We start from the raw sequence: 94,151 nt of genomic DNA, 5'->3' as shown, positions 1-94,151 counted from the left end.
CGCGCAGCCTCCGTCAGGATCAGCTTGTCCAGCGTCAGATCCGCCACCGCCTTGCGAAGCCGTTCGTTCTCCTTCTGGAGATCCTTCAACTGCCGAAGCTGGTCACGGCTCATGCCGCCATATTGCTTACGCCACCGGTAGAACGTCAGCTCGGAAACGCCGATCTGGCGAACGGCATCCGCCATCGCCATGCCTTGGCCGCGCAAAACCTCAACCTGCCGAAGCTTCGTGACGATCTCGTCGGGCTTGTGTCGCTTGTTTGCCATTGTGGTCCTCCTTCAGGGTCAAAACCATACTTCAAGGTGGACCCGTTCAATGGGGGTGGATCACTCCGGCGCTGATCGGCAGGCGCAGCGCTGGATACCAGAGCGGAAACTTGCCCTCCCTCGATGCGGTCAGATCAAGGGCGAACATGGCGGCAAAGCACGCGGCCAGCAGCAGAAGCCCCGAAGTCTGGGGCAACAGCAAGCCTGCCCAGCCTGCAAGAGAAGGGGCGACGGCGATGGCGAGCCGGGTGAGAAGCTCCCTGTCTTCGAAAGGCCCGTCCTGTCCGGCGGATGCGGCCATGGCCACGCCCCAGTGAATGCCCCCCAGAAAGGACAGGATGACCGCGCCATAAGCTGCAAGTGCGAAGGCTGCTTGCGGGCGCAGCTCGGGCGGTCCTGCAAAGGTCATCAGGCTGGCGGCCGCAAAGGGGATCAGCCCGGCAACTCCGAGGGCAAGCGCCGGGCGCGGCACAGTCAGGGGATTGAAGGTGAGGTGCCGTGTCATCTGTCTTGCTCCTGCGGATGAGGGCGGAACACGTGTCTTGCCAGGGATTGCAGGGCAGGGCGGATGATGAGTGTCAGACGGTAGCCGGACTCCAGGATGGCGCGCGGAACCGGCCGGTCGAGCAGGCGGGCAGCACGCGCGAAGCGTGGCAGGCTGTGCCACAGGCTGAGAAATGCTGCCGCGCCCGAGCGCAGCTTTCCATCGGCGCCGCGCACATGAAACCGGGCAAGCGCGGCGCTGCGCGTGAGCCCGTCCGGCAGGGTTTCCGAGGCCTCTGAGGAGACATCCACCCAGCAGACACCCGCCGCGCCGGCCTGCCGTCTGTAGACGGCGATCTCGCGCGCGCAGAGCGGGCAGGCGCCGTCATAATAGACTGTGACGGGCGGCATTTCCGGCTGTGGTGCTGCCGGGGGCGTGACAGCGGTGCTCACCATACGATCTCCTTGCCTTCCGCATCATGGAAACTGCCGGTCTGCGCAGCGCTGAGATTATCGATGGTCTGCAGCAGCAGGCGGGCCGCCTCGTGTGGCGGACGCACCGTGAGGCCGGATCTGGCGAAGGGCTCTGACAAACGGCTCTCCACCGTGCCGGGATGCAGGGCGATACAAAGGCTTTCAGGGCGTTTGCGGGCCAGTTCGATACTGGCGGAGCGGACAAGCTGGTTGAGTGCGGCCTTTGCAGCACGGTAGCTGTACCAGCCGCCCAGATTGTTGTCGCCGATGCTGCCCACACGGGCAGAGAGTGTGGCAAACACTGCCTTTCCCTCGCCAGCCAGCAGCGGCAGGAAATGCTTCATGAGCAGGGCCGGGCCGATGGTGTTGATGGCAAACACCCGTGCCATGGCGGCCGGATCCATCTGCCGCCAGCTCTTTTCGGGCTGGATATTCCCCTCATGGAGCATGCCGGTGGCATCGAAGACAAGCCGCAGGGGCGTGGTTTTTGACGCGTCGCCAATGGCGAGCGCAGCGGCGGCAATGCTTGCCTCATCCGTAAGGTCAAAGGAGAGGCCACCGGTGCCGGACCGGGAGAGCCCGATCACCCTGGCGAAGCGGCCGCTTGCCTCGATCTGGCGCGCGATCCCGGCACCTATCGCTCCCGTGCTGCCTGCAACAACGGCGAGGCCGCCGGGCGGGAACGAGTTCAGGTCTTGCGCAGCAGGTCCGGTCAACTCGGGTGCTCCAGTCAATTCAACCGCTATTAATACGCCGCAGATGCGCTGCCGGTTCAGATGCCCCCGATGATGCCAGTGCCTTGTTCCTTCACGGGGATAATCCGCATTTTTACCAAGCCGGATAAAGTGTGCTTCTGGGCACCTGCTACCTTGTCATCTGCCTGTGACACTGAGCCATTAACCGGTCGGGCGAGGCGATAGACCTCGTAAACAGTTTCGAGAGAGCTAGCCATGTCCGGCATCAAGAAGAGCGATCTGTCCTGGGACGAATGGGATGAACTGCAGAACCCGCCCCCGGCCGTGACGGATTTCGACTGCGTGGTCGAAAGCGCCCTGTCCCGCCGCGGCTTCCTTGGCGGTGTCCTGGCTTTCGGCTCTGCCGCTGCTGCCATGGGCACCGTGGGCAACCTGATGTCCTCCACCGCTGCACTGGCGCAGGACACGTCCTCGCGCTTCCAGTTCAAGCCGGTGCCGATTGCGACCGGCCACACCGTTCATGTTCCGGAAGGCTACACCTGGAAGCCGCTGGCCAAGTGGGGCGAGCCGCTGTTCTCGGGCGTGCCGGATCTGGACCCGGAAAAGGCTGTCAGCGTCGAGCATTCGGACAAGGTGTTCGGTGAAAACACCGACGGCATGGAACTCTTCGTCATCGGCGGCCATCAGGTCATCGCCGTGAACCACGAATATGTGAACCCGGAAATCAACCTGCCGCATGCTCCGGAAGGTGTGCCGCAGAGCGCCGACGACGTGAAGATCCTGCAGCACATGCAGGGCGTCACCGTCATGGAAGTGGCGGAAGGCGAAAACGGCTGGCACATCGTGGTGGACAGCCCGTTCAACCGCCGCATTCATCACAACACCCCGATGAAGCTCTCTGGCCCGGCTGCCGGTTCAGATCTCGTCAAGACCGATGCCGATCCGTCGGGCACGGAAAGCTTCGGCACCTTCAACAACTGCGGTGCAGGCAAGACCCCCTGGGGCACCTATCTGACCTGCGAAGAAAACTTCAACGGCTACTTCGGCTCCACCAACGCCGAATTCAAGCTGCCGGACGACTACAAGCGTTATGGCATCTCGGCTGAAACCCGCTACGCCTACGAGAAGTTCGACGAGCGTTTCGACGTTTCCAAGCACCCGAACGAGCCGCGCCGCGCTGGTTATGTGGTCGAGATCGATCCGTCGGACGCCTCCTCCACCCCGGTCAAGCGCACCGCTCTCGGCCGCATCAAGCACGAGAACGCTGCCTGCGTGATCGCGCGTGATGGCCGCGTGGTCGTCTACATGGGGGACGATGAGCGTGGCGAGTTCCTCTACAAGTATGTCTCCAACGGCATCTACGTTCCGGGCGGCGACACCTCTAAGCTGCTGGACGAAGGCACGCTCTTTGTGGCCAAGTTCGCGGAAGACGGAACCGGCGAGTGGCTGGCTCTGACGCCGGAAACCACCGGCATGAAGATGGACGAGATTTGCGTCTTCACCCGCATGGCCGCTTCCAAGGTTGGTGCCACCACCATGGACCGCCCGGAGTGGGTTGCCACCAACCCGGTCGCCATCGAAGCCTACTGCGCGCTGACCAACAACAGCCGCCGTGGTGAAGTGAAGGACGGCAAGCTGCGCACCAACGCTGGCGGAGACCCGCTGGAAGTGAACGCTGTCAACCCGCGCGAGAAGAACAACTACGGCCAGATCGTCCGCTGGTTCCCGGCGAATGAAGACCATGCAGATGCTGCCTTCAGGTGGGACCTGTTCTGCATGGCCGGCAACCCGGCTGTCCACAAGGACGCCTATGCCGGCTCTTCGAACATCAACGAAGGCAACATGTTCAACTCGCCGGACGGCATGATGTTCGACACCACGGGCCTGCTCTGGATCCAGACCGATGGTGAAGACTGCAACGAAGGCGACTATGCCGGTCAGGGCAACAACCAGATGCTGGCAGGCGACCCGGTGACGGGCCGCATCGAGCGCTTCCTCACCGCCCCGAAGGGCGCAGAAGTGACCGGCATGACCTGGTCTTCCGACAAGCGCACCCACTTCGTCGGCATCCAGCACCCGGATGCTTCGTTCCCGGACGGCGAAGGCAAGCTGCCGCGCTCGGCCATCGTGGCGGTCAAGCACGAAGACAACCGCATCATCGGCTGATCTGCCGTGATCCTCTGAAACACGAAGGGCGTGCCCACCAGGCGCGCTCTTTGGTTTTCTTGAGGCTTTCGGCCTCTCTTCCCGCGCCAAGCCTCCCCGTCTCCGTCTTGCCATGGCTCGGCCATGGCATCCATTCCGTGGCCGTACCGCACGGTCAGCCTGTCTGAAGGCTTGTGCTCCGTTACCGCCTGGCGCGGGGAGAGGCAGGGGCGTGGATGCCATGATCAAGTCATGGCAGGACGGAATTGGGGTTAAGTACTTTCAAAATATGACTGTCTCTCAATCCCGGAACACGGTCAGCGCCAGGTGGTCGAGCAGCAGGATGGTCTTGCCGTCGCAGATGCGGCCGTCGCGGACCATGGCAAACGCCTCGTCAAAGGCAAGGTCCAGAACTTCGATGTCCTCGCCTTCCTCTTCAAGGCCGCCGCCGTCACTCACCCGGTCATCGGGGGAATAGGGGGCGATGAAGAAGGTGACCTGTTCGGTGACCGAGCCGGGGCTCATGAAGGGCGCAAACAGGCGCTCCACCTTGCCCAGCCGGTAGCCGGTTTCCTCTTCCACCTCGGCACGGATGCGGGTTTCGGGATCGAGCTTGTCGAGCAGCCCGGCGGGCGCCTCGATCATCTCCTCCCGATATCCGGCAACAAAAGCCGGCAGGCGGAACTGGCGGGTGAGCAGCACGTGGCGGCGCTCCAGGTCATAGGCCAGCAGCACGGCGCCGTGCCCCCGGTCATAGACTTCCCGTGTCTGCTCCTGCCATTGACCATCCGACCGGCGCAGATCAAAGCGGTAGCGGGTCAGCTTGCCCCAGTAATCGGAAAGCAGCGCAGCTTCGCGGATGCGGACCCGGTCTTGCAGGGTGCGGGCGGGCGTACCGGTCTCTGACATGGGAAAGGCCTTCTTGTTGCAATGCAGCAGAAAGGCCCTTCCCAAGTCTGTCTGTCAAGGCCAACCCGTGGCCAATCAGCGCGCGATGGCTTTTGCAAGGGCCTTGAAGGAGGCCTTGGGGGTGCGTTTCAGTGTTTCGAAGTCGGTGTGCACGATGCCGAAGCGTTTCTCGTAGCCCACGGCCCACTCGTAATTGTCCATCAGCGACCAGAGGAAATAGCCTTTCACCGGCACGCCGGCCTTTGCTGCCCGGAGGATGGCGGCAAGGTGCTGGTCAAGGAAATCGATACGACCATCATCCTGCACCTCGCCGTTGATCAGATGATCATCATTGGCAAGGCCATTTTCCGTGACGTAGAGCGGCAGGCCTTTCGTGTATTCCGCGTGGGTGCGCTTGAGGAAGAATTCGAGGCCTTCGGGATAGATTTCCCAGCCCATCTGCGTCTTTGGCAGGGGACCTTCCACCTCCTTGTGGGAGGGCCAGGCGCTGTCCGGATCCGGCGCGATGAGCTTGCGAGTGTAGTAATTGAGCCCGCACCAGTCCACGGGCGTCCCGATCACGTCAAAGTCGTTCTCCCAGCCCTTCGGCATGTGGGGGCCAAGACCTTCCAGCACATTGGCCGGATATTCCTTCTTGAAGATGCCGCCGAGGAACCAGCGATTGTAATAGCCGTCGTAGAGCTCTGCGGCCTTGCGGGCTTCCTCGCTGTCATCGGCAGGCGCGGCATATTCGAAATTGCAGACGGCGCCGAGGTTCTTCACGCCCAGTGCGCGCATGGCCTGAATGGAGCGGCCATGGGCGAGCAGCACATGATGCATGGCGCGGGCGGTGGCGCGGATGTCGCGCACACCCGGCGCATGGATGCCGAGGAAATGGGACAGCCAGGTGACGCACCAGGGCTCGTTGATGGGGGCGACGGACCACACACGGTCGCCCAGCCGTTCCATCATGAGAGTGGTGTAGTCGGCGAACCAGTCCGCGATGTCCCGGTTGCGCCAGCCGCCCTGATCCAGAAGCGCCGAGGGCAGTTCCCAGTGATAGAGGGTGAGGGCAGGCTTGATGCCGCGTTCCAGCAGGCCGTCCACCAGCCGGTCGTAGAAATCGAGCCCTTCCGCATTCACCGCGCCGCGCCCTTCCGGCATGACGCGGGCCCAGGAGGTGGAGAAGCGGTAGACGTCGAAATTGCCCTGTTTGAGCAGGTCCAGGTCCTCGTCCATGCGCAGGATATGCTCGCAGGCGCGCGCACCGTTTTCGGCGCGGATGACATTGCCCGGCGTTGCGGCAAAGTCATCCCACTGGCTGCGCCCCGCTCCGCCGAGGGCGCTGCCCTCGATCTGGTAGCTCGAGGTGGAGGCGCCGAAGAGGAAGTCTCCGGGGAAATCGGCACGGGTGAAGTTCATGGAAATCAGGTCCTGGCTGGCGCCGGTCCGGTGGACTGGCCAATGATGAGATCGCATTCAAGAAGGCGGGTCTGCGGCTCGCTGGCAGGCTCGGCAATCTGCGCCAGCAGCATGTCCGCCGCCAGACGTCCGGCCTCACGCACGGAGGAGCGGGTGGCGGTGAAGAGGGGCACTTCCGCGCCGTTCTTCAGATATCCAAGCTCGTCATCATGGATGATGACGGACACGTCCTTACCCAGCTTCAGGCCGCGTTCCTCGACAGCGCGGCGCACGCCGATGCCGGAGATCATGGAAGACGCAAGGAAGGCGGTCGGCGGTTCGGGCAGGGTGAGCATCGCGGAAGCAGCGGCATAGCCCTGACCTTCGGTCATCTCGGCGCTGAACATCAGTTCCGGCGCAGGCTTAAACCCGCGCGCTTCCAATGCTTCGATATAGCCGGAGCGGCGGCGGGCGGCGAAGTCCATGAACTCCAGGCCGTTGACCAGCCCGATGCGGCGGTGGCCGAGATCCAGCAGGAAGTCCGTGGCGCGGCGGAAGGCGCGGCGGTTGTTGATGTCGAGCCAGGCATAGGGAACCGCCGTGCCGCTGGAGCGGCCATGCACCACGAAGGGCAGGCCGATGTCTTGCAGCCGCGGAATGCGCGGATCGGCCATCTTGGGGCCATGGACGATGATGCCATCCACCGTGCCGCGGGATTTCAGCTCCCGGTAGACGCTGGCTTCCTGGTCATCCGGCACGATGGACAGAACCATCTCGTAGCCGGCGCGCGAGTAGCTCTCGCCTGCACCTGCGATGAAATCGGCGAAGACGGGATTTACCATCTCGTGCCGGGTGGCGATGGGGATGACGTGGCCGATGGCCATGGCGCGGCCCGTGGCAAGGCGCTGGGCGCGGGCATTGGGCTGATAGTTATGCAGCTTTGCGGCCGCCAGCACCCGTTCACGCGTGGCCTCATTGACCTCCGGATACCCGTTGAGGGCGCGGCTGACCGTGGTGGGCGAAAGCCCCAGCTTCTGGGAAAACTGCTTCAGATTCATCGGGGCACAACGCGGAAAGTCTCGGTCTGATCACCCAAACCGCTTTGAGTTTTGCGTGACTTTAGCTGCCTGCGGTGCTTGCGTCAAAGACCTTTGACCGGGTGTTTTGCTGCAGTGCGGCGCGAAAACACTGGGTGGATGTGATGTTGTAGCATGTCTGAAAAAACATCCCCGTTGACTCGCATGCGCCGATCAGCGAGTGTGAGGCATTCAAAGCGGTTTGAATGACGCTTGGTCCGGCGTGTGAAGCGCAGGAACCTGGCGCGGTACTGGGAGGTAGCGATGAAGACAGTTTTGCTCGCCGGCGCGGCCGGGCTTGCGCTGATGTGCGGCGCAGCCAATGCGCAGAGCCTGAAGTTCGAGCCGGGCGCCGACAGCCGTTTCAACTGGGAAAGTTATGAGGGCGTTAAGTCCGATGCCCTGAAGGGGCAGTCGATCACGGTGCTTGGCCCCTGGCTTGGGCCGGACAAGGCGCTGGTGGAAAGCGTCTTTGCCTATTTCGAGGCGGCGACGGGGGTGAAGGTCAACTATTCCGGCTCCGACAGCTTCGAGCAGCAGATCGTTATCGATACGGAAGCCGGTTCCCCGCCTGATGTCGCCATCTTCCCGCAGCCGGGCCTTGCGCGCGATCTGGCAGCCAAGGGCTTCCTGACGCCGCTGGGTGATGAGGTCTCCAACTGGCTGCGCGACAACTATGCCGCAGGTCAGTCCTGGGTGGATCTGGCCACTTTCAAGGGCAAGGACGGTCAGGATGCGCTCTACGGCCTGTTCTACAAGGTCGATGTGAAGTCGCTCGTCTGGTACGTGCCGGAGAACTTCGAGGATGCGGGCTATGAAGTGCCCACGACCATGGAAGAGCTGAAGGCGCTGACGGATCAGATCGTCGCCGATGGCGGCACACCGTGGTGCATCGGTCTTGGCTCGGGCGCTGCGACCGGCTGGCCGGCCACAGACTGGGTGGAAGACCTGATGCTGCGCACCCAGACGCCGGAGGATTACGACGCCTGGACGCGCAATGACCTGAAGTTCGATGATCCGAAGGTGGTGGGTGCCATCGAGGAATTCGGCTATTTTGCCCGCAACGAAAAATACGTGGCTGGCGGTGCGGCCGGTGTCGCAACCATCGATTTCCGCGACAGCCCGAAGGGCCTCTTCGCCTCGCCGCCGCAGTGCTACATGCACCGCCAGGCATCCTTCATCCCGTCCTTCTTCCCCGAAGGCACGGTGATCGGTGAGGACGTGGATTTCTTCTATTTCCCGGCCTATGCGGAAAAGGACCTTGGTCAGCCGGTGCTGGGTGCGGGCACCATGTTCTCCATCACCAGGGACAGCCCGGCCGCCCGGGCGCTGATCGATTTCCTGCAGACGCCGATCGCCCATGAAGTGTGGATGGCACAGACCGGCTTCCTGACCCCGCACAAGGGCGTCAACACGGAAGTCTATGGCGATCCGACCCTGAAGAAGATGGGTGATATCCTTCTGAACGCCACCACCTTCCGCTTTGACGGGTCCGACCTGATGCCGGGCGCCATTGGTGCCGGTGCTTTCTGGACCGGCATGGTGGACTATGTGGCCGGTGGAAAGGACGCGGCCGTGGTCGGCGCGGATATCCAGAAGGCCTGGGACGCGATCAAGAAGTAATGGCCTGTGCTGCCAGCCGCGATACGGCTGGCGGCTCTTCACAACGACAAAAAGCCGGTTGAACCGGATGCCGGGACCCTGCAGGCCGCATGTGCTGCCGGCGGGCCGAGGCGGGCGGGAGGGACAATGCTCCAGCAGATCATGATGGCGGGTGCGACGATTGTTGCCGGCGTGTTCGGCTGCGTCGCCTATTTCTACGGCTCCAACCTCATCCTTGATGCGGTGTTTCCGCCGCGCGGGGCCAATGCGGGGCGCAACATCAACCGGGCGGCCCTGATCCGGCCCTGGCTGTTCCTGGCGCCCGCCCTGCTGCTGCTGGGCGTCTATCTGCTTTACCCGGTGTTCGTGTCGGTCTGGCTGTCGCTGCACGACAGTTCGGGCACGCGCTTTGTCGGCCTTGGCAACTACATCTGGCTGGTAGAGGACGCTAAATTCCGCGAATCCATCCGCAACAACATGCTGTGGCTGCTGTTCGTGCCTGCCGCCTCCACCGCATTCGGTCTGCTGGCGGCAGCGCTGACGGACCGTATCCGCTGGGGCAATCTCGCCAAGTCGCTGATCTTCATGCCGATGGCGATCTCTTTCATCGGCGCCTCGGTGATCTGGAAATTCATCTATGACTACCGGCCCGCCGGGCAGGAGCAGATCGGCCTTCTCAATGCAGTGGTGGTGTTCTTCGGCGGCGAGCCGCAGACCTGGCTGACCATTGACCTGTGGAACAACCTGTTCCTGATGATCGTGCTGGTCTGGATCCAGACCGGCTTTGCCATGGTCATTCTCTCGGCTGCCCTGCGCGGCATTCCGGAGGAGACCATCGAGGCGGCGATTCTTGATGGCGCCTCGCCGTTGCAGGTTTTCTTCCGCATCAAGGTGCCGCAGATCTGGGGCACCATTGCTGTGGTCTGGACGACGATCACCATCGTGGTGCTGAAGGTCTTCGATATCGTGCTGGCCATGACCAACGGCCAGTCGGGCACGCAGGTGCTTGCCAATCTCATGTTCGACTGGATGTTCCGTGGCAATGACACCGGCCGTGCCTCCACGGTGGCGCTGGTAATCATGCTGCTGGTGACGCCGATCATGATCTGGAATATCCGCAACGCCCGCAAGGAGATGCAGTGATGGATCATATTGCGGGCAAGCGCTCGGGGCTCACCTGGGCCGTCAACCTTTCCGTCATCGCGCTGGTGCTGCTGTGGACGGTTCCGACCATCGGGCTTCTGGTCTCTTCCTTCCGGCAGGCGGACCAGATTGCCGCCACCGGCTGGTGGAAGGCGCTGTTTCCATCGGTTCAGAATTCCATCGTCCGGGCTGGCGATGCCGCTTCCCAGCGCGAGGAGGCGGGGCGTTTCGTCATTGATGGAAATGTCTTTGACACAGGCAGCGGCATTGTGACTGCCTTCGGCACCTCCTCGCGGGATCCTGCGGCCCATGAGGCGGGCACCACGGCCAGCCTTGCCGATGGGCAGACGCTGACGGTGGAAGCCGATGGCACCTACCGGCTGGAGAGCCCGTCGCGGTTCGAGGGCCGCAGCCCGCGCATTTTCGTGACGGCGGAAACACCGCCGAGCTTCACCATGGCCAATTACGAGACGGTGCTGTTTGCCGAGGGGCTGGGCCGGGCGTTTCTCAACACGCTGACGGTGACCATACCGGCGACCATCATCCCGATCCTGATTGCCGCCTTCGCCGCCTATGCGCTGGCCTGGATGGAGTTTCCGGGCCGGGCGCTGCTGATTGCCGCCATCGTCGGCCTTCTGGTCGTGCCGCTGCAGCTGGCGCTGATCCCCTTGCTGCGGCTGCATAATTCGCTGGGTATCGGCAAGGAGTATCTTGGGATCTGGCTGGCGCACACGGGCTTCGGCCTGCCCATGGCGATCTATCTCTTGCGCAACTACATGGTGGGCCTGCCGCGCGAGATCATCGAGAGCGCGCGGGTGGACGGGGCGAGCGACTTCCAGATCTTCCTCAAGCTGATCCTGCCGCTCAGTTTCCCGGCGCTGGCGTCCTTCGCCATCTTTCAGTTCCTGTGGACCTGGAACGACCTGCTGGTGGCCACCGTCTTCCTTGGTAACAACCAGCAGCAGCTCGTCATGACCGGCGTGTTGCGCGAGCTTCTGGGCTCCAAGGGCGGGGAGTGGGAAATTCTCGCGGCTTCCGCCTTCGTGTCCATCTTTGTGCCACTGCTGGTGTTCTTCGCGCTGCAGAGGTTCCTCGTGCGCGGGCTGCTGGCCGGTTCCGTCAAATAACCTTCCTCCTTCAAGTATCAGACGTATCAACGACAGGATTTCGTGAATGACCACCCTCATCAAGGACAAGGACTGGTGGCGCGGTGCGGTGATCTATCAGATCTACCCGCGCAGCTATCAGGACTCCAATGGCGACGGCATCGGTGATCTGGCGGGTATCGTCAGCCGCATTCCGCATATCGCCAGCCTTGGGGCGGATGCCATCTGGGTCAGCCCGTTCTTCACCTCGCCGATGAAGGACTTTGGCTATGACGTGTCCGACTACTGCGATGTGGACCCGATGTTCGGATCGCTGGCCGATTTCGACCGGGTGATTGAAACCGCCCATGCCCATGGCATCAAGGTGCTGATCGACCTTGTGCTGTCCCACACCTCGGACAAGCACCCCTGGTTCGAGGAAAGCCGCCAGAGCCGCAATAACCCGCGCTCGGACTGGTATGTCTGGGCGGATCCCAAACCGGACGGCACGCCGCCGAACAACTGGCTGTCCATCTTCGGCGGCCCGGCCTGGCACTGGGATGCAAGGCGCGAGCAGTATTACCTGCACAACTTCCTGATCTCGCAGCCGGATCTGAACTTCCACAATCCCGATGTGCAGGACGCGCTGCTGGATGTCGCCCGCTTCTGGCTGAAGCGCGGAGTGGATGGCTTCCGTCTCGACACCATCAACTTCTATTTCTGCGACAAGGAACTGCGTGACAACCCGGCCCTTCCGGTGGAGGAGCGCAACGATCTGACGGCGCCCAAGGTGAACCCCTACAATCATCAGCGTCACGTCTACGACAAGAACCAGCCGGAGAACCTGGAATTCCTGCGCCGCTTCCGCGTGGTTCTGGACGAGTATAACGCGGCCACTGTTGGGGAGATTGGCGACAGCCAGCGCGGGCTGGAGCTTCTGGGGGAATATACCCGGGGCGATGACCTGATGCAGATGTCCTATGCCTTCGAGTTTCTGGCAAACCGCCCAATGACTGCGTCCTATGTGGCGAGCGTCTTCGAGGAATTTGACCGTGTAGCTTCGGACGGCTGGGCCTGCTGGGCCTTCTCCAACCACGATGTGGTGCGCCACATCACCCGCTGGCATCTGACGCCCGCTGCCGCGCGCACCTATGCGACGCTGCTCATGTGCTTGCGTGGATCGGTCTGCATCTATCAGGGCGAGGAGCTGGGCCTGCCGGAAGCGGACCTTGCCTTCGAGGATCTGCAGGACCCCTATGGCATCGAGTTCTGGCCGAAGTTCAAGGGCCGCGACGGCTGCCGCACGCCGATGGTCTGGAATATCCAGCAGCAGAGCGGCGGCTTCTCCGAGGCACGCCCCTGGCTGCCGGTGCCCAGCGAGCATTATGGGCTCGCCGTGGATGCGCAGGAAAATGATCCGGCGGCGTTGCTCCACCATTACCGCCGTGCCATTGCCTTCCGTCATGCCCATCCGGCGGTGATGAAGGGAAGCCAGTCGCCGATGACGGTGACGGGAGATGTGCTGAGTTTTTCCCGGAAGCTGAATGGCGAAACCATATTCTGTGCCTTCAACCTCTCGGACACGCCGGCCGATATCCGTATTCCCGCACAGGACTGGGAAACGATCGGGCATGAGATCGGCAGTGTTTCGGAGCATGACGGCATCATCGCGCTCGGGCCCTGGGGCGTCAGCCTCATGCGCAGGCGCTGAAGGCAAGGGGAGGGCCGGCAGATGGCAGATCTGAAGCTTACGGACGTGGCCAAGGCCTATGGCGGCGTCAAGGTTCTCAGCAATATCAACCTGGACATCAGGAAGGGTGAGCTGATCGTCTTCGTCGGCCCCTCCGGCTGCGGCAAGTCAACCCTGCTGCGCATGATTGCCGGGCTTGAAAAGATCTCCGGCGGCACGCTGGAGATCGGTGGCGTGGTGATGAATGACGTCCCTCCCGCCCAACGCGGCATTGCCATGGTGTTCCAGAGCTATGCGCTCTACCCGCATATGACCGTGCGCGACAACATGGCCTTTGCCCTGAAGATTGCCGGCAAGAGCAAGGCGGAGATTGACGCAGCTATCGCCCGCGCAGCGGATATCCTGCAGCTGACGCCCTATCTTGAACGCCTGCCCAAGGCGCTGTCCGGCGGCCAGCGCCAGCGCGTTGCCATTGGCCGGGCAATTGTGCGTGATCCCAAGGTCTATCTGTTCGACGAGCCGCTTTCCAACCTCGATGCGGCGCTGCGGGTGGCCACCCGCATCGAGATTGCCCAGCTCAAGGAGCAGATGCCTGACAGCACCATGATCTATGTGACCCATGATCAGGTGGAAGCCATGACGCTGGCCAGCCGCATCGTCGTGCTGGCGGGCGGCGGCATCAGCCAGGTCGGCACGCCGATGGAGCTGTATCAGAAGCCGCAGAACGAGTTCGTCGCCCAGTTCATCGGCAGTCCGGCTATGAACCTCCTGCCGGGCGAGATCATCGCCACCGGCGGGATGACCCGGGTGCGGCTGGACAGCGGTCTGGAAGCTGTGGCCGCCATCCCGACCGGTGACGGCGACATGGGCCTCAAGGTCAATCTCGGTGTCCGGCCCGAAGACCTGCGCGAGACGGAGGGTGATCCGCTGTTCACCGGCACGGTGGACATCACCGAGGCACTGGGCGAGGTGACACTGCTTTATTTTGAGAAGGATGCGGCGGGGCGGCAGATGGTGGCCAAGCTGCCGGGCATCCGTTCTGGCCTCAGGCATTCCGCCGTGCGGCTGACGGCCGCGCCAGAGGCGCTGCATCTGTTCCACGACGGCGTGTCGCTGCTCTACCGCTGAGGCTGCTTGGTTCAAGCAGCTTTGGTTATGGCCTCGATCAGGGCCTCGACTTGCGCTCCGAACAGGGCCTGGGTGTCGATGGTATAGCGTCCGCCCGAAGGGGGGCGCAGCTGCAGGGCAGGCACGCCCTGTGCCCGCATGGCCTGCATCAGGCCCCTGCCTTCGCTGATCCACTCCTGCATGGCCGTTTCCAGCGCCCCGTCTGCGGCTGCGAGCCGGTCAGACGCGGCCTGCAATCCCGCGTCACTCAGGATCTCTGCGAGGACGGCCGGACTGGTGATGTCCTTGCCATCGGCATATCGCGCTGCCTGCAGCGCCTTCAGGGCCTTGTGCAACTCGTCCGGTTCAGTCAGGCGCACGGCGGTGAGGGCGAGATTCGCAGGGCCGCTGTCGATCCTCTGCGTGCCGCCGAACAATACGTTCTGCCGGTAGCTATCGCTGAAGGGCTGGCCGGTCATCGCCGTGATCCGCTCGTCAGCCTTGACGATATAGGAGGCGAAACCCGGGTCCATGGGCCGCGCCCCCGCCCCGGTAAACAGGCCCACCGGCTGCAGGGTGACCGTGATGCCTGGCTCCGCCGCGAGCCGTGCAAGGCCCGGACCGGCGCCGTAGCACCAGCCGCAGAGCGGATCGAAAAGATAGATGATTTCAGGGTTCACGGCATGGCCTCTGCTGATGAGGCTTGTCTTATGGCATGTTCCCTGGCGAGGAAAAAGAACGCCTGCGTGGATGACGTGTCCACACAGGCGAGACAATCGGTGCTGGGAACGCCTCAGGCGCTGGCGAATGTCAGGCTGACCTTGATGGCCTGAGAGCGGTCACCGGCAATGCGGAAGGCTTCTTCCGCATCGTCCAGCGCAAAGCGGTGGCTGATGATGGGCTTCACGTCGATTTCGCCGCTGTCGATCAGGCGGGCGGCCAGCGCATATTCCTCATGGAAGCGGTGCGTGCCCACGAACTCGATCTCCTTGCCGACGATCAGGTTGACCGGAATGGGCAGATCGCCGGTTACGCCCACCTGCACGATACGGCCGCGCGGACGCACGCATTCGATGGCGGAGCGCAGGGCAGGGGACGCGGCGGAACATTCGAACACCACGTTGAAATGGCCCTTGTCCGCCTTGAAGGGCTCCAGCGCTTCGGGCTGGGTCATGACATTGATGGTCTGTGAGGCGCCCATTTGTGCTGCCACAGCCAGCGTTGCGTCCTGTAGATCGGTGACGGTGATGCTGGCAGCGCCCGCCCGTTTGGCTGCGGCCAGGCAGAGCAGGCCGATGGGGCCCGCGCCGGTGATGAGCACGTGGCGGCCTTCCAGGGGGCCGGCCTGATTGGCTGCATGCAGGCACACGGCCAGCGGCTCGGCGCAGGCCGCCTCCGCGTGGTCCACATGCGCGCCCACCGGCTCGCACTGGATGGCATCGGTGACCACAAGGTCGCGGAAGCCGCCCTGTTCATGGGGGAAGCGCAAGGCCGATCCCATGAAGCGCATGGCCAGGCAGTGGGCGAAAAGCCCTTCCGCGCAATATTTGCAGGTGCGGCACGGCCGGCTGGGATTGACGGCGACCTTCTGGCCAGCCTTGAGCGAGGTGACGCCCTCGCCAAGGGCTGCGATGGTTCCGGCAATCTCGTGGCCAAGGATGATCGGTTCCCGGACGCGGATGGGGCCGAAGCCGCCATCCTGAAAGTAGTGCAGATCCGAACCGCAGATCCCGCCCGCGCCGATGGCGACAAGCACCTCACCGGGGCCGGGCTGCGGCACGCCGGCCGTCTCAATGCGCAGGTCATGCTGGCCGTAAAGGCGGCACACGCGAGTTTCCATGACGGTTCAATCCAGAAGATAGGCGGGCAGCCAGGTCGACAGTCCGGGGATATAGGACACGAGCAGCAGCACGATGATGTTGGTGATGAGGAAGGGCGTGATGGCACGGATGACCGGCGACAGCGGCAGTTTGGCGATGTTGGCGCAGATGAACAGGCACACACCCACGGGAGGCGTGGTGAGGCCGATCATCAGGTTCAGCACCGCAAAGGTGGCGAAATGCAGCGGATCAATGCCGACACCCTGCGCAAGGGCGAGCAGCGGTACGAAGAGGATGATCAGCGCCGCGATCGTTTCCATGAACATGCCGACAATCAGCAGCACGATGTTGATCAGCAGGATCACGACGAACTTGTTGCCGGTGATGGACAGAACGCTCTCGGCAATCATCTGCGGGATGCGCTCGGAAACGAGGATCCAGCCGAAGACATTGGCAAAGCCGACGAGCGCGAGGATGGCCGCCGAGGAGACGGCGCTGTCGATGACGATCTTCGGCACTTCGCGGATGGGCAGTTCCCGGTAGAAGAACGCGCCGACAACGAAGGCATAGATGCTGGCGACAACGGCGGTTTCCGTAGGCGTGGCAAGGCCGGTCAGCAGGCCACCGACGATGAGGCCCGTCATGGCCAGAGCCCAGAAGGCGCCGAGGAAAGCGAGGCAAAGTTCGCGCACGCCCTGCCAGGGCTGGCGTGGAAAGTTCTTGCGCACGGCGATGATATAGGTCGTCACCATCATGGCGAGACCCATCATGATGCCGGGAATGGCGCCGGCCATGAACATCTTGCCAACGGAGATGCCAGAGAGGGCGCCGACGATGATCATCGGCACGCTGGGCGGAATGATCGGTCCGACGGTGGAAGAAGCTGCTGTAATTGCGGCGGAAAAGTCAGCCGGATAGCCGGCCTTTTTCATGCCGGGGATCATCATGCCGCCGATAGAGGCCGCATCGGCCACGGCGGTTCCGGAGATGCCGCCGAAGAGCATGGAGCCGGCGACATTGGCCTGTCCTAACCCGCCGCGCATCCAGCCCACCAGCGCATTGGCGAAGCGCACGATACGCCCGGTGATGCCGCCCCGGTTCATCAGGTTGCCGGCGAGGATGAAGCCGGGAATGCACAGGAGAACGAAGACGTCGATACCGGCAAACATCTTCTGCGGCATGACGACGAGAGGAATGCCCTTGAACCAGAGGTAGGTCATGGAGGCGAGGCCCAGCGTCACCGCGACAGGGGCGCCAATGATCAGGCCGAGGGTGAAGACGCCGAAGAGAATGGCAAGGCTCACGGGGTTTCTCCTCCGGCTGCCTGCGGCAGGCCGTCACTTTCGCCGGTGGCAATGGACAGGAAGCGCGCGAGGGAAAAAATGCAGAGCGAGACGAGGGCAACCAGCATGCTGGCGTGAATGAAGTCCATCCGCCAGGTCAGGGCAGGGGACGTCTGCATGGCGCCGATGGAAGTGAAGCGCCAGGCCGGGCCGATCAGGATCAGGCACAGCATCGCCGTAAGCAGGGCCGACAGCGCCCGCAGCAGTTTCGGCCAGGGGGCGGGCAGGCTCTCGCAGACCAGATCCACGTTGACCAGATCGCCGCTGCGATAGGCAAGCCCGATGCCGATGGCGGCAACATAGAGCAGGGCGAAGCGGGTGAGCTCTTCCGTCCAGACGGGTGACGAATGAAAGAGCGTGCGCCCGAGCACCTGAACGAGCACCGCGCCCATCAGGATGAAAAAGGCGGCTCCGGTGGCAAAGCGGCTGACCGCAGCCACAAGCGCGAGGGCCTGTCTGAAAATCATGATTGTCTCCCGAAGGAGGCATGCTGCGGCCCGGGCGAGGTGCCGGGGCCGCAGCTGCCTTTTCACTTCATGAGGTCTTCAACGATCGGGCGGATTTCCGGCTTTACATTGGCCAGAACAGCCGGACGTGCCTTTTCGGCAAAGGCGGCGGCATCCACCTCGACAAAGGTCATGCCTGCGGCCTGAAGCTCCTTCACGAGATTTTCCTCGTCGGCAAGGAACAGCTCGCGCTCATAGGCCTGTGCCCGCTTGGCCGCTTCCAGGACTGCGGCCTGATCTTCGGCGCTGAGTTGCGACCAGGTCATTTCGGAGATCGTGAGATAGATCCAGGAGCGCACATGCTCGGTCTTGTTCACGAACTTCTGCACTTCGGCAAAGTTGGCCGACTTGATCAGCGCCAGCGGGTTTTCCTGCGCATCGATCACGCCGGACTGCAGCGAGGTGAAGACCTCCGAAAAGGCCATCGGCGTGGGCTGTGCGTCCAGCGTCTTCCAGGTGTCGACGAACAGCGGCACGTTCGGCACGCGCAGGCGCAGGCCCTTTAGATCATCAGGGGTCTTGATCTCGCGGTTGGCGGTCAGGTTGCGCGGGCCGCGGGCGAAATAGGCGATGGGGCGGATCTGGGCCCTTGCCACGATCTCTGCCTTGATATCCTCGCCAATCTTGCCGGACGCCACTTCGTCCATGTGCTCCAGCGACTTGTAGGCATAAGGCACGGCCAGAAGAGCTGCCATGGGTGCCCAGTTCTGCAGGCTTTCGCCGGTGATCGTCATGTCGGCCGTGCCAAGCTGCATGCCGTTGATCAGGTCGACTTCCTTGCCGAGGGACTCGTTCGGATAGACCTCAACCTCGATACGGCCGTTGGTGAGCGCCTTCAGTTCCTCACCGAACTTCACGGAGGCCTTGTGCCAGGTGTTCTGCTCATTGGCGAGGTGGCCAAGCTTGAGCACGCGCTCTGCGGCAAGGGAAGGGGTGCCAAGGGCAGCCAGGCTGGCAAGCCCGATGGCAGCGGCAAGGGCCTGCCTTGTGAAACGACGCATGTTTTTCCTCCACTTCATGTGATTATGGGGTGACTTGCACCTCTTCCATGTCGAACAGTTCCGGCCGGGCGGCCGCGATGTTCGGCAGGTCTTTCAGGATCTCCCGCAGATGGATCCGCATGGCCTCCTCGGCGGCTTGCGGGTTGCGGGCTTCGATCGCATCGACGATGGCCTCATGCTGGGCGATGAGTCGCGGGACCGGAAAATCAGCGAAGCTGAGATAGCGCACCCGGTCCATCTGGGCCTTGACGCTTTCCACCACGTCCCAGGCATAAGTCTTGCCGATCACCCGGGCCATGGTGTGGTGAAAGGTTTCGTCCAGCGCCATGAACACATCCTGTGCATCGGCAGCGGCCTCGCGCTGGTGTGCGATCTGGGCACGCAGGTCCGCGATGATGGCCGGTTCGGGCTCGCTGGCCAGCAGGTGAACCACATTCGCCTCGATGGCCTCCCGCACGAAGCGGATGTCCATCACGCGCTTGATGGAGATCTTGCGCACCAGCGTGCCGCGCTGCGGGCGGACCTCGACAAGGCCTTCTTCGGCGAGCTTGATGAAGGCTTCCCGCACGGGCTGGCGGCTGGAGCCGAAGCTGCGGGCCATCTCCGCCTCGGACAGAAGAGTACCCGGCGCCAGCTCGCCGCGAATGATGCGCTGGCGCAGGTCGCGATGCACCAGCTGGCCGACGGGAACGCCCGGTTCGGATGCGGCAAGTGGTCTGAGCGGCAGAATCTGACCCGTCATGTTCCCGTCCATTTTCCACACTCTCCTCTTGTCAGCATCATTTTCCATACTACCATACAAGTCAATATCAAACTACCATACTAGTCGGCAGGGGCGAGGGCATGTTATGCCTTCCTCCTGAAAGAGGCGGCAAACCGGGGCAACCGGAAGGCCCGAAGGACCGGCCGGGCCAGAAGCGGCGGGCCGGAAACAGGAGTGGAACGCGTGCGGCAGACCTGGCGCTGGTTTGGTCCCAAGGACCTTGTGAGCATTGACGACATGTTGCAGGCAGGGGTGGAGGGCGTGGTCTCCGCGCTTCATCACGTGCCAAGCGGTGCGGTGTGGACGCCTGAGGAAATTGCCCAGCGTCAGCGGGAGATCGCCACGCGCAGTGATGGCAGCCCGTCGGGAATTGCCTGGGAGGTGGTGGAAAGCCTTCCGGTCTCCGAGGATATCAAGAAGCAGAAGGGTAACTGGCGCGAGCACATCGAGAATTACAAGGTCAGCCTGCGCAATCTGGGCGCGGCCGGCATCAAGGTGCTTTGCTACAATTTCATGCCTGTGCTGGACTGGACGCGCACGGATCTGGCCTGGCGGGTGGACCATGGCGGCACCTGCATGCGCTTTGACCATGCGGATTTTGCCGCCTTCGACATCCACATCCTGCAGCGCAAGGGGGCGGCAGAGGACTTCCCGGCTGGGATCGCCGAAGAGGCGGCCCGCCGCCATGCGGGCATGAGTGAGGAGCAGAAGCAGGCGCTGGCCATCAACGTGGCCTTTGGCCTGCCCGGGGCTGCCGAGCACATGACGCTGGACGATGTGCGGGCGCATCTGGCCGAATATGGCGCGATCGATGCCGATCAGCTGCGCCGCCATTTCATCACCTTCCTCGAGGAGGTGATCCCGGTAGCGGAGCAGGAAGGCATCCGCATGTGCTGCCATCCGGATGATCCGCCCTATCCGCTGCTCGGCCTGCCGCGCATCATGTCGACGGAAGCCGATTACGAGGCGATTCTCTCGGCGGTGGACAGTCCGTCGAACGGCATCACCCTGTGTTCCGGGTCGCTGGGCGCGCGCTCGGACAATGACCTGCCGGGCATGATGCGCCGCCATGGCGCCAAGGTGCATTTCCTGCATCTGCGCAACGTGAAGCGCGAGACGGACGCGATCTTCGGCTCCTTCCACGAGGCAGAGCACCTGAAGGGCAACACCGACATGGTGGCGCTGCTGGCCGAGGTTGTGAAGGAAGAAGCACGCCGCAAAGCCGAAGGCCGCAGCGACGTGTCGATCCCCTTCCGCCCGGATCACGGGCAGGACATTCTCGATGATCTCAAGCGCAAGGCACAACCCGGCTATCCGGCCATCGGCCGGCTGAAGGGGCTGGCGGAACTGCGCGGCATCGTCACCGCGCTGGAGCACGCCGAACACGGGCTTCTTGCCCGCGCCTGAGATTTGTCCTCAGGACTGGCACTTGATCATGCGCTGCCGCAAGGCTACCTGCGGCAGCGCATTTGTGTGGAGGAGGGGTGTCAGCGGATGAGTGGACTTGGCAGTCTGGCGGGGTTGTTTCTGGCTGCCTTTCTGGCGGCCACGCTGCTGCCTGCCCAGTCCGAAGGGGTGCTGGCGGCGCTGGTGATTGCCGGCGGCTGGCCCCCTTGGCTGCTGGTAGGCGTTGCCACGGCGGGCAATGTGCTGGGCTCGGTGGTCAACTGGCTGCTGGGGCGCGGGATTGCCAGTTTCCGGCACAAACGCTGGTTCCCGGTTTCGGACAAGGCGCTGGCGCGGGCTGAGGGCTGGTATCACCGCTATGGCCGCTGGAGCCTGCTGTTCGCCTGGCTGCCCGTCATCGGTGATCCGCTGACCGTGATTGCTGGCACATTGCGCGAGCCCCTAGGCATCTTCCTGCTGCTGGTCACCATCGGCAAGGCCGGGCGTTATGTCCTCGTGGCGCTGGCAGCGTCCGGGCTCGCCTGAGGGGCGGAGGGCAGGGGGGCTGCATCCGCATGACCTTCCGCCGGCCGGTAGCTGCCGACAAAATAAAGCGGGCGCTGTTTCGTTTCGTTGAAGATGCGGCCCACATATTCACCCAGAATGCCGAGCGAGATCAGCTGCACGCCGCTGAGGAACAAGAGGCCGACCATCAGCGAGGCATAGCCCGGTACGTCGATGCCATGAAGCAGCACATCGGTCACCAGGATGAGCGCATAAATGATGGCGATGAAGGAGACCAGAATTCCGGCGATGGAGGCGAGCCGCAGCGGGACGGTGCTGAAGGCTGTCAGCCCGTTCAGCGCAAGCCCAAACAGACGCCGCATGTTCCAGGCGCTTGCCCCGGCCGTGCGCTCGGCCGGCTCGTAGGGAATCTGCTTCTGCCGGAAACCGATCCAGAAATACAGGCCCTTCATGAAGCGCGCCCGCTCGGGCATGGATTTCAGCGCATCCAGCGCCGCCCGGTCCAGCAGGCAGAAATCGCCCGCGCCGCGCGGCAGCTTGATGTCGGAAAGCTGTGCCAGCAGCTTGTAGAAGGATTTCACGCAAAGGCGCTTGACCATGCCCTCGGACGGGCGGACGGCCTGGGTGGCGTGGATGATCTGAAAGCCCTCGTCCCAGGCCGCGGCAAGCTCGATGATCTTTTCGGGCGGATGCTGCAGATCGGCATCCATCAGGATCGCCGCATTTCCGCGCGCATGGTCGATGCCGGCGGTGATGGCGATTTCCTTGCCGAAATTGCGCGACAGGGCGAGGATGCCGATGCGCGGGTCGACGGCGGCAAGGCCTGCAGCCACCTCGAGCGTGCGATCGCGGCTGCCGTCATCCACCAGCAGGATCTCAAAGCTGCGGCCAAGCCCTTCCAGCACCGGAACAAGCCGGGCCATCAAGGGCGTCAGATTTGCAGCTTCATTGAAGCATGGTATCACGACCGAAAGTTCTGGAGCCTTGCCGTTCATCTCTCTCGCATCCCGGTCCAGGGACGGCAGCCCCCGCAGCAGCTGAATAGCGCCGTATTCTTTTCACAGTGTTTCTGTTGGCTGTTTACCTAAAGCAAGAGGAAAGGTTTTTCAAAGGGTGGCGTCTGATAAAAAACAGGTGATTCTGAGCGCAGATGACTATGGGCTGACGCCGGGCATCAGCGAGGGCATCCGCCAGCTGCTGCGCCAGCAGCGCCTGACGGCCACGGCAGCCATGACGGTGAGCCCTTTCTGGGCAGAAGAGGGACGTCACCTTCTGGCCGGGGCGGAGCAGATCGATGCGGATATCGGCCTGCATCTGACGCTCACCGATCACATTCCCCTGACCCAGATGCCGAGGCTGGCGGAAAGCGGGCATCTGCCGTCGAACGGGCGGCTGATCATCATGGCCCTGCGCGGTCAGCTTGAGGATGAGACCATCCGGCAGGAACTGGCCGGGGAGATCGCCGTCCAGATCGATGCCTTCGCGGCCGTCATGGGCCGGGTGCCGAATTTCATCGACGGGCACCACCACTGCCACCAGCTGCCGGTGATCCGCGATCTTGTGCTGGAGGCCTTCGCAGCCCGCATCGCCCCCCAGGGCGGCTATCTGCGCCTGTGCCAGGAGCCGCTGGCGGCCATCCTGAAACGCGGCAGAGCCGTTCCAAGAGCGGCTGTCATCAGCGCGCTGGGTCAGGGCTTTGCGCGCAAGGTGAAGGCGGCGGGGTTCAAGGCCAATGACAGTTTCCGCGGCGTGCGGGATTTCACTGCGCGGGAGAAGACGGGCGATCTATTTGGCCGGTTTCTGAGTGGCGAGGGGGAGCGGCCGCTGATCATGTGCCATCCCGGCCTCGTCGACGGGCATCTGATCGGGCTGGACCCGCTGACGGATCTGCGCGAGGCGGAACTGGCCTATCTCGCCAGCGATGCCTTCGCCGCGCTTCTGGAAGAAAAGAACGTCGAGCTCGTCCGGTTCAGCGGCTTTTCCGGCCGCTGAACCGGAGATCATCAGGGTCAGCCGGTGATGGTCAGGCTGATCTCCAGCCGGTCATCCCAGCGGGCTGTCCAAAGACCGGGAGCAGGGGCGTTCTGCACGCCGCTCATGGAACCGGTGATGATCCAGTCTCCGGCCTTGAAGCCGCCGAACCGGTCACCGCCTGCATTGACATAAGCCGCTAGCGAGCCTGCCGGATCGATGTCATTGGGCGTGAAGGGCTCCGGCGTGCCATCCCGCATCAGCACGAGGCGCTTTACCGGGGAGATGATTTCGCCGGTGAAGGGCACCGGAGTGCCGAGGACAAGGCCGTCATTGGACAGGCAGTCGGCGATCTTCTCTTCCACTTCCACATCCTTCGCCAGCCACCGCGAGGCGCAGAGCTCGAAGGCCAAAGCGTAATGAGAGACTGCCGCAAGGACGTCCTCACGGGTGTAAGGCGCGCCGTCGCGGAAGGGCAAATCCTGGCCAAGCTGCAGGGCGATCTCCGTTTCGAGGGCGTTGACGCGGCCAACGCTGGCGGGGCTCGTGAAGATGCGGCTGCCGTGGATCGGGGCGGTCATCGCGCCCTTCGGGCCGGTTTCGGAGGTTTTCCAGTGCCGGACCGGAGCATCGCCCAGCAGCGCATGGACGCGGCGCTGGATCTCGTAGCCCTCCAGCATGGATTGCGGGCGGGCTGCTTCCGGCAGGCGCTCCAGCGCGCCGCCCTGACGGCGGCATTCGGCGAGCATGGCACTGGCCTGCGTAAGGCGGGCTTCACGGGCGGCATCAAGCTTCATTGTTCTAGGTATCTCCGGTTCGGGGCCGTGAGGTTAATCAGGTTCATGCGGGCTTGAGAAGGTCAATTCTGCCAAGGGTCATCGTCCGATACACTGACCGCTGTTCCTGAAAGGAGACCTTTCGCGTCTTCCGAAGCTGTGACAGCATCGCGCCCGGGAGATTCTTCAAGATGAAAGAACTGACACTCCGGCAGGTCGAGGTCATCCGCGCCGTGATGATGGCCGGGACGATTGCGGGCGCCGCCAAGCTGCTGAACGTGTCGGCGCCCGGCGTCAGCCGCCTGATCAAATACACAGAGGATTCGCTCGGCGTGCGCCTGTTCGAGCGCAAGGCGGGGCTGTTCGTGCCGGTGCCCGAGGCGCAGAAGGTCTTCGACATGGTGCATCAGGTCTACCGGCAGATGGAGAACCTGAACCAGGCGGTGTCCTCCCTGCACAAGGGTGAGGAATTCACCCTGTCGATTGCCTGCGCCCCCTCGATTGCGCAGTTCATCGCGGCACGCGCCATCCGCAATGTGCGCCAGCGCTTTCCCGATCTCTTCATCGACCTCAACATCCTCAAGATCGAGGAGACCCTCGATTACCTGCTGCTGGAGCGCGGCGAGTTCGTGATCATGAGCTCGGCCATGGACAATCCGGCGGTGGATTGCCAGAAGCTGGTGGAGGGGCGGCTTGTCGCCGTGGTGCCGGAGGGGCACCGGCTGGCGGAAAAGCCTGTCATTTCCGTGCATGACCTCATGGAAGAGCCGATCATCGGCATCGATGAAAGTGATCCATATGGGCGCATCCTGTCCCACCCTTACCGGGACGCCGGACTGAAGCCGCGTTTTTCCATGCGCGGGCGCTTTGCCCAGACGATTGTCAGCCTCGTCCGGCATGGGTTGGGTGTTTCGGTGATCGACGAATTCTCGGTTGCTGAAGTCTACATGCCTGGCCTGGTGCGGCGCCCGCTGAAGGAGCCCGCGTCAATCAACGCCTGGGTGCTGACCAAACATGGACGGCAGCTCTCCAGCTTCGCCGAATTCACGGTCGAGCGTTTCCGCCACGAACTCCAGCGCGCCCGTGCCCGCGAGGCCTGGGACCCCGCACCTTCAGCATCGGGAACGGGCTGAGATGCTGGATTAACATCATGTTACTATGACGGCAAAATCGGTATTTGCTGTTATCTCTGACTTCTGGCAATCAAGGGTTCGGGCGGCTCAAAAGGAGAATGGGCCGGGACCGTTCAAATGGGAGGATCTTCATGAAGAAGACGCTTATTGGCGCAGCTCTTGCGCTCGGGCTTGCTGTTGTTCCGGCTCTTGCCGAATATCCGGACAAGGAAATTCAGGGCATCATTCAGTGGGGCGCAGGCGGCTCCACCGACACGGTGATGCGCGCCGTCACCCCGCATGCCGAAAAGGCGCTGGGCGGCAAGATCATCATGCAGAACGTCACTGGCGGCGTTGGCGCCCTGGCGCTCAACATGGTCGAGGCCGGTGATGCCGATGGCTACACCATCCTGTTCGGCGCGGAAAACCCGCTGCTTTACAAGGTGATGAAGCTGGGTGAGAAGGACTATTCCGACTTCACCCCGATCAACGTTCTGGCGCGCGGTATCCCGATCCTGGTGGCCCGTCCGGATGCTCCGTTCGACACCTATCCGGAGATGATTGCCTATATCAACGCCAATCCGAAGGCGGTGAAGTTTGGCTCCACCGGTCCGGGCGGTCTGCCGTCTGTCGTGACCGCGATGATCAACCAGAAGACGCCGATCGACGTGACCTTCGTTCCCTACGACGGTGATGGCCCGGCCCTGACCGCCCTGCAGGGCGGCGCCATCGACGTGATGCCGGCGGTGCTGGGCGCTGCGGTCGAGAATATCAAGGCCGGCACGATGAAGCCGATTGCCCTGTTCGACGTCGAGCCCACCCCGGCCCTGCCGGACGTGCCAACCATCGTGTCCACCAACCCGGAATTTGCTGAACTGCTGCCCTGGGGCCCATTCTTCGGCATTTTCGTGAAGAAGGGCACGCCGGATGACGTGGTTGCCAAGCTGGTGGCCGCTTATCAGGAAGGCGCCAAGAACGAGGACTTCCTCAAGCTGATGGACAGCCGCGGCTTCAAGATGATGTCCTATTCCGGCACCGAGGCGGAAGACTTCCTGTCGAAGTGGCAGTCCACCACCAGCTGGCTTGTCTGGGAAGCGGGCCTTGCCAAGGCCTCGCCTGAGGAATTCGGCATTCCCAAGCCCTGATCCTCGCCATAAACCAGAAAACGCCGCCTGATCTTCCGGGGCCTGGCCGCCGACGGCAAAGGGAAAGCACCCTGCCGGGCCTCGTGAAACGCTTCTGAAGCAGCCTGCATCATGCATTATTTCATGCGCGGCAGGCTGCCGAAGAGGGGCGGCGTTTTGCATGGGCAGGTGGTAAAACCCTGCCTGCCTGATCCGGCTGCTGGAGGTCACATGGAAAACCCGCAACCCCGCCGCTCCTTCGAACTGGTTTTCAGCTACTTCATGTTTGGCGCCAGTCTTTTTCTGTTTTACACCGCTTACGGGATTTCCGGCTTTGAGGCCCTGTCCGCACCGGGCGGCGTGCCGATGATGACGACCGGTCTGATGACCGTGACCTCCGGCATGGTGCTGATCCAGACCCTGCGCAAGCCCGCAGAAGGCAACCAGTGGGCCCTGCGGGAGATCCTGCCGCTGCCGGTGGTGCTGATGACCGTGCTGATCACGGCCTATGCCTTCCTGCTGAAGCCGCTTGGCTTCATCCCCACGTCCTTCCTGTTTCTGGTCATCGGCATCCGCATCCTGACCCGCCGCAACTGGGGCTGGACGGTGATGGTCTCGGCCTTCAGCATTCTTCTGATCTGGGTGATCTTCCGGCTGATCTTCTCGGTGCTGATGCCCGCCGGCATCGTGCCGGAGGCGGAAATCCTCGCCTTCTTCCGCAAGCTCATGGCGTAAGGCAGAGACCCTGATGGATATTCTCAACGCTCTTCTCGTGCCGCTGCTGGACATCAAGCTGCTCGCCCTCATCGCGGCAGGCACCATGGCCGGCATCTATATCGGCGCCATTCCCGGCCTGTCGGTAACGATGGCCGTCTCAATTCTCATCTCTTTCACCTTCTCCTGGGATGTGCTGCCCGCCCTGTCGCTGATGATCGGCATCTTCATGGGCGGGGTGTATGGCGGCTCGCGCACGGCGATCCTGCTCAACATCCCCGGCGCGCCTTCGGCCATCGCCACGGCGCTGGACGGCTATCCCATGGCCCAGCGGGGTGAAGCAGGTGAGGCCATTGGCGTCACCACCGTCATGTCCTTCTTCGGCGGCCTGATCGGCATTCTGGTGCTCGCCCTGGCTGCGCCTGCCGTATCCGATTTCGCCATCCGCTTTCAGCCGCGCGACTTCATGCTGCTGGCCATTCTCGGCTTGCTGCTGGTTGGCTCGCTGTCGGGGGAAAGCCTGGTGAAGGGCGTCTTCGCAGGCTCTCTGGGCCTGATGATCGGCTCTGTCGGCCTCGACCCGCTGACCATGGACCAGCGCTTCACGTTTGGCTCCCCGTCGCTGATGGGAGGCATCTCCTTCATTGCCGTGATGATCGGCATGTTCGGCGTGTCCGAAGCCCTGATGCAGCTGCACACGATCAAGTCCGAAGCGGTGAAGCAGAAGATCAGCCGCATCGTTCCGCGCTTCAGCACCATCCGCAGGCATCTGCCGCTGTCGCTGCAGACCTCGGCCATCGGTGTCGTTGTCGGTGCGCTGCCCGGCACGGGCGGGGATATTGCCGCGCTGATGGCCTATGACCATGCCAAGCGCGTGACGAAGGATCCGGAAGTACCCTTCGGCAAGGGCGCCATCGAGGGGCTTGTCGCCCCCGAGACGGCGAACAATGCCGCAGTCGGCGGGGCCTTCATCCCGATGATGACGCTCGGCATCCCCGGGGATGCGGTGACTGCCATCATGATCGGCGCGCTCTTCATCCACGGCCTCAACCCGGGGCCGCTGCTGATGGTGCAGCAGCCGCACATGTTCTGGTTCATCGTCAGCGCGCTGATGATCGCCAACTGCTTCATGCTGCTCTTCGGCCTCACCGGCATCCGCCTCTTCGTCAAGGTGGTGGAACTGCCGCGCGGGCTGCTGATCCCGCTGATCCTGCTCCTGTCCATCGTCGGCGCCTATGCGGTGAACAACCGGCTGGGAGATGTCTACTGGATGCTGGGCTTCGGCGTGCTGGGCTATTTCATGCGCCTTTATGGCTATTCCCTGGGCCCCGTCATTCTCGGCGTGATCCTGTCGCGCCTCCTGGATGACAACTGGCGCCGGGCCATCATCTCGGAGCAGGAAAGCCTGCCCATGCTGTTCAAGGGCATTCTCACCAGCCCGCTTTCGGCCACGCTGATGGCCGGTGTGGTGCTGATCCTTCTGTCCAAGACGCCGCTCTGGCGCCGCATTTTCCGCAAGCGAGCCTGATACGCCATGTCCGCATCCTCTCCCGCTGCCGTGCCGCAGACCGGCACCATCCGCCTCGGCCTCATCGGCGACAACATCGCCGCCTCATCCTCTCCCCGCCTGCACGTGCTGGCGGGGCTGCAGAACGGGCGCACGGTGACCTATGACCGGCTGGTGCCACGGGAGATGGGCATGGAGTTCGACCCTCTGTTTGCCCATGTGGCGGCAGATGGCTACCGGGGCGTCAACGTCACCTATCCCTACAAGGAGCGGGCGGCGGCCAAGGTTCAGGTCGATGATCCGCTGGTGCGGGCCATCGGCGCGGTCAATACGGTGATCTTCGAGGACGGCAGGGCACGCGGCTTCAACACCGACTATTCCGGCTTCATCGCCGCCTACCGCGCGGTGCGCGGCGATGCGGCGCCCGGTCCCGTTCTGATGATCGGGGCAGGGGGCGTCGGCAAGGCGGTGGCCTTCGGCCTCATCGCCCTGGGCATTGCCGAAATCCGCATTGCCGACCGGGATGTGGCCAAGGCCGATGCATTGGCCGAAGCGCTGAAGGCGGTGCGGCCGGAACTCGTCACCCGCACCGGACCGGAGGCCGCAGAACTTGCCGCTGGCGCCAGCGGCCTCATCAACTGCACGCCCGTCGGCATGGTCGGCTACGGCGGCACGCCGCTGGAGCGGGTGCACATGACAGGCGCTGCCTGGGTGTTCGATGCGGTCTACACGCCCGTCGACACGCCTTTCCTCAAGGATGCGGAAGCCGAAGGCCTGACCATCATCTCGGGCTATGAGTTATTCTTCGGGCAGGGCGTTGATGCCTGGGCCATCTTCACAGGACTGCCGCTCGATCATGGCCGCCTGCGCCAGGATCTCCTCAAGCCGGAATGAACCGATGCTGAATTCGATCGCCACCGTTTCCATCTCGGGCAATCTGCCGGTCAAGCTGGAGGCCATCGCCAAGGCGGGCTTTCAGGGGATCGAGATCTTCGAGCAGGATTTCATCGCCTCGGACCTGAGCCCCGCCGATGTGGGCCGCATGGTGCGTGATCACGGGCTGACCATCACCCTGTTCCAGCCCTTCCGGGATTTCGAGGGCCTGCCGGAGCCCTACCGCGCCCGCGCCTTCGCCCGTGCGGCGCGCAAGTTTGACCTGATGAACCAGCTGGGTACCGACCTGATGCTGGTCTGCTCTTCCGTGCATCCGGCGGCCATGGGCGGCATCGACCGGATGGCGCAGGATTTCCACGAACTGGGCGAGCTTGCCGCCCGCTTCGGCGTGCGTGCCGGGTTCGAGGCACTGGCCTGGGGGCGGCACATCAACGACCACCGCGATGCCTGGGAAGTGGTGCGCCGTGCGGATCATCCGCGCATCGGCCTGATCCTCGACAGTTTCCACACGCTCGGGCGCGGCATTCCGCCCGATTCCATCCGCGCCATTCCCGGTGACCGCATCTTCTTCGTGCAGCTGGCCGATGCCCCGGCCATTCCCATGGACCTGCTCTACTGGTCGCGCCACTTCCGCAACATGCCGGGCGAGGGCGATCTGGATGTGACCGGCTTCATGCGGGCGGTGCTCTCCACCGGCTATTCCGGGCCGCTGTCGCTTGAGATCTTCAACGACCAGTTCCGCGCCGGCCTGCCGCGCCTTGTGGCGCTGGATGGCCACCGCAGCCTCATCGATCTGCAGGACCGGGTGCGCCGGGCCGAACCCGCGCTGACCGTCGATCTGCCGCATTTCCCTGCGCCTGCCCCCGTGGAAGGGGTGGAGTTCCTCGAAATCGCAACGTCGGAAGCTGAAGAGCCGGCCATCGCCGCCTTCCTGACGGCGGCAGGCTTTGCGCCCGTGGCGCGGCACGTCTCCAAGCCGGTGACGCGCTGGAGCCAGGGTGCGGTGAACATTCTCGTCAACACGGCCGCCACCGGCTTTGCCCACACCGCCTATGTCACCCACGGCACCACCGTGTCCGAAATCGCGCTGAAGGTGCCCGATGCCGCCGCTGCCGCCGAGCGGGCGCAGGCGCTGCTGATCCCGGCCCATCAGAGCCATATTTCCGAAGGCGAACTGGCCATTCCCGCCGTGCGCGGCCATGGCGGCAGCCTGCTGCGCTTTGTCGATGGCGGGGAGATGCTGGGCCGCTTGTGGGATGTGGACTTCCGCCCGCTGCCCGATGCGCGTCAGGCTGGTACCGGCAAGGCAGATGCCGCCACAGGCGCGGGGCTGACGCGCATCGACCACATCGCCCAGACCATGGCGCATGACGAAATGCTCAGCTGGTCGCTGTTCTACCACGCCCTGTTCGACGCCCGCCGCGCGCCCATGGTGGATGTGGCCGATCCGGACGGGCTGGTGAAGTCGCAGGCTCTTGAAACCGGCGCGCTGCGCATCACGCTCAACGGTGCGGAAGCCCGCCACACTCTGGCCGGGCGCTTCGTCAAGGAAAGTTTCGGCTCCTCGGTCCAGCATATCGCCTTTGCCACGGATGACATCTTCGCCACCGCTGCATCGCTCAGCGCCCGCGGCTTCCCCATCCTGCAGATAGGTGCCAACTATTACGCCGACGTCGAAGCCCGCTTCGGCCTCGATCCGGCACTGGTGGCTCGCATGAAGGCGGCTAACGTGCTTTATGACGAGGATGCAGGCGGCAGCTTCTTCCAGCTTTATTCGCAGACCCGTCCGGAAGGGCTGTTCTTCGAATTCGTCCAGCGCGGCGGCAACTACGCCGGCTACGGAGCCCCCAACGCCCCCTTCCGCATTTCCGCCCAGAAACGGGCGTTGAGGCCAGCGGGTATGCCCCAGGCGGAATGAGGGTTATGGGTGCTGATCGTCGCGCAAGGACCTGATGATCTTGTGCCGTGGCTCCATGCTTTCATGCAGCACGCGCAGAATGATAACGCCGCTGCTTCCGTCCGGCAGGAGGCTCTTGATGTAATAAAGGCAGTGTGCGGCGGCCCCGCGCCTGCCTGCTGCAAGCTCCAGATGGAAAAGCCGGACACCCGCCGCGATCCGTGATCTGTCAAGAGATCTGCCGCGCTCCGGATCCTCTGTGACCAGTTCTATGCCACGATCGATAATCCCTGCGTAGACAGAGAGCTGCCTGACACCGGATGCTTTGATCGTTTCCCTCAGTATGTAGCGAATGTTGCGCTCGGCTGCCGCAGTGAGGGAATGCCTCCTTCGCCTGCGTGTTCCTGCCGAATCTCCTGCGCAATCTCCGCCGCTGTCTTCGACGTGGTGCGGCCTGCGCGCATGTCGTCGAGGCCAACGGAAATTTCCCGGCTGAGAAGAGCGAGGCGCTCCTGTTCGGCGGCCTTTTTATGCTGAAGCAAGCGCAGGGCATCGCGGATCACTTCGCTGGAGGTGGCATATCCACCTTGTGCGGCTTCATCTTCCACGAAATCCAGTACATCAGCTGGCAAGCTTACGTTCATCGTTGCCATACGGCTTTTCTCCGGTTTCGCGGTTACTATAGCGCGACCAGCAACTTTTGCCAAAGCTCTGCGATTTAACGGTGAAAAATGGTGCTGCCAGAGAGGATTGAACTCTCGACCTCTCCCTTACCAAGGGAGTGCTCTACCACTGAGCTACGGCAGCATCTCCGGGCGGACCCGATAGCCTTTTCCGGTGAGCCGGAAGGCCGTTCGTGACCGGCGCGCTGTGGCGCCGCGAACGGGTCGGCTTGTGCCACAGAAGGCAGAACATGGCAAGCGCTTATCGTGCTGATTTTTCTGCGTGCCTGTGGACAGTTTGCCGGGAAGGCAAGGGGGATGCCTTCCGGTGGCGGAAAGCATAAGCTATTTCTTGGAAAATTCGAAACAGCAGGGATGGCGATGACCAGGCAGAACAAGCCGGACGGGCCTAAGCCCGGGTCCCGCGAGGCGCGCCTTGCCGAGGCACTGCGGCAGAATCTGAAGCGGCGGAAGGCAGCAGACCGTCAGCGCCGTGAGGCTGCTGCGGGGCCGTTTGAGGCTGAGGATGGTGCTGCTGCGCCCGCCGGGCCGGGTGGGAACGCGGACGCGGTGCCGCAGGTGTGATGGCATGAGTTGAGTGCGTGCGGGAGCCGCAGGAAGCTGCGGGCCCCGCATGCTGCCGCAAGGCGGAAGCAATGCAGGCAGGGCGGTATGCCACGCTGCCTTGCCTCGGCCTTTATCCCGGTGTAGAGCCGGGCCAGTTTTTTATTTGCCGGCAGGCCTGAGACCTGCCCAATCAGGTGATTCCATGGACAGCATCAAGATCATCGGCGGCGCGCAGCTCAATGGCGTCATCCCGATTTCCGGCGCCAAGAATGCGGCCCTGCCGCTGATGATCGCCTCGCTCCTGACAGACGAGACGCTGACGCTGGAAAACGTGCCGCGCCTGCGGGATGTGGCGCAGCTGACGCATATCCTGTCGAACCATGGCGTCGACTATTCGGTCGATGGCAAGCGCACCGGCGTTGACGAGCTGCGCGGCCAGACGCTGCATCTGACGGCCCGCGCCATTGTAGACACGACCGCGCCTTACGAGCTGGTGTCGAAGATGCGCGCCAGCTTCTGGGTCATCGGCCCGCTGGTGGCGCGCATGGGCGTGGCCCGCGTGTCGCTGCCGGGCGGCTGCGCCATCGGCACGCGGCCGGTGGACTTCTTCATCGATGGCCTGAAGCAGCTGGGCGCGGAGATCGAGATTGAGGCGGGCTATGTGGTGGTCAATGCGCGCAAGGGGCTGACCGGCGCGCATATCACCTTCCCGCGCGTCTCTGTGGGCGCCACCCACACGCTGATGATGGCGGCGACTCTGGCCAAGGGCGAGACCATTCTGGAAAACGCCGCCCGCGAGCCGGAAGTGGAAGACCTTGCCAATTGCCTGAAGGGCATGGGCGCCAAGATCGAAGGCGCGGGCACCTCAACCATCCGCATCGAGGGCGTGCAGCGCCTCAAGGGCCACCGCCATGCGGTGATCGCCGACCGCATTGAAACCGGCACCTATGCCATGGCGGTTGCCATGACCGGGGGCGATGTTGTGCTGCAGGGCGCAAGGTCTGAACTTCTGGACGAGGCACTGAACGTGCTGCGCCAGACCGGGGCGGATATCACGCAGGTGGAAGACGGCCTGCGCGTCTACCGCAATGGCAATGGCATTGCGCCGGTTGATGTCACCACTGAGCCGTTCCCCGGCTTCCCGACGGACCTTCAGGCCCAGTTCATGGCGCTGATGACCCGGGCGGGCGGCCAGAGCCGCATTACTGAGACCATCTTCGAGAACCGCTTCATGCATGTGCAGGAGCTGGCCCGCCTGGGTGCCCGCATCCGCATCGACGGCAAGACGGCCATCGTGGACGGCGTGGACAGTCTGCGCGGCGCCCCGGTGATGGCGACGGACCTGCGCGCTTCCGTGTCGCTGGTGATTGCTGGTCTGGTGGCTGAAGGTGAGACGAACGTGAGCCGCGTCTATCACCTCGACCGTGGCTTCGAGCGGCTGGAAGAAAAGCTCGGCCGCTGCGGCGCCATGATCGAGCGCATTTCGGCCTGAATGCAGCATGCGGCAGGCGTGGTGCACGGCCTGCCGCATTGTCAAACGGACCGGGACGCGCTAGGCAACGGATTGGAATGGCGGGAGCTCTCCCGTCCCTTGCCAGAAGCCTTCCGGAGACAGAGCCGCCCATGGACCTGCTGAAACTTGCCGCCCTTGATGAAGAAGATCTGGCCGTGGTTTCCGCCCATGTGCAGGACGCGGTGCTGAGTGTTGGTGACATCCGTTACCTGCAGAAAGAGCGCAAGGTGGTGATCGCCATGAACCGCTTCGTCTGGGACAAGGCAGAAGACTGGCGCTCGCGCAGCCATGAAAGGCGCCGCTCGGCGCTGGCCTTCGCCCGCGTGACGGCGATGCGCGCGGCCCATATCCGGCAGGAGGCGAAGGGCGCCATCCTGTCGCTGCTGGCCATCCGCTTCGAACAGGGCGCGGAAGCCCCTTCCGGCACGGTGCGGCTGGAATTTGCCGGTGGCGGCACGCTGGCACTGGATGTGGAATGCATCGAGGCGCAGCTGACCGATCTTGGCGCCGCCTGGGCCACGCCCAATAAACCGCACCATCAACTCGATTGAGATTTTCCAGTTGGCAGGCGCCGCTTTGCCGGCGACAAGCGGCGCGGCCCCTTGCAGGGTGAGCCGGCGCCGCGAAAAGGCCTTGCAAGGAGACAGACGTGGCAATCCGGCTTTCTACCGCAGATGCAGATTTCGAAACCCGCTTCAAGGACCTGCTCGCAGGCAAGCGCGAGGTGTCCGAGGATGTGGATCAGGTCGTCCGCGCCATTCTGGACGATGTGCGCACACGCGGTGATGCGGCCGTGGTGGACTATACCAACCGCTTCGACCGGGTGAGCGTTGGTTCCATCACGGAGCTTCGGGTGACGGCTGAAGAGATCGAGGCTGCCACTGCGGCCGTCGAGCCGGCGACGCTTGATGCGCTGAAACTGGCGCGGGACCGCATCCACTCGCACCACGCCCGCCAGATGCCGAAGGATGACCGTTACACGGATGCTCTGGGCGTCGAGCTCGGCTCGCGCTGGACGGCGGTGGAGGCGGTCGGCCTTTATGTGCCCGGCGGTCTCGCCAGCTATCCCAGCTCCGTTCTGATGAATGCCGTGCCCGCGCTTGTTGCAGGGGTAGATCGCATCGCCATGGTGGTGCCCGCGCCGGACGGGGTGCTGAACCCGCTGGTGCTGGCGGCAGCCAAGGTGGCTGGGATCACGGAAATCTACCGCATTGGCGGCGCGCAGGCGATCGCGGCGCTTGCCTATGGCACGGAAAGCATCGCGCCGGTGAGCAAGATCGTCGGCCCCGGCAACGCCTTTGTGGCCGCCGCCAAGCGCCGGGTCTTCGGCACGGTGGGCATCGACATGATCGCCGGCCCTTCCGAAGTGCTTGTGGTGGCCGATGCGGACAACAATCCGGACTGGCTGGCGGTGGATCTTCTGGCGCAGGCCGAGCATGACCCGGTGGCCCAGTCGATCCTGATCACCGACGACGAAGGGCTGGCCGCTGCCGTGGAAGCGGCGGTGGAGCGCCAGCTGAAGACGCTGCCGCGTGCGGACGTGGCCTCGGCCAGCTGGCGCGATTTCGGCGCCGTCATCATGGTGAAGGATCTGGAGGAGGCGATTCCGCTGATCAACCAGCTGGCACCGGAGCACCTGGAGCTGGCGGTGGAAGATCCCGAAGCGCTGCTGGGCCGCGTGCGCAATGCTGGCGCCGTGTTCCTGGGCCGCCACACGCCGGAAGCCATCGGCGATTATGTCGGCGGTTCCAATCATGTTCTGCCGACCGCCCGTTCGGCGCGGTTCTCGTCGGGCCTGTCTGTGCTTGACTTTGTGAAGCGGACGTCGATCCTTAAGTGTGATGCGCAGAGCCTCAGGGCTCTCGGGCCTGCGGCAATTGCCCTGGGCGAGGCGGAAGGCCTCAGCGCACATGCAAGGTCCGTTTCCATCCGCCTCAATCTCGGAGCGGACTAAGGGAGTGGCCGGGGGAGGAACGCATATTGAGGGCTCTGACGGGGAAGGTGCGAGCCGTATGACCTTGGTGGAAAGCAGTGCGTCCTCCGGCGCCGGAGAGGGGTCCGGCCAAGATGCCTCAGGCCGTCTTATCGATGTCATTCTCGATGAGGCGTCAATTGCCCGTGCGGGCCCCGACATCGAGCATGACCGGGCCGTGGCCATCTATGACCTGATCGAGGAAAACAGCTTCTGCCCCTGCGGGCTGGGCGGGGGGCGCTTTGTGCTGCGCCTCTCCGTCGTGGAAAAGAAGCTGGTGTTCCAGATCACCAGCGAGGGTGGCGAGGATGTGGCCACGCACGTGCTGTCGCTGACACCGCTGCGCCGCGTGGTGAAGGATTACGACCTGATCTGCGAAAGCTACTATCAGGCGATCCGCCATGCGACGCCCAGCCAGATCGAGGCGATCGACATGGGCCGGCGCGGCGTGCACAACGAGGGGGCAATGGTCCTGAAGGAGCGGCTGAAGGGCAAGGTGGAGATTGACCAGCCCACGGCCCGCCGCCTCTTTACCCTTGTCTACGCCTTGCACTGGAAAGGCTGAGCACCATGACCGGGCCGGGCTCCCGTCCGACTGCGGTCCTGTTTGCCTGCAGCATGAACGCTGTGCGTTCTCCCATGGCTGCAACGATTGCCCGCAGCCTGTTTCCGGGGCAGGTCTATGTGCGCTCGGCCGGTGCGCGCAAGGGCGAGCGTGACCCGTTCGTGGATGCGGTGATGGCCGAAATCGGCATGGACGTCAGCAATCATCAGCCCAAAACGCTGGAGGATCTGGACGAGTCCGGCTTCGACCTTGTCATCACCCTTTCGCCGGAAGCCCATCACAAGGTCCTGGACCTGACCCGCGCCGATGCGGTGGACGTGGAATACTGGCCAACGATGGATCCGACCATCGTTTCCGGCAGCCGCGACCAGATTCTGGACGCCTACCGGGGGGTGCGTGATCAGCTGATGATGAAAATCAAGAAGCGTCTGGGCTGGACGCCGCCGCCCAGCGGGTGATAGAGAGAAGCGAAAGAGTTGGGAGACTGCTGCGAAGCGGCCCTTTTCCGCCCTCACGCCTGAACCGGCAAGTCCGCATGACGGCCCGCCCGATGGAAAATCACCGGCGCGGAGATTGCCCTGTTCACTTTTTTGCTTTGATCCTATAGGTTCCGCGCACCTCAGGATCGGTTTAACCGGGATACCATATGGCTAAGGAAGAAGTTCTGGAGTTTCCGGGCGTCGTCACGGAACTGCTGCCCAACGCGACGTTCCGCGTGCGTCTTGAAAATGACCATGAAATCATTGCTCACACTGCAGGGCGTATGCGCAAGAACCGCATCCGTGTTCTGGCAGGCGACCGGGTTCTCGTCGAGATGACCCCGTATGACCTGACCAAGGGCCGCATCACCTACCGCTTCAAGTAAGCCGCAGTCTGGCCGGGAGCGAGACATCCATGAGCGATACTGCTACCGTTCCCCTCGTTCTGGCTTCCGCTTCGCCGCGCCGTCTGGCTCTGCTGCAGCAGGCCGGTATCGAGCCGCAGCATCTCATTCCGGCTGATCTGGACGAGACACCCCTGCGCGGTGAGACACCGCGCGCTCTGGCGGTGCGTCTGGCGAAGTCCAAGGCCCGTCACGTGCGTGAGCAGCTGGCGGAAGATGCCGTGCTGTCGAAAGCCGTCATTCTGGCGGCGGACACGGTGGTCTGCGCCGGCCGCCGCATTCTGCCCAAGGCCGAGACGGTGGAGCAGGCAGAGGCCTGCCTTGGCCTTCTCTCCGGCCGTGGCCACCGCGTGCTGACCGGCCTTGCCGTGATTTCGCCGGCTGGCTCCGTGCGGACGAAGATTGTGGAGACCCGGGTGCGCTTCAAGAAGCTGTCGCGCCGGGAAGGTGACGACTACCTGGCTTCCGGCGAATGGCGCGGCAAGGCGGGCGGCTATGCCATCCAGGGTCTTGCGGGCACCTTTGTGGTCAAGCTGACCGGCTCCTATCCCAATGTGGTTGGCTTGCCGCTCTATGAGACAGTCAACATGCTGGCCTCCGCCGGTCTGGATGTCCGCGCCCTGTGGCGCGATCCGCTGAAGCTGCCCGCGTGAGGATGCCGCAATGACCGCAGCATCCGGCAATGCAGGGGATCAGGGCCGCCGCATGCGGCCGTGCCCCATCTGCTCCAAGCTTTCCACCCAGGCCGACTACCCCTTCTGCAGCGACCGCTGCGCCAAGATCGACCTGCACCGCTGGATGGCCGAGGGTTACAGCATTCCCGCTGTCGAGACGGATGATGTTGATGACGAGGCAGAGGGCGGCGAAGACCGCTGATTACTGCCGTGCCAGCCTGTGCCGTGAAATTCCGGGCAGGTATGCTGAAAAAATCATCTTGCCCTGAAAAATTTTCCGCCGCCATAATCAGGCCTGCCTGTCACAAACGCTGTCACAATTCAGCGGAAGGCGGGAGGCTGGCCTGCCCTCTTGCGCGCTGCTGCGAATAAAACTGTCGCAGACCTGTGCTAGGGCGGCTGTGTAGAAAAAGCGGAGGCCGGGGCTGGCTTCCAACAGGCGAGGCGAACATGAAAAAGATGCTTCTTGGCGCGACTGCCCTTTTTGCCGTGATGGCAACGGGCGGCGCAGCGCTGGCCGATTACTCGGTGACCATCCTTCACACCAACGACCTGCATAGCCGTATCGAGCATATCAACAAGTTCGATTCGACCTGCAGCGCCGACGAAGATGCCAAGGGTGAGTGCTTTGGCGGTGTTGCCCGTATCAAGACCAAGGTGGACGAGCGCCGCAAGGCGCTGACGGATGCCGGCAAGAACGTGATCCTGCTGGATGCCGGTGACCAGTTCCAGGGGTCGCTGTTCTACACGACCTATAAGGGCAAGGTGGCAGCCGAGTTCATGAACATGATCGGCTATGACGTGATGGCCGTGGGCAATCATGAGTTCGATGATGGCCCGCAGGGCCTTGCCGACTTTCTCGCGGATGTGACGTTCCCGGTCATCTCCGGCAACACTGATGTCTCCAATGAGCCGCTGCTCAAGGACAAGGTGCCCGGTTCGGTGATCCTGGAAGTTGGCGGACAGAAGATTGCCATCGTCTCGGTTCTGGCCGAAGACACCGCCGAGACCGCATCCCCCGGCCCCGGCGTCTCGTTTGTGAAGGCTGAGGATTACCTCAAGGGCGCCGTGGGCGAGCTGGAGGCACAGGGCGTCAACAAGATCATCGCTCTGACCCACATGGGCTACGAGCGTGACAAGGAAATCGCCAGCGCAGTTTCCGGTATTGACGCCATTGTCGGCGGCCATTCCCACACACTGCTGGCCAATGACAATGACAAGGCCGCCGGTCCTTACCCGACCATCGTTGCCAACCCGGACGGCAAGGACGTGCCGGTTGTCACGGCCTATGCCTACAGCAAGTATCTCGGAGAGATCGAGCTGACCTTCAACGACAATGGCGATCTGATCTCTGCCAAGGGCGACCCGATCCTGCTGGATGCGTCCGTCACTCCAGATGAGACCGTCGCCGCCCGCGTCGCTGAACTGGCCCAGCCGCTGGAAGAGCTGAAGGCCAAGGTGATCGGTTCCACCACCGCCGCCATCGATGGCTCGCGGGAGACCTGCCGTGTCTCCGAGTGCCAGATGGGCAATCTGGTGGCCGAGGCGATGCTGGACCGCGTGAAGGAGCAGGGCGTCGAGATCGTCATCCAGAACGGCGGCGGTCTGCGTGCCTCCATCGATGCGGGCGAGATCACCATGGGTGAGGTTTTGACGGTGCTGCCGTTCCAGAACACCCTGGCCACGTTCCAGCTGAAGGGCTCTGACGTTGTGGCCGCTCTGGAAAATGGCGTATCCAAGGTTGAGGAAGGCGCAGGCCGTTTTGCACAGGTCGCAGGTCTTCGCTACGAGTGGACCAAGGCCAAGCCGGCCGGTGAACGTATCCTCAAGGTCGAGGTGAAGGACGGCGACCGCTGGGTCCCGATCGACCCCGAGAAGGTCTACGGCCTTGCCACCAACAACTACATGCGTGGCGGCGGTGATGGTTATGCCGTCTTCGCCAAGGCAGGCATGAATGCCTATGACTTCGGCCCGGGCCTTGAAGAAGTGCTGGCGGAGTACATTGCCAAGAGCGGCGGCGACTACACCCCGTTCACGGACGGCCGCATCAAGGAAGTGCAGTAAAGGCCGGGCTTGCGGGCAGGACCGCTTGATCCTGTCCGCAGGGCACTGTTCCGTGCGGCGGCCGGGCTTGCGCCCGGCGATGCACCCCGAAAAAGCCACAGGCTCCGGAATGGCGCGGGATTTTGCTCCTCGCGCCATTTCTCTTTTCATGCCAGTGCCCTGGCTCAGGGAAGGGCAGATATAGCCTTTGATCAACGCACGGCGAGATAAGTGTCCCGCGCCGGATTGCAGGTTTGCTCCGGCGGGACACTCATGTATCTCTGCAAGCACGGGGCGATCTTAAAATCTGGTAAAGCGTGGGATGCTGGGGAACGTGACAAGTATCGGGTCAAATTCACCGCGGATATGGGCAGGCCGCACGGGCAACGGCCGCAGCAGGGCGCACCGGTTTGGCGGCCTTCTTGCGCTCGCCCTGGTGTTTGGCACGGCGGGTCTCGATGGGGCGGCTCAGGCGCAGCAGTTCCCGGCGGCAAATCTTGCTGCGCGCCAGCAGCAGCTTCTGCAGGCAACACTGGCAGAGCCGCAGAATCTGGACATCGCCTTTGAATATGCCATGGTCTCGGCTCAGATTGGCGACCATGAAGCGGCTATCGGCACGCTGGAGCGCATGCTCGTCTACGCGCCGGGCCTGCCGCGCGTGCAGCTGGAACTGGGCGTGCTCTACATGCGCCTCGGCGCTAAAGACATGGCGCGCAACTATTTCGAAAGCGCCATTTCCGGCCCCAATGTGCCGCCGGAAGTGACACAGCGGGTGAACTACTTCCTTGCCGCCATTGAGGAGCAGGAGGCGCCGGCCAAGGTCAGCGGTCTGCTTACGGCCGGAGTGCGCGCGCAGAGCAATGCCAATGCAGCTCCCGAGAACCGCACCATCAACCTGAACGGAACCGCCTTCACACTCGATGACGCAGGAACGGGCAAGGCGGACATCAATGCGTTCCTCTCTGCAAACGTGCGCTTTTCCTATGACCTTGCCAGTCAGGGGGACCGGCTTGAGGCAGACCTGATCTTCTATGGTGCGCGATATGGGGATATCAGCCGTCTCGATACGGAGATGGCAGAGATCACCTTTGGCCCGTCGTTCAACCTCGCCCGCTTCGGCATTGATGACGCAAGGCTCGGGATTTACGGCATCGCCACCGGCATCCGGCTGGATGGGGCCAACTACAGCGGCGGCTTTGGAGCCGGCGCGCGGGTTGCCATGAACCTGAGTGAGCGGGCAGGCCTTCTGGCACGGGTAGAGGTGCGCCACAGCTGGTTCAACGATACCGTGAAACAGCCCAATCTCTCCGACAGGGCCGGTTATGCGGTGCGGATTGTATCCGGGTATCAATATCGCCTGACCGAGACTTTTACCGCCCGGCTGACGCTGCTTGGCGACGTGGTGACGGCGAACAAGGCTTACAAATCCAATACAGCCAGCGGCTTTTCTGCCGGCGGAACTTACCGCTTCTCCTCGCCTTTCAGGCTGTCCGCTGCGCCCTGGTCCGTGGATGTTGAGGGCGGCTACCTGTACCGCGCCTATAACGAGCCGGACAGGCTGATCAACCGCAGCAGGGCCCAACGGGACAATGAGGGGTGGTTGCGCTCGTCGCTGACAATGCCTCTGGGTGAAGGCAAGACGGCCATAGGCCTGACGGGCGAACTGCGCCGCCAGCAGTCCAATTATGATCTGAATGATTACACCAATGCATCGGGCATGCTGTCTGTCATGCGCCGGTTTTAAGGTTTGACGCCATGATGAGCCGCTTCTGCACCGCCCGTTCTCTTGCTGCTGCCGTCAGCCTTCTGCCGGCGCTGCTGGCCTCCACTGCGATGGCAGCAACGGATGTGGGCGTTGCCACTGCGGTGAACCCGCAGGCGCAGGGCACGGCGCCGGGGGCAGGCGTACGCACCATCATGCTTGGCAACAACATCTATCACAACGAACGCATCCGGACCGGCGGCACGGGCCTCGTGCAGGTGCTGTTTGTCGATGGATCGACCTTTACCGTCGGTGCCAATTCGGATCTGGTGATCGACGAGTTCGTCTTTGATCCGGAAGCTGGCACGGGCAAGCTGGTGGCCAGCATGGGCAAGGGCGTGGCCAGATTTGTTGGCGGGAAACTTTCGAAAAACAAGGGCGGGGTGAATGTCCGCACGCCGGTCGGCACCATCGGCATCCGCGGTGGTATTGCCAATCTGGAAGTGCGTGAGGATGGCGGCACATTCTCGCTGATCTTTGGCAAGGAACTGACGTTCACCGGCCCGAACGGCACCGAACAGCGGATCTATGAACCCGGTTACACCATGGTCGTGGGGGGAGGCGGAAGCAGCCAGCCTGACATACGCCCGACCTCCCAGGCGGATCTCGGCTCCCTTCAGCAGTCCCTGACCAGCCGGCCCGGCCAGAACGGCGGCGCACCGCGCCCGCCCACCAATGAGATCGTGGCCCAAAGCGGTATTACTTCGGTCAACTCGAACCTCGCTGTCATCAACACCTTGCCGCCACCGAAGCCGGAGGTTGTCGTGGCGACGGCTCTGGCGGAGGTTGAAAAGACCATCGAGAAAACGCCTGATCCGCGTCCGGAGCAGACCGCTCAACCGCAGCCTCAGCCGCAACCCGAGCCACAGCCGCAGCCTCAACCAGAGCCCCAGCCTCAGCCGGAGCCTGAGCCCGAGCCCGAGCCAGAACCTGAGCCCCAGACGGTCACATTGCGTGCCCTGAGCGGGGGGAGTTATCTCGAGTTGCCGGGGCTTGCTGGCATACTTTCCAATCCTGGCCGTCAGGGCATTCTTGGCCGGACCATGGATTCCATCGACGAAGAGTTTGCGGTCACGCTGCCAGGCTCGGGGGGCGCTTCCGGAGCCTATTCCTCGGCTGATGGCGATGCTTTCCTGACCAGTGAAATCGATGGGCAAACGATTACCGTCGGCATCCCCTCGGCTTCGGGCCTGTCCTATTTCCAGTCCGTGCTGACGGACAAGGGCATCCATATGGGGCAGTTCAGCCAGTCCGGCGTTCCGTCCTGGCTGACGGTTGATGCTTCGGAAGATGGTGACATTGAAGCGAACGGGCGCGGTATCTTCTACCGGGGGAGCAATGGCTTCATCGCACTGCTCTACCAGAATGCTCTGCTTGAAGGGGACATGCCGGTCTTTGAGAGCGACTTCTCCGATGCAATCCTTGCATTTGGCGGAGAACCGGGTTCCTTCGAAGTGATGAACCAGTCCCGCCTGCGGACCTACACGCTGACGGCGGACCTGCAGCAACTCCTCTCGCTGGGCGCAGAGAACTCCGATGGCAGTCTCATTCCTGTCAATACGGGCGCTCTCTTCCTCAATCCGCTCGTGGCGGCGGATCTGGGCACTTCGTTCCTCGATGGCGTTGCCAACTCGGGCCTTCTGGTTCTGGAAGGTGGCGCAGATCTGGACGATGAGCCGCCGCTTGCGCTGGCTGCATCCTTCTCCATTCAGGGGCTGTCCTCGACGCAGCAGTCGGCCATTTCCCTGTTCCTTGGTGCCGTCAAGGATGATGGCTCGGGTGAGTTTGCCCTGTCGGGTGCGCGGCGTGGCGGATACAAGTCCGTTACTCATGATGCCACCGGCAGTTTCTCCGGCAAGATCGGGTCTCTGGAAGGGGCGGATGGCACCTATGCCTTCGGCAGCAATGCTGAGAACTTCGTCCTCAGCAGCAATGTCAGCCCGGCACAGAATGCTGACAGCTATGTGGTGCAGCCGCCGTCCAGCCAGCTGAGAGACCATTACAGCGCCACGACGCATATTGCGGAGCTTTCCTCCACAGTGCCGGGCTCCACCCTTTTGGGAAGCACCCGCAACATGTCCGGCTTTGCCGCAGGCATGGTGCAGACCAACAGCGCCGGCACCCTTGTGGTGACGCCTTATGTCTCGACCGGCAACTTCGGAAATTCGGTGAAGTTCGATGTGGACAGCCGGTCCGTATCGGCATCCTTCGAACTGGAGGATGCAAATTACACGGGGGGCGGTAGCGTGCCCCGCATGAATGTATCCTTCGGCAACAGTGCCTCCGCGCCCGAGAGCGAACGTGCCTCAGTCTTCATTGACAATGACCGCTATGCAGCGATCGAAACCCATGACAGCCTGGGCAACAGTCTGCGCGGTGACAGCGGCCCCAGCAAAGATGCCGACGCCAAGAGCTACTTCATTTCCAACACCCTGGTGGATGGGGCTGACAGTGCCATCTTTGCCGGTGTGACGGCCAAGTGCACCTGCGCCTTCCTGGAGTGGGGATACTGGGGCACGCATCTTTCAATTGACAATCCTTCCCCCACTCCGGACGAGCAGGTGCAGGTGCATCTTGGAACCTGGGCTGCGGGACGTATTCTCGGGCCGAATGACCTGCCCAGCAGCGGCAGTGCGAGCTATGTCGGCCATGCGGTGGGCAGTGTGGTGAACGGCGGCAGCCAGTATCTGGCAGCCGGTGATTTCAACATGAGCGTGGATTTCGCCAGCCGCCACGGCACCGCGACCATCAGCAACTTTGATGGCCGCACGTTCGGGGCCAATGTCTCGGAATCCAACCCTTTCGCCGATCAGAACCTCTTCAGCGGAGCGATCTTCGATAGCGGCACGATGGGCGGCACTTTCAATGCCTCTCTGGTGCAGGGGCCGAACAGCAATTTCGACGGCGTCATCGGCAACTTCTCTGCCATTGACGGCTCGTGGATGGCCACCGGTGTTGCGGTGGGTGAGCGGGTGCCCTGATGACCTCTGCAGGGCTGTTCCGGCGGCGGGGCCGGAGCAGCCGCAAGGGTCTGCAAGAGGCGCTTGTCCACAGGTGGAATGAGCTCCTGAAGTTGTTGAAACCATGGAGAAAAGCGGCGCTTTACGGTGGCTGCGAAAATAATGCTCCAAGCCTGCGAAAAGTTTTGCCGGGGCGCTGGACAAGGCCCGGGCGATCTCCTATAAGACCCCCACTTCCGGCGGTCACGCCACATGAAGTCAGGCCCAGATAGCTCAGTTGGTAGAGCAGCGGATTGAAAATCCGCGTGTCGCTGGTTCGATTCCGGCTCTGGGCACCACTTCTCTCTCCTGTACCAAAATCAGAAATAGCCGCTGCTGCATCGTGCTTTGTTTTGAGCTGCGAGCGCTAAACTATGCCGCGTTCCGGCAGGCTCCGGGTGCAGACATCTGTCTCGGACACCCCACACGCGCCGTCCCGGCCTTTGTGCCGGGACCCTTTATGGACGTGATGCGGGTGAGATGGGATGACCGCTGTAGAGCTGGGATTTGAGCCGGTGCTGTAGCTTTGTTTCAGCTGCCGTGCGTCAATAACAGGTCCCGGCACAAAGGCCGGGACGGCGCGGAGGGGATTGTGGCCTCTGCGTCCAGAGTGCGCCCAGGCCGCACTCTCGATTCCTTCAGCGGCTCAGCATTCCAAGGAGCTCTGCATCAGGGCCGCCCATGTGCGGACGAGCCCGCCTCTCTACCCCTTCTGTCCCGTCTCCTTCGCCAGAGCCAGCGCTTCAGCCAGTATTGCCGGGTCGCCGATGTGGTTCATCAGGATGAGGATCAGGCGGGCGTTGAAGGCGTGGCTTTCGTCTTCCGTCAGGCCTTCGTGGGCGGCGAGAAGGCTGGCGTAGGCATTGTCCGGGTTGGGCAGGTTCGGGGCGGTGATCAGCATGGTTCATCTATCCCGGCTGCCGCCAGGGGCGGGCAGCCTGTCAGGGGTGATCGTTCACGTCACGCAAGGCGTATTACGCAAGGCAAAGCGCGCGGGCGAGGGCGGTGGACACTTCGCTTGCATCAAAGCGCTCCCAGCGGGCGGCGGTGTGCTGGTCTGGGCGCACCAGATAGACGGCGGAGGCAGCCTGCCCGAGATAGCGCTCGCGCAGCGGCTCGTTGCCTTGCGGCGAAAGCTGCAGGCAGGGCAGGGTGAGGCCGTGGGCGGTGAAGCTTTCGGGCGCATCCGTGCCGATGGCCAGAAGATGGAAGCCGCCGCCAAGCCGCGCCAGCAGCCAGTCTTCCGCGCCCGGTTCACCGCCAAGAGGCGCGTCCAGCAGCGGTGCTCCGGGCCTCGTGCGGGGTGGCATCAGCGGATGATCCGCCCCGTTGAGCGGCAGCCCGTCATAGACGCAAGGCACGGACAGACGCCCGGAATTGACGATGCTGCGGGCAAAGGGGGCTTTGGCGGCCAGATCCAGCACTGCGTTGCGGAACATGCGCGACATGCCGCTTTTCGGGGTGATGAAGTCCGTGGCGCGGGTGGAGTTCAGGATGTTCTCGTCCGCCCCATGGATGCGCTCTGCGCAGTAGCTGTCGATCAGGGCTTCGGGCGCAATGCCCTTCACCACCAGCGCCAGCTTCCAGGCCAGATTATCCGCATCCTGAATGCCGGAATTGGCGCCGCGTGCGCCGAAGGGGGAAACCTGATGGGCAGAATCGCCGGCAAACAGCACGCGGCCCTTGCGGAAGGTTTCCATGCGGCGGCACTGGAAGGTGTAGATCGACGTCCAGACCAGTTCGTAATCCGCGTCTTCGCCCAGCATGGCATCCACCCGGGCGCGCACGCGCTCCGGCTCCAGTTCGCGCTTGCGGTCGATGTTCCAGCCCAGCTGGAAATCGATGCGCCACACGCCATCGGGCTGCTTGTGCAGCAGGGCGCTGTCGCCGGACTTGAAATGCGGCTCGAACCAGAACCAGCGCTCGGCCGGGAAATCCGCCGTCATGCGCACATCGGCGATGAGGAAATTGTCCTCGAAGACCCGCCCCTCGAAGCCCAGCCCCAGCATGGAGCGCAGCGGCGATCGGGCGCCGTCGCAGGCGATCACCCAATCTGCTTCAAGCTGATAGGGGCCGTCCGGAGTGGCGATGTCGAGGCGCGCGCCGGTACCGGTCTGTTCCAGCGCTTCCACCTTGTTGCGGCCCCGGATTTCGATGGGCGCACCTTCCGCGATGGCCGCAAGAATGCGGTCATGCAGAAATTTCTCGAAGTAGGGCTGCTGCAGGTTGATGAAGGCGGGGAACTCGTGCCCGTCTTCCGGCAGCAGGTTGAACTCGTAGAGCAGCCGGTCATCGCGGAAGACCTTGCCCTTGTTCCACTGCACGCCCTTGTCCAGCATGGGCTTCGCCGCGCCCAGCCGGGCGCAGATCTCCAGCGTGCGCTTGGCAAAGCAGATGGCGCGGCTGCCCTCGCCAACGCCTTCCTGATCATCCAGCACCAGAACCGGCACGCCCTTGAGCCCAAGGTCGAGCGCAGTGGCGAGCCCCACCGGCCCGCCGCCGACGATGATAACCGTATGGCGGACGGGGACCGGCTGGTCCTGATCGGCCGAGCGTGCATAGGGGTAAAGCGCGAAGGCAAGGGCGCGGTCGCCGGCCTTGCTGGCGGGCGCAGGTGCAATTGCGGCAGGTCTGTCCACGAGGTCTCCTCCCTCTTGTCCCGTTTTCCGTGCGAGGCGTCGCAGGGCTGGGTCAGCCCTGAAGTGCGGCCCACATTTCGAGGTCGCGGGCGGCGGTCCAGATGCGCGGATGGCTGATGCCGCGCGCTTCGTCATAGGCACGGGCAACATTGAAGGGCAGGCAGTGCTCGTAAATGGCGTAGTCCTTGAACTTCGGGTCACATTCGGCGCGCACCGCGTCCCAGGCTTCCTTCAGGGTGCCGTTGCGGGCGGCAACCCGTGCCACCGGGCGGAAGGTGCTTTCCACGAAGTCGCGGGTGCGGTCTAGGGCTGCGTTGACGGCATCCCGGCCCAGAACGGCATCGCCGCGTCCCGGCGCAATGGCATCAAGGTCAAAGGCGCGGATGGCCTCCAGCGTCGGGCCCCATTCGCGGAAATGGCCGTCGCCGCAGTAGCAGGCGGCATGGGCCTCAACGATATCTCCGGTGAACATGACATTCTGGTCCGGCACGTGGATGACGATGTCGCCTGCTGTGTGGGCGCGGCCAAGGTGCATCAGGTCCACCCGGCGCTTGCCGAGGAAGATGGTCATCCGGCCACTGAAGGTGGTGGTGGGCCAGGTGAGGCCGGGGATGCTTTCATGGCCCTGGAACAGACGCGGGAAACGCTGGAATTCGCTGTCCCAGTCCTCCTGACCGCGTTCGGCCACCATGGCGCGGGCGGTCTCGCCCATGATCACTTGCTGCGCCTTGAAAGCGGAGGCACCCAGCACGCGCACGGCGTGATAGTGGGTGAGCACAACATGGGTGATCGGCTTGTCGGTGACGCTGCGCACACAGTCGATCACCTTCTGGGCAAGGCGCGGGGTGGCCTGCGCCTCGACGATCATCACGCTGTCATCGCCGATGATGACGCCGGAGTTGGGATCGCCCTCGGCGGTGAAGGCATAAAGACCCTCGCCTATTTCGGTGAAGCTGATGGTCTTTTCGGTGAGGTCGCCCTGCGAGGCAAATTTCTTGCTCATGGATATTGTCCGTCCGTCCGTAAATCTGTTTCAGGCGTTCCGCTCTACCGTCTGCTCGATGGCGCCGAAGATGGAATGGCCCGTGGCATCCAGCATCTCGATGCGCACCGTGTCGCCAAAGCGCAGGAAGGGGGTCTTGGCGGCGCCGCTGTTGATGGTTTCGATCATGCGGATCTCGGCAATGCAGGAATAGCCTGCGCCACCCTCGCTCACCGGCTTGCCGGGGCCGCCGTCCAGCTTGTTGGAGACAGTGCCGGATCCGATGATGGAGCCGGCGGCCAGCGGGCGGGTCTTGGCTGCGTGGGCGATGAGTTGCGGGAAATCGAAGGTCATGTCGATGCCGGCATTGGCGCGGCCGAAGGGCTTGCCGTTGAGGTCCACCTTCAGCGGCAGATGCAGCCGTCCGCCATCCCAGGCATCGCCCAGTTCGTCCGGCGTCACGGCAACGGGGGAGAAGGCAGAGGAGGGCTTGGACTGGAAGAAGCCGAAGCCCTTGGCCAGTTCCGCCGGAATGAGCCCGCGCAGCGACACGTCATTGACCAGCATGATGAGGCGGATGGCCGCCCGCGCTTCGTCCACGCTTGCCCCCATCGGCACGTCATCGACGATGACGGCCACCTCGCCCTCCATGTCGATGCCATAGGCTTCATCGGCCATGCGGATGGGGTCGCGCGGGGAGAGGAAGCTGTCAGAGCCGCCCTGATACATCAGAGGATCGGTCCAGAAGCTTTCCGGCATTTCGGCGCCGCGCGCCTTGCGCACCAGTTCCACGTGGTTGACGTAGGCTGAGCCGTCCGCCCACTGATAGGCGCGCGGCAGCGGCGAATGGGCGTCATGCTCGTGAAAGCGCATGGAGGGCACGGCATCATGTTCCAGGCTTTCGGCCAGCACGGCCAGCTTGGGCGCGAGTTCTGCCCAGTTGTCCAGCGCGGCCTGCAGGGTGGGGGCAATGTGGGTGGCTTCGGTGCAGCGGGTCAGGCTCTTGTTGACCAGCACAAGCCGTCCGTCACGGCGGCCGTCCTTCAGCGTGGCAAGTTTCATGGTGTTTTCCCGAAAACTGGTGTGAGAGGGCGGCAGGCTCCTCCGGCCCGCCGCTGCCCCGTGTCATGCCTGATTGTGAGCGCTTGCCGCTCACTTCACGCCGGGCGTGCCGTCGAACTTCTTTTCAAGACTGTCCCAGCAGTCGATGTAATCATTTTGCAAGGGCGCGGAGGTCGCTGCCCATTCGGTCAAGTGCTGCGGGAAGCGGGTTTCGAACATGAAGCTCATGGTCTCGTCCAGTTTTTCCGGCTTCAGTTCCGCGTTGGAAGCGCCCTCGAAGGCGTTGCGGTCCGGCCCATGCGGCAGCATGCAATTGTGCAGGCTCATGCCGCCGGGCACGAAGCCCTTCGGCTTGGCATCATAGATGCCGTAAATGTTGCCCATCAGCTCGGACATGATGTTCTTGTGGTACCAGGGCGGGCGGAACGAGTGTTCGGCCACCATCCAGCGCTCGCGGAACAGCACGAAGTCGATATTGGCGGTGCCTTCCACGCCGGAAGGGGCGGTCAGCACAGTGAAGATCGACGGGTCTGGATGGTCGAAGAGAATGGCTCCGACCGGTGAGTAGGTGCGCAGGTCATATTTGCAGGGCGCGTAATTGCCGTGCCAGGCCACCACATCCAGCGGCGAGTGGCCGATCTTCGTTTCGTGGAACTGGCCGCACCACTTGACGATGACGGTGGACGGCACCTCCCTGTCCTCAAAGGCGGCAACCGGCGTCTTGAAATCGCGCGGGTTGGCAAGGCAGTTGGCGCCGATGGGGCCACGGTTCGGCAGGTCGAATTTCTGGCCGTAATTCTCGCAGACAAAGCCCCGGCACGGGCCTTCCAGCACTTCCACCCGGTAGACCAGGCCGCGCGGCAGGATGGCGATTTCCTTCGGCTCCAGATCGATGACGCCCAGTTCCGTGCAGAAGCGCAGGCGGCCTTCCTGCGGCACCACCAGAAGCTCGCTGTCGGCGGAGAAGAAGTATTCGTCCACCATCGAACGGTTGAGCAGATAGATGTGGCTGGCCATGCCGGTCTGGGTGTTGACGTCGCCAGCCGTCGTCATGGTTCGCATACCGGTGACCCAGGTCAGCGGCTCATCCGAATGGGGCACCGGGTCCCAGCGGTACTGGCCCAGGCTGATCACGTCATCGACGATGTTGGGTGCGCTCTTCCAGAAGGGCACGTCAATCTTGGTGAAGCGGGTGGTATGCTTGACCGAGGGGCGGATTCGGTAGCACCAGGTGCGCTCGTTCTGGCCGCGGGGAGCGGTGAAGGCGGTGCCGGAAAGCTGCTCGGCATAAAGGCCATAATTGCACTTCTGCGGCGAATTCTGTCCCTGTGGCAGGGCGCCGGGCAGGGCCTCCGTCTCGAAGTCATTGCCAAAGCCGGGCATATAGCCCTCGACCGTGCCGTTGACCGTGGCGGCGCGAACCATGCCTGTGGGCAGGGCGTGCGTTGTCATGATGTCCTCCTCTTGCCGGCTCCCCCGGCCGTTGCCTGCGATAATAGTTGCAAGTGCAACCAAGTCAAGGGAGGGTGACAGTCAAGGGCGCTCGTGGCAGTTTGCGCGCCCGAAGCGGTCCATGAAGTGAGCATGCGGCATGGAAAATGGGGTGAAGATGACTGGTCCGGCGGATGGATTCGATCTGGAGGCGTTTCTGCCTTATCTGCTCAATCAGGCGGCAGAGGCGACCAGCCGGTCCTTTCAGGCGGTCTACCGGGACGACTTCGGCCTGACACGGACCCAGTGGCGGGTGATGGCCAATCTCGGCAAGTTCGGCTCCATGACGGCGCGGGATATCTGCGCCATTTCCCACATCGAGAAAACCAAGGTCAGCCGAGCGGTCGCGGGGCTGGAGGCAGGCGGCCACCTGCAGCGGCAGACGGCGCCGCAGGACAGGCGGGCGGAAATCCTGTCACTGACGCCCAAGGGCCGGGACGTCTTCCTCCGGCTCGGGGAGCGGGCGATGGCCTATGACCGGGAACTCCGGGCTGGGCTGGGGCCGGATGTCTCTGCTGCCCTCGAGGAATTCCTGCGCCGGCTGATCCGCGAAGGGCGGGATATGCCGCCGGATGAAGATGCGGATTCGGCTGCTTGAGATCGTTTAATCCGCAGATTTGACAATGAAAGACGCTTTGCTGACCGCTTGGACTTCATCTGGTCAGACCACGGGTGGCGAAATTTTGGGCGGCATGCGGAGCGTCAGGGATCAGATGGGCGCAGTGGATTGATGCCTTGATGCCCGGCAAAACCCTTCCGCCGTCATTCCGGCCAAGCGCAGCGCGAACCGGGACCGGTGAGCTGACGACTTAGATAATTCAAAAGGTTATCGTTGACAGGCCGTGGTTCTCCGGTCCTGGATTTTCGCTTCGCTGCGTCCGGATGACGATGAAGAGGAGGGGGATGGGCGTGGAGCAGACTGCAATGTGCTGGTCCGCATGATCCGTCATGACCGAATTAAGTATCTGAATAAAAAGATAAAAATCTTCTATGCCTGCTTGTGCTGCGCTTCCGTGCTGAAACCGAAGGCAGTGTAAAAACCTGCTTGCCTGCTGTGCATCCCCGCGTCACTCTGTTTTCACAAACTGGGAAAACCAGAGGGGAACAGCATGCGTCGTCTGATGGGTTTTGCGATGGGTCTGGCGCTGTCGGCGTCTTCGGCTCTCGCTGCAACGGATGTGAAATTCACGCTCGACTGGAAGTTCGAGGGCCCGGCGGCTCCGTTCTTCATTGCGCTGGACAAGGGCTATTTCGCCGAGGAGGGGCTCAATGTCACCATCGACACGGGGGCAGGCTCGCGCGAGTCGATCCCGCGTGTGGCAACGGGCGCCTATGAATTTGGCTTTGGCGATATCAACGCCCTGATCAAGCTGCTGGACGAGCAGCCGGACCTGAAGGCCAAGGCCGTGCTGATGGCCTATGAGCGTCCGCCCTTCGCCATCATCGGCCGCAAGAGCCTTGGCATCACGGAAGATCCGAAGTCGCTGGAAGGCAAGAAGCTGGGTGCGCCCCCGCCGGACGCTGCTTTCGGCCAGTGGCCGGCTTTTGCGGAAGTGGCTGGCCTCGACACCTCCAAGATCACCATCGAGAATGTCGGCTTCCCGGTGCGCGAGCCCATGCTGGCGCAGGGCCAGGTGGATGCCATCTTCGGCTTCTCCTTCTCTTCGGTGCTGAACCTGAAGGCGCAGGGCATCGCTGATGACGAGATCGTCACCATCCTGATGGCCGAGAACGGCCTCGATCTTTACGGCAACGTGGTGATGGTGAACACGGACTTCGCCGCAGCCAACCCGGAAGCGGTGAAGGGCTTCGTCAAGGCGCTGACCAAAGGATACCTCGACGCCATTGCAGATCCGCAAGCCGCCATTCCCTATGTGATGAAGCGCAATGAGGTGCTGGATGCGGCCGTGGAGACCGAGCGTCTCAAGATGGCTGTGGAGCAGGCCATTGCCACCCCGGCGGTCAAGGCCAACGGCTTCGGCGGCGTGGATATGGCCAAGCTGACCAAGAGCATGGACTATCTCAAGACCTCCATGGGCGTAAGCGATACGCCGCCGGCCGCTGAAAAGGTCTTCGATCCGTCCTACCTGCCGTCCGTAGAAGAGCGGGCCGTCAAGTAAGCCAGACGTTGCACCCTCCCGGCTGGCCTGCCACCCGCCGGGAGGGTGTTTTCATGATGCGGAATGACCTTTTGGGGGCGCGGGTGACCGGTTTTGTAGAATTGCGGGATATCCGCCTCACCTATGGCGGCGGAGACACGGGCACGCTGGCGCTGGACGGACTGACCATGTCGGTGAAGAAGGGCGAGTTTGCCGCCGTTGTCGGGCCGTCAGGCTGCGGCAAGTCCACGCTGATGAAGCTCGCCACCGGCCTGATGCGCCCCAATGCGGGCACCGTGGAAGTGGCAGGCAAGGAAGTCAGCGGCCCGGTAAGTGTGGCCGGAATGGCCTTCCAGAACCCCTCCATGCTGCCCTGGCGCACCACCCTCGACAATGTGATGCTGCCTCTGGAGATCGTTCAGCCGCACCGCGCCCGCCTGCGCAAGGAAAAGGCCGCCTACGTGGCCAAGGCCGAGGCGCTGCTGTCGCTCGTCGGCCTCAAAGGTTTTGGCGCCAGGTTTCCCTGGCAGCTTTCCGGCGGCATGCAGCAACGTGCCAATCTGTGCCGTGCGCTGGTGCATGATCCGGCGCTGCTGATGCTGGACGAGCCCTTCGGCGCACTGGATGCCTTCACCCGTGAAGAGCTGTGGCAGGTGATGCGGGATCTGCATGCGGAAAAGGGCTTCACCACCATTCTCGTCACCCATGACCTGCGCGAAGCCGTCTATCTGGCGGACCGGATCTTCGTCATGAGCGCAAGGCCGGGCCGGGTGATCGTGGAACGCGAGGTGACCTTCCCGCGCCCGCGGCCCATCGATCTAACCTATGAGGCCGGGTTCAACGACATTGTGCACGAGCTGCGCGGCTATATTGCAGAGGCGAGGGAGGCAGCATGAGCGAGCGCTGGATCAAGGCGGCCCCCTGGCTGTGGACCATCGGGCTCTTTCTCATCTGGCAGGCGGCCTGCAGCATCCTGAAGCTGCCGGTCTATATCCTGCCTGCGCCCACGGATATTTATGTGGCCGCGGTGAAGTTCTGGCCGGCCATCTGGAAAAACTCGCTGCAGACCCTGTTCACCACCGTGCTCGGCTTTGCGCTGGCAGTCGGCGGCGGCCTGCTGCTCGGTCTTGCCATCGGCTGGAGCCGGGCGATCTATGCCGGTCTCTATCCGCTGATGATCGGCTTCAACTCAGTGCCCAAGGTGGCTGTCGTCCCGATCCTGGTGATCTGGTTCGGCATCGGCACGGTCCCCGCGGTGCTGACAGCCTTCCTGATCGCCTTCTTCCCCATCGTCGTGAATGTGGCCACCGGCCTTGCCACCATCGAACCGGAGATGGAAGACGTGCTCAGGGCGCTGGGCGCGCGCAAGATGGACATCATGCTCAAGGCCGGCATTCCGCGCTCGATGCCCTATTTCTTCGGCTCGCTGAAGGTGGCTATCACGCTGGCATTCGTCGGCTCGGTCATCTCAGAGACGGTGGCTGCCAACTCCGGCCTTGGCCACATGATGCTGGCGGCGCAGTCACAGTTCAACGTGCCGCTGGTGTGGGCGGGGCTGATGGCGCTCGCCGTGCTCGGCATCGTCATGTATGCCATCATGGCCTGGCTGGAAATACGCATGACCGGCTGGGCGCACCGGTCCGGTTCGGCCAGGGCCTAGGCCGGGTTTTCTTGCGCGGAATGCTGTTTATAAAATGACCCTGCGGCACGCTGGCGGCTGGATGAATCCAGCCGTTTTGCGTTTCCGCCCGCGTCCGGCATCTCTGATACGGCTTTGCATTAAGGCTTGACGCTTCAGAGCATTATTGTGACGTTTCGGTGCTGTCATATTTGGTAGAGCCGGAGTTTCATGAAACTGTCATAAAAGAGAATCCGAACTGACATGCTGATGCTCTAAGGCGCATGTCTGAAACCTTCGCGGTGATCGGCGAAGGGCGGCGGCAGGGCCGGGTGGGAGGGGCAGTATGGGCTGTCCGTACTCCGGCCGTCATACGTGCAGGGCAAAGGGCCTGGCACTTGCCGCTTTAGCAAGCGGGTTCCCCGGCCAAAGGCCAAGAGGGCAACTGGTTGACACCGGCGGGCGCCGTCCGCCGGAACAGTGAGGAGAAGCGAATGAGCATGAAGAAGACACTAGCTGCAGCGGTGAGCCTGGCGGCTCTCATGCAGGCCACTGCCGTGAACGCGCAGTCGATGGAAGAGATCATCGAAGGTGCCAAGAAGGAAGGCATGCTGACCACGATTGCTCTTCCGCATGACTGGTGCGGCTATGGCGACATCATCGCTTCCTTCAAGGCCAAGTATCCGTTCCTGACTGTCAATGAGCTGAACCCCGATGCCGGCTCCGCCGATGAGCTGGAAGCCATCCGCGCCAACAAGGGCAACACCGGCCCGCAGGCTCCGGACGTCATCGACGTTGGTCTTTCCTTTGGTCCGCAGGCCAAGGCCGAAGGCCTGATCCAGCCCTACAAGGTTTCCGTCTGGGATCAGATCCCGGCTGATGTCAAGGATGCCGACGGCTACTACTACGGCGCTTATTATGGCGTGATGTCCTTCATCGTGAACAAGGACCTCGTCACCAACACCCCGGCCGAATGGGATGACCTGCTGAAGCCGGAATATGCCGGTCAGGTGGCCCTCGCCGGCGATCCGCGCGCGTCCAACCAGGCAATCCTCGGTGTTCTGTCTGCCGGCATGGCGCAGGGTGCAAAGGCTGGCAAGGAGTCCGGTGAGGCTGGCCTCGAATTCTTCAAGAAGCTGAATGATGCCGGCAACTTCGTTCCGGTCATCGGCAAGGCCGGCACGCTGGCGCAGGGCACCACGCCGATCATGGTGATGTGGGACTACAACGCCCTGACCGCCCGTGACACCCTGAAGGGCAACCCGCCGGTGGAAGTCGTCGTGCCGACGAAGGGCACGCTGGCTGGCGTCTACGTTCAGGCCATCAGCGCCTACGCCCCCCATCCGAACGCTGCCAAGCTTTGGATGGAGCACATCTTCTCCGACGAAGGCCAGAACGGTTACGTGAAGGGCTACTGCCACACCGCCCGCTTCAACCAGATGGTTGCTGATGGCAAGATCCCGCAGGACCTGCTGGACGCCCTGCCGCCGGCCGGCCCCTATGAGAAGGCCTACTTCCCGACCATCGAAGAGCAGAACGCCAACAAGGAAGCTGTTGTTGGCGGCTGGGACAAGGTCGTTGGCGCCAACGTTCAGTAAGAACGTCTGACGCATGAGACTGTCCGGTTCCGGCCCTTTGGCCGGGACCGGTTCTCTGCATTCCGAGTCAGCTGCCTGCGCGTGGCTGGCATGCGTTTCACAAGGCGCCTTGGGGGCTCAGCCTTATGACGAAACCGGCAAGGGCAAGCGCGTTCCGATTGAACCTCAATTGGCTCGGCCTTGCTCCTTTCACGCTTTTTGCGTTTCTTTTCCTGATCCTGCCTGCCCTGCAGATCGTGCTGGGCGCGTTCCAGACGGCCGATGGCAGCTTCACTCTTGAAAACATCCGCGGCCTGAACACGGACTCGATCAAGTCCTCCTACTGGGTGTCGATCCAGCTCAGTCTGGTGACGTCACTTCTGGGATGCCTGATCGGCTTTGGCATGGCATCGGCGGTCATCCTCGGCGGTTTGCCGGCACGGGTGCGGTCGGCGCTGATGACCTTTTCCGGCGTGGCCTCGAATTTCGCAGGCGTGCCGCTGGCCTTTGCCTTTCTCGCCACACTCGGCCCGGTTGGTCTTGTCACCATTTGGCTGCGCAACGAATTCGGCATCAATCTGCGGGCGATGGGCTTCAACCTCCTGTCCTTCTGGGGGCTGGTGGTCGTCTATCTGTTTTTCCAGATCCCGCTGATGATCCTGATGATCGCGCCTGCGCTGGATGGCCTGAAGCGCGAGTGGAAGGAAGCGGCGTCGATCCTGGGCGCGACCTCCGTGCAATACTGGCGCTTGGTGGCCATTCCGATCCTGTTCCCGTCCTTCCTCGGCACTTTTGCGCTGCTCTTCGCCAATTCCTTCGGCGCCATTGCAACGGCCTTCGCGCTGGCCGGGCCGCAGTTCAACATCGTGCCGATCAAGCTGTTTGCGCAGATCCGCGGTGACGTTCTCGGCAATCCGCATCTGGGCTATGCGCTGGCCTTCGGCATGATCGTCATCACCGGCGTTGCCAACGGGATCTACATCTGGCTGCGGGTGCGCAGTGAAAGGTGGCTCAAGTGAACCGTCTTCTTGCCTGGGGCACGCTCATCCTCGGCTGCATCTTCTTCGCCCTGCCGCTGATCGGCATGACGGAATTCAGCCTGCGGATGCGGCGCGATGCCTATTCCTTCGATGCCTATGTGGCGGTTCTGGCCGACAGCCGCTTTCAGGACACCTTCATCTACTCTGTGTCCATGGCGCTGGCGACGATCGTTGCCGGGGTCCTGCTGGTGGTGCCGACGGCCTTCTGGGTGCGGCTGAAACTGCCCGCCGCCCGGCCGTGGGTGGAGTTCATCACCCTGCTGCCGCTGGTGATCCCGGCCATCATCGTGGTCTTCGGCTATATCCGGCTCTACAACACCTCGTCCTTCCTGCCGCTGACGGGCAGCATCTGGGGCACCAACATCCTGCTCATGTGCGGCTATGTGATGCTGGCGCTGCCCTATATGTACCGCGCGGTGGATACGGGGCTCAGAACCATCGACGTGGCCACGCTGACGGAAGCAGCCATGAGCCTTGGCGCCGGATGGACGACGATCCTGTTCCGGGTGATCCTGCCCAACGTGCTGATCTCGGTGCTTTCGGGGGCTTTCCTGACCTTCGCCATCGTCATTGGCGAATTCACCATGGCAGCGCTTCTGAACCGTCCGGCCTTCGGACCCTTCATGGCAAGCCTTGGCGTCAACCGTGCCTATGAGCCGGCGGCGCTGGCGGTGATCGCCTTTGCCATCACATGGGGCTGCATGGCGCTGATCCAGCTGGCCGCCCGCTTCTCCAAACATCTACAGGCTCGACGCTGATGGCTTTTCTCGAACTCAAGAACCTGCAGAAGTCCTTCGGGCTCAACACCGTCGTGAAGGATTTCTCCCTGTCCGTAGGCGCGGGGGAATTCATCTCGCTGCTGGGGCCTTCGGGCTGCGGCAAGACGACGGTGCTGCGCATGGTCGCCGGCTTTGAGACGCCGACCACCGGCGTCATCGAGATCGGCGGGCAGAACGTCACCTGCGCCAAGCCGAACGCCCGCAACATCGGCATGGTGTTTCAGGCCTATGCCCTGTTCCCCAACATGACGGTGGCTCAGAACGTTGCCTTTGGCCTCAAGATCAAGCGCGTGTCCAAGGCCGAAACTGATGCCCGTGTAGCGGAGATGCTGAAGCTGATCGGCCTGCCGGATCTGGGCGGGCGTTACCCGTTCCAGCTGTCGGGCGGCCAGCAGCAGCGCGTGGCCCTGGCCCGTGCCCTGGCGCCGCGCCCCAATGTGCTGCTGCTGGACGAGCCGCTGTCGGCGCTTGATGCCAAGATCCGCGTCAGCCTGCGCAACGAGATCCGCGAGATCCAGAAGGAACTGGGCATCACGACCATCTTCGTGACCCACGACCAGGAAGAGGCGCTGTCCATGTCCGACCGTATCGTCGTCATGTATGGCGGTGTGGCCGAGCAGGTGGGCAATCCCTTCGAGATCTACAGCCGTCCCAGGACGCAGTTCGTCGCCAATTTCGTCGGCACGCTCAACACGTTCGAGGCAAAAGCCGTGGATGGGGAGAAGGGTATCGTCAGCCTTGCCGGGCGTCAGATCACGCTGACGGAGGGCGGCCTTGCTGCACGCAAGGATGAGGCGCTTTCCGTGGCGCTGCGGCCGGAGGCGCTGCATCTGGGGCGGGGCAATGACGATGACGTTCTTCTGCCCGCCGAGGTCGAGGATGTGCACTTCATGGGAGCCATCATCCGCCTGAAGCTGGATGTGGCGGGCACGAAAGTGTCGCTCGACACCTTCAACCGCAGCGATGCACCGCCCCCGTCTGCAGGCTCCACAGTCGAAATCGGCTTCGCCCCGCGCGACCTGATCGTGCTGCAGGGCTGAGAAACAGAAAAAAGGGCGGCCGGGGGCCGCCCTTTTGATCAGCTCTTTGAAATCATCCAGTTGAGGATGAGGCGCCAGTCGGTCATGCGGATCGGGGTGCCGTGAGTGCCGGTCTCGAACAGGGTGAAGCGGACCGGGTATCCGGGGGCCTTCGCGCGGAGCTGCTCAAAGAACTGCACCTGTTCTTCCCAGTTGTAGACCTTGTCCCAGCTGCCGTGGCCCATGTAGATGGGCACGTGCAGGGCCGGATCCTTCAGGGTGCGGCTGGCGAAAATACCCTCGTCCCTGGGCGAGCCGAAGAACAGCAGGCCTGAGAGCTTGCGCGCGGTGGCCGGGGATTTTGCAAAGTTCCAGCACAGGATGCCGCCCATGGAGCCGCAGGCCACGAAGATCTTTGCGCCCGGCGAGTTGGCGGCATAGGCATCAATGATGGCTTCCACATCCTTCGTGCCTTCAGCGCCGAAGTCCGTGAAATCGGGCGTGATGTAGACGCCGCCGTTGCGCGACATCAGGTTCTTGATGCGGTTGAAGTTGCCGCCGAAGGTGACGTCATTCATGCCCTGAAAGCGGTTGCCGCCCTGACCGTGAACGTAGATCACCACATAGGCCGCGCCACCCTTCGTCTTGCCGGCCGCCATGTATTTCACGGTCCTGCCATTGGCCTTCAGCTCCATGTCTTCCTGGCTTCCACGCGGATGGTAGGAAACATAGTTGCCCCAGACCTCGCGCTCCGGCTCCTTGTCGCGCTGGTGAATGTCGCGGGCCTTGTCATAGGCGACCACCTCAAAATCACCATCATGGTAGCTGTTGAGCAGACCCGGATAGGCGAAAAGGTCATCCTTGTAGGGGGCAAGGGACCGGGCGGCCGCAGGGGCAAGGGAAAGGCTTGTAGCCACAAGAAGGGCACTCAGTCCGGCAAGGAAGCGGGAAGGTCTTGCGGTCATTGCGGCATCCGGTTGAAAACGGCGCTGTATCCGCCACCCGCCTCACGAAATTGCGCAGAGGGGCCGGACATGCAGCTTATGGTTCCAAGAGATAATGGCGGGGGCGGGGCCTGACAAACGATTAATGGCAGTTTTGAACACACAGTCCCCTCGCAAAGGAATACTCGCGAATTTGTTTTGTGTGTTCCAGATGGGGTGATTGATTCTCGTCTTTTGCCGCAGTTCCCGTTTCATGTGTCAATGGTGTTTGCGCGTGATAACTGTCCGTTCTGGTGCGTTAAGTAGGTATTAATGACAGGAAATTGCATTTTGCAGGCCGGTTATGAATTTGTTAACCATGGAGTATTGTAATCACTCCCGGGAGAGGCAGTCAGCAAAGCGCCACCTGCCGCAGATCCAGGAGAGACCAGATGCCCGTTATTTCCTTCGCAAATGCCAAAGGCGGGGCCGGCAAGACGACAGCGGCATTGCTGCTGGCAACGGAAATTGCCGAAAGGGGGAAAACCGTCACCATTTTTGACGCGGATCCGCAGCGCTGGATTTCCACCTGGTCGGACCTGCCGGGCCGTCCGGCGAATATTTCAGTTCAGAGCCAGCTGACGCCTGCCACCATCACGGAACAGATCATCGAGGCATCTGCCGTCAGCGACTACGTGATCGTTGATCTGGAGGGGACGGAGAATCTGCTCGTCGCCAACGCCCTTTCCGTGTCTGATCTGGTGGTTGTGCCGATCCAGGGCTCGTCCATGGACGCAAGGGGCGGGGCGAAGATCCTGCGTCTCATCAACAAGCTGGAAGAAATCGTCCGTCACGAAATCCGCCATTGCGTCGTGCTGACACGCACCAATGCCGCCGTGACGACGCGCGCGCTCAAGGCGGTGCAGGATCATCTCGCCGTCAGCGGGATTGACGTGCTGATGACCGCGATTGTCGAGCGGGCAGCGTACCGGGACATGTTTGAATTTGGCGGCAGCCTCGCATCGCTTGATCCCAAGCTTGTGACCAACCTCGATAAGGCGCGGGACAATGCGGCCCAGTTCGCTGCGGAAGTGCTGGAGCGCGTCGAGGCCCGTCAGCAGCGCCGCTGGTACGACTGGTTCCGCAAGGCGTCCTGACCGTTTCCCGATTGCAACGCGGCGCCCGGCTGGAACAGCCGGGCCGCTCCGCAGATTGGATGCCCTTTGACCGGGATGGCAGACGCCTCATGCCATGCGGCGCGCCACGATGAAGTGGCAGGGCGGACTGGCCGGAAAATCACCTGTTTCCAGGATTTCAAATCCATGTGCCGTGACCCGGTCGTCAAGGAGCTTCCGGGACAGAAAAAGCACATGCGGGGCCTTGCCCGCGAGCTTCATCAAGCCCAGCACGGGCCGGAGCAGACGGTAGGGTGAATCGGACAGACAGACGGTCTTGGAGATGAACAGCCCGCCAGGGCGGACCCGCCGGGCAAGCGCTGCCAGAGCTGCATCGAGATTGCGCGACAGGTGCAGGATGTTGAAGGCCATGACCGCATCGAAGGGCCCCTCCGGCAAGCTTTCATCATCGAGTGCGGCAACCTCGAATGTGACGTTGACCGGCGCATCTGGCTCCAGAAGCTTTCGTCTTGCGATCTCGATCATTGCGGCGGAGATATCCGTGCCTAGAATGTGAGCCGTTGATCCGGCAAGGCGCAAGGCAGTCGTTCCGGTGCCGCAGCCAGCTTCCAGAACACCGGCATGAGGCGGCAGGAAACTGCGCGTTCTTTCGAGAGTGTATTCGTAGGATTTTATATCCTTGATGGGGGAGCGCGCATATTTCTCAGCCGCCCTATCCCAGAACTCCGCGTCACGGTTCATCTGTTGTCCCTGCGTCTTTGCCGGACTCCTTGGTAGACCCATGCGGAAAAATTTGGAATTGCGGATTCATGTAATCATGATATGCAAAAATGCATGAATTGGCCAAAGCTCGCCTTTGACTGGAACCATGCCCGTGCGCTGGCCGCGGTGGCGGATCTCGGCTCCCTTTCGGCTGCGGGCAAGGCGCTCGGACTCACACAGCCGACTGTCGGCCGTCAGATTGCCACCTTGGAGCAGGAGCTTGGCCTTGTTCTGGTGGAGCGGACGGGGCGCACGCTAGTCCTGACGGAAACGGGCAGGCAGGTCGTGGAAGCGGCCCGGTCGATGGCCGAAGCGGGCCTGCGGCTCAGTCTCGTGGCCTCAGGTCAGGCGCAGGCGGTGGCCGGGCCGGTCAGCATTTCGGCTTCTGACATGTTTGCGCATTATTTGCTGCCACCGGTCCTGCGCCATCTGCATGCCATTGCGCCCGGCCTGGAAATCGAGCTGATCTGCTCCAACGAAATCAGCGACCTGAAGCGGCGTGAGGCAGATATCGCCGTTCGTCATGTCCGGCCGGAGGGGGGAGAGCTGATCGGGCGCCTGTTACGGCACACGGATGCCCATCTGTATGCCGCACGCAGCTTTCTTGATCAGGCCGGACGTCCCGAAACGGCCGCTGATCTGACCGGCCAGCCCTTCGTCGCTTTCGGCAACAAGGCTGAAATGATCAGATATCTGAAGATGTTTGGCATCCAGGCGGCTGAACGGGACCTTCGTTTCAGTTCGGCCAGTGGCACGGCCGCCTGGGAAGCGGTGCGGCATGGGTTCGGTTACGGCTTCATGGCCGTTGACTTCATCCGCTTCGCTCCAGAGGTCGAGGTGGTGCTGCCCGGGGAAATCAGCGTTAGCTTTCCGGTCTGGCTGGTCACGCACCGGGAGCTCCACACCAGCCCGCGCATCCGGCTCGTGTTCGACGTCCTGGCAAAGGCACTGTCAGCCCAGCCAGAGCTGCGCTGACTTGCCCCTTCAAGCCCCTCCCTGCCAGACCTTGATGGCCTCCAGCGGGTAGAGCAGCATGATCACGTTGAGGATCAGGTTGTCGCGGATGACCCAGAGGGCGATCAGCTCGAAGGCGATGGCGGCGGCAACCGTGACCCAGACAGGCATGCGGGCAGCGAACCAGAAGCCGGCGAGCATCCAGAGGATATCGGCGATCGAATTCAGCACGCTGTCGCCGGTGTAGCCCACGGCGATGGTGGCCTCGCGGTAACGGTCGATGACCCAGGGGCTGTTCTCGACGATCTCCCAGGCCGCTTCGATGACGATGGCGAGCAGCGCCTTTTCGCCCAGCGGACGGGCGCGCATCACGAGCCAGGCCAGCCCAAAGAACAGGAAGCCGTGGATGATGTGCGAAGGGGTGTACCAGTCGGCAATATGCTGGGAGGAGCCGGAGACATCGCTCGCCGGGGTCCAGAACTTGACGTAGCCGCATTCGCAGATGGGAATGCGGCCCATGGAGAGCAGGATTGCGGCGGTGGCGGCCAGAAGAACGAGGCCGGTGATGAAGGAAGCACGTGCGGACAAATGGGTCTCCTGTTGAAACTGCCCATATCATCCTTAGCCGCAGGCGCTTGCGCTGGCCAGAGGCGCTGCGTGACGGCTCGGGGCCGGGAAGCGGCGGGAAAGCCTTATTCTGTGCTGGCATTCTGGCGCTGCTGGCTCTATGACCTTGCGCCAATGACAGACCCTGCCGGCTGAAGCCTGCGGCCTGGCGCGCCCGCGCTGCCTTGCCCGCCCACGCTTCGCCTGTGCCCCGCCTCTCGCCAAGGAGCTGACCATGACCGCCCCCTATCTGACCCGCCGTACCTTTGCGATCATCTCGCATCCGGACGCCGGCAAGACGACGCTGACGGAAAAGCTGCTGCTTTCGGGCGGCGCCATCCGGGCAGCCGGTCAGGTGCGTGCCCGCGGCGAGCGGCGCCGCGCCCGGTCGGACTGGATGAAAATCGAGCAGGAGCGCGGCATCTCGGTGTCCTCCTCCGTGATGACCTTCGAGCGCGGCGGCATCACCTACAATCTTCTCGACACGCCGGGCCACGAGGATTTCTCGGAAGACACCTACCGCACGCTGACGGCGGTGGATGCGGCCATCATGGTGATCGACGCGGCGAAGGGCATCGAAACCCAGACGCGGAAGTTGTTCGAGGTCTGCCGCCTGCGCGACATTCCGATCATCACCTTCGTCAACAAGATCGACCGTGAAGGCCGCCACGCGCTGGAGATCCTCGACGAGGTGCAGGAGGCGCTGGCGCTGGACGTGTCACCGATGACCTGGCCGGTGGGCATGGGCTCGGATTTCTTCGGCATTTATGACTGGCATCGCAAGACGTTCCAGACATCGTCCGGCGAACGCGGCGGCCCCTATGCCCGCACGCTGGAGGTCTCCGGTCTGGAAGATCCGGTGCTGACGGACTGGGTGTTTGACCGCATCATGGACGAGCTGAGGGAAAATGTGGAACTGGGCGCGGAAGGCTACACACCGTTTGACCGTGAGAGCTTCCTTGAGGGGCATCTGACACCGGTGTTCTTCGGCTCGGCCCTGCGTGATTACGGCATCAATGATCTGCTGGATTTCATTGCCGAATATGCGCCAGCACCCCATTCGCAGGCAGCAACGGGCGGGCGGACAATCAGCCCGGACGAGCCGGATGTGACGGGTTTCGTCTTCAAGGTGCAGGCTAACATGGACCCCAAGCACCGCGACCGCATCGCCTTCGTGCGCCTGTGCTCGGGCACTTTCAAGCGCGGCATGCGGCTGAAGCATGTGCGCGCGGGCAAGAGCATTGCCGTTTCGGCGCCGGTCCTGTTCTTCGCCGAAGAGCGCGAAATTGCCGATGAGGCCTATCCCGGCGACGTGATCGGCGTGCCGAACCACGGCCAGCTGCGTGTGGGTGATACGCTGACGGAGGGCGAGGAAATCCACGTCACCGGCCTGCCAGCCTTCGCGCCGGAAGTGCTGCGCCGCGTGCGCCTGTCCGACACCATGCGCGTCAAGCAGATGCGGCAGGGCCTGTCGGATCTGGCGGAAGAGGGATTGGTGCAGATCTTCAAGCCGGACCTTGGCTCCAGCTGGATCGTCGGTGTCGTCGGCATGCTGCAGCTTGACGTGGTGGTGGACCGCCTGAAGAACGAATACAGCACCGAAATCGGCTTCGAGACCGTCCCCTATACGACGGCGCGCTGGATCGAATGCGAGGATCCGGTCAAGTTGCAGAAATTCATCGAGGCCAACCGCATGAGCGTCGCCCTCGACCGTGACGACAAGCCGGTCTTCCTGTTCAAAAGCGGCTGGGAAGTCAATTACGTTGGGGAAAAGAATCCGGGCATCTGTTTCCGCGAGACCCGCGAGATTGTGCATAGTGCCTGATTGTTGATCCTGCCACCGGAAAGACCGAACCTCTTTGCCGGTGGCAACTCGAATTGTATTTCATTGTTATAAGTGCCGATCGAAGCCCTTCGAGAGACTAAGATTGTCGTAACATCTATCCTGCATCATTCCGTCTGGATTGGCATTTTCATCGCATGTGCCGAAGAGGGATTGCAGGATGCGTGTTTCCGGGAAGCTGCTGAGTATTTTCTCCGCGATGGCTGCAGTCGTTGTTGTGACGGGCGTACTGACTTTCATACAAAGTGCCAGACTGGCAGATGAAGGGCTTCACGTTGGAGAAAGACTCGCGCCGCTCGCTGACGCTGCGATGGAAATCAAGCTGACGGCGACACGTGCCCATCTGATCTTCGAGGAGATCATGACCGGGGACGAGGGCGAGGACATCAATGAAGTCTGGGGCCTGCTGAAGGAAGCGCGCTTTTTCGCCGGTGCCATTGTGAATGGCGGCACCAATGATGAGGGCAGGTTCTTTCCCACGGAGTCGGCGGAAGTGCGCCGCGTGATGCAGGCTGTCCAGGAAGAAGTCGATACGTTTGAGAAGGTCGCCCGCGAGCGCTACATGAATGCCGGCAAGGACATTGCCGGCAGCAAAGCTGACGAAGTGTTTGACCAGGCGTTCGACATGCTGATCGCAGAGGCGGACAAGGCGGAAGAACTGATCAAGCAAGAGATGGCCGAAGGCATTGCTGGTCTGCGTGCCACCGCCAGCGTTGTGGTGCTGGTGCAGATGATCTCGATTGTCACGACCCTGTTTGCCGCGATTGGCGGCTGGCTGTTCCTGCGCTCACGCATCGCGGTGCGGGCGGATGAACTGGCGGCAACCGCCGGTGCCCTGTCGCGAGGGGAACTGTCCCACCGGCTGCCGGAATGGTCCAGCGCGGATGAACTGGGTGATCTGCGCGACGCTCTTGCCGGGTTCCGCCAGTCGCTGATCGAGCAGAATGAGCTTGCCGAGACCGTGCGCAGGCGTGAGGGCGAGGCACAGGCCGAGAAGGCCGAACTCATGCGCCGCCTTGCCGAGGACTTCCGCGCCACGACCGGCAGCTATTTCGATGCTCTGCAGAATGCAGCGTTGGAGCTGAGCCGCGATGTTTCGGCGATGGACGCGACCGCGCGCCAGAGCAGCGGCATGGTGAGTGCCGCCGCCGACGCCGCGCTGCAGGCTTCCGCCAACGTTGAAACGGTCGCCGCTGCCTCCGAGGAACTGTCTGCCTCGATTGGAGAAATCACCCGGCAGGTGACGACGACGGCCAAGGTGGTGGATGACGCCTCCCGCCAAGCGGAAGCCACGAACCAGAAGGTGACCAGCCTTGCAGTCGCAGCAGACAAGATCGGCCAGGTGGTAACGCTCATTCAGGAGATTGCCGCCCAAACCAACCTTCTGGCGCTCAATGCCACCATCGAGGCGGCGCGGGCCGGCGAGATGGGCAAGGGCTTTGCGGTCGTGGCATCCGAGGTGAAGCAGCTTGCCTCTCAGACGGCCAAGGCCACGGACGAAATTTCCAGCCAGATTTCGGCCATTCAGGCCTCGACGGATGATGCGGTTCTGGCGATCGAGAAGATCACCGAGATCATGCGTACCATTGATGAACATGCTGAATCCGTCAGCCGCGCCGTCGAGCAGCAGGGGCAGGCGACGGCGGAAATCGCCTCCAATGCGCAGATCACGTCTGCCCGGACCTCCGAGGTCACCGGCAACATGGAACAGATGCGCAGCGCGGTGGCGCAGACAAATGAGACTGCAGCCCGGCTCATGATCTCCTCGCATGCGGTGGGCAGCCAGACGGATGCCCTGCGCCGTGCGGTGGATGACTTCGTGCGCAGGCTTGCCGCAGCGTGATCTGCCTGCAGGCGGCGCAAGGCGGCTTTGACCTTGCCCGCTGCGGCTTGTATGAGTGCGGATGAACCGGCCGGGCGGCAGTGCAGAACTGCCGCCCGCCTGCATTGAAAGCGCCGCCATGTCCGACACAGTCCTTGAAACGCTCCTCCTTCCCTTTCTGAACGGCACGCTCGACCTGCCACAGACGCGAGGCAGCATCCTGTTCCTGCGTGCCCGCGCGGGTGCGGACCTGAAGGAGCTGCCCGAGGGCGCGCTGGTGCCGGTGCAGAGCTTTGCGCCCGACCGGGATGCGCTGGCAGCTCAGGGGTATACGGTGCTGCATCAGGCTGAGGGCGAGCGCTATCCGCTGGTGCTGGTGCTGCCGCCGCGCCAGAAGCAGGAGGCACGGGCGTTGCTTGCCGATGCTGTGCGGCGGGCCGCTCCCGGGGGGCTGATCGTGGTCTGTGCGACGAACGCAGAAGGCGGCAAGGCGCTGGAAGGTGATCTCGAAAGCCTTGCCGGTCTCGACGGCAAACTCTCCAAGGCCAAGTGCCGCGTTGCCTGGACCATCAAGGATGAGGCCCGCGTCAACGGCGCGCTGGTGGCCGAATGGGTGGAACTGGATGCGGTGCGCCCGATCCTTGATGGGCAGTTTCTCAGCCGTCCGGGTGTTTTTGCCTGGGATCACATTGATGCCGCTTCCGCGCTGCTGGCGGCCAATCTGCCCGCCAGCCTGTCCGGCGAAGGTGCGGATCTGGGGGCGGGCTTCGGCTATCTGTCCACCGAGGTTCTCAAGCGCTGTGCCAAGGTGACCGGGCTCGATCTTTACGAGGCCGAACAGCGGGCGCTGGATCTGGCGCGGGAGAATGTGACGCCGCTGGCCACCGGCCGCCGTCTCGGCTTCCACTGGGTGGACGTGACCAAGGGGCTGAACAAGACCTATGATTTCATCGTCACCAATCCACCGTTCCACCAGACCGGCAAGGCCGGACGGACGGATATCGGCCAGGGCTTCGTGCGGGCGGCTGCGCGGTCCCTGAAGCCGGGCGGGCATCTGTGGCTCGTCGCCAACCGGCATTTGCCCTACGAGGGCGTCATCAATGAAGTCTTTGCCGAGGTCATCATGGTGGCGGACGAGGGCGGCTACAAGGTGATCCACGCACGCAAGGCGCGCGGCCGATGAGACTGGTCAAGCTTCTTGCCAATCTCGGCTATGGCACCCGCAAGGAAGTGCAGATCGCCATTCGCAACGGCTGGGTGACCGACCGGGCCGGGCAGCGGCTTAAGGCCGATTCCAAAACCGCACATGAGGACATCCTGTTTGATGATGAGCCTCTGGATCCGCCGCAGGGCATGATCCTGCTGCTGAACAAGCCGGTGGGCTACACCTGCTCGACCAAGGATCAGGGCCGGCTCGTCTATGACCTGCTGCCGGACCGGTTCCGTTACCGAAAGCCGGTGCTGTCCACCGTTGGCCGCCTTGACCGGGAAACGGCCGGTGCGCTGCTCTTCACCGATGACGGCACCTTGCTGCACAAGATCATCTCGCCCAAGGCCGAGGTACCGAAAGTCTATGAGGCCGAGCTGGACAGGCCCTTGCAGGGCAATGAAGCTGAGCTGTTTGCCTCCGGCACCATGATGCTGGAAAGCGAGGACAAGCCGCTGAAGCCTGCCGAACTGGAAGTCCTGACCCCGCAAAAGGTGCGGCTGACGTTGCATGAGGGCCGTTACCACCAGGTCCGCCGCATGTTCGCCGCCACCGGCAACCACGTGAACACCCTCTCCCGCATCCGCATCGGCCATCTGGGGCTGGACGGCGTCGCAGAAGGCAAGTGGCGCCTGCTGGATGCCGCTGACGTGGACAAGGTGTTCGGAACGGTTTGAGGGATGTGCGGTAGAACAGATCTGCCTGCCGCACCCTTAAAGGGGCCCCGTTCCGTCAGCTTTCGGGTGCGCTTGGCTTCTGCCGCGCAGCCACCGGCCGGTGTGAGGCATCCACTGCGACCATGACGAACTGCCCTTTCGCGGCCAGTTGCCTCTTTCCCGTCAGCAGACCTTCGGACCACAGATCCACCTCGACATGAATCGAGGACCGTCCGACGGACGCTATCCGCGCCACGGCCTCCACGATTGCCCCAAGGGCAACGGGATGGTGGAACTCGATCTGCCTTGTTGCGGCCAGCACTGTAAGCCTGCCGCTGAGGCGCGAGGCGCTGATGAAGGCTGCCTTGGTCATGAAGGCAAGGGCGTGGCCGCCGAACAGGGCACCATTGCCATTGACCTGATCGGCAAAGACAATATCCGCCATGCGCAGTTCGTCAGGTCTGGCAGGGGCTGCCTCTTCTGTCAGGGGCGGAAGGCTCCAGCCGGCAGCTTTTCCTTCAGCGGGCAAGGCAACCATGTGGAACACACCTGCGGTGCAGACGTGACGCTCGCCGCCCAGAATGGTCTGAGCGGCCATCTTCACTTCCACAGTCAGCGACCGGCGCCGCACCTCACGGATGGAAGCGTCAAAGGAGACGATCTCGCCCACATGCGCAGGCTTGTGAAAACCCACATTTTCGCAGGAGGCCGTGACGAAAGGCACGCGGCCGTGACGGCTGGCTGCGATGAAGGCGATCCGGTCCATATAGGCCAGCCCGGCACCGCCGAAGAGTGTGCCATGGTGGTTGGTGTCGCCCGGAAAGACGATCTCCAGCAGAGTGGCGATCGGGGCTGGCGTGTGCGCCAGCCCTTCCTGCAGGGTTGAAGTTGAAACAGCGGTGACCGTCATGCTGCGTCTCCGCCTTGTGTGCAGGCATTTGCGGCACGGCGCAGGGCGCGGGCTGCTTCAACCATGTTGATCAGGGCCGGGCGGACCTCATCCCATTTGCGCGTCTTTAACCCGCAATCCGGATTGACCCACATCTGACCGTCGCGCAACCGCTGGCGCGCGAGGCCCAGCAGGGTTTCGATCTCGCCGATGCCCGGAATGCGGGGCGAGTGAATGTCATAGATGCCGGGACCGATCTCATTCGGGTAACCCTGTGATGTCAGGGCATCCAGCAGTTCCATCCGCGAGCGGGAGGCCTCGATGGAGATGACATCTGCATCCATGGCGATGATGGCGGGAAGGATGCCATTGAACTCTGAGTAGCACATATGGGTATGGATCTGGGTCGAGTCTCCCGCCTCGCTGCAGCAGATGCGGAAGCAGCGGATGGCCCAGTCGAGATAGTGATCCCAGTCCCTGCGGCGCAGCGGCAGGCCCTCACGCAGGGCGGCTTCATCGATCTGGATCATGGAGGCTCCGGCCGTCTCAAGGTCCGACACTTCATCCCGGATGGCCAGGGCGATCTGGCGGCAGACCGTTTCGCGTGGCAGGTCGTCGCGCACGAAGGACCAGTTCAGAATGGTCACCGGACCGGTCAGCATGCCTTTGACCGGCTTGCCTGTCTGGGACTGGGCGAAGCGCCACCAGTCCACCGTCATGGGAGCGGGCCGGGAGACATCACCGTAGATGATGGGCGGGCGCACGCAGCGGGAGCCGTAGCTCTGCACCCAGGCATTGCGGGTGAAGGCAAAGCCCTTCAGCTGCTCGCCGAAATACTGCACCATATCGTTGCGCTCGAACTCGCCATGCACGAGCACATCAAGGCCGATTTCGTCCTGCCAGCGGATGGCTGCGGCGGTCTCGCGCTTGAGGAATGCTGTGTAATCCTCATCCGTCAGCTTGCCGCGCCCATGCAGGGCACGGGCCTTTCGTACATCTGCCGTCTGCGGGAAGGAACCGATCGTGGTGGTTGGAAAGAGCGGCAGCGGATTGCGGGTGCGCTGGAGCACCTGCCGCAAGGCAAAAGGCGCGCCGCGCAGATGCTGCCCCGTGCCGAGGGCCTGCACTCTTGCCTGCACGGCGGGGTCGCTGACCCTGTTGGACCTGCTGCGCGTTGCAAGGGCTGCCGCTGCCGTGTCAAAGGCCGCCTGCGTGCCGCCGTCAAGCAGGCTGCTGCCGCTGGCCCAGGCTGCGAGAGCGTTCCGCAAGGCAGCAAGCTCGCCCAGCTTCTGCGTGGCAAAGGCGAGCCAGGAGGCAAGCTCCTGATCGAGGTCCGTTTCAAGCGCGAGATCCACCGGCACATGCAGCAGGGAGCAGGACGGTGCGATTTCGATGCCGCCGGGCCAGGTGGCTGCTGCGCTGATGCGGTCGAGGCATCGGGCGAGATCCGCACGCCACACATTGCGCCCGTCGATGATCCCCAGTGACAGGCGCAAATGCTCCGGCGCACTGGCCAGCAACGGGGCAAGGGTCTGCGGTGCGCGGACAAGATCCACATGCAGTCCGGCAACGGGCAGGGAAAGGGCCGTTTCGAGGTTGTCCTCAAGTCCGCCGAAATAGGTGGCCAGCATCAGAGAGAGGCCGGGAACCTCTGCAGCGAGGTACCGGTACGCCTGCACCAGCGCTTCCTTCTCGATGGTGGAAAGGCTGGTCACAAGGCAGGGTTCATCCATCTGCACCCAGTCTGCGCCTGCCGCCTTCAGCTCCTTGAGGATCTGGCCATAGACCGGCAGCAGCTTATCCAGCAGCGCGAGAGAGGCTGATCCGTCCCGCGTCTTGGCAAGCGTCAGGAAGGTCACCGGCCCCAGAATGACGGGCCGCGTATGAATTCCCAGAGCGGCGGCTTCCCGGAAGTGCTCCAGCGGCTTGTTCCCGGTCAGGCTGAATGTTTGTCCTGCGTGCAGTTCTGGCACCAGATAATGGTAATTGGTGTCGAACCATTTGGTCATTTCCAGCGCAGGTTTTGCCTCTGCATCACCTGAGTGCTGGCCGTTGCACGCGCAGGTGTTGCTGGCGGTACTGGCTGAGCCTCTGGCAAGGGCGAAGAGGGTGGCAATGGAGACCGGTCCGCCAGTCCAGCCATAGCCATCCGGGATTGCTCCGGTCATCACCGCCAGATCAAGGACATGATCATAGAGCGAGAAATCGTTGGACGGGATGATGCTTATTCCAGCCTCCCGCTGATGCTGCCAGTGGGCGGCGCGCAAGGCGCGGGCCTTGGCTTGCAGGGTGGCCTCGTCAGATTTGCCTGACCAGAAGTCTTCCAGAGCAAACTTGAGTTCGCGCTGTCTGCCAATTCTCGGAAAACCGAGGTTTGCGGTCTGTATGCTCATTTCCTTACCCCGAAGGTTGCGGGCAAAGTATGGGCATGACGCAAGACAGCCCGAGCACGCGCATGCGTGTCCCGGGCGGAACAGGCGCACACCGGGACACCCCGCCCGAGAACGTTATCTACCGTGGCAGGTCTCCTGGCTTGCAGGTCATCGCGGCCATCCGTCTTCCCGGGGCGTCTTCCCCAGTGACATGGTGAATGGCAGCTCGCTGCTTACAGTTGCGGGGGCAGCTCCGGCATGAGTGCATCACTGCACCGCACCGGATTCCCTCTTAGCTCCGGATCATTGATCCGCAGAACCACGATTGAAGCAGTGTTGCCGCGATTCTTGCGCGTGTCAATGATATAAAGATATCTTTATATTAACCTTTAGAGCGGCAGCGTCACCGTGGCGGTGAGGCCGCCTTTGGAGCTGTTGGTGAGGGTTATGGTGCCGCCGTGGGCGTGGATGAGGGAGCGGGCGATGGCAAGGCCGAGGCCGATGCCGCCCGTCTCGCCGCTGCGGGATGTCTCCAGCCGGACGAAGGGCTCGAACACATCGCCCATCCGGTCTTCCGGGATGCCAGGACCGTCATCTTCCACGCGGATGATGACTTCACGCTGGCCTGTCTCCACCGAAATGCGGGCCGCGCCGCCGTAGCGGACGGCGTTTTCGATCAGGTTGCGCAGGGCACGTTTCAGCGCCATCGGGCGGCAGGGCAGAGTGACAGGCGCTGCCTCTGCATCAGTCCCGGTTGCCATCAGGCGCACATCGTGGCCCATGTCGGCCTGGTCGCCCGCAAGGCTTTCCAGAACGGCGACAAGGTCCACTGCTTCACGCGGCTCGCTGACGGCTTCGTCCCGGGCGAAAGCGAGGGTGGCTTCCGTCATCGCGGCCATTTCATCCAGCGTGGCGATCATCTTCTCCCGGTTCTCGTCATCGTCGATGAATTCGGCCCTGAGGCGCAGGGAGGTGATGGGGGTGCGCAGGTCGTGGCTGATGGCGGCCAGCATGCGCGTGCGGTCTGCCACGAAGCGGCTCAGCCGGTCCTGCATGGCATTGAAGGCGGAGATGGTGCTGCGCAGCTCGCGCGGGCCTGCCTCCGGCACCGGCGGCACGTCTTCGCCCCGGCCCAGCCGGTCGGCAGCATCGGCCAGCTGGCGCAAGGGACGGGAGACCTGCCGGATCGTGAAGGCAACTATGGCGATGATGGCCAGAGCCATCAGGCCCATCTGCAGGACCAGGGTGTAGAAGGCGCCGGGTGGCGGCGGGCGCTGACTGGTCACCACGTTCAGCCATTGCCCATCGGTGAGCGGCACGGAAAACTCGATCGCAATCAGCCGGTGGCGCAGCCGCTCCTCGCGGCGGCGCTCCCGCTCCTCCAGCCTTTCAAGATTGGTATCTCCTGCCTCTTCGCGCTTCTTCCGTTCTTCGCGCGGTGGCCTGCTGGAGCCTCGTTCTGCGCCTCTTTCCGGGCCTTTGCCCGCTGCGCTGAGCGAGGCGCGGATGCCCGGGTCCTGTCCGAGCTCGTCGGCCAGTGCTGCGGCAAGCCGCCGCTCTGCGCCGGACCGGGGTACGTTGGCCACCGAGGGCTTCTGGTCCAGCCAGAAGCGGGTGATGGCCGAGCTGGTGGCCTGCAGCAGCTGGGTTCGGGTCGCTTCGCCGGAGGTCTCCAGCAGCGGCACCAGAGAGGCGGTGCGGACAATCACCCCGTCGCCGATCGCCTCATAGACCGCAAGCCGCCGCTCCCCGGCAAAGAGCCAGATGGAAACCGCCTGGCTGCCGATGAGGGCGATCAGGAGCAGTGCGATGAGCTGGCCGCCAAGGCTGCGCGGCCACAGGCGCCGGAAAAAGGCGGCGGAATTGCGGAAGAAGGCAGGCGCGGTCATGCGTCAAGCTCCTCCACGGCAGCGGTGAACATGTAGCCGCCGCCCCAGACGGTCTTGATGATGCGCGGCTCCTTCGGGTCCTCCTCGATCTTGCGGCGCAGGCGGCTGACCTGGTTGTCGATCGACCGGTCGAAGACACCGGGCGTGCGCCCGCTCGTCAGGTCCATCAGCTGGTCACGGGTCAGCACCATGCGCGGACGCTTGAGGAAGGCGAGCAGCAATTGAAACTCGCCGCTGGACAGGGCGATGGGCGCACCTTGCGGGTCAAAGAGCTCACGCCGCGCCGTGTCCACGGTGAAGCCTTCAAACACGAGGCGCTCCTGCGTGATCGGATCGCGCGGCTTGGGCACGCTGGCGGTGCGGCGCAGGACGGCCTTGATGCGGGCCAGCAGCTCGCGCGGGTTGAAAGGCTTGGTGACATAATCATCCGCGCCGATTTCCAGGCCGATGATCCGGTCGGTGTCCTCCGCCATGGCGGTGAGCAGGATGATGGGCGGGCCATCTGAATCAACCAGGCTGCGGCAGAGGCTGAGACCATCTTCACCGGGCATCATCACATCCAGCACGACCAGATCGATGACGGCCGCCTTCAATGCCTTGCGGGCAGCGGCTGCGCTTTCGGCGGTGGTGGCCCTGTAGCCGTTCTTGACCAGATAGCGGGCCAGCGTTTCCCGGATATCGCGGTGGTCATCGACCACAAGTATATGGGGGCTTGGCTCACTCATCACGCTGATTCCGGCTCACTGTTCTCTGCCGGCGGGCTGATGCCGCCGTCCTTCATCTTCTAGGTAGCGCCATTTTCCACGGCGGGGCAGGGGAAAGTGTAACAGTCTGTCGCAGGAGGCCAGGCCTGTCACAGGTCACGACACTTGGGCCTCCTGCCCGCCCTAATCCGGCGCGGATCCTTCGCCTATGTTCTGGTCATCGCAGGACGGCACGGCGGTTCCGCCAAAGACCGCCAGGCACAGACCGCGAGGTACGCCTTGCCGCTGCAGACATCCGGATAGGCCGGAAAAGGAGAAGATTGATGACCGCACTCAAGACCATCGCCATTGGCACGCTTGCTGCCGCGCTTGCCACCTCTGTGGCCGGAATCGCGCTGGCTGACAGCTTCGGGCCCAAAGGCTGGGGCGGCATGGACCGCGACGGCGGCCGCCACGGCGGACGGATGATCGAAATGTTCGATCAGAACAAGGACGGCGCCGTCACCCAGGATGAAGTGAACGCCGTTGTCGCGGAGCGCTTCGCAGCCGCTGACGCCGACAAGGACGGGCGCGTCACTCTGGAAGAATTCAAGGCTTACCGCCTTGCTGAAATGCAGCCGGTGAAGGTGCGTGCCTTCCAGCGGCTGGACCGCGATGGCGACGGCAAGGTCACCCGAGCCGAGTTCGACCGCATCTCTGAGCGCATGTTCGCCCGGCTGGACCGGGATGGTGACGGGGAGCTGAAGGCCATGCCGGTGCCGCCGCGCGGCCCTGAAGGCCGTGGTGCCGAGGCACGTGGCCCCGGTGGCAAGGGGCCGGAAGGTAAGGGACCGGAAGGCCGGGGTCCGGAAGGCAGGGGCCCTGAAGGGAAGGACCATGAGGGCTGGAAGATGGGCCAAGGCCCCGAGGGTCCGCATGGCCGCCACGGCATGATGATGATGGAGATGTTCGAGCGCTTCGATGTGAACGGCGACGGCACCGTGACACGCGCTGAGTTCGACGAGGTGCGCGGCCAGCTCTTTGCCCTTGCGGATACGGGCAATGCCGGCAGCTTCGACCTGCAGGGCTTTGATGCGCTGTTCGCCAGCATGGCTGAGCCGCGTCTGGTGCGCATGTTCCAGCGCCTCGACACGGACGGCGACCTTGCCATCACTGCTGAAGAAAACGCGGCACGGACTGCTGATCTTGTGGCCCGCATGGATCGTAACGGAGATGGTGTGCTGACCAAGGCCGACTTCCGCAAGGGCGGCAAGGAAGGCCGCAAGGGCCCGCATGGTGAGCGCCACGGTGACCGCAAAGGTGGCGGCAAGGGCCCGCAGGGCCGCCAGGGCTGATCCGCAGGCGCAAACCTGAACAGAATCAGATCTGTCCGTCAAAAGCCGCCAAGCTTCGCCCCCCGAACGGCGGACAGATCTGAGCCGCAGGGCCGCCCCAGTGCGGCCCTTCGTGCTTATGAAGAAAAGGATCTGATTGCTGCCGGGACGGCATGCCGTTGCCCCATCTGCCGCCGTTGCGCGGCGGGCTTCTGCGCGCGATGTTTGCAAGTCTAAAAAAGTGGCGAAAATCCGGCGTTTACCTTGTCTTTTCCAGGCTTCCGGCTTCACGAAAAAAATCTGCGCCTCATTCAAAAAATCCCTTGAACATGACAGCGAATGGGCGCAAATAACCGTTGCCCAAATTCGCACGTGCCCGTGGTCGTCCATGAATTCCAGTGGCAGTCAGACAAGCCCCACTACGATTCTTGGGGTCTGACAAAACCGGACGGCTTAAAGCAACGACGTAAGAGGGCTTTTTTGGTCTCTGCCGGGTTTCCACATCCCGGGGTTACTGAAGAGGCACTTGTTACTTCATTGCCGGCCGTGCGGAGCGATCCCCGTTCCAAGCCAAGGCATCCCATAAAGGGACAGTGTGCAGCCACCGCTGTGCGCTCGACCGATCGTCACCTCTTGCCGAGCCTCCCTGTCCATACCGGAGGGCTCCGCGGCGAGCGGACGGACGACCTCGCGCCAAGACTTGATGAACGGGAGAACCCCGATGACCGATCGCATCCGTGAATTCCTCCGCCAGCGCACCGAAGATGGTCCTTGCGTTGTTGTCGACCTTGACGTTGTGCGGTCAAACTACGAGGCTTTTGTCCGTTCGCTGCCCGACACCTCCGTCTTCTATGCGGTGAAGGCTAACCCGGCCCCCGAGATCCTCAGCCTGCTGGCTGAACTCGGCTCCTCCTTCGATTGCGCCTCCGTCGGCGAAATCGAAATGGCTCTGGCTGCCGGTGCCAGCGCGGACCGCATTTCCTATGGCAACACCATCAAGAAGGAACGCGACATCGCCCGCGCCTTCGAGCTGGGCGTGCGCCTCTATGCCGTCGACTGCGAAGCCGAAGTCGAGAAGATCGTCCGTGCCGCACCGGGCGTGCGCGTGTTCTGCCGCATCCTGTGCGATGGCGCAGGCGCCGAATGGCCGCTGTCGCGCAAGTTCGGCTGCGCTCCGGAAATGGCTCCGGACGTGCTGGAAGCTGCGCACCGCGGCGGCCTCGAGGCCTATGGCGTGTCCTTCCATGTCGGTTCCCAGCAGGCAAACCTGGGCGCCTGGGACAGCGCGCTGGCAACGGCTGCCGGTGTGTTCCGTGAATGCGCCACCCGCGGCGTCCCGCTGAAGATGGTCAACATGGGCGGTGGCTTCCCAGCCCGTTACCTCAAGGATGTCCCGGGCGTTCCGGCCTATGGCAATGCCATTTTCCAGGCTCTGACCGATCACTTCGGCAACAACCTGCCGCAGACGATCATTGAGCCGGGCCGCGGCATGGTGGGCGATGCCGGCCTGATCGAAGCGGAAGTCGTGCTGATTTCCCGCAAGTCGGCTGACGACACCGTGCGCTGGGTCTATCTGGACATCGGCAAGTTCCATGGCCTCGCCGAGACCATGGACGAGGCGATCCGCTACCCGATCCGCACCCCGAAGGATGGCGATGCCACCTCGCCCTGCGTGCTGGCAGGGCCGACCTGCGACAGCGTGGACGTTCTTTACGAAAAGACGCCCTACGAGCTGCCTGTCTCCCTGTCGATCGGCGACAAGGTGCTGATCGAGTCCTGCGGTGCCTATACGACGACCTATTCCACGGTCGGCTTCAACGGCTTCGCCGCTCTCGCATCCTACGTGATCTGAAGGATCAGGTGAGATGATCGAAATTCTGGACGAGGCGCCGGAGCACACCGGCGCCCGCGAGCTGCTGCTCGACCGGGCGTTTGGTCCGGACCGGCATCAGAAAACCTCCGAACGCCTGCGCGAAGGCCGCGTGCCGGCCATCGCCCTGACCGCGCTGGATGATACCGGTGCGCTCGTGGGTACCCTGCGCCTGTGGCATGTCACGGCCGAAGGCGGCCAGGGCCTGCTGCTGCTCGGACCGCTGGCGGTGGAGGCCACTTGCCGCAGCGAAGGGCTTGGCGCGCGTCTGATGCGTGCCGCGCTCAATCAGGCCGCCATTGCCGGCTTTGGCGGCGTCATGCTGGTGGGCGATCATGCGTATTATGCAAGGTTCGGCTTTTCGCCGGACCTGACTCTTGGCCTTGATCTGCCGGGACCGGTGGAGCGTCACCGCTTCCTCGGTCTCGAGCTGAAGGAAGGCGCACTCGCCGGAGCCTGTGGCCTCGTCGAGGCAAGCGGTGCGGAAGATCCGGTTTATGCGCAGATGATGCCTTTCACCGGACTGCGCAGCGTCACCTCCCGCGCGGCCTGAACCAAATGCATGAGCCCTGTGCCTGCGATGGCGCAGGGTTCATGCAGCTGCGATGATCTGCCGGATTTCGTCCAGAATCGGAACCGGGATTGCCAGACCTTCGGCGATGGCTTTCTGCCGGGCAGCAAGGCGGCGGGAGCCGGGCAGGCGTGCGCCGTCTTCGGCCGCCACCGTATCCAGCAGGGTATCCATTCTTTCGCCAAACAGGCCGCCGGACACCAGTTCCGGGTCAATGGCAATGATTGTCTGGCCGAGATTGAGCACAGGCCCCTCGGACGTGAAGAGGCTGGGTGCCTCGAAGGCCAGGCTGGCTCCCACCATGGCGGCTGACATCACTTCCACCATCATCGCCAATGCCGCGCCCTTGGCCTCGCCGATCGGGATCATGGTGCCTGCCATGGCTGCGCTGGCATCGGTCGTCGGATTGCCATCGGCATCAAGCGCCCAGCCTTCGGGAATGGATTTGCCCGCTTTTTCGGCTGCCATGATCTTGCCCTTGGCGACGCGCGAGACAGCCAGATCGATGATGAGCGGCGCGCGGCCCTTGCCGGCGGGGGCAGCGAAGGCAATCGGGTTGGTGCCGAACAGCGGTGTCCGCCCGCCCCAGGGCGCGATGGATTTTGGTGCGTTGCCATAGACGAAGGCTGCCAGCCCATGTTCTGCCAGCTTTTCGCAATGCGCCCCAGCCTGGCCGAAGTGATGCGAGCGGCGCACGGCTGCCATGGCAATGCCCAGCTTGTGCGCCCGCCCAGGCAGATGCTGGATGGCCATGTCAAAGGCGGGATAGGCAAAGCCGTCGCAGGCATCCACCCGGAAGAGGGCTGGCGTCACATCCTCCAGCTTCGGCACCGCATGCCCGTTCACCTTGCCGCTGCGCGCTTGCCCTGCATAGGAGGGAACCCGCGACAGGCCGTGCCCGCTCTGGCCATCTGCCTCTGCGGCCACCAGCGCCTGCGCAACGCTTTCGGCCACATCCGGTGCCGTATTGCTGGCCACAAGGGCTGCAACGGCCAGGTCATGAGCTTCGGCAAGGGTAAGTGTCTCGGTGGCGGACATGGCAGGCTCGCGGCAGGATGTCTGATATGTCTGCCTAGCATGCCGGAGCTCATCCGGACAAACGTGGTGTCAGGTTTCCTCCCCCGGCAGGGACAGCCTCACCACTGTGACCGGCTGGCTCTTGCCCTTGACCGTCTGTTCTCCGAGCGGTGTTATGACGGGGCATGATGCGCTCTGCTGCGCTGCAAGGGCACTTGCCACATCGGCAGAGGCAAGGATCACCGCTTCGGCGCCGGGCTCTGCCGTGTGGCCGAGGCTTTCCAGTCTTGCTGCAATGTTCACCGTGTCGCCAATGACCGTGTAGTTCACGCGGCCCGGTGCGCCAATGTCCCCGACGATGAGCGGCCCCACATGAAGGCCTGCCCGGATGCGCACGGGGGCAAGGCCTTGTTCGCGCCTGACGGCATTGTCGGCCTTGAGCGCCCGTTCGATATCGAGTGCTGCGGCTGCAGCAGCTGCTGCGGGATTGTCCATATGATCGGGCGCGCCCCAGAAGGCCATGACGCTGTCGCCGATATATTTGTCGATGGTGCCGCCGTGGCGCTCGACGACGCTGCCGATCAGCGTGAGGTGGTGATTGACGAAATCCGCCGTCTCCCGTGCGTCCATGCCTTCACAGATGCTGGTAAAGCCCGCCACATCGGTGAAGAGCACGGCTACCTGGCGTTCCTGTGGGGCGGCGCTGCCGCTGCCTTCACGCAGCAGCTTGAGAACGAGGCTGCGCGGCACGTAGCGCACGAAGGCGGTCAGCGCCGTCGTCATGGCGTTGAAGCCGCTGGCCAGATCCTTCAGTTCCTCGATGCGGCTGGAGGGCAGGGGCCTCAGCCCGGCAATATCCAGCCGCGCGATGGCCCGCGCGCCTGCTGCTGCCCGGCGGATGGGCTGGGCGATGCGGTAGGCCATGACGGCGCTGCCCGCAAGGGCTGCGGCCAGGATGGCCAGGGCAATGAGAATGGAGACGTAAAGCTCCTCCAGCGGCTGCTCCAGAACGGAGGCAGGCATGATCGCCCCGGTGATGACCGGCAGCTCGCCGAATTTCGCCGCCGTGCGCTCCAGCACCACATAGTAGCGGCCATGCTCCTCCGTCTCGCCCTCAAACATGGCATGGGCTTCATTGAGGTCGAACCGGAGCGGATCAACGGGCTTGAGGCTGGCAAGGCGGGCGAGCAGCGGGTCGGGCGCGTCCTCTATGTCCACAAGATCATTCTCTTCGGACAGGGTGGCATCCAGCGGGTCGAGATCCGGGTGGGCGAGAATGTCGGCTTCTCCGTAAAGAAGAAACACTTTCAAAGTCTCGTCAGACAGGGCTTGCGCAATGCGGGACAGGCCGGAGGAGGGGATGGAGACGGCGGTGTAGCCCAGATAGGCGCCGTCCCGCCTGACCGGAACCACGTAGGAGAGCAGCGTTTCCTGACGCTGCGCATCGTAGTCCGGCGGCAGCCAGAAGGGGGCATCTGCGGCTTCCGCCTCTGTGAGGCGGGTTGTCAGCGCCGCATTCTCCGTGTGCGGGATCCGGCGCAGCATCATGCTGCCGCCGGGCATCTGGCCGACTTCCAGCGCATCGCCCTGCGCTGCACGGGCAACGGTGATGCGGGTGCCCTCCGGCGCGGCAGCCAGCCCGCCAAAGGCAAGGCGCGCCACATCCTCATCCAGCGCGATGGGCGAGGCGCCCCGTGCGAAAGCGGCGGCTATGAAGCCGGCCTGATTGCGCAGGACGTTGATCTTGCTTTCGAATTTCTGCTCATAGGCATCCATGCCGAGATCGACGAGCCGGCTGCCGAGCCCGGCCACGATCCGCCGGGAGGCCGTGCTTTCCACATAGAGGACGGAAGCGGTGGTGAGAAAGACGAAGGTGCCGATCACGGTGGCGAGCGTGGGCGTGAGGCGCAGGGTAAAGGGCATGGGCTGTCGCTGGCCTTGTCGTTTCATCCGGCGGCAGGGCTGATCCGCACAGATTCGCTTAAGGCTCATCCTAACCCGCATTGGCGGCCTCTGTCCGTTTGCCCCGGAAAGTGGCAAGACGGCATAAAGAAAAACCCCGCTGGGCGAACCGGCGGGGCCAAAACCATCGCGTCAGGGCAGCAACAGATCAGTTGCAGACTTCCTGATGACCGACGACAACATACTGGCCGATATAGCCATCCCAGCGCTGCACCGGGCTCAGGTAGCAGCGGACCGGCGGGGGCGGCGGCGGCGCGTAATAGACCGGGCCACCATAGACAACCGGCGGCGGGGGCGGCGGTGCATAATAGGCCGGCGGGGCGTCGATATAGTCCGGGCCGCTGTTGGCCATGGCCGTGCCCAAAAGCGCGCCGGCGGCAAGGCCGACGACAGCACCGGCTGCCAGCGCGCCGTTGCGCCCATCCCGCGCTTCGGCAGAGCCCGTGGCGGCGCCCAGCGTCAGAGCACCGGCCATCACCAGCGCCAGTGCGGTGGCGCCGGCTTTGCGGGCGAGAGCCGCGAAATTCATGTTAGATACAGTCATCATGACTTCGTCTCCGAAGGAACCGGCCCCACCGCCTCGTGCCCATTCTCAAGAGGGCGAAACAGGGGCACCGGACCAAGCTCAAATTATCTGAACCCGGATCGCGGCGAAGTGATGGCAATCACAGAGGGCAGGAATCCTTCCCCGCAGACGGCGGCCTCAATGGCAGTGATAGGGTTCAGCGCGCCATCGCGGTTCCCGGCCTCCGGGGCCTTGCGGGCGCCCGTGCGGCAGCGCCCTCAGCATTTTCTGCTTGGTTCGGAAAGCACTATATTGCAGGCATCAGGAGATCGAAGATGCTGCTGAAGAAGTTCGATGAGAACAAGAAAGCCCTGATGCAGATCGGCCGGGAAGCGATGGCCGAGAGCCGCCGTCTGGGGCTGCCAGTCTCTGCCAACGATCTCGAGAATGAGGCCAAGGATTGTGCAGAACACGATAAGGAAGAACGCACTCCTGCGGCCATGAGGCGGTAAAGCTTGCCGCCGCATTCCTGTATCATCCTCGGCGGTCCAATCCGTCCTGTCCAGAATTCCCCCACTCACGACGCTGAACCGGATGCTGAAGAGTAGATTACGGGAATTGCTCCGGCCGGTACCTGTCAGCGCCTGCCCTTCTTTCGCGCTTGGCTGGGGACGGGGTGGGGGGTAAAGGTGAGGGGAGGTGGCAGGGGGTGAGTCTTCTGCCGCAACTGGAGGCTTGTGCGGATGTGTCCGCCGGGCCTGATGTTTTGGACGGGGCAGGAGGTGCTTTTCGATGAAGCCGACAAACCTGGTGTTCACCGGGCTTGAGACCACGATTTTCGAGACCATGTCCCGCCTTGCCAACGAGCATGGGGCTGTCAATCTCGGCCAGGGCTTCCCGGACGTGGACGGTCCGGAGGATGTGCGGCGCGTGGCCGCCGAGGCTTTCATTTCCGGCCCCAACCAGTATCCGCCCATGCTGGGCCTGCCGGAACTGCGGCAGGCGGTGGCGGACAGCGCCAGCCGCTTCTACGGTCTTGATGTGGACTGGAAGAGCGAGGTCATGGTCACCTCCGGCGCGACGGAAGCACTTGCAGACTGCCTGCTGGCACTGATGGAGCCGGGCGATGAGGTGATCCTGATTGAGCCGCTTTATGATTGCTATCTGCCGATGGTGCGCCGGACAGGCGGCATTCCGGTGCGCGTGCGGGTGACACCGCCGAGCTGGAGCCTCGACCTTGAAGCGCTGGAAAAGGCCTTTACCGAGAACACCAAGGCCATCCTCATCAACAATCCGATGAACCCGGCCGGCAAGGTGTTTACCGAGGCGGAGCTTGCCCGCATCGCCGAGCTTTGCGTAGAGCATGACGTCTTCGCCATCTGCGACGAGGTCTATGAGCACCTGCTGTTCGACGGGGTGAAGCACCGCCCGCTGATGAGCTTTCCGGGCATGCGCGAGCGCACGGTGCGGATCGGTTCTGCCGGCAAGACTTTCTCCTTTACCGGCTGGAAGGTGGGCTATGTTACAGGCGCAGCCAAGCTGCTCGATCCCATCGCCAAGGCACATCAATATGTGACCTTCACCACGCCGCCGGGCTTGCAGAAGGCCGTGGCCTATGGCCTGCAGAAGGATGACAGCTACTTCACCGGCCTGGCTGCCGAGTTGCAGGCCAAGCGGGACTTCTTTGCAGCCGGTCTGTCCGAACTCGGTTTTGGTGTGCTGCCCTGCGAGGGAACGTATTTCCTCACCTGTGACGTGGCGCCGCTGGGCCTCAAGGGCACGGATGTGGACATCTGCCGCCGCATGGTGACGGAGGCGGGCGTTGCAGCAGTGCCTGTGTCTGCCTTCTACATCACCGACGCACCGCCCAATTACGTGCGCTTCTGCTTCTGCAAGCGTGATGAGGTGCTGAGCGAGGCGCTGGACAGGCTGCGGGCCTGGCTGCTGCCAATGAAGGCCGTGAGCAACGGCTGACAGGCCGCAAACGGAAATCCTTGAGGAGACTGGCAAACATGAGCAATCCCGTCCTTGTGGAAGTGACACGCGGGCAGATGACCGAGAGCCGCCACCGCGGCGCGATTGCCATTTTCGATGCCAATGGTGATCCGGTGCTGCGGATTGGCGATACGGGCGCCCGCGTCTTTCCGCGCTCGGCCATCAAGGCACTGCAGGCGCTGCCGCTGATTGAATCGGGTGCCGCCGATGCGCTGGGCTATGAGGCGCCGGAGCTGGCGCTGGCCTGCTCCTCCCACAACGGCGAAGAGCGGCATGTGAATGCTGCCCGCGTCATGCTGATCAAGGCGGGGCTCGACGAGGATGCCCTTGAGTGCGGTGTTCAGTGGCCTTCGCGGCTGGAGGATGTCGCCAGTCTCCTGCGCGCCGACGAAACCCCTTGCGCCCTGCACAACAACTGCTCGGGCAAGCACGCCGGTTTCCTCGGCCTTGCCAAGGCGATGGGGCTGAAGACCAGGGGCTACGTGGAAGCGGACCACCCGGTGCAGCAGGAAATCCGCCTCGTGCTGGAATCCATGACCGGGGACAGCCTGACGGCGGATGTCTGTGGCACGGATGGCTGCTCCATCCCCACCTATGCCAGCCCGCTGGACGGCTTTGCCCGCGCCTTTGCGGCTTTTGGCACCGGAGAGGGATTGGAGCCGAAGCGTGCAGAGGCGGCGCAGCGGTTGTTCAGGGCCTGTGTCGAAAATCCCTTTATGGTGGCTGGTACCGGCCGCTTCTGCACCCGCGCCATGGAAGGCCTGCGCCAGCGCGTCTTCGTCAAGACCGGGGCGGAGGGCGTGTTCTGTGCCGCGATCCCCGAACTGGGGCTTGGCATCGCGCTGAAATGCGATGACGGCGCGTCGCGGGCCTCGGAGGTGATGATGGCGGCCGTGTTGGAGGCCTTCCTGGATCTCAATGACGACGAAGCCCGCCTGCTGGCGGACCTGCGCCAGCCGGTGCTGAAAAGCCGGAATAATGCAGAGGTGGGGCTGATCCGCCCCTCGCAGGACTTCCTGACGGACCTGCGCCGCGCCGCCAGCGCCAGTGCCTGAGGAGCTGTTTTCTGATGAAGTCCATTTGCGTTTTCTGCGGGTCGAATTTCGGCACGGACCCGGCATTTGAACAGGCGGCCCGCGAGACGGGGCGGGTGATTGCCGAGGCGGGCAAGACCCTTGTTTATGGCGGGGCCGCGGTGGGCCTGATGGGCGCGGTCGCTGATGGTGCGCTGGCGGCTGGCGGTAAGGTGATCGGCATCCTGCCCGAGGTGCTGAAGGCCAAGGAGATGGAGCACAAGGGCCTCAGCGAACTTCACATCGTCCGGTCCATGCATGAGCGCAAGGCGATGTTTGCCGAACTCTCCGATGGGTTCATCACCCTGCCGGGCGGCACGGGCACCATGGAAGAGATCTTCGAGGTCTGGACCTGGGGGCAGCTTGGCTATCACTCCAAGCCCTTCGGCCTGCTCAACACGGCGCATTTTTACGATGCGCTGCTGACTTTCCTCGATGAGCAGGTTTCCAAGGGCTTTGTGCGGGCGGAGATGCGCAGTATGCTGCTGGTCTCGGAAGACCCGGCACATCTGATCGCAGGCTTTGAAACCTATGTGCCGCCGGTGATTTCCAAGTGGATCAAGAAACAGGATACCTGACAGTCGCTGATCGAAACGGCTGGTTAACCCGGATCAACCATTGTGCCGCGCAACAGGGGCAGGCTTGCCGCAGGGCTGCCCCAATTGGCTGGCAAAGGAATGCCGTCTGGCCCGGCTGCCTGCCGATTTGCCGAAGCATCATTCTAGTGTCCGGAGTAATTCTCACATGCGTCTTCCGCTTGCCGCTGCACTTGGTCTTGTCCTGCTTCTGCCCGCATGCTCGCGAACGTCGGACTATGTGGAGACCACGTCTTCGGTCAGCACCATGTCCTATGCAGCGGTGCCGGCCGCGCGGACGTCGAATGTGACGCTGGTACAGATCACGGGGGCCGGTGTTGGCGGCATCCGCGCAGGCACGGCCTATTCCTCCAAGGCCATCCAGGCCGCCCTTCCGGGCTTTACCACCGACACTATCCAGACGGCGGAAGAAACCACCACCGAAAACGCGCTGGGCGCGTTCAACTCGGATGGCTTCCAGGTGCTGCAGATCTTCCGTGGCAAGGACGGTAATGTGCGTGCCGTGCATGGAGTGACCCATCATCTGGCCGGCCCTAACGGCGAGCGCATCGGGATGACCTTCGCCGAGGCCGGCATGCGCCGGTCCGATTGCCGCGTCGGCCAGAACCTGTGGCGCGGCATGGCCATCTGCCGTTCCAAGGGCGCGCCGAATGTGGAGCTTGTCTTCGCCATTCCCCAGTATCAGGGCCCCTGGGATGCCCTGCCGGATGAAGGCCAGCTGCGGGGCGCTGCCCTGCAGCGCATCGTCTGGACGCCCACCGCACAGGGCTGACACAAAGTCTTTTGGCGAAGGTGACGGGGCGGGCGTGATCGGCTAAGCCTGAAGGCATGAGCGCCGAATCTGTTGTCCGCACACCGTCCGTCGACGATCTCGCCCGGCAGATCCTTGCCGGGAACCGGGCGATGCTGGCCCGTGCGATCACGCTGGTGGAATCACGCAAGGCAGAGCACCGGCAGTCTGCGCGGGATCTGCTGACCCTGCTGATGCCCCACACGGGCAAGGCGCAGCGTATCGGCATTACCGGAGTGCCGGGCGTCGGCAAATCTACCACCATCGACACGCTGGGCAGCAACCTGACCGAAGATGGCCACAAGGTCGCGGTGCTGGCGGTTGATCCCTCCTCCACCCGCACCGGCGGGTCCATACTGGGCGACAAGACCCGCATGGCGCGGCTGGCTGTCGATCCGAAGGCCTTCATCCGTCCATCCCCCTCCGCAGGAACGCTGGGCGGCGTGACGGCGCGCACACGCGAAACGATGCTTCTGTGCGAAGCGGCCGGTTTTGACGTGATCCTTGTGGAGACGGTCGGCATCGGCCAGTCGGAAACGGCCGTCGCGGAGATGGTCGATTTCTTCCTCGTGCTCATGCTGCCGGGCGCCGGCGATGAGTTGCAGGGCATCAAGAAGGGCGTCCTGGAAATCGCCGACCTCATCGCCGTCAACAAGGCAGACGGCGAGGGGGCCATGCGGGCGCGGGCGGCGGCGGCCGATTACCGCAGTGCGCTGCATATCATGGCACCGCGCTCGCCCACATGGTCGCCGCCGGTGGTGACGGTCTCCGGCCTTGCCAACGAGGGCCTGCGCGAGATGTGGGCGCAAGTGGAACTGCACCGCGACAAGATGCAGGCGACCGGCGAATGGCAGGAGCGGCGCGCCCGCCAGCAGGTGTCCTGGATGTGGGACATGCTGCAACAGCGGCTGATGGAGGCCCTGACCCGCGATCCCGGCCGGGCCGCCCTTATTCGCGCGCTTGAGGACAAGGTGCGCTCCGGCGATGTTCCCGCCTCCGCCGCCGTGGAGGACATCGCCAAGCTTACCGGCATCTGACCCTTGCTTGTCTCTGTCTGCGGGCATGGTTCTTGCTCAGCTGCCCGCAATGGCAGGTGGCAGCGCCGCCTGCTGCGCCAGATTGAAACGCGCGGTGAGGCGATGAGCGGGATTTGCAGGTCAGACAGGCTGAAGACGGGCCGCAGGGGATTTCTGGCCGGGCTGGGCCTGTGCCTTTCCGGCACACCCGTTCTGGCGCTGACACAGGTGGCGGATCTGCGCGGCAGTATTGACGGGCAGGATATGGGCCTTGTGCCGGACCGGCCCGAGGACCAGAGTGCCGCCATGCAAAAGGCCATCGACCGGGCCGTAGCCCGTGGCAAGGCGCTGTTTCTGCCCGCTGGCAGCTATCCCGTTTCCAACCTCGATCTTCCCTCCGGTGCCATGATCGTTGGCGTGCCGGGGCGCACGCAGCTGGTGCATCTGGGCGGCGGCGGTGTGCTGATGGGGGCCAATGGCGCCAGCCGCATCCGTCTGGAGGGCCTCTCCTTCGACGGCGGCAACAAGATGCTGGGGGAGGGAAGCTTCGGCCTGCTGCATTTTACCGGCGTCACCAATCTCGGCATAACGGATTGTCAGATCACCGGGTCCAGCCGCTCGGGTCTGGCGCTGGACCGCTGCAGCGGCCATGTGGAGCGCTGCGTGATTTCCGGTGCGGCGGAAGCCGGCATCCGCTCCGTCGAGGGGGCGGGGCTGACCTTCTCCGGCAACACCATTACCGGATGCGCCAATGGCGGGCTGCTGGTGCTGCGCTGGAGCCAGGGCGAGGACGGCACGCTGATCACGGGCAACCGGATCAGCGCGATTGCAGCCAAGGCGGGCGGCACCGGTCAGCACGGCAATGGCATCAATGTCTTTCGCGCGGGCGGCGTCATCATCGCCAATAACCATGTGTCGGACTGCGCCTTCTCGGCGATCCGGGCCAACTCGGCTTCCAATGTGCAGATCAGCGGTAACACATGCCTGCGTTCGGGTGAGACGGCGGTCTACAGCGAATTCAGCTTCGAGGGGGCCATCATCTCCGGCAATCTGGTGGATGGCGGCGCCATGGGCATTTCCGTGGCCAATTTCCAGCAGGGCGGGCGGCTGGCGTCGGTCACGGGCAATATCGTGCGCAACATCCGCCTGGATGGCCCCTATCCGGAAGAAGTGGCGGGCTTTGGCATCGGGATTGCCGTCGAGGCCGATACGGTGGTCAGCGGCAATGTTGTCGAAGGTGCGCCCAAATACGGCATCCTTGCGGGCTGGGGACCATACATGCGCGACTTGCTGATTGCCCAGAACATTCTGAGAGACTGCCCGCTCGGCATTGCCGTGACCGTGGTGGAGGGTGCGGGCACGGCCGTCATTCAGGGCAACATCATTTCAGGCGCCCGCAGCGGCGCCATTGTCGGCCACCGCTGGCGCGAGGCGGTGACCGGAGAACTGGCCGGCAACTTTGCCGGAGCCCGCACCGTCCCGCAGCATCTGACAATTTCGGGGAACACGGTGAGCGGCTGACAGCCCCTCAGGCGAAGGGCTGATCCATGCCGCCAAACAGGCGCCTGAACATGATGGGATGGAAAGCCTCGATATTGGAGGCCACATGCCGTGCCATCAGCTTGCGGCAAAGCTCAGGGTCCCGCTGACCAAGTGCCTCAATGATGGCCACATGCTGATCCGGGAACAGATCCAGCCAGAAGGTTTCCCCCACGCGCTGGGCGATCATGAAACGGTGAACCAGCTGCAGAGTGCGCGCCAGAACCGGCATAAGGTTGGGCAGGTTGGCACGCTCGAACAGCTTCAGATGAAATGCGAGATCAATGCGGCTGAGGAGATAGCCATCGCCCAGATCGCGGACCTTGCGGTAGTCCTCGACCGACTGGAGCAGGAACTCACGGGTGGCCGTATCAATGTTCAGGCAGGCCCGGGCGATGCCGGCGCTTTCGAGGGCGATACGCTGGTGGATGAGGATCTCTGCCTCTGCCTCACTGATGCTTGTGACGAAGGTGCCTTGATAGCCCCTGCGTTCGACAAGCCCATCCTGTTCGAGCCGCAGCAGCGCCTCTCGGATGGTGCCTTGCGAGCAGGCGAACTCGTGCGCCAGGGACTGTTCGGTCAGAATGCTGCCGCCATTCAGCTCCGACAGCATGATGAGCCGTCTCAAGCTGCCGTAAACCGCATTCGATTTGCGCCCGTTCTCCTTCGGAAGCGTCGGAAACTTCATCTGCATCGCCACTGACATGCGGCTGTGCCCCCACCTTCTCACATGCACGTTCCGGGCAGCGGCCCGGCAGGAAACAGCAAACCAGACCCAAATGGCACCGGAGGCTGAAGCGTGCCGCTGACAGCAGAATGCTGATTGAAGCGGCCTTTTGGAAGAAACTTCTGGCGGGAACAAGCCTGCCGCGCCACGCCGGCAGCCGGAATTGTCTCATTCTGAAGCAAACGGCCTGCGATGCATGTAGATCAGCTTACAGTCACGCTTATCCGGACATGTATCATAATTCATCATGAAAATTGTATAGTATTTTAAACAAGTTTACATCAGATTAGCCCGGTCTATATGGGCCGGCTTTAAATTCCGCTGCGCGAGATGACGGAGATCCAGTTCCTCCAGGCCAGCTTTTCGATCAGATTTTCACCAAACCCGTGGTCCCGGAAGGCCGCGATCAGGCGCGGCAGACCCGACACATCACCGATATCGCGGGGGACAAGGCATCCGTCGAAGTCGGAGCCAAGGCCGACGTGATCCTCGCCAAGTTTGTCTATGAGATAGGCCGCGTGGCGGACGACCGTTTCGAGCGGCGTATTGCTGTCGGGGCGTCCATCCCCGCGCAGAAAGGCGCAGTGGAAATTGACGCCCACAAGGCCCTTGCTCTCCGCAATGGCTGCCAGCTGGAGGTCCGTCAGATTACGGGCGCTGGGGCACAGGGCATGGGCGTTGGAGTGGGACGCGATGAGCGGCCTGTCCGAAATGGCCGCCACATCCCAGAAGCCTTTTTCGGTGATATGCGACAGGTCCACCATGATGCCGAGAGCATTGCAGCGGCGCACAAGCTGGCGGCCGAGGTCTGTCAGCCCCTCGCCCGTATCGGGCGGGGAGGGAAAGGCCATGGGCACGCCGTCGCCAAAGATGTTGCGGCGGCTCCAAACCGGGCCGAGGGAACGCAGGCCCGCGGCATGGAGAACATCCAGCGCGGCAAGGTCCGGGCCGATGCACTCCGCCCCTTCGATATGCAGCACCATCGCCATCTGTCCGGCTGCCATCGCCGCCTCGATTTCGCGGGCGCTGCGGGCGATGCGGCAGGCGCCTTGCGAAGCGGCTTCCAGCTTCAGGGCACGCGATGTCATAGCCAGGGTCCAGGTCAGGGCTTCTTCCTGGCCCAGCCGCTGATAGTGGCGCGGATCGGTGGAGCCAAGCGAGCGCATCAGCTGCATGTCCTGCACGCCGGGCACGAACATGGCGAAGAGCCCGCCGGCGAAACCGCCTGCCCGGGCGCGGGGCAGGTCTATGTGGTCCTCTGAGGAATGCTCGAAGAAGGACTTGCCGCGCCCGGCACGCTCGCGCATCTCCAGCTTGAGGAGAGTGTCATTGTGGCCATCGAAAACGGGCACGGGCGGATGGCCGGACTGTGATTCGCTCAATGGGACCTCGTCAGGGGGCAGGGCTCGGGCGGGTTGCAGGTGTATCTGCAGGTTGGAATGCTTTTCATTTAGGCATTGCAGTGGCGGTCATGGCAAGCGGCAGCATGCATCTGTGGCGGAATTGCCGCGCTCGCGGGGATTTCATTTGTTCATTCCGGGCGAATATTGCCTTCTGCCCGTGAGCCGGCGCAAAAGGTGGCGTTTATGACGGTTCGTCAGGTCAAGGGTGAGCCCAAAATGGCAGCTGATGTTGCTTCGGAATTTGAAAATGGATCGCGCGGACTGAGCCGCCGCGGTTTTCTCTTCACAGGTGCGGCGCTCATGGCGTTGTCGGCCGCAGGGTGCCAGACGCTTGAGCAGCCGGTCGGGCTGCCGAATCAGCCGCCGCTGCCGGACGAGAAGTTCGACTATGATCTGGCCTATGCCGCCCGCAAGGACGGTGACTGGGACATTCCGGCGATCAAGTACAAGAACTTTGACCGGCAGTTCTGGCGTCAGGTCGTTGACTACGAGAGCAAGGAAGCGCCTGGGACGATCATCGTCGATCCCTACAATCACTTCCTGTATTGGACCATTTCCCGCAAGAAGGCCCTGCGTTACGGCATCGGCGTCGGCAAGGCCGGTTTCGGCTGGTCCGGCGCTGCAACGATCCGCATGAAGCAGGAATGGCCTGCATGGTTCCCGCCGAAGGAAATGATCGAGCGCCGTCCTGAACTGAAGAAGTACAAGGACGGCAAGATGGACGGCGGCATCGAGAACCCGCTGGGTGCCCGCGCGCTCTATCTGTGGCAGGGCAATGTCGACACGCTGTACCGGATTCACGGCACCACCGAGCCGCAGAGCATCGGCCGCAGCGTATCGAGCGGCTGCATCCGAATGTGGCATCAGGACGTGATCGACCTCTATGATCGCGTTCCGATGAACACCAAGGTCGTCGTTCTGGGGGATGCGGTGCCGGACAGCGTGAAGAAGCAGATGGCCGAGGCGGAAAAGAAGAAGGCCGGCTGAGCCGCTTTCATTCCTGCCATTCGAGACGATCAGGCCCCGCCATGTGTGGGGCCTTTTCCGTTCCGGCTCAGGTCAGGGCGGGTGTCAGGGCCACGTCGGAAAGAATGGCGCCGAAGTGGCAGATGGCAGCGGCGAGCACGAAGCCGTGCCAGATGGCATTCTGGAAGGGCAGGGACTTCCAGGCGTAGAAGGCCGTGCCGGCCGAATAGAGCGCACCGCCCGCCACCAGCAGCCAGAAGCCCAGCGGAGAGGCGTTTTGCAGCAGCGGCTGATAGGCAAAGACAATGACCCAGCCGAGCGCCAGGCAGATCGGGACGGTGTATTTGTCAAAGCGCTGCAGGCGCACCAGCTTGATGGTGGCGCCCGTGATTGCGCCCGTCCAGACGACCGCAAGCACCAGCATGCCCGGCCAGCCGCCGATGACCATGGCCGCAAAGGGGGTGTAGGTGCCGGCAATCATCAGGAAAATGGCGGCATGGTCAAAACGGCGGAACCAGCTGGCATGGTTGTTCTTGGCCAGCATGTTGTAGAGCGCCGAACAGATCAGCATGGCCATCAGGCAGGCTGTATAGACGGAAATGCTGGCAATGCGCCCTGCCGCATCTGCCTGCGGGATAACCAGTGTCAGAAGAATGATGGTGGCCGCCACCCCCAGTGCTATGCCGATGACATGTACCGTTCCGTCTGCAATCCGCTCTGCTCTTGTCTGCTCCCGCATGCGCCCCTCGTCTGGTTGTCTTCCGGTTACGTCAACGTAATGTATCGGCCGGTTGATCGCAAAGATAGATCCGTTCTTGTCAGATTTGATGGCGGCTGATGCCTGATTTGTGGGCATTTCTCCTGCCTCTTGTGCAGTCTTGCCGCAAGGTGTCTGCGGGAAATGCCGGTTTTCTGCCGTTCCGGTAGCCATTGCGCCTTGGCACGGCACTTGCAAGACATCACGCAGAGTTTAGCGGCTAGGGTTCCGGTGTCTCATGACGCGGCTGGTCCGAGAGCTGCTACCGGCGGGGAGACAGTCCGCCGGGTGCACGGCGGGATAAAAGCCCGGGAGACCTCGTAAGCCAAGGGATTGGCGGCGCGAAGGTCCATGCCGATCCCTTTCTGAAGATGCAAGAAGGGGAACACCAATGCAGACCATTTCCAAATTCCTTGCGTCCATTGCGGTTGCAGCCCTCGTGGCGGGCGCTCCATTGGCCGCCCATGCTGCTCCCAAGAAGGACTTCAAGGTTGCCTGGTCCATCTATGTGGGCTGGATGCCCTGGGGCTATGCGGCTGATCAGGGGATCGTGAAGAAGTGGGCTGACAAATACGGAATCACCATCGAGGTCACTCAGTTCAATGATTATGTGGAGTCCATAAACCAGTACACCGCCGGTGCCTATGACGCGGTGACGCTGACGAACATGGACGGGCTTTCCATTCCGGCTGCCGGCGGCGTTGATACGACAGCAGTGATCACCGGTGACTTCTCCAACGGCAATGATGCGGTGATTCTGAAGGGAAAGGACAGTCTGGAGGACATCAAGGGCCAGACCGTCAATCTGGTTGAATTCTCCGTCTCGCATTACCTGCTGGCCCGGGCACTGGAAACCATCGGATCGTCCGAGCGCGACGTGAAGGTGGTGAATACCTCGGATGCGGACATGGCGGCCGCCTTCCAGACGCCGGATGTGACGGCGGTGGT

General features: G+C 63.1%; 88 protein-coding genes, 2 tRNA genes and 2 riboswitches (1 of these 92 running past the window's edge). Of the genes, 54 read left to right on the top strand and 36 right to left on the bottom strand.

Annotation, left to right across the window (positions count from 1 at the left end):
- The 4 genes from ASC48_RS13290 to ASC48_RS13275 all read right to left on the bottom strand — a co-directional run.
- Positions 1-266 (bottom strand): transposase (locus ASC48_RS13290; RefSeq protein ID WP_055456214.1); only part of this gene is annotated, 266 nt, incomplete at its 3' end.
- A gap of 46 nt (positions 267-312) precedes the next feature.
- Positions 313-771 (bottom strand): DUF3429 domain-containing protein, encoded by a 459-nt coding sequence (locus tag ASC48_RS13285; RefSeq protein ID WP_055456213.1) that lies wholly within the window; start codon positions 769-771, stop codon positions 313-315.
- Entirely contained in the window at positions 768-1,205 is a 438-nt protein-coding gene (locus tag ASC48_RS13280; RefSeq protein ID WP_082440125.1) for a thiol-disulfide oxidoreductase DCC family protein, read from the bottom strand. The genes ASC48_RS13285 and ASC48_RS13280 overlap by 4 nt, the downstream gene beginning before the upstream one ends.
- Positions 1,199-1,939 (bottom strand): SDR family oxidoreductase, encoded by a 741-nt coding sequence (locus tag ASC48_RS13275; protein ID WP_141658952.1) that lies wholly within the window; start codon positions 1,937-1,939, stop codon positions 1,199-1,201. The genes ASC48_RS13280 and ASC48_RS13275 overlap by 7 nt, the downstream gene beginning before the upstream one ends.
- Before the next feature lie 234 nt (positions 1,940-2,173).
- Here ASC48_RS13275 and ASC48_RS13265 point away from each other — a divergent pair, with 234 nt between their 5' ends.
- A complete protein-coding gene (locus ASC48_RS13265; protein ID WP_055456210.1) occupies positions 2,174-4,084 on the top strand; it encodes a PhoX family protein in 1,911 nt (636 codons plus the stop codon).
- 279 nt (positions 4,085-4,363) lie between these two features.
- Here ASC48_RS13265 and ASC48_RS13260 read toward each other — a convergent pair whose 3' ends face one another.
- The 3 genes from ASC48_RS13260 to ASC48_RS13250 form a co-directional block, all read right to left on the bottom strand.
- Entirely contained in the window at positions 4,364-4,972 is a 609-nt protein-coding gene (locus tag ASC48_RS13260; protein WP_055456236.1) for an NUDIX hydrolase, read from the bottom strand.
- A gap of 75 nt (positions 4,973-5,047) precedes the next feature.
- On the bottom strand, positions 5,048-6,373 hold the full coding sequence (locus tag ASC48_RS13255; protein ID WP_055456209.1) for a GH1 family beta-glucosidase: 1,326 nt from the start codon (positions 6,371-6,373) through the stop codon (positions 5,048-5,050).
- A gap of 5 nt (positions 6,374-6,378) precedes the next feature.
- Complete coding sequence (locus ASC48_RS13250) at positions 6,379-7,410, bottom strand: LacI family DNA-binding transcriptional regulator (protein ID WP_055456208.1); 1,032 nt, start codon at positions 7,408-7,410, stop codon at positions 6,379-6,381.
- Positions 7,411-7,692: 282 nt separating this feature from the next.
- Between ASC48_RS13250 and ASC48_RS13245 the strand changes: the two genes are divergently transcribed.
- From ASC48_RS13245 to ASC48_RS13225, 5 genes are all read left to right on the top strand, one after another.
- On the top strand, positions 7,693-9,051 hold the full coding sequence (locus tag ASC48_RS13245; protein ID WP_055456207.1) for an ABC transporter substrate-binding protein: 1,359 nt from the start codon (positions 7,693-7,695) through the stop codon (positions 9,049-9,051).
- Between the two features lie 126 nt (positions 9,052-9,177).
- Positions 9,178-10,173: a carbohydrate ABC transporter permease gene (locus tag ASC48_RS13240; RefSeq protein WP_055456206.1), complete on the top strand. Its 996-nt coding sequence runs from the start codon at positions 9,178-9,180 to the stop codon at positions 10,171-10,173.
- Positions 10,173-11,300: a carbohydrate ABC transporter permease gene (locus tag ASC48_RS13235; protein WP_055456205.1), complete on the top strand. Its 1,128-nt coding sequence runs from the start codon at positions 10,173-10,175 to the stop codon at positions 11,298-11,300. Before ASC48_RS13240 ends, ASC48_RS13235 begins: the two co-directional genes overlap by 1 nt.
- Before the next feature lie 46 nt (positions 11,301-11,346).
- Positions 11,347-12,969, top strand: a complete 1,623-nt coding sequence (bglA, locus tag ASC48_RS13230; RefSeq protein ID WP_055456204.1) for a beta-galactosidase BglA — start codon at positions 11,347-11,349, stop codon at positions 12,967-12,969.
- Positions 12,970-12,990: 21 nt separating this feature from the next.
- Complete coding sequence (locus ASC48_RS13225) at positions 12,991-14,076, top strand: ABC transporter ATP-binding protein (protein ID WP_055456203.1); 1,086 nt, start codon at positions 12,991-12,993, stop codon at positions 14,074-14,076.
- A gap of 11 nt (positions 14,077-14,087) precedes the next feature.
- On the opposite strand, the gene ASC48_RS13220 is transcribed toward ASC48_RS13225, so the two are convergent.
- From ASC48_RS13220 to ASC48_RS13195, 6 genes are all read right to left on the bottom strand, one after another.
- Positions 14,088-14,735: a DsbA family protein gene (locus tag ASC48_RS13220; protein ID WP_055456202.1), complete on the bottom strand. Its 648-nt coding sequence runs from the start codon at positions 14,733-14,735 to the stop codon at positions 14,088-14,090.
- A 113-nt stretch (positions 14,736-14,848) separates the two neighbouring features.
- Entirely contained in the window at positions 14,849-15,895 is a 1,047-nt protein-coding gene (locus ASC48_RS13215) for an L-idonate 5-dehydrogenase (protein ID WP_055456201.1), read from the bottom strand.
- Between the two features lie 6 nt (positions 15,896-15,901).
- Positions 15,902-17,179, bottom strand: coding sequence for a TRAP transporter large permease (locus tag ASC48_RS13210; RefSeq protein WP_055456200.1), 1,278 nt, complete (start codon positions 17,177-17,179; stop codon positions 15,902-15,904).
- Entirely contained in the window at positions 17,176-17,685 is a 510-nt protein-coding gene (locus tag ASC48_RS13205; RefSeq protein WP_055456199.1) for a TRAP transporter small permease, read from the bottom strand. Before ASC48_RS13205 ends, ASC48_RS13210 begins: the two co-directional genes overlap by 4 nt.
- Positions 17,686-17,747: 62 nt before the next feature.
- Complete coding sequence (locus tag ASC48_RS13200; RefSeq protein ID WP_055456198.1) at positions 17,748-18,725, bottom strand: TRAP transporter substrate-binding protein; 978 nt, start codon at positions 18,723-18,725, stop codon at positions 17,748-17,750.
- Positions 18,726-18,747: 22 nt separating this feature from the next.
- Positions 18,748-19,467: a GntR family transcriptional regulator gene (locus ASC48_RS13195; RefSeq protein WP_055456235.1), complete on the bottom strand. Its 720-nt coding sequence runs from the start codon at positions 19,465-19,467 to the stop codon at positions 18,748-18,750.
- Between the two features lie 204 nt (positions 19,468-19,671).
- Between ASC48_RS13195 and uxuA the strand changes: the two genes are divergently transcribed.
- Together uxuA and ASC48_RS13185 are read left to right on the top strand one after the other, a co-directional pair.
- Positions 19,672-20,895, top strand: coding sequence for a mannonate dehydratase (gene uxuA, locus ASC48_RS13190; RefSeq protein WP_055456234.1), 1,224 nt, complete (start codon positions 19,672-19,674; stop codon positions 20,893-20,895).
- 87 nt (positions 20,896-20,982) lie between these two features.
- Positions 20,983-21,420, top strand: coding sequence for a YqaA family protein (locus ASC48_RS13185; protein ID WP_055456197.1), 438 nt, complete (start codon positions 20,983-20,985; stop codon positions 21,418-21,420).
- Here ASC48_RS13185 and ASC48_RS13180 read toward each other — a convergent pair.
- Positions 21,381-22,394 carry a glycosyltransferase family 2 protein gene (locus tag ASC48_RS13180; RefSeq protein ID WP_055456196.1) on the bottom strand — a complete coding sequence of 338 codons (1,014 nt, stop codon included), beginning with the start codon at positions 22,392-22,394 and terminating at the stop codon, positions 21,381-21,383. The genes ASC48_RS13185 and ASC48_RS13180 overlap by 40 nt on opposite strands.
- A gap of 139 nt (positions 22,395-22,533) precedes the next feature.
- Between ASC48_RS13180 and ASC48_RS13175 the strand changes: the two genes are divergently transcribed.
- Positions 22,534-23,391, top strand: a complete 858-nt coding sequence (locus ASC48_RS13175) for a ChbG/HpnK family deacetylase (RefSeq protein ID WP_055456195.1) — start codon at positions 22,534-22,536, stop codon at positions 23,389-23,391.
- Positions 23,392-23,408: 17 nt separating this feature from the next.
- Here ASC48_RS13175 and ASC48_RS13170 read toward each other — a convergent pair whose 3' ends face one another.
- On the bottom strand, positions 23,409-24,167 hold the full coding sequence (locus ASC48_RS13170) for a hypothetical protein (protein WP_055456194.1): 759 nt from the start codon (positions 24,165-24,167) through the stop codon (positions 23,409-23,411).
- Positions 24,168-24,337: 170 nt separating this feature from the next.
- Between ASC48_RS13170 and ASC48_RS13165 the strand changes: the two genes are divergently transcribed.
- The 6 genes from ASC48_RS13165 (at position 24,338) to ASC48_RS13140 (ending at position 31,415) form a co-directional block, all read left to right on the top strand.
- The gene (locus ASC48_RS13165) at positions 24,338-25,279 is read left to right on the top strand and encodes a LysR family transcriptional regulator (RefSeq protein WP_055456193.1); all 942 of its coding nucleotides are present in this window, start codon (positions 24,338-24,340) and stop codon (positions 25,277-25,279) included.
- A gap of 131 nt (positions 25,280-25,410) precedes the next feature.
- Positions 25,411-26,403 carry a tripartite tricarboxylate transporter substrate binding protein gene (locus tag ASC48_RS13160; protein WP_055456192.1) on the top strand — a complete coding sequence of 331 codons (993 nt, stop codon included), beginning with the start codon at positions 25,411-25,413 and terminating at the stop codon, positions 26,401-26,403.
- A 210-nt stretch (positions 26,404-26,613) separates the two neighbouring features.
- The gene (locus tag ASC48_RS13155; protein WP_055456191.1) at positions 26,614-27,117 is read left to right on the top strand and encodes a tripartite tricarboxylate transporter TctB family protein; all 504 of its coding nucleotides are present in this window, start codon (positions 26,614-26,616) and stop codon (positions 27,115-27,117) included.
- Positions 27,118-27,130: 13 nt separating this feature from the next.
- Positions 27,131-28,624, top strand: a complete 1,494-nt coding sequence (locus tag ASC48_RS13150; protein ID WP_055456190.1) for a tripartite tricarboxylate transporter permease — start codon at positions 27,131-27,133, stop codon at positions 28,622-28,624.
- A 6-nt stretch (positions 28,625-28,630) separates the two neighbouring features.
- Complete coding sequence (locus ASC48_RS13145; protein ID WP_055456189.1) at positions 28,631-29,497, top strand: shikimate dehydrogenase family protein; 867 nt, start codon at positions 28,631-28,633, stop codon at positions 29,495-29,497.
- 4 nt (positions 29,498-29,501) lie between these two features.
- Positions 29,502-31,415 (top strand): bifunctional sugar phosphate isomerase/epimerase/4-hydroxyphenylpyruvate dioxygenase family protein, encoded by a 1,914-nt coding sequence (locus tag ASC48_RS13140; RefSeq protein WP_055456188.1) that lies wholly within the window; start codon positions 29,502-29,504, stop codon positions 31,413-31,415.
- Positions 31,416-31,418: 3 nt separating this feature from the next.
- On the opposite strand, the gene ASC48_RS20270 is transcribed toward ASC48_RS13140, so the two are convergent.
- The 3 genes from ASC48_RS20270 to ASC48_RS13125 form a co-directional block, all read right to left on the bottom strand.
- Positions 31,419-31,724: a hypothetical protein gene (locus tag ASC48_RS20270; RefSeq protein ID WP_409841036.1), complete on the bottom strand. Its 306-nt coding sequence runs from the start codon at positions 31,722-31,724 to the stop codon at positions 31,419-31,421.
- Positions 31,725-31,732: 8 nt separating this feature from the next.
- Positions 31,733-32,047 (bottom strand): type II toxin-antitoxin system ParD family antitoxin, encoded by a 315-nt coding sequence (locus ASC48_RS13130; RefSeq protein ID WP_055456186.1) that lies wholly within the window; start codon positions 32,045-32,047, stop codon positions 31,733-31,735.
- 79 nt (positions 32,048-32,126) lie between these two features.
- Positions 32,127-32,201: transfer RNA gene (locus tag ASC48_RS13125), tRNA-Thr, on the bottom strand.
- Between the two features lie 236 nt (positions 32,202-32,437).
- Between ASC48_RS13125 and ASC48_RS13120 the strand changes: the two genes are divergently transcribed.
- From ASC48_RS13120 to ASC48_RS13060, 13 genes are all read left to right on the top strand, one after another.
- Positions 32,438-32,641, top strand: coding sequence for a hypothetical protein (locus ASC48_RS13120; RefSeq protein ID WP_055456233.1), 204 nt, complete (start codon positions 32,438-32,440; stop codon positions 32,639-32,641).
- A 184-nt stretch (positions 32,642-32,825) separates the two neighbouring features.
- Positions 32,826-34,115, top strand: coding sequence for a UDP-N-acetylglucosamine 1-carboxyvinyltransferase (gene murA / locus ASC48_RS13115; protein ID WP_055456185.1), 1,290 nt, complete (start codon positions 32,826-32,828; stop codon positions 34,113-34,115).
- Positions 34,116-34,246: 131 nt separating this feature from the next.
- Entirely contained in the window at positions 34,247-34,687 is a 441-nt protein-coding gene (locus ASC48_RS13110; protein ID WP_055456184.1) for a DUF2948 family protein, read from the top strand.
- Positions 34,688-34,785: 98 nt separating this feature from the next.
- Positions 34,786-36,090: a histidinol dehydrogenase gene (hisD, locus tag ASC48_RS13105; RefSeq protein WP_055456183.1), complete on the top strand. Its 1,305-nt coding sequence runs from the start codon at positions 34,786-34,788 to the stop codon at positions 36,088-36,090.
- A 58-nt stretch (positions 36,091-36,148) separates the two neighbouring features.
- Entirely contained in the window at positions 36,149-36,673 is a 525-nt protein-coding gene (locus ASC48_RS13100) for a UPF0262 family protein (RefSeq protein WP_055456182.1), read from the top strand.
- Between the two features lie 5 nt (positions 36,674-36,678).
- A complete protein-coding gene (locus tag ASC48_RS13095; RefSeq protein WP_055456181.1) occupies positions 36,679-37,131 on the top strand; it encodes an arsenate-mycothiol transferase ArsC in 453 nt (150 codons plus the stop codon).
- Positions 37,132-37,319: 188 nt separating this feature from the next.
- Positions 37,320-37,538, top strand: a complete 219-nt coding sequence (gene infA, locus ASC48_RS13090) for a translation initiation factor IF-1 (RefSeq protein WP_019962913.1) — start codon at positions 37,320-37,322, stop codon at positions 37,536-37,538.
- A gap of 29 nt (positions 37,539-37,567) precedes the next feature.
- Positions 37,568-38,209, top strand: coding sequence for a Maf family nucleotide pyrophosphatase (locus tag ASC48_RS13085; protein WP_050470965.1), 642 nt, complete (start codon positions 37,568-37,570; stop codon positions 38,207-38,209).
- A gap of 10 nt (positions 38,210-38,219) precedes the next feature.
- The gene (yacG, locus tag ASC48_RS13080; protein ID WP_055456180.1) at positions 38,220-38,432 is read left to right on the top strand and encodes a DNA gyrase inhibitor YacG; all 213 of its coding nucleotides are present in this window, start codon (positions 38,220-38,222) and stop codon (positions 38,430-38,432) included.
- A gap of 248 nt (positions 38,433-38,680) precedes the next feature.
- Positions 38,681-40,294: a bifunctional metallophosphatase/5'-nucleotidase gene (locus ASC48_RS13075; protein ID WP_055456179.1), complete on the top strand. Its 1,614-nt coding sequence runs from the start codon at positions 38,681-38,683 to the stop codon at positions 40,292-40,294.
- A gap of 313 nt (positions 40,295-40,607) precedes the next feature.
- Positions 40,608-42,017: a tetratricopeptide repeat protein gene (locus tag ASC48_RS13070; RefSeq protein WP_141658951.1), complete on the top strand. Its 1,410-nt coding sequence runs from the start codon at positions 40,608-40,610 to the stop codon at positions 42,015-42,017.
- A gap of 11 nt (positions 42,018-42,028) precedes the next feature.
- Positions 42,029-45,016 (top strand): FecR family protein, encoded by a 2,988-nt coding sequence (locus ASC48_RS13065; RefSeq protein ID WP_055456177.1) that lies wholly within the window; start codon positions 42,029-42,031, stop codon positions 45,014-45,016.
- A 241-nt stretch (positions 45,017-45,257) separates the two neighbouring features.
- Positions 45,258-45,333, top strand: a tRNA-Phe gene (locus tag ASC48_RS13060).
- Between the two features lie 404 nt (positions 45,334-45,737).
- On the opposite strand, the gene ASC48_RS13055 is transcribed toward ASC48_RS13060, so the two are convergent.
- The 5 genes from ASC48_RS13055 to hmgA all read right to left on the bottom strand — a co-directional run bounded on the left by ASC48_RS13055 (position 45,738) and on the right by hmgA (position 51,169).
- Positions 45,738-45,935, bottom strand: coding sequence for a DUF2783 domain-containing protein (locus ASC48_RS13055; protein WP_055456176.1), 198 nt, complete (start codon positions 45,933-45,935; stop codon positions 45,738-45,740).
- A gap of 73 nt (positions 45,936-46,008) precedes the next feature.
- Complete coding sequence (locus ASC48_RS13050; protein WP_082440122.1) at positions 46,009-47,673, bottom strand: FAD-dependent oxidoreductase; 1,665 nt, start codon at positions 47,671-47,673, stop codon at positions 46,009-46,011.
- Between the two features lie 52 nt (positions 47,674-47,725).
- The gene (locus tag ASC48_RS13045) at positions 47,726-48,676 is read right to left on the bottom strand and encodes an MBL fold metallo-hydrolase (RefSeq protein ID WP_055456175.1); all 951 of its coding nucleotides are present in this window, start codon (positions 48,674-48,676) and stop codon (positions 47,726-47,728) included.
- 30 nt (positions 48,677-48,706) lie between these two features.
- Positions 48,707-49,717 (bottom strand): fumarylacetoacetate hydrolase family protein, encoded by a 1,011-nt coding sequence (locus ASC48_RS13040; protein WP_055456174.1) that lies wholly within the window; start codon positions 49,715-49,717, stop codon positions 48,707-48,709.
- Positions 49,718-49,807: 90 nt separating this feature from the next.
- Positions 49,808-51,169 (bottom strand): homogentisate 1,2-dioxygenase, encoded by a 1,362-nt coding sequence (gene hmgA, locus ASC48_RS13035; RefSeq protein ID WP_055456173.1) that lies wholly within the window; start codon positions 51,167-51,169, stop codon positions 49,808-49,810.
- A gap of 157 nt (positions 51,170-51,326) precedes the next feature.
- On the opposite strand from hmgA, the gene ASC48_RS13030 reads away from it, so the two are divergent.
- The 8 genes from ASC48_RS13030 (at position 51,327) to ASC48_RS12995 (ending at position 59,361) form a co-directional block, all read left to right on the top strand.
- Positions 51,327-51,806: a MarR family winged helix-turn-helix transcriptional regulator gene (locus ASC48_RS13030; protein ID WP_055456231.1), complete on the top strand. Its 480-nt coding sequence runs from the start codon at positions 51,327-51,329 to the stop codon at positions 51,804-51,806.
- 511 nt (positions 51,807-52,317) lie between these two features.
- The gene (locus tag ASC48_RS13025) at positions 52,318-53,328 is read left to right on the top strand and encodes an ABC transporter substrate-binding protein (protein WP_055456172.1); all 1,011 of its coding nucleotides are present in this window, start codon (positions 52,318-52,320) and stop codon (positions 53,326-53,328) included.
- Between the two features lie 53 nt (positions 53,329-53,381).
- A complete protein-coding gene (locus ASC48_RS13020; protein WP_409840328.1) occupies positions 53,382-54,203 on the top strand; it encodes an ABC transporter ATP-binding protein in 822 nt (273 codons plus the stop codon).
- On the top strand, positions 54,200-54,967 hold the full coding sequence (locus ASC48_RS13015) for an ABC transporter permease (protein ID WP_055456171.1): 768 nt from the start codon (positions 54,200-54,202) through the stop codon (positions 54,965-54,967). The genes ASC48_RS13020 and ASC48_RS13015 overlap by 4 nt, the downstream gene beginning before the upstream one ends.
- A gap of 500 nt (positions 54,968-55,467) precedes the next feature.
- The gene (locus ASC48_RS13010; RefSeq protein WP_055456229.1) at positions 55,468-56,523 is read left to right on the top strand and encodes an ABC transporter substrate-binding protein; all 1,056 of its coding nucleotides are present in this window, start codon (positions 55,468-55,470) and stop codon (positions 56,521-56,523) included.
- A 125-nt stretch (positions 56,524-56,648) separates the two neighbouring features.
- Positions 56,649-57,521, top strand: coding sequence for an ABC transporter permease (locus ASC48_RS13005; RefSeq protein WP_055456170.1), 873 nt, complete (start codon positions 56,649-56,651; stop codon positions 57,519-57,521).
- Positions 57,518-58,300, top strand: coding sequence for an ABC transporter permease (locus ASC48_RS13000; RefSeq protein ID WP_050470978.1), 783 nt, complete (start codon positions 57,518-57,520; stop codon positions 58,298-58,300). The genes ASC48_RS13005 and ASC48_RS13000 overlap by 4 nt, the downstream gene beginning before the upstream one ends.
- A complete protein-coding gene (locus tag ASC48_RS12995; protein ID WP_055456169.1) occupies positions 58,300-59,361 on the top strand; it encodes an ABC transporter ATP-binding protein in 1,062 nt (353 codons plus the stop codon). The genes ASC48_RS13000 and ASC48_RS12995 overlap by 1 nt, the downstream gene beginning before the upstream one ends.
- Positions 59,362-59,399: 38 nt before the next feature.
- Here ASC48_RS12995 and ASC48_RS12990 read toward each other — a convergent pair whose 3' ends face one another.
- Positions 59,400-60,305, bottom strand: a complete 906-nt coding sequence (locus ASC48_RS12990; protein ID WP_055456168.1) for an alpha/beta hydrolase family protein — start codon at positions 60,303-60,305, stop codon at positions 59,400-59,402.
- Between the two features lie 410 nt (positions 60,306-60,715).
- On the opposite strand from ASC48_RS12990, the gene ASC48_RS12985 reads away from it, so the two are divergent.
- Entirely contained in the window at positions 60,716-61,420 is a 705-nt protein-coding gene (locus tag ASC48_RS12985) for a ParA family protein (RefSeq protein WP_055456167.1), read from the top strand.
- An 87-nt stretch (positions 61,421-61,507) separates the two neighbouring features.
- Here the strand turns inward: ASC48_RS12985 and ASC48_RS12980 are convergent, their stop codons facing one another.
- Positions 61,508-62,140, bottom strand: a complete 633-nt coding sequence (locus ASC48_RS12980; protein ID WP_055456166.1) for a class I SAM-dependent methyltransferase — start codon at positions 62,138-62,140, stop codon at positions 61,508-61,510.
- A 93-nt stretch (positions 62,141-62,233) separates the two neighbouring features.
- Between ASC48_RS12980 and ASC48_RS12975 the strand changes: the two genes are divergently transcribed.
- Positions 62,234-63,136 (top strand): LysR family transcriptional regulator, encoded by a 903-nt coding sequence (locus ASC48_RS12975; RefSeq protein ID WP_055456165.1) that lies wholly within the window; start codon positions 62,234-62,236, stop codon positions 63,134-63,136.
- A gap of 9 nt (positions 63,137-63,145) precedes the next feature.
- Here ASC48_RS12975 and ASC48_RS12970 read toward each other — a convergent pair whose 3' ends face one another.
- Positions 63,146-63,703, bottom strand: coding sequence for a DUF2585 domain-containing protein (locus ASC48_RS12970; protein WP_055456164.1), 558 nt, complete (start codon positions 63,701-63,703; stop codon positions 63,146-63,148).
- A 253-nt stretch (positions 63,704-63,956) separates the two neighbouring features.
- On the opposite strand from ASC48_RS12970, the gene ASC48_RS12965 reads away from it, so the two are divergent.
- From ASC48_RS12965 to ASC48_RS12950, 4 genes are all read left to right on the top strand, one after another.
- Positions 63,957-65,546 (top strand): peptide chain release factor 3, encoded by a 1,590-nt coding sequence (locus ASC48_RS12965; protein WP_055456163.1) that lies wholly within the window; start codon positions 63,957-63,959, stop codon positions 65,544-65,546.
- Positions 65,547-65,874: 328 nt separating this feature from the next.
- Complete coding sequence (locus ASC48_RS12960) at positions 65,875-67,407, top strand: methyl-accepting chemotaxis protein (RefSeq protein ID WP_055456162.1); 1,533 nt, start codon at positions 65,875-65,877, stop codon at positions 67,405-67,407.
- A gap of 118 nt (positions 67,408-67,525) precedes the next feature.
- Positions 67,526-68,569: a class I SAM-dependent methyltransferase gene (locus ASC48_RS12955; protein WP_055456228.1), complete on the top strand. Its 1,044-nt coding sequence runs from the start codon at positions 67,526-67,528 to the stop codon at positions 68,567-68,569.
- The gene (locus tag ASC48_RS12950; protein ID WP_055456161.1) at positions 68,566-69,270 is read left to right on the top strand and encodes a pseudouridine synthase; all 705 of its coding nucleotides are present in this window, start codon (positions 68,566-68,568) and stop codon (positions 69,268-69,270) included. The genes ASC48_RS12955 and ASC48_RS12950 overlap by 4 nt, the downstream gene beginning before the upstream one ends.
- Before the next feature lie 55 nt (positions 69,271-69,325).
- Here the strand turns inward: ASC48_RS12950 and ASC48_RS12945 are convergent, their stop codons facing one another.
- The 4 genes from ASC48_RS12945 to ASC48_RS12930 all read right to left on the bottom strand — a co-directional run bounded on the left by ASC48_RS12945 (position 69,326) and on the right by ASC48_RS12930 (position 75,124).
- Entirely contained in the window at positions 69,326-70,159 is an 834-nt protein-coding gene (locus tag ASC48_RS12945; RefSeq protein WP_141658949.1) for an acyl-CoA thioesterase, read from the bottom strand.
- Positions 70,156-72,531 (bottom strand): 5-methyltetrahydropteroyltriglutamate--homocysteine S-methyltransferase, encoded by a 2,376-nt coding sequence (gene metE / locus ASC48_RS12940; RefSeq protein ID WP_055456160.1) that lies wholly within the window; start codon positions 72,529-72,531, stop codon positions 70,156-70,158. Before metE ends, ASC48_RS12945 begins: the two co-directional genes overlap by 4 nt.
- 108 nt (positions 72,532-72,639) lie before the next feature.
- Positions 72,640-72,849, bottom strand: a riboswitch (cobalamin riboswitch).
- Positions 72,850-72,899: 50 nt separating this feature from the next.
- Positions 72,900-74,399: an ATP-binding protein gene (locus tag ASC48_RS12935; protein WP_055456159.1), complete on the bottom strand. Its 1,500-nt coding sequence runs from the start codon at positions 74,397-74,399 to the stop codon at positions 72,900-72,902.
- Complete coding sequence (locus ASC48_RS12930) at positions 74,396-75,124, bottom strand: response regulator (protein WP_055456158.1); 729 nt, start codon at positions 75,122-75,124, stop codon at positions 74,396-74,398. The genes ASC48_RS12935 and ASC48_RS12930 overlap by 4 nt, the downstream gene beginning before the upstream one ends.
- A 302-nt stretch (positions 75,125-75,426) precedes the next feature.
- On the opposite strand from ASC48_RS12930, the gene ASC48_RS20115 reads away from it, so the two are divergent.
- The 3 genes from ASC48_RS20115 (at position 75,427) to ASC48_RS12915 (ending at position 78,839) form a co-directional block, all read left to right on the top strand.
- Positions 75,427-76,437 (top strand): EF-hand domain-containing protein, encoded by a 1,011-nt coding sequence (locus ASC48_RS20115; protein WP_055456157.1) that lies wholly within the window; start codon positions 75,427-75,429, stop codon positions 76,435-76,437.
- 700 nt (positions 76,438-77,137) lie between these two features.
- A complete protein-coding gene (locus ASC48_RS12920; RefSeq protein WP_055456156.1) occupies positions 77,138-78,268 on the top strand; it encodes a type III PLP-dependent enzyme in 1,131 nt (376 codons plus the stop codon).
- A gap of 13 nt (positions 78,269-78,281) precedes the next feature.
- The gene (locus ASC48_RS12915) at positions 78,282-78,839 is read left to right on the top strand and encodes a GNAT family N-acetyltransferase (protein ID WP_055456155.1); all 558 of its coding nucleotides are present in this window, start codon (positions 78,282-78,284) and stop codon (positions 78,837-78,839) included.
- 39 nt (positions 78,840-78,878) lie between these two features.
- On the opposite strand, the gene ASC48_RS12910 is transcribed toward ASC48_RS12915, so the two are convergent.
- The 3 genes from ASC48_RS12910 to ASC48_RS12900 form a co-directional block, all read right to left on the bottom strand.
- On the bottom strand, positions 78,879-79,895 hold the full coding sequence (locus ASC48_RS12910; RefSeq protein WP_055456154.1) for an Ldh family oxidoreductase: 1,017 nt from the start codon (positions 79,893-79,895) through the stop codon (positions 78,879-78,881).
- 69 nt (positions 79,896-79,964) lie between these two features.
- Positions 79,965-81,797, bottom strand: coding sequence for an adenylate/guanylate cyclase domain-containing protein (locus ASC48_RS12905; RefSeq protein WP_055456153.1), 1,833 nt, complete (start codon positions 81,795-81,797; stop codon positions 79,965-79,967).
- Between the two features lie 187 nt (positions 81,798-81,984).
- On the bottom strand, positions 81,985-82,383 hold the full coding sequence (locus ASC48_RS12900) for a hypothetical protein (RefSeq protein ID WP_186392607.1): 399 nt from the start codon (positions 82,381-82,383) through the stop codon (positions 81,985-81,987).
- Between the two features lie 293 nt (positions 82,384-82,676).
- Here ASC48_RS12900 and ASC48_RS19670 point away from each other — a divergent pair, with 293 nt between their 5' ends.
- From ASC48_RS19670 to ASC48_RS12870, 7 genes are all read left to right on the top strand, one after another.
- Entirely contained in the window at positions 82,677-82,853 is a 177-nt protein-coding gene (locus ASC48_RS19670; protein WP_167345142.1) for a hypothetical protein, read from the top strand.
- Positions 82,854-83,133: 280 nt separating this feature from the next.
- Complete coding sequence (locus ASC48_RS12895; RefSeq protein WP_055456151.1) at positions 83,134-84,315, top strand: aminotransferase; 1,182 nt, start codon at positions 83,134-83,136, stop codon at positions 84,313-84,315.
- A 38-nt stretch (positions 84,316-84,353) separates the two neighbouring features.
- Entirely contained in the window at positions 84,354-85,391 is a 1,038-nt protein-coding gene (locus ASC48_RS12890; RefSeq protein ID WP_055456150.1) for an asparaginase, read from the top strand.
- 14 nt (positions 85,392-85,405) lie between these two features.
- Positions 85,406-85,987, top strand: a complete 582-nt coding sequence (locus ASC48_RS12885) for an LOG family protein (RefSeq protein WP_055456149.1) — start codon at positions 85,406-85,408, stop codon at positions 85,985-85,987.
- A gap of 166 nt (positions 85,988-86,153) precedes the next feature.
- Positions 86,154-86,777: a DUF1131 family protein gene (locus ASC48_RS12880; protein ID WP_055456148.1), complete on the top strand. Its 624-nt coding sequence runs from the start codon at positions 86,154-86,156 to the stop codon at positions 86,775-86,777.
- A gap of 56 nt (positions 86,778-86,833) precedes the next feature.
- Positions 86,834-87,832 (top strand): methylmalonyl Co-A mutase-associated GTPase MeaB, encoded by a 999-nt coding sequence (gene meaB / locus ASC48_RS12875; RefSeq protein ID WP_055456147.1) that lies wholly within the window; start codon positions 86,834-86,836, stop codon positions 87,830-87,832.
- 102 nt (positions 87,833-87,934) lie between these two features.
- Positions 87,935-89,332, top strand: a complete 1,398-nt coding sequence (locus tag ASC48_RS12870; RefSeq protein WP_055456226.1) for a TIGR03808 family TAT-translocated repetitive protein — start codon at positions 87,935-87,937, stop codon at positions 89,330-89,332.
- A gap of 7 nt (positions 89,333-89,339) precedes the next feature.
- On the opposite strand, the gene ASC48_RS12865 is transcribed toward ASC48_RS12870, so the two are convergent.
- Together ASC48_RS12865 and ASC48_RS12860 are read right to left on the bottom strand one after the other, a co-directional pair.
- On the bottom strand, positions 89,340-90,038 hold the full coding sequence (locus ASC48_RS12865) for a GntR family transcriptional regulator (protein ID WP_167345141.1): 699 nt from the start codon (positions 90,036-90,038) through the stop codon (positions 89,340-89,342).
- A gap of 350 nt (positions 90,039-90,388) precedes the next feature.
- Complete coding sequence (locus tag ASC48_RS12860) at positions 90,389-91,459, bottom strand: dipeptidase (protein ID WP_279626046.1); 1,071 nt, start codon at positions 91,457-91,459, stop codon at positions 90,389-90,391.
- A gap of 237 nt (positions 91,460-91,696) precedes the next feature.
- Here ASC48_RS12860 and ASC48_RS12855 point away from each other — a divergent pair, with 237 nt between their 5' ends.
- The gene (locus tag ASC48_RS12855; protein WP_055456144.1) at positions 91,697-92,467 is read left to right on the top strand and encodes a L,D-transpeptidase; all 771 of its coding nucleotides are present in this window, start codon (positions 91,697-91,699) and stop codon (positions 92,465-92,467) included.
- A 67-nt stretch (positions 92,468-92,534) separates the two neighbouring features.
- On the opposite strand, the gene trhA is transcribed toward ASC48_RS12855, so the two are convergent.
- Positions 92,535-93,185, bottom strand: a complete 651-nt coding sequence (trhA, locus tag ASC48_RS12850) for a PAQR family membrane homeostasis protein TrhA (RefSeq protein WP_055456143.1) — start codon at positions 93,183-93,185, stop codon at positions 92,535-92,537.
- A gap of 227 nt (positions 93,186-93,412) precedes the next feature.
- A riboswitch (guanidine-I (ykkC/yxkD leader) is annotated at positions 93,413-93,520 on the top strand.
- A 74-nt stretch (positions 93,521-93,594) separates the two neighbouring features.
- On the opposite strand from trhA, the gene ASC48_RS12845 reads away from it, so the two are divergent.
- On the top strand, positions 93,595-94,151 hold the 5' portion of the coding sequence (locus tag ASC48_RS12845; protein WP_055456142.1) for a putative urea ABC transporter substrate-binding protein. It continues 514 nt past the right edge of the window; 557 of the gene's 1,071 nt are visible here — the first part of the coding sequence; the start codon lies at positions 93,595-93,597; the stop codon falls past the right edge of the window.

This window comes from Pannonibacter indicus, assembly GCF_001418225.1.
Taxonomy (GTDB): domain Bacteria; phylum Pseudomonadota; class Alphaproteobacteria; order Rhizobiales; family Stappiaceae; genus Pannonibacter; species Pannonibacter indicus.
This window is presented reverse-complemented; position numbering and strand designations above follow the sequence as displayed.

Excerpts from the sequence above, each read along its gene's own strand:
- ASC48_RS13205 (WP_055456199.1), bottom strand. The coding sequence starts at position 17,685 with ATGATTTTCAGACAGGCCCTCGCGCTTGTGGCTGCGGTCAGCCGCTTT.
- ASC48_RS12910 (WP_055456154.1), bottom strand. The coding sequence starts at position 79,895 with ATGTCCGCCACCGAGACACTTACCCTTGCCGAAGCTCATGACCTGGCC.
- ASC48_RS13255 (WP_055456209.1), bottom strand. The coding sequence starts at position 6,373 with ATGAACTTCACCCGTGCCGATTTCCCCGGAGACTTCCTCTTCGGCGCC.
- ASC48_RS12965 (WP_055456163.1), top strand. The coding sequence starts at position 63,957 with ATGACCGCCCCCTATCTGACCCGCCGTACCTTTGCGATCATCTCGCAT.
- ASC48_RS13195 (WP_055456235.1), bottom strand. The coding sequence starts at position 19,467 with ATGACGGGTCAGATTCTGCCGCTCAGACCACTTGCCGCATCCGAACCG.
- ASC48_RS13240 (WP_055456206.1), top strand. The coding sequence starts at position 9,178 with ATGCTCCAGCAGATCATGATGGCGGGTGCGACGATTGTTGCCGGCGTG.
- ASC48_RS12995 (WP_055456169.1), top strand. The coding sequence starts at position 58,300 with ATGGCTTTTCTCGAACTCAAGAACCTGCAGAAGTCCTTCGGGCTCAAC.
- ASC48_RS13200 (WP_055456198.1), bottom strand. The coding sequence starts at position 18,725 with ATGCGTCGTTTCACAAGGCAGGCCCTTGCCGCTGCCATCGGGCTTGCC.
- ASC48_RS12855 (WP_055456144.1), top strand. The coding sequence starts at position 91,697 with ATGGCAGCTGATGTTGCTTCGGAATTTGAAAATGGATCGCGCGGACTG.
- ASC48_RS13140 (WP_055456188.1), top strand. The coding sequence starts at position 29,502 with ATGCTGAATTCGATCGCCACCGTTTCCATCTCGGGCAATCTGCCGGTC.
- ASC48_RS12930 (WP_055456158.1), bottom strand. The coding sequence starts at position 75,124 with ATGAGTGAGCCAAGCCCCCATATACTTGTGGTCGATGACCACCGCGAT.
- ASC48_RS13250 (WP_055456208.1), bottom strand. The coding sequence starts at position 7,410 with ATGAATCTGAAGCAGTTTTCCCAGAAGCTGGGGCTTTCGCCCACCACG.
- ASC48_RS13095 (WP_055456181.1), top strand. The coding sequence starts at position 36,679 with ATGACCGGGCCGGGCTCCCGTCCGACTGCGGTCCTGTTTGCCTGCAGC.
- meaB (WP_055456147.1), top strand. The coding sequence starts at position 86,834 with ATGAGCGCCGAATCTGTTGTCCGCACACCGTCCGTCGACGATCTCGCC.
- ASC48_RS13055 (WP_055456176.1), bottom strand. The coding sequence starts at position 45,935 with ATGCTGATCACCGCCCCGAACCTGCCCAACCCGGACAATGCCTACGCC.
- ASC48_RS13245 (WP_055456207.1), top strand. The coding sequence starts at position 7,693 with ATGAAGACAGTTTTGCTCGCCGGCGCGGCCGGGCTTGCGCTGATGTGC.
- ASC48_RS13185 (WP_055456197.1), top strand. The coding sequence starts at position 20,983 with ATGAGTGGACTTGGCAGTCTGGCGGGGTTGTTTCTGGCTGCCTTTCTG.
- ASC48_RS13215 (WP_055456201.1), bottom strand. The coding sequence starts at position 15,895 with ATGGAAACTCGCGTGTGCCGCCTTTACGGCCAGCATGACCTGCGCATT.
- yacG (WP_055456180.1), top strand. The coding sequence starts at position 38,220 with ATGACCGCAGCATCCGGCAATGCAGGGGATCAGGGCCGCCGCATGCGG.
- metE (WP_055456160.1), bottom strand. The coding sequence starts at position 72,531 with ATGAGCATACAGACCGCAAACCTCGGTTTTCCGAGAATTGGCAGACAG.
- ASC48_RS13100 (WP_055456182.1), top strand. The coding sequence starts at position 36,149 with ATGACCTTGGTGGAAAGCAGTGCGTCCTCCGGCGCCGGAGAGGGGTCC.
- murA (WP_055456185.1), top strand. The coding sequence starts at position 32,826 with ATGGACAGCATCAAGATCATCGGCGGCGCGCAGCTCAATGGCGTCATC.
- ASC48_RS12865 (WP_167345141.1), bottom strand. The coding sequence starts at position 90,038 with ATGAAGTTTCCGACGCTTCCGAAGGAGAACGGGCGCAAATCGAATGCG.
- ASC48_RS12985 (WP_055456167.1), top strand. The coding sequence starts at position 60,716 with ATGCCCGTTATTTCCTTCGCAAATGCCAAAGGCGGGGCCGGCAAGACG.
- ASC48_RS12900 (WP_186392607.1), bottom strand. The coding sequence starts at position 82,383 with ATGATGACTGTATCTAACATGAATTTCGCGGCTCTCGCCCGCAAAGCC.
- ASC48_RS12890 (WP_055456150.1), top strand. The coding sequence starts at position 84,354 with ATGAGCAATCCCGTCCTTGTGGAAGTGACACGCGGGCAGATGACCGAG.
- ASC48_RS13165 (WP_055456193.1), top strand. The coding sequence starts at position 24,338 with ATGAAAGAACTGACACTCCGGCAGGTCGAGGTCATCCGCGCCGTGATG.
- ASC48_RS13075 (WP_055456179.1), top strand. The coding sequence starts at position 38,681 with ATGAAAAAGATGCTTCTTGGCGCGACTGCCCTTTTTGCCGTGATGGCA.
- ASC48_RS13130 (WP_055456186.1), bottom strand. The coding sequence starts at position 32,047 with ATGGCAACGATGAACGTAAGCTTGCCAGCTGATGTACTGGATTTCGTG.
- ASC48_RS12880 (WP_055456148.1), top strand. The coding sequence starts at position 86,154 with ATGCGTCTTCCGCTTGCCGCTGCACTTGGTCTTGTCCTGCTTCTGCCC.
- ASC48_RS12905 (WP_055456153.1), bottom strand. The coding sequence starts at position 81,797 with ATGCCCTTTACCCTGCGCCTCACGCCCACGCTCGCCACCGTGATCGGC.
- ASC48_RS12935 (WP_055456159.1), bottom strand. The coding sequence starts at position 74,399 with ATGACCGCGCCTGCCTTCTTCCGCAATTCCGCCGCCTTTTTCCGGCGC.
- ASC48_RS12975 (WP_055456165.1), top strand. The coding sequence starts at position 62,234 with ATGAATTGGCCAAAGCTCGCCTTTGACTGGAACCATGCCCGTGCGCTG.
- trhA (WP_055456143.1), bottom strand. The coding sequence starts at position 93,185 with ATGCGGGAGCAGACAAGAGCAGAGCGGATTGCAGACGGAACGGTACAT.
- ASC48_RS13120 (WP_055456233.1), top strand. The coding sequence starts at position 32,438 with ATGACCAGGCAGAACAAGCCGGACGGGCCTAAGCCCGGGTCCCGCGAG.
- ASC48_RS13150 (WP_055456190.1), top strand. The coding sequence starts at position 27,131 with ATGGATATTCTCAACGCTCTTCTCGTGCCGCTGCTGGACATCAAGCTG.
- ASC48_RS12945 (WP_141658949.1), bottom strand. The coding sequence starts at position 70,159 with ATGACGGTCACCGCTGTTTCAACTTCAACCCTGCAGGAAGGGCTGGCG.
- ASC48_RS13040 (WP_055456174.1), bottom strand. The coding sequence starts at position 49,717 with ATGAAACTTGCCACGCTGAAGGACGGCCGCCGTGACGGACGGCTTGTG.
- ASC48_RS13180 (WP_055456196.1), bottom strand. The coding sequence starts at position 22,394 with ATGAACGGCAAGGCTCCAGAACTTTCGGTCGTGATACCATGCTTCAAT.
- ASC48_RS13160 (WP_055456192.1), top strand. The coding sequence starts at position 25,411 with ATGAAGAAGACGCTTATTGGCGCAGCTCTTGCGCTCGGGCTTGCTGTT.
- ASC48_RS12870 (WP_055456226.1), top strand. The coding sequence starts at position 87,935 with ATGAGCGGGATTTGCAGGTCAGACAGGCTGAAGACGGGCCGCAGGGGA.
- ASC48_RS13145 (WP_055456189.1), top strand. The coding sequence starts at position 28,631 with ATGTCCGCATCCTCTCCCGCTGCCGTGCCGCAGACCGGCACCATCCGC.
- bglA (WP_055456204.1), top strand. The coding sequence starts at position 11,347 with ATGACCACCCTCATCAAGGACAAGGACTGGTGGCGCGGTGCGGTGATC.
- ASC48_RS13280 (WP_082440125.1), bottom strand. The coding sequence starts at position 1,205 with ATGGTGAGCACCGCTGTCACGCCCCCGGCAGCACCACAGCCGGAAATG.
- ASC48_RS20115 (WP_055456157.1), top strand. The coding sequence starts at position 75,427 with ATGACCGCACTCAAGACCATCGCCATTGGCACGCTTGCTGCCGCGCTT.
- ASC48_RS12980 (WP_055456166.1), bottom strand. The coding sequence starts at position 62,140 with ATGAACCGTGACGCGGAGTTCTGGGATAGGGCGGCTGAGAAATATGCG.
- ASC48_RS13015 (WP_055456171.1), top strand. The coding sequence starts at position 54,200 with ATGAGCGAGCGCTGGATCAAGGCGGCCCCCTGGCTGTGGACCATCGGG.
- ASC48_RS13020 (WP_409840328.1), top strand. The coding sequence starts at position 53,382 with ATGATGCGGAATGACCTTTTGGGGGCGCGGGTGACCGGTTTTGTAGAA.
- ASC48_RS12960 (WP_055456162.1), top strand. The coding sequence starts at position 65,875 with ATGGAAATCAAGCTGACGGCGACACGTGCCCATCTGATCTTCGAGGAG.
- infA (WP_019962913.1), top strand. The coding sequence starts at position 37,320 with ATGGCTAAGGAAGAAGTTCTGGAGTTTCCGGGCGTCGTCACGGAACTG.
- ASC48_RS13045 (WP_055456175.1), bottom strand. The coding sequence starts at position 48,676 with ATGAGCAAGAAATTTGCCTCGCAGGGCGACCTCACCGAAAAGACCATC.
- ASC48_RS12950 (WP_055456161.1), top strand. The coding sequence starts at position 68,566 with ATGAGACTGGTCAAGCTTCTTGCCAATCTCGGCTATGGCACCCGCAAG.
- ASC48_RS13005 (WP_055456170.1), top strand. The coding sequence starts at position 56,649 with ATGACGAAACCGGCAAGGGCAAGCGCGTTCCGATTGAACCTCAATTGG.
- ASC48_RS13085 (WP_050470965.1), top strand. The coding sequence starts at position 37,568 with ATGAGCGATACTGCTACCGTTCCCCTCGTTCTGGCTTCCGCTTCGCCG.
- ASC48_RS13110 (WP_055456184.1), top strand. The coding sequence starts at position 34,247 with ATGGACCTGCTGAAACTTGCCGCCCTTGATGAAGAAGATCTGGCCGTG.
- ASC48_RS12885 (WP_055456149.1), top strand. The coding sequence starts at position 85,406 with ATGAAGTCCATTTGCGTTTTCTGCGGGTCGAATTTCGGCACGGACCCG.
- ASC48_RS19670 (WP_167345142.1), top strand. The coding sequence starts at position 82,677 with ATGCTGCTGAAGAAGTTCGATGAGAACAAGAAAGCCCTGATGCAGATC.
- ASC48_RS13170 (WP_055456194.1), bottom strand. The coding sequence starts at position 24,167 with ATGAAGCTTGATGCCGCCCGTGAAGCCCGCCTTACGCAGGCCAGTGCC.
- hmgA (WP_055456173.1), bottom strand. The coding sequence starts at position 51,169 with ATGACAACGCACGCCCTGCCCACAGGCATGGTTCGCGCCGCCACGGTC.
- ASC48_RS12915 (WP_055456155.1), top strand. The coding sequence starts at position 78,282 with ATGATCGAAATTCTGGACGAGGCGCCGGAGCACACCGGCGCCCGCGAG.
- ASC48_RS13225 (WP_055456203.1), top strand. The coding sequence starts at position 12,991 with ATGGCAGATCTGAAGCTTACGGACGTGGCCAAGGCCTATGGCGGCGTC.
- ASC48_RS13265 (WP_055456210.1), top strand. The coding sequence starts at position 2,174 with ATGTCCGGCATCAAGAAGAGCGATCTGTCCTGGGACGAATGGGATGAA.
- ASC48_RS13155 (WP_055456191.1), top strand. The coding sequence starts at position 26,614 with ATGGAAAACCCGCAACCCCGCCGCTCCTTCGAACTGGTTTTCAGCTAC.
- ASC48_RS13065 (WP_055456177.1), top strand. The coding sequence starts at position 42,029 with ATGATGAGCCGCTTCTGCACCGCCCGTTCTCTTGCTGCTGCCGTCAGC.
- ASC48_RS13030 (WP_055456231.1), top strand. The coding sequence starts at position 51,327 with ATGACTGGTCCGGCGGATGGATTCGATCTGGAGGCGTTTCTGCCTTAT.
- ASC48_RS13010 (WP_055456229.1), top strand. The coding sequence starts at position 55,468 with ATGCAGGCCACTGCCGTGAACGCGCAGTCGATGGAAGAGATCATCGAA.
- ASC48_RS12895 (WP_055456151.1), top strand. The coding sequence starts at position 83,134 with ATGAAGCCGACAAACCTGGTGTTCACCGGGCTTGAGACCACGATTTTC.
- ASC48_RS12920 (WP_055456156.1), top strand. The coding sequence starts at position 77,138 with ATGACCGATCGCATCCGTGAATTCCTCCGCCAGCGCACCGAAGATGGT.
- ASC48_RS13025 (WP_055456172.1), top strand. The coding sequence starts at position 52,318 with ATGCGTCGTCTGATGGGTTTTGCGATGGGTCTGGCGCTGTCGGCGTCT.
- ASC48_RS13285 (WP_055456213.1), bottom strand. The coding sequence starts at position 771 with ATGACACGGCACCTCACCTTCAATCCCCTGACTGTGCCGCGCCCGGCG.
- ASC48_RS12990 (WP_055456168.1), bottom strand. The coding sequence starts at position 60,305 with ATGACCGCAAGACCTTCCCGCTTCCTTGCCGGACTGAGTGCCCTTCTT.
- ASC48_RS13235 (WP_055456205.1), top strand. The coding sequence starts at position 10,173 with ATGGATCATATTGCGGGCAAGCGCTCGGGGCTCACCTGGGCCGTCAAC.
- ASC48_RS12955 (WP_055456228.1), top strand. The coding sequence starts at position 67,526 with ATGTCCGACACAGTCCTTGAAACGCTCCTCCTTCCCTTTCTGAACGGC.
- ASC48_RS13260 (WP_055456236.1), bottom strand. The coding sequence starts at position 4,972 with ATGTCAGAGACCGGTACGCCCGCCCGCACCCTGCAAGACCGGGTCCGC.